The organism is Companilactobacillus paralimentarius (assembly GCF_963227125.1).
In the GTDB taxonomy this organism is placed as follows: Bacteria; Bacillota; Bacilli; order Lactobacillales; family Lactobacillaceae; genus Companilactobacillus; species Companilactobacillus paralimentarius.
Genome location: NZ_OY724131.1, coordinates 1,557,132 through 1,672,474 on the forward strand (window position 1 = coordinate 1,557,132; position 115,343 = coordinate 1,672,474).

The following is a 115,343-nucleotide window of genomic DNA, read 5'->3' on the forward strand; positions in this document are numbered from 1 at the left end:
TTTAACAGTGTTAGGGATATCATGTAATTTCAAATCAAGAAAAATATTATAGCCTCGTTCTCGCAAACGTTTGACAAAAGGATAGCCATATTGACAAAACATTTCTAAACCGATTTTTAAAAATAACGATTGATTCTTAGGAAATTGATTCAAAAAATTAATACATTCAAAATCATCTGCAAAATCTAATGCTACTATAACTAGTTTATCCATTTTTACTCCTCATAGTTGTTTGTATAGACTACCTTACCGTTGACATAAGTGGCCTGAACTTGTCCAAATACTGATTTTCCAATAAAAGGACTATTAGTTCCTTTAGATAAAAAGTCGGTTTCATTGATGGTATAGTCTTGATTCAAATCAATCATGGTAAAATCGGCTCTCTGATTTAATCCAATTGTTCCTACATCCTTTAGTCCAAATAATTGAGCTGGTTTCACTGTCATTAGCCCAATCAACTTTTCCAAACTGATCAATCCTGTTCTAACTAAACATGTATACATTAAAGGGAACGATGTTTCAATTCCGGTAATACCAAAAGCACTCTTTTGAAAACCTTGATTCTTCTCTTCTTTAGCATGAGGAGCATGGTCGGTCGCAATCATATCGATCGTACCATCTTCTAAACCGTCCAATAATGCCGTTTGATCTTCTTTTGAACGCAATGGCGGATTCATCTTAAAATTAGCGTCATCTGTCACGATATCTTTGTCGCTAAGTAATAAGTGGTGTGGTGTCACTTCACAAGTAACATTAATTCCGGCATCTTTGGCCATTCTAACTAAATTCACGCCATCTTTAGTCGAAATATGACAAACATGATAATGCACACCAGTTTCTTTAGCTAAAACTAAGTCACGAGCCAATTGTGAAGTCTCGGCTGCTTGTTTGATTCCAGGCAAACCTAATCGTTGTGAAGCTGAACCAAAGTTGATCACCCCATGATTGAAGAGATTCTTGTCTTCAACGTGTGCAGCCAAGTGACTGTCGATGGCTTCAATTCTTTCCATTGCAGAATACATTGACTGAGCATTCATAATCCCATGACCATCATTAGAAAAGGCAAAAGCCCCTAATTTATCCAGAGCTTCAATATCGACTAATTCATCACTAGTTTCATTCTTAGTTACCGGAGCATACTGTAAAGTATTGATTAAAGAGTTTTTTTGATTTAACTCCAACTGTTTTTGAAATTTTTCTGTATCATCAGGTACTGGAATAACATTAGGCATAGCCCCGACTGTTGTAAAACCGCCATGTGCTGAAGCTAAAGTACCTGTTTTGATGGTTTCCTTATGAACTTGACCTGGTTCACGAAAATGAACGTGTACATCAACTAATCCTGGAGCAACTAATTGTTGTTTCGCATCAATCATATGAACACCGTCGGTTGATATCTCTTCAGCAATTTGCGTAAATTTTCCATCTTCTATCAAAAGATCTGCTGGAGTTAATTGTCCTTGATAATACAATTGAGCATTCTTTATTAATGTCTTCATTTAGTTAGCACCTTTCAAAACTGATTCGATCATTGCCATTCTGACAAATGTACCATTGACCATCTGTTTAAAAATATACGATTTATCACATTCCACAACGTCATCTGCAATTTCAACTCCACGATTGACTGGGGCTGGATGCATTAACATAGCATCTGGTTTCATCAGATTAACTCGGCGCATATCCAAACCATACTTTTCAAAGTAATCAGCTTTTGAAAAGCCCTGATTCTCTTCAGCTGACAATCTTTCATGTTGAACTCGTAACAACATGACCACGTCCATTTCTTTACACAAATCATCTACTGTCTTATGAGGTCCCATAGCTTGGAATTCTGACGTATACCAAGAATTGAGTCCACCAAAGTAAACATCTGAACCTAACTGTGTCAAAATTTCAGCATCGGAATGTGCTACTCGTGAGTGACTGAGATCCCCGATGATACCTACCTTCAAACCATTTAAACGACCAAAGTGCTCAAAAATCGTCATTAAATCAAGTAAAGATTGAGAAGGATGCTGACCAGCACCGTCACCTGCGTTAATGATAGGAATACCCAAATTACGATTTAAAAGTTCATTATAATATTCATCTTTGCTGTGACGGATAACCGCTAAATCGGCTCCAACACTTTCCAATGTTCGACAAGTATCGTAGAGGCTCTCACCTTTTTTAGTTGAGGATTTTTCAGCATCAAAGACAATTTGTTGCATCCCTAATTTCATCTCTGCAACTTGGAAACTTGATTTAGTTCTTGTACTATTTTCAAAAAACATATTAACAGCAAATTTGTCTTTGCCTATCGTAGATTGCCGACCGTTCTTAAATTCCAAGGCTGCATTAAGATAATCTTGAACCTCTTGGTTGGATAATTGTGACATAGAAAGTATATTTTTCATTGTTTTCCTCCAAATTAAAAGGGGTAGCTGTCAGTCCAGCTACCCCCAAAAAGTTTAGTATTATCCCTTAAACCTTCTAGACCTCACTGGATCTGATTAAAAGTTCCCTAGTTTTTTAAGTAAACAAAAAACTCCCTATCCCACAAGGAAAGGAAGTTTACACTTTTTCTGTCAAATGTAGTTAATACCTTCCAAGCCTCACAGGACTCGATTAAAAGTTTTCGTTGCAAATAATATAAACGATTTTACATTTTCAGTCAATGGTTTTATTTAATTTTTGCCAAGAAGTACTTCTTCTTACCACGACGAATAACGATATATTTGCTATCAAATGATGTCTTAGGATCAATTTCAAGAGTCGTATCTGTTAACTTCTCTCCATTGATTCTAATAGCACCATTTTGAATGTCTTCACGTGCTTGACGCTTTGATTTATCAACGTTAGCAGCGATTAATAAATCAACTAAATTAATTGGATCAGCAGCAATTTCTTCACTAGGAACACCATGGAAAGCTTCAGCAACTTCTGTAGTTGTTAGCGCTTGGATCTCACCTGAGAATAAAACATCAGTAATTTTTTCAGCTGTCTTCAATGCTTCTTCACCGTGAACAAATTTAGTTACTTCTTGAGCCAATGTCTTTTGAGCCAATCGTTTTTCCGGTGCCGTCTTGATAGATTCAGCCAACTTGTCGATTTCCTCTTTAGACAAGAAAGTAAACTTCTTTAAGAGATTAACAACGTCTTTATCATCTTGATTAAACCAGAATTGGTAAAACTCATATGGTGAGGTCTTCTTAGGATCAAGCCAAACAGCACCACCAGCAGTTTTGCCAAATTTAGTACCATCAGCCTTTAACAATAATGGAATTGTTAAAGCATAAACTTTGGCATCTTGTCCTTCAGCTTTATGGATCAAATCAAGTCCAGCAGTTAAATTTCCCCATTGATCACCACCACCAACTTGTAATTGAACATCATGTTTACGATATAGTGTCAAGAAATCAAGTGATTGTAAGATTTGATATGTAAATTCAGTAAAGGAGATACCTACTTCTAGACGACTAGAAATGATTTCCTTATTAAGCATTGTATTGACGTTAAATAATTTACCGTAATCACGTAGAAAATCAAGGATACCAATTGGTTCTGTCCAGTCGTAATTGTTAACCATTGTAAAATCACTGAAAATATTATTAACTTGATTACTCAAAGCTTCAACATTGTGATTAACTTGGTCCATTGTTTGCATAGGACGTTCGGCTTTTTTACCACTTGGATCACCAATAGAACCTGTAGCACCACCAATAACAACATATGGATGATGTCCCGCTCTAGCAAATCTTTCCAAAGTCATAAATGGCAACAAATGACCAATATGCATAGAGTCTCCAGTAGGATCCATCCCACAGTATAACGAAATATCCTTTTCATCGATTAAGTTGCGTAGACCATCTTCATCAGATTGTTGATTGATCAAGCCACGCCATGATAATTCATCAATAATATTCATAGATTTTCCTCCAATAATTATCCCCGTTATAGAAAAAAGCGCCCCTGCAATTATGCAGGGACGCTCATGCGCGGTACCACCCAAATTCAAGTATTACTACTTGCTCTTTACTCCTATAACGTAGGACACGAATTTTAGTCTCGTATTTGATAATCTACCCTGCTTGACTCTCACCAAATGTCAATTCTCTGAACACTGAAGTAAATTACTACTTAGTTTAAAACTAAAACTATTATAAGTATGATGATACACAGGAGTAATATTTTTTTCAAGCCCTTTTTTCTTAAAAGACAATGTTATTGTATAATGTAAGTGCTTTTACGGAGGGGAAAACATGAAAAAATGCTTTATTTAATGCGCCATGGACAAACGCTTTTTAACGTTCTATGTAAGATTCAAGGCTGGTGTGACTCACCACTGACTGACAAAGGTATTGAACAAGCTAAAACAGCTGGAAAATACTTTAAAAATAACCAAATCAAATTTGACGCTGCTTTTTGCTCGACGGCTGAAAGATCTAGTGATACTTTGGAATTGGTTACTGATATGCCTTATACCCGTTTAAAAGGATTACGAGAGATGTCTTTTGGCAAATTTGAAGGTGAACACGAATACTTGAATCCTAAAATCACCGACGCTCAAAAACAATATGGCGACTTTTTTGTTCAATACGGTGGTGAAAGTGCTCAACAAAATAAAGATCGTGTTAAAAAGACTTTATTCGATATCATGAATCAAGACAATAAATCAGTTTTAGTTGTTAGTCATGCTGGTTCTATTATGAACTTTACTAGTCAATGGACTGATATTGATAAAATAAAGGATAGTGGCTTTGGTAATTGCAGCATTTTAGAATTTGAATTTGAGGATAATAAATTCACTTTTAAGAAAATCATTAATTTTAATTAAAATAATTATCATAAAAAATAGAGATAATAATCAAGTCATGATTACTATCTCTATTTTTGTTACATATGTTTTTCAATCCAGTCCCAAACTTCTTCTTTACCATACTTGGTATCAGAACTAAATAATTGTAGACCATCGGTTTGATTGATCTGCATTGCTTTTTTAACTTGACTAATAGTCTTATTCCACTGATTTCCCTTAACCTTGTCCATCTTCGTAGCCACGATTAACGTAGGAATATGATAATAACTAACAAATTGATACATTGAAATATCATCTTCACTTGGTTGATGACGACCATCAACTAAAATGACTACCCCTTTCAAAACATCACGAGTAGTTAAATATTCTTCAATCATCACTCCGAACTCTTCACGTTGTTTTTTGGAGACCTTAGCAAATCCATATCCTGGGACATCGACAAGATACAGTTGATCTTCAATATTATAGAAGTTAAGAGTTTGCGTTTTACCTGGCGTACTAGACGTTCTAGCAAAGCTTTTACGATTGATAAGAGTATTTATCAAAGAAGACTTTCCGACGTTAGAGCGGCCTAATAAGGCTATTTCTGGATAACCTTCACTTGGATATTGTTTTGAGCTTACAGCACTCAAATTCATTGACACATTATTTACCTGCATAATTCACCTCAATGAAGTAATTTTACCATAAACAAAAAAAGCTGCCCACTAGGCAACTTCTCCATTTTTAAGAATCAATTCTGGTTCTTTAACTTTTCTAACTGCTTCTTTAGTTACTTTGACACTTTCAACGTCATCACGACCCGGAATATCAAACATAGTATCGAGCATTGTTTCTTCAACAATGGATCTCAAACCACGGGCACCAGTATTTCTTTCAATTGACATCTTAGCAATTTCCTTCAAAGCACCATCAGTAAAGATCAGGTTGACCCCATCCAAGCTTAATAGTTCCTTGTATTGCTTAATAAGAGCATTCTTTGGCTTTGTTAGGATATCAACCAAATCACTCTCTGTAAGCTTCTCAAGTGCTGTTACGATTGGAATACGACCGATAAACTCAGGAATAATACCAAATTTCATCAAATCTTCAGGGATAATTTGTTGCATCAAACTCTTCTCTTCAGCAATTGTTGCTTGTTGTTCAGCGCCAAAGCCTATTGTCTTATCGCCTAAACGATTCTTAACGATTTGTTCGATACCATCAAAGGCACCACCAACAATAAAGAGAATATTAGTTGTATCGATTTGAATTAACTCTTGTTGAGGATGCTTTCTACCACCTTGTGGTGGCACGCTAGCAATTGTTCCTTCAAGAATTTTTAGAAGTGCTTGTTGAACACCTTCACCAGACACATCACGAGTGATGGAAACATTCTCGCTCTTCTTAGCAATCTTATCGATTTCATCAATATAAACAATACCATGTTCGGCCTTATCTACATCGAAGTCAGCATTTTGCAAAAGTTTCAAAAGAATGTTCTCAACATCTTCACCAACATAACCAGCTTCAGTTAATGTTGTAGCATCTGCAATTGCAAATGGTACCTTCAAAATACGAGCCAAAGTTTGAGCCAAGAATGTTTTACCGGAGCCGGTAGGTCCGATTAAAGCAATATTACTCTTTTGTAACTCTGTTTCACCATCTTTAAGGTGTTCCATTTTATTAATTCTCTTGTAATGATTATAAACGGCAACTGATAATGCCCTCTTCGCATCAGTTTGTCCAATTACATATTCATCAAGAATCCTTTTGATTTCTACAGGTGTTGGAATGTTTTCAAGATCCATTGGAGTTGAATCATTTAATTCTTCATCAATGATTTCTTTACATAAATCGATACATTCATTACAAATGTACACACCTGGTCCAGCAACAATTTTCTTAACTTGATCTTGCGTTTTACCACAGAACGAACAGCTAATTGTGCCAGTATTTTCTGTACTATCAAACATAGTTATTCTCCTTCAATAGTTCCAATTACTTTGAAAGTCTAGCATTGTAATAACTTTGAGTAAAGTAATTAGTTTGAAGCCATTGTTTTTACAAAAAAAGGAAGCCCAGTGGCTTCCCTTATCTTAGTTCACAAAAACATTATTTTTCAACAGCTGAGTCAACGATCAATTCGATGGCTTTCTTAGCGCCGATATCATGAGCAAGCATTTCATCACTAAGTGCATTTCTTACAGCGGATTCTTCCATCTTGTATTCATCTGCTAGTGACTTAACTTCACTCTTAATTTCGTCTTCTGTTGGCTTGATGTTTTCTTTAGCTACAATTGCTTCGATAACTAAGTCAGTCTTTACACGTTCTTCAGCATCCTTAGCAAATTGTTTCTTCAAGCTTTCTTCATTTGTACCTGTCATTTGATAGTACAACTTAGGATCGATACCTTGACGACGTAGGTTAGCCAAATATTGGTTCAATTGATTGTCAACTTCTGTATCAATCATAGCTTGTGGAATGTCATCGATTTTGGCATTCTTAACTGCTCCAGCAATTGCTTCTTCTTGAATGTTTTCTTCAGCAGTTTCTTTCTTTTGATCCTTGATTTCATCATGAAGTTTTGTCTTCAATTCTTCAAGTGTATCAACGTCTTCATCAACATCCTTAGCAAAGTCATCATCTAACTTAGGTAATTCTTTTGATTTAACTTCATGGATCTTTGTCTTGAAGATTGCCTTTTTACCAGCAAGTTCTTTAGCTTGGTAATCTTCTGGGAATGTAACATTTACGTCAACATCTTCATCAGCAGCATGACCAATCAATGCATCTTCAAATCCAGGAATGAATGAACCTGAACCTAATTCAAGTGAGTAGTTTTGTGCGCTACCACCATCGAATTCTTTACCATCAACAGAACCAACATAGTCAATAATAACTGTGTCGCCCTTTTCAGCCTTACCGTCTTTAAGAACAAGTTCAGCTTGTTGTTTTTGAAGATCTTTTAGACGATCCTCAACATCAGCCTTCATAACATTACGTTTTTGTTTCTTAACTTCGATGCCCTTGTATTCACCAAGTTCAACATCTGGTTTAACTGTAATAGTTGCAGTAATAGCCCATGGCTTGTCTTTTTCCATTGATTCAACACTGATTTGTGGTTGGTCAACAGGTTCTACCTTAGTTTCATCAACAGCACTTTGGTATGCATCTGGTAGAACAGCGTTCAATGCATCTTCGTACAATGCTTCTTCACCGTACATACGGTTAAAGATTTGGCGAGGAACTCTTCCTTTTCTGAATCCAGGAACATTTAAGCTCTTCTTAACACGATTAAAAGCAGTATCTAAACCTTTTTTAATTGTATCTTGGTCAATTTCAAATTTTAATTCACCAGTATTGTTTTCTTTTTTTGTAAATTTAGCCTTAGCAGACATTTATATTATCCCTCCGGTATTTCAACGATCTCATACTTTGTAATATTACCCTAAAATGGTGATATTGTAAACATTTGACGTTATTTAATAGGTTTTTTAAGACATCATTTGTATATTATATGACACTTTTTACGATTTTTAAATATCTTAGTCATAAAAAATAGCCATAAAAAAAAGAGCTGGATTAACCAACTCTTTTTTAATTATCATTACCACTTAGAAATTAGTCTAAGATTTCTGTAACAACTCCGGCACCAACAGTACGGCCACCTTCACGAACAGTAAATCTTGTACCATTTTCAATAGCAACTGGAGCAATCAAGTCAACTTCGAAAGTAACTTGGTCACCAGGCATAACCATTTCTACACCATCTGGTAGTTCAATAACACCAGTAACATCAGTTGTATGGAAGTAGAATTGTGGACGGTAGTTTGAGAAGAATGGAGTATGACGTCCACCTTCTTCTTTACTCATGATATAAACTTCACCCTTGAACTTGTTGTGAGTTTGGATTGAACCTGGCTTAGCAAGAACTTGTCCACGTTCGATTTGATCACGGTTAATACCACGTAGTAAAATACCAACGTTATCTCCGGCTTCACCTAAATCAAGTGTCTTACGGAACATTTCTAGACCAGTAACAGTTGACTTCAATACTTCTGGCTTCAAACCAACGATTTCAACTTCGTCACCAATCTTAATTTCACCACGATCGATACGACCAGATGCAACAGTACCACGACCAGTGATAGTGAAGACATCTTCAACAGGCATCATAAATGGTTTTGTATTATCACGTTCTGGTGTTGGGATGTATTCATCAACAACATCAAGTAATTCTTCAACGTGTTTGATTTCTTCTGGGTCACCTTCAAGAGCCTTCAAAGCTGAACCACGGATAACAGGAATGTCATCCCCTGGGAAATCGTATTCTGATAGAAGTTCACGAACTTCCATCTCAACTAGATCAACTAGTTCTGGATCGTCAACAAGATCAGTCTTGTTCAAGAAGACAACGATGTATTCAACACCAACTTGTCTAGCAAGCAAGATATGTTCACGAGTTTGTGGCATAGGACCATCAGTTGCAGCAACAACAAGGATAGCACCATCCATTTGTGCAGCACCAGTGATCATATTCTTAACGTAATCAGCGTGTCCTGGAGCATCGATATGTGCATAGTGACGCTTTTCAGTTTCGTATTCAACATGGGCTGTGTTGATAGTAATCCCACGTTCCTTTTCTTCTGGGGCCTTATCGATATCAGCATAATCTTCAGCCTTAGCTAAACCTTTGTCAGCCAATACCTTAGTGATTGCAGCTGTTAAAGTAGTCTTACCGTGGTCAACGTGACCAATTGTCCCAATATTTACATGGGGCTTTGTTCTCTCATAATGTTCTTTTTCTGCCATTACAAAGAATCCTCCTAAAATTTCATTTCATAAGATTGATCCAAAGAAAATGTTCTTTAGACGACTCTTTACTGAAAAATTATACTACTTTCAGAGGTGAAAGCAAAGTAATTCAAAGCAAATCACCGACTAAAAATATACTCTTTGGATTATACGGGGAGTAAACGAAATTGTAAATACTCAAAGCGAAAAAAGTTGTTTTTTTTCACTCTTGGAAGGCATTTATTAGTTCATCGAACCTTTTCAGCCAATTATTTACTTCCTTCAACCCCTGATTATCACTTATTTGTGATTCATCAACTAAACGATACCTTAAAAGCATGGCTTTTGTCCAGAGTCTTGGACTTTTTATTATTTCATCCCCAAACGGATAGACAAATGCAGCATATAGTGACAACTCACCTTTAAAGTTTTCGAGTTGAGAATCATTTTCGTCAGTTAATAATTTTTCTAATTCGTCGCACATTTTCAAATAGACATCAGTTGACATAATAGGCATTAAGTCACTCGGATTGCAAGTTTTATTTTCACCGTAGAATGAAATATCTACAGTTTCGTCAACTCCAAGCTTTAATAAGTTCTCTAATGCTTCACTCTTCAAAAGCGGATGTAGCAAGGGATTAACTAATAAAATTTTTGCATTTTTCACATAATCATCCTTGTTAAATTGTCGCAAACTTCTTAACAACTGAATTTGTTTCGGAGTTGATTCTGTAACGATGGAATATAGTCTTTTTGACAATTGATTCTTCTCTGGTTTAAAAGAACGTTCATGACGATCTTCAGCAACTTTTATTCGTTTCGTTATATCCTCCACAAATTCTGGCTTGATATGTGGCAATGTCTCTATGTCATAAAAATTTAACATTTGATTAGCTAATAGAAAGTCATTATTTTCTAGAATAATATCTAAAGCTAATTCAGCCGTTTCCGGTTCACTGAGGTAATAATTAAAATAATCTAAGATTACAGCTTCAGCGTCACCAGGCCTTTTTTGATTCAACAAAGAAGCAGCCAACCCCCTGTTAATTGAGAATGACTGCTGCATTGCATATGCCTGCGTATATAAATCTACTGCTTCAGACCAAACGCCTTGTTCAAAGGCCTCTTCCGCCTGATCAATAATTTTTTTTAGATTATCTGAGTCGTCCATACAATACCTCAACAATATCTAACTAATTAAATCAGTTTATTTTTTGGCTTTTCTATGTCTATTCTGGTTTACTTCCATAATTACAGGAAGGATTACCGGATGACGATTAGTTTGTTCATACAAGAAGTGATTTAACTTGTCGCGAACATCTTGCTTCAAATCAGACCAATCAAAATCTTTGCTGTTTTGCATATAGTCTACAATCGTTTTAACAATGATATCTGAACTTTCGCTCAAAAGATCACGGCTGGCACGCATATAAACGAATCCACGAGCCGTAATTTTAGGCTTAGCAACAACTTTCTTCTTTTTACGGTCGATTGTAGCTACCGCAATGAAAACACCGTCCTCAGCCAATAATTCACGGTCACGTAGAACAATACTTCCAATATCGCCAACGCCTTTTCCATCAATCATGGTATCTCCGGCATCAACAGCTTTAGCTTGATAGAATTGACCATTTTCGTAATTCAAGACATCTCCCTTTTTAGTAAGGAAAATATTTTGATAAGGAATACCTGTTTCATGCGCAATTCTTGCATGGGCATCCAAAAGACGATATTCCCCTTGAATAGGAATAACATTCTCTGGGTTCAAGAGGTTAATCATCAATTGTAGGTCACTCTTATTGGCATGACCTGATGAATGTTTATCATCACTCAAAGCTTTAACTTCAGCACCTGTTCGATAAATAGCATCTCTAGCTTTGGCAACAGTTGTGTCCATAGCATGTGAAGGAGTCGTAGCAATAAATACTAAATCTCCCTCTTCAATTTGAAACTTTGTCTTAGCGGCTGGATTAGCCATTTTACGAAGAACCTTGACCGGTTCACCCATCTTGCCAGTTTCAACAACCACCAATTTATTATTGTCAAAGCCCTTTAATTCCTTAGGTTTTAAGATCAGTTCTTTATTACTAATCTTCAAATAACCTAAGCTCATGGCTGTCTTAACAATTTTCTCAGCATCTGTTCCTGATAGGAAAACTCTTCTTCCTGTCTTGTCAGCAGCATCCAAAACTTGTTGCATTCTTTGAATATTTGAGGCCACTTGAGCCACAATAATACGACCATTATGGTAACTGAATGTATCCAAAATATATTCATAGATATCACGTTCGTTAGAATTCTCATAAGGGGATTCAGCATTAGCAGAATCACTCAATAAAGCTAAAACACGTTCACTACCAATTTTAGCAATGCGACCATAATCAGTCTTATAAACCGGTACAGCAGCTTGATCAAACTTAAAGTCACCGGTATAAACGATTTGGCCTTCTTCAGTCTTAATAACTGTTCCTAAGGAACCAGGAATTGAGTGAGTCGTTTTAAAGAATGAAACTGAAGCCTGCTCAAAATCAATAGCTGTGTTTTCATCGATAACGTGGAAGTCTGAGAATTTCTTGCTACGGCTGTCATTTGAACAAACAATCTTGGCTAATTCAATCGTCATTTCTGAACCGAATACAGGAATGTCGTAATCACTGATTAGGTATGGCAAAGCTCCGATTGCGTCTGCATGACCATGTGATAGGAAAATACCCACCACTTTATCAATATTCTTCTTGATGTAAGTCATATCTGGTACGACAACGTCAATTCCATAAAGATCATTATCAGGATATTGCAAACCAATATCCAAAATATAGATCTCGTCATTTACTTCTACCGCGTACATATTTTTTCCATTTTCACGTACGCCACTTAACAAAATTATTTTAATTTTTTTGCTCATTTTCATCTCTCATTTCATTAAAATAGCATAGATCATAATATCCTATTGTGATTTTTAAGTCTTTTAAGACTATTTAAGCTATACCTGTTTGTTATTCTACCATACGCGAGACGATATATAAAAAAAAGCGAAAAAAAAGAAGCCTCCCAAATGGGAAACTTCTCAAATTGATATTAACGACGTAGACCTAATGATTTGATCAAATCATGGTAACGTTGAACATCCTTGTTACGTAAGTATGCCAATAGATTACGACGGTGACCAATCTTCTTCAATAGACCAACATATGAGTGGTGGTCTTTCTTGTTAACTTTTAAGTGATCATTTAGAGAATTAATATCATAAGTTAAAACAGCAATTTGTACTTCTGGAGAACCAGTGTCTCCATCTTTACGTGCGTATTGCTTGATAATTTCATTTTTCTTTTGTTTTGAAATAGCCATTTCATTCACCTTTTCCTTATATATTTAGCCAAACTATGTCTGCGTTGGTGATTCGTCAAACAGAGCATGGTTAACACAACTAACTAATTTACTACATAATGAGTAATATTGCAATAGTGTAAAAAAAATCGACATTTCATTGCATTGCCAAAGCTAATTATGTATAATTCTATGTATTGAGTTTTAAGCTTACTAGGTAATCGGAGGTGAAATTGATGCCACAAATTAAATCAGCTATGAAACGTGTAAAGACTGCACAAAGTGCAACTCTTCGCAATGCTTCACAAAAGAGCGCTATGCGTTCAGCTATCAAAAACTTTGAAACTTCAGCTGCTAACAACACTGACAACAAAGAAGATATGTTTAGAACAGCAGTTCGTGCTATTGACATGGCTAAAGCTAAGGGTCTAATCAAGGCTAACAAAGCTGCTCGCGATAAGTCAAGACTTGCTAAATTGAATTAATCTAAGCGACCTATTATTGGTTGCTTTTTTATTTCTTTTAAAAAAGGAGTTCAGATATTATTCTGAACTCCTTTTTGCTATGCAAATTTAGCTATAAACAAATCAAACAGTAATTCCTTGTCTCCTTGTCCTGATTTAATTTGATAGTCTAGATTCACCAAATCCTGATACATAATTACTAATTGTTTCATAATCAATTTTTTAGATTGTCTATGTGACAATTTTACTCGATAAGGATGTAATTTAAGGTTTTTAGAAATCGTAGCTTCTGTTAAGCCTCTTTCAGTTAGTACCTTAACTTGAATCAAAAGACGCAATTGGGACATCAATATAGCAATCAAGAGTATCGGATCAATTTTTTGTAACAAGAATTGGTGGTAAAGTTCTTCAGCCTGATAAATATTTTTGCTCAAGATTTGATTCATCAAATCAAAAACATTGTCTTCCAATGACTGTGGTACCAATTCTTCCACTGCCTGTTTATCAATCTTCTTTGATTGTAATGCATACATCTTTAATTTAACCAATTGATTCGTTATTAAAGAGTAATTACTCTTAGTCTTGTTTATTAATAAATCCAAAGCTTCCCCATCTATTTGATAACCGTCAGCTTTTAAATCATTTTGAATCGTTCTAGTTAGAACTGGCCCTTCCATTTGACCAGCATCAACCACCGTTGCTATCTTCTTTAACTGTTTAACGATCTTTTTTCGAGCATCCAATTTATCGTATGAGGCAAAGATCACCATGATTGTTGAAGGTGTAGGATTTTGAATATACCTCAATAGTAAATCTGTATTTTGTTCAACAGCATTCTTAGCTCGTTCTGCCGTTAAAAAATAAGGGTTTTGAGCGAAAACTAATCTTCGTTCACCAAAAAATGGTGCAGAGATAGCCTCATTAATAACATCATCTAAAGGTGTCTCTTCCAAATCAAAACTAGAAAAATTCATATCTCGTTCTTCAGGCGACATGATATCTTTAAATGATTTTTGAATGTCCTTAATAAAAACTTGTTCTGCACCGGTAATCAAATAGACATTGCCCAAATTACCTTGTTTTAAATTACTTTTTAATTCTGCTATTTTCAAACGAGTCACCCTTTAAAAAAGTTGTTATCTTTTCTCTATTACCGAAAAAATCGTAATACCAAGATATCATACCATAATCAGCCGTATTTAAATATTTTACATGATGATTTTCCAGTCGTTGCAGAGTCTCATGATTGGGATGTCCGTAGCGATTATTAACTCCAGCCGAGATCAAACCTAATTTAGGTTGTGTTTTTTCCAACAATTCATCCCCAGTTGCCGTTTTTGATCCATGATGACCTAGTTTTAAATAATCAATTTTGAATTGATAATCCTTCAATATTTTTTGTTCCGAAGGAATATCTAAGTCCCCTGTAAAAAGCCATTTTTTATCTTTAATCTGCGCTAATAAAGTAAGAGAATCACTATTCTCTCCCTTTCCTTTCGCCTTTGGCCAAAGAACTTGCCAATTTATGAAACCGGTCTTTATAACATCCCCTTGACGACGACTTTTGAATTCAATTTCCGGATGATCCTGAATAACTTTTTGAATTCGCAAGTTCTGATCCAAGCCAATCCCAAAATTAACTTGTTTAACAGGAAATTTATTCAATAAAATTTCTAAATTTCCAATATGATCAACATCCTTATGTGATAAAAAGAGTTTATCGATTTTTGAAATACCTTGCGATTTCAAAAAAGGAATCGTACTATGTTCGACTTGATTGCTACTGTCTCTTTTAGCCCAAGGATTAGTCATAAATTTTAATTTGCCCGCTGTATCGATAAGAAAAGTTTTTCTTATTAACGGTGTTGTTACTAAAATACTATCTCCTTGACCTACATCAATTATATTTACTGATCCACTCAAAGGAAATTTATTGATTGTTACACCAAAAATAAAAATGATTAAATATTGATATAAATACTTATTAAGAATATTTTTACTTTCAACATAAAAGATACTTATTATCACCAATAGAACAACTGTTAAAGTATCTAGCTTACCCGTCACCAACATAAACTTGGTATTACTAGAAAAATAATCTAGAAGACTATACATACTTCCAAATAAATTATTTATATTATTCCAAATTTTTAAATTGGCGAATTTTATAATCAAGTTAGCCACTTTAGAAAAATGACAAAATAAAAACACCAAGACGTAAAAATCAGGTATCATTGGAGTTCTCACACAAACAATGAAAGAGGTTTTTCGTCTTGGTGCTAGAACAGAATATCATAAATCGTCCTAAAGGACATCATTTAACTGAAATTGAACGTGGAAAGATTGCTTCCTTTCATTCAATTGGCTACTCGAATCGCCAGATAGCTAAAGCTATCGGCGTTTCACCTCAGACTATTAATAATGAAATTAACAGAGGTACTGTTGAGCAGATCAAGAAAGTTAATGGTAAAGTTCAACACTTGAATTGCTACTTTCCTGACACTGCACATCAAAAGTATGTAAAGAACCGTAAGCTTTGCCATCGTCCTTCTAAATTCGACCAAGTCACAGCCTTTTTAGGCTTCTTTGTAAGCCAGTTCATAGATAATGGATGGTCACCTGATACGGCCGTTGGACGAGCTAAGAACGAAGAATTATTCTTAGTAGATGAAATGGTTTGTACTACTACACTTTACAAATATATTGATGAACAACGACTTGAAATCCGGAATATTGATCTGGTAGAAAAGTCAACTAGACCGACTAAGCAACATACTTCAAAAAAGCATAAGCGTCTACTTGGTCGTAGTATTGAGAAACGCCCTAAAAGTGTTGATAGCAGAGAATCCTTTGGGGACTTTGAGATAGACACGATTGTGGGCAAAAGAAATGGCCATGAGAGTGTCGTCTTAACGCTCATAGAGCGTAAGACACGCTTTGAAATAATGAGACTTATTGACGGTAGAGATGCCGACTCTGTAGATTATGCTATGAAAGAGATCATAAAGAACTATGGTGATCTTATCAATTCAATCACTGCAGACAATGGCCCTGAGTTCTCTAATCTATCATCTGATATGGCTGGCGTTGCGGATGTTTACTTCACACACCCATATACATCTTGTGAACGTGGAACAAATGAAGTACATAATCGAATGATACGTCGTGACTTGCCCAAAGGGCTGTCACTGGATACAGTCAGCCCAAAAGTAATAAGAGACATAGAATTTAAGCTCAACAATATGCCTAGAAAGTTATTGAACTATAAAACGCCACAAGAACTCTTTGCTAGTTCCTGTGGCGCTTAAAGACATATTTATAAACTTCAAATACTGATATCACTTGGATTCAATTTATTTTGTCCAAGTGGCTAACTTGTTATTGAAATTTTCGAAATTTTTAAATTAACTGATAGCGCCGAAACAAAGGTTAGAGGTAATATCACGTAAGTGAATAGAGGAATAAAAATCAGATTGATCAATAAGGTCAACCAGTTAAACTGATAAACATAAAAACAAATTACTGGTAGACTGACCAAGTTCATTTTTAATGTCATCCAAATGAATTTAGTGTTTTTATACAAGTACATAATAGCAAAAGCTAACAGAAAACTAAGTTGACCTCCCATAGTTGTTATAGCCCGTGGATCAACGAACATGCATATCAACAATGTCACACTAAATACATCAAGACTACTCAATGACCAATCAAATTTTTTAAATATGATTCCAACCATTGCCAAAACAACTGCTCGCCAAATACCACTTTTCGAACCAACTAAAATACCGTAGCTTGGCAACAAAAATAGCATTAACGTATCAACTAGTTCTAGAGGAATCTTAAAAAAAGATGTTAATTTTCTAATTAGGGTCAGAATTATTAACACGTGTAGGCCTGATAAGCTAAAAAGGTGAATAATTCCCAAAGAACTCAAAATCTTTAAAAAATCTTTATCTGAGGAATCAGTGTAACCAACTATCAAACTCTGAGCATGTATTCTTAGCCATTTTGGTAATTGTGCTAAATATTTAATGATATGAATTCGTAAAATATTTATTCTATCCTTAAAATTTCGTGGTTGGTATTCTATAAGCTTTTTAAACTTCGTAATTTCTACCTGATAATAAATATTCTGTTTAGTTAAATACTTAGCATAGTTAAATTCACCAGGATTACGTGGCTGAGCTATTGGCTCTATTTTCTTAACTTCCAATTTTGCCTGAACCATGTGATCTAATTTTTTCCAATACTGTTGTTCACGTTGTGTTTTTATTTGATAAACAAACTTTACTGTCTCTCGATCAGCTTGTAATTCTCCCGTCAATAAATCTCCATTAACTGCAATTGAATCTGGTGCTACTATTCCGTTCTGAATTTGTGGCACAGTCACTGGCGGTTTTATTAACCAGCAACGTCCAGCAAATACTACAGATAAAGCTATAATCAACAAATTAAGATTTTTATTCTTAAGCAAGGCAACTCTTATTATTAATAATAGTAAAAAAATAATGAATAATTTATTTCGAAAATTACAAGAACAAGTTAGCCACTTGTCCAAAAAATAAATACGAAATATATCAGTGCCAGAAAAGTGCATTTCTAAACTCCACAGAAACTAGTGAATAGTTCCCGTGGAGTTTTGTAGTTCAACAACTTTCTAGGCATATCATTGAGCTTTGATTCAATAGAGGATACTAAATCTGGAGCAATAGAATCGAGTGACAGCCCTTTGGGCAAGTCACGACGAATCATTCTATTATGTGCTTCATTGGTTCCTCTTTCTGAGGAAGTATATGGATGTGCAAAATAAACATCTGAAACTCCAGACATAACAGAATCGAGATTAGCAAATTCAGGACCATTATCTGCGGTTATCGAGTTGATAATGTGACCGTAATTATGTTTGATCTCTTCCATAGCGTAATCAACAGAGTCGGCATCTCTACCGTCAATAAGTCGCATTATCTCGAATCTGGATTTACGCTCAATAAGTGTTAAGACTACGCTCTCGTGACCATTTCTCTTACCAACGATAGTATCAATTTCAAAGTCACCAAAATCTTCTCGCAAGTCAACGCTCTCAGGACGTTCCTCGATACTTCTACCCAATAGACGCTTATGTTTCTTCGAAACGTGTAGCTTGGTAGATCTATTCATTTTGTCGGTTAAGTCTATATTACGTATCTCTAAACGTTGTTCATCGATGTACTTATAAAGAGTGGTAGTTGATACCATTTCATCTTTAAAGAATAACCCATCGACACGTGATCTACCTGCGATTATATCTGGAGACCACCCCTGTTTGAACTGTTCTACAAAGTAGCTTAGGAATTGTTTAACTCGATTAAACTTAGAAGGTCGATGACACTGCTTACGCAGCGTGTCATAACGTAATTGAGCGGTATCAGGGTAATAATCATTAGAGAAATATTGTTTCCCATTAACCTTTTTAACCTGTCTTACGGTCCCTCTGCGGATCTCATTATTAATAGTTTGAGGGCAAACGCCAACGGCGTGAGCAATCTTACGATTTGAGAATCCCAAAAGGTGAAGCGAAGCTATTTCACCACGTTCAATTTCAGTTAAATGGTGTCCCTTAGGTCGTATTATGGTATCATTTTCTTGCATCAAGACGAAAAACCTCTTTCATTGTTTGTGTAGGAACTCCAATGATACCTGATTTTTTCGTCTTGGTGTTTTTATTTTGAGCTTTTATTGAAAGTGGCTAACTTGATTATAAAATTCGCCGAATAATTTATTTTCGAAATAAACTGTTATTAACAAAACTATTATCAAAGCGGGAAAAATCAATTTACCTCTCATTAGCTTAAACTGTCAGTTGATCTTTCAGTTTGGCTAAACTCTTCTCACCAATCCCTGAAACATTAATTAAATCATGTAGTGTCTTGAATTGACCATGTTCTTCACGATAAGCAATGACTTTTTCGGCTTTTTTAGGACCTATACCTGTCACATCTTTAAAATCATCAACTGTCGCCGTATTAATATTCACTATTTTTTTGTTTTGAGTATCGTTTGATGAATTTGTACTGGTAGGAGTTACTTTCTCACCTTTAATTGGAATATAAACCTGCATCTGATCAACTACTCTTTTGGCTTGGTTGATTTGTTTCAGATCTGCGTTGGCAGTAAACCCACCGGCTGTCTGTATCACTTCTTGTATGATTGCTTTATCCTTTACATGGTAAACGCCAGGCTTTTGGACGGCACCTTGTACATCAACAACTATCATCTGTGGTTCTTTTGCTTTCGAATCAGTTTTACTCTTTTTAGTTTCATCTTTTTGAGTTGTTAATTCTTGCTTAGGCTCTAACGTACTAGTAGGCGTTACCTTGTGGAAAAGGAAAAAATATCCTCCTAGTACTACAATTACGATACCCGTCAATAAAACAATTTTTTTATTTCGAACGTATTGATAAACTTCTTCCATTTCAATCACCTCAAATTAAATTACGAAAAAAAACAGCCCTTATTTGGACTGTTTTGTTTTTTCAAGATAATTAATTGCATCATTTAAGTTCTTTACGGGTACAATTTTCATCTTCGTATGAATTTTTTTAGCGGCACGTTTGGCTAAATTGTAATTGTTAACGTAACCTGGTTCATATTTTTTAATTTCTTTTGTTACAGGATCATCCGGAGCAAAGAAAATTGTTGCGCCCATTTCGGAAGCTGCATAGACCTTCTTCTCAATTCCTCCGATAGGACCAACTGTTCCATCTGGGGCAATAGTTCCTGTTCCCGCAATAGTACGACCAGCTTTCAAATCTTTATTACTGATTTGTGAGTATACTTGCAAAGTAAACATTAAACCTGCCGAAGGTCCACCAATACTGCCCGCATCAATTTTTGTTGGAGGATTACCCTTAGCCTGTGTGTTATCAGTCAAAGTAATACCTAAACCGTATCGTTTAGTATCTGCTAGTTTAACAAGTTTACCTGAAGCTGACTTCTTTTTACCATCACGTACGAAATTAATTTTGACAGTAGATTTTTTATTCTGCTTCTTAACATAATTGATAAACTGAGCCGAGTTCTTAAAGTGGTAGTTATTGATGGATGTGATCGTATCACCAACTTGCAATTTATTCTTAAAAGCAGAGTTATCCATGATATCCATAATATAGACACCTAAATACTTCTTAGTAAATGGCTTTCCCGCCTTGGAATAAGCTGCTTGAATCGCGTTATTAGTTGCTGATTTCATATAGTACTGTTGAACTTGAAAATATTGTTGGCTATTTTCATTTCCCATCAATTCTTCTTGTGAGTAAATAGTTTCAAAATCATTTCCCAATGACTTAAGCAATGTAAATGGCGTCCCACTTACAATTCCAACTGTCGTTAATAGCAAGTTACCCTTTTTCTTATCTTGCTTACCATTGACCTTTACAAATTGAGAAGTATCTTCGGCACTACCTGGAACTTCTAAATAATAACCTGTTGGTGTAAAGAAGAATGCCATGACAACAATAAAAATAAATATAGCACCAAAGATTTTATTTCTAGTTTTGTTAAATCTCAAAATAGTTTATTCCTTCCTCAATTTCTTTATCAATTCTAAAGCGACTGCTTGAGGTACAAATTCCGATATATCGCCACCAAACCTGGCCACTTCTTTCATCATTGATGATGATATCGTAGCATATTGATCATTTGCTAGCAGGAATATCGTTTCAATATTCTTATCTAAAACTTTATTAATTGAGGCTACGCCTGACTCATAACCAAAATCATCCGGATTACGCATCGATCGAACCATGAAACCGGCCCCTAATTGACGAGCCAAATTAGTTGAAAGTTCCGATTTACCATCTACGACAGAAACATTACTTAGATCCTTGATTTCAGCTTCAATGAAGGCTTTCTTTTCCTGATAAGAAAATAAATATTTTTTTGATGTATTAGTCATAGGTGCTACGTACAATTTATCAAACAACTTGGAGGCACGACGGATTATATCCAAATGACCATTAGTAATGGGATCAAAACTACCTGCATAGAGTCCAACTCTTTGTGACATACTTATCCTCCAAACTGATACAATGCAACTTTGGTATCTTTATAGTTCTTTTCTTTGAGTAAATCTATTTTGCCAAAATTAGCGAGGTCAATATCATAATCTGTTTCATCAACAATAATGGCGCCAGGGTTTAATAAATCCCCTTCTACCATATCTTCTATGATCTGCTCTGTGATCTTCATACGATAAGGTGGATCCAAAAATACCAAATCAAATTTTACTTGATCATTTTTAAATTTAGTTAAAGCTTCAGTTGCCGCAGTTTTCATAACCACAAAACTTTCATTGGCACGAGTCTTATCAACGTTCTCTTTGATTGTATTAATAGCTTTATAAGCTTTATCAACTAAGTAAGCTGTTTTATAACCACGCGATACAGCCTCGATACCTAAACTACCAGTTCCTGCAAACAGATCTAGGGCCACACCATCATCAACTAGATATGGCGTTAACATGCTAAAAACCGCTTCCTTAACTTTAGCTGATGTAGGGCGAGTATTATTGCTAGGAACTGCCTTTAAATTCAATCCACGAAACTTTCCTGATACAACTTTCATTAATTTTCCTCTTGCTTACTTTCAGAAGTTTTTAAAACATAATGTTCATCTAATTCTTTACGATGAGCCAATGAAACTCTTTTTACGTAATTCTTGGAATTCAATTCTTTTCTAACTTCTGCAACTCGATTAGAGTTTACGTACATCATTACATATTTCATTTTAGGGGAAGTGTAGTAGATTGTACCGTAACGTTGCAATTTCTTCCGCCATTTGAGTGAATAGACCCAAACATACAAAGCTTGGCGCTCCACTTTTTTAAACATAAGATCACCTTGTTCTTTCAAATTTATTCGTAGCATCCAGATTAAGCACGATTCCTAAAGCAATCGACAATATCAGCATACTGGACCCACCATAACTGATGAACGGTAAAGTAACACCTGTTAGAGGAATCATACCGAGTAATCCTCCCACGTTAAGTATTACTTGCGTCAACATCATTGTTGCCACTCCATAACAAACTAAAGCATTATAATTTTTCTTAGCACGGACACCAATAAGGATGATCCGTAATATAATCAACGCTAAAAGTGATAACACAACGATATCACCTACTAAACCCAATTCTTCACTGATAACAGCTAGAATAAAATCGGTATGTGGTTCTGGTAAATAGCCACGTTTTTGAATCCCATTACCTAAACCAACACCAAAAACACCACCATTACTAATTGCATAAAAGGAATTAACCAACTGTGCACCAGCGTGCTGCTCCAATTTAAAGGGATGTTGCATCGCAAGAATACGTTGGTATTGATAATGACTAGTAATAATTGAAGGAGCCAATTTAAAAATGCCATAGATTGATAAGCCTAAAAAAGCACCTAAGCCCACACTCAATCTAACAATATATTTACCGGGAATCGTTGAAGCACCCAAAAGAACCCACGTAATTAGCGAAATAACGATAGCTCCACCAAAGTCAGGTTGAATCAAAAGTAAAATAACAATTATTGCTACCACTAAAATTGGAGGTAATACTTCAAAACCTATTTCTTTCCAATTTTGATACGACAACAATCGTTCTTGTTTACTAGTTAGTACAAAAGATAAATACAAGATCAGAACCAACTTAGCTAATTCCAATGGTTGATAATTAAATGGTCCAATAGGAATCCACGCTACCGCACCATTAACACGTAAACTGGGAAACAATTTACCTAAAATTGGTAACGCTGCTAAGGACAGTACTGTAAAGAGCAACGCATACTTAATAAAATGACGATTTTTAAAAATCTTAGCTTTAAGGATAAAATTGAAATAACATAAGAATAATCCCAGTATTGCAAAAATGGCCTGTTTAACTAAGTATTGCGTGGTGCTTCCGCCAGAAACCAGTGAATTGTAAAAACTGGCTGAATAAACCATAACGATTCCAATACCTAGTAAGATGATATATGGAATAACAATCCATAAGTCAATTTTTTTTAATTTTTTCACATCTTAGCTCCTAAAATCTAATAATAAGATTATACCACCAAATAATACCAGAAAAAAACTGTCCTACCTTGTCTTTTTGGCATAAAAAAAGAAGCTAAGGAAATTCATCCTTAGCTTCACAGATAATCTATTTATTTAGACATTTTCTTTGTTTTGTCAAACTTCTTACGTTCGTTTGTGTTTAAGATCTTCTTACGTAATCTAACACTCTTAGGTGTTACTTCACAAAGTTCGTCTTCATTTAAGAATTCGATTGATTGTTCAAGTGACATTGCCTTTGGAGTCTTGATAGCAGCAGCATGATCTTTACCTGAAGCACGAGTATTTGTAAGGTTTTTACCTTTAGTAACAGTAACAGCGATATCTTGATCACGACTACTTTCACCAACGATCATACCTTCATATACATCAACACCAGCACCGATGAACAATGTACCACGATCTTCAACAGATTGTAGTGAATAGGTAGTTGATGGACCTTGGTTGATTGAAACCAAAGCACCAGTTCTTCTACCTGGGTTCCAATTTCTAACAACTGGCTTGTATTCTGAGAATGTATGGTTCAAAATACCATAACCACCAGTCATTGATAAGAACTCTGTTGAATATCCAATCAAACCACGTGAAGGTGCTGAGAAAATAAGTCTTGTTTGACCATTTCCAGTACTTTCCATGTTTTGCATATCACCCTTACGTTGTGACATTGAGTCGATAACTGAACCAACGTATTCGTCAGGAGTATCAATAGTTACTTCCTCAAAAGGTTCACACTTTTGATTATCAACTGTCTTGTAAATAACTTCTGGACGTGATAGTTGTAATTCGAAACCTTCACGACGCATTTCTTCAACAAGGATTGACAAGTGAAGTTCACCACGACCTGAAACTAGCCATGAACCAGCTTGGTCTGTGTTTTCAACTTTAAGAGAAACATCAGTATGTAATTGTCTTCTTAAACGATCTTCGATCTTTCTAGCAGTGACTTCTGTACCTTCACGACCAGCGAAAGGTGAGTTGTTTTGCAAGAATGTCATTTGTAGTGTTGGTTCATCAATACGTAGCAATGGAAGTGCTTCTTGATGGTCAACTGGTGTAACAGTTTCACCAACATAGATGTCTTCCATACCAGAAACAGCAATTAAATCTCCGGCTTTAGCTTCATTGATTTCAACACGGTTCAAGCCCATGAAACCAAATAGTTTTGTAACACGGAAGTTCTTTGTAGAACCGTCAAGCTTCATAACAGTAACACTGTCACCAACCTTGATCTTTCCACGGAAGATACGTCCGATACCGATACGACCAACGTAATCGTTGTAGTCTAGTAAGGCAACTTGGAATTGTAGAGGTTCATCTGAGTTGTCAACTGGTGCAGGGATTGTCTTCAAAATAGTATCAAAGATAGGGTTCATTGTGTGTTCTTGGTCAGCAGGATCATCTGAATAACTTGATGTTCCGTTAATAGCTGAAGCATAAACAACTGGGAAATCAAGTTGTGAGTCATCAGCACCTAATTCGATAAATAATTCAAGAACTTCGTCAACTACTTCAGCAGGACGAGCACCTGGTCTATCAATTTTGTTGATAACAACAATTGGTGTTAAGTGTTGTTCCAAAGCCTTCTTCAACACAAAACGTGTTTGTGGCATTGTACCTTCATAAGCATCAACAACCAAAAGTACACCATCAACCATCTTCATAATACGTTCAACTTCACCACCGAAGTCCGCGTGTCCTGGTGTATCCAAAATATTGATCTTCTTGCCATCGTAATCAACAGCAGTATTCTTAGAAAGGATTGTGATTCCACGTTCTCTTTCAATAGCATTTGAATCAAGGGCACGATCTTGAATTTCATAATGTGATCCTAGTGTGTCTGATTGTTTTAACATTTCGTTAACTAATGTAGTTTTACCGTGGTCAACGTGAGCGATGATCGCAATGTTTCTAATATCTTCTCTTCTCTTAGTCAAATTAGTTCTTCCTTCCATAAATACGTGTTTAAATTACTAGCAATAAAAAAACTGTGAAACTTCTCACAGTTCACTAACGCGTTTTGACTGTCGTCAGTGCTTCAGAAACAACTTTCTGAGTACCAACTATTACGACTTGTGATTTTAGCATATTTATTGGTGCATCGTCAATACTTACCACACTCATACCTGCAGCTTCACATAAGACACGCCCGGCAGCCAAGTCCCATGGTGCTAAGTATGACATATACATGACTTCTTTTCCAGTCAAGAGATGACCAAAAATAATTCCTGCACTTCCATAAACCCTGAAACCACTACTTTTCTTAATGACATCCTGAACATTAAATTTATTAGCCAAAGCCATCGGTGCCGAAACATCGACTAAACCTTCAACCAAAGGTAAATTTCTTGGAATATCTATTCTCTCATCATTAATGAACAAGCCAATTTCTTTACCGCCGTGGTAAATGTTATTACCCATAACATCTATAATAGCACCAATTAATGGTTTACCATCAATGTAAGCGCCAATCATTGATGCAAAATCGTCTCCACGTTTAACAAAATTCATTGTACCGTCGATTGGATCAACAAAAAATACCAATCCTGACATGTCTGTTACTAAGTCACCATAGCCCTCTTCACTAACAATCGTAGCCTCAGAAAAAGCTCTTTTTAGTTCGGAATTAACATAACGTTCAGTTTTTTTATCAAAATTTGTCACTAAATCATTTCGATTCTTTTTTGTATCAACTGATTTCTTTTTTAGAGCATCATCTCTCAAACTCTTACCCACATTTTGTAAAAGTTCTACTAGAAATTTATCTATTTCCCTACTGTCTACTGTCATTGTGAATCCTTACTTTCTCGCCTTTTTTTGCTGTACGACACTTTTTAAACACTTGATAGATAGAATAGCCCGATTCAAACTCAAATTCTTTGTCTAATTTCTTTTGCTCCATTTTCATTGGAACCACTTGTTGGAATGAGCGATATTTTTGCAAAAAATCATCGCTTTTTATACTTGATTCGTAGGCTTTTTCAACCGCATTATATAAAGCAATCACTTTAACAATTTCATCTTGTGACCATGTCTCATCAAGAGGATAACTGTAATTATGCATTGATAGCTCCCTTCATTTTTACTCTACTATACAAAAAAAGCGATACAATTGCATCGCTTTTTTACGGAAATAATTAATTTAGTATACGAAAAATCCTCTTTTCGGTTTCTAAACGTTCTTCCCTTTTCTCTATTAAATGTGTGTTGGATAGCCAATTAAAATATCGGCAGCTTCTTGAATAGGTTCACCCAAAGTTGGATGTGGATGAATTGTGAGCGCAATATCCTCAGCATTAAGTTGACAGTTAACAGCTACACTTAATTCAGAAATCAAATCACTAGCTCCTGGTCCAACGATTTGACCACCTAGTAAAGTACCTGTGTCTTTTTGAGCAATCAATTTAACGAATCCTTCAGCAGCATCAAGTGAGACAGCACGTGCATTTCCGGCGAATGGGAATTTGGCCACTTTGACATCAATTCCTTTATCCTTAGCATCTTTTTCTGTCAAACCTACACTAGCTAGTTCAGGATCGGTGAAACAAACCGCAGGAACACCAATATAGTCGTTAGCTGTATGTTTACCTGAAATTGCTCCAGCAGCTGTCTTAGCCTCAAAGAAGGCTTTGTGGGCCAAAGCTGGTCCTGGTGTAATATCACCAATTGCATAAATATTATCGACGGAAGTTTTACCTTGTTCGTCTACTTCAACTAAACCTTTTTCAGTCAATTTAACATTAGTCATTTCAAGTCCAAAATTATCAGTATTTGGACGACGACCAACGGTTACCATACAATAATCAGCACTGATTGTTGTTGGCTTGCCATCGACTTCATAAGTTACTTCAACACTATCACCCTTGTTTTCACTCTTCTTGGCCATAGCGTTTGTAATAATTGTAACGCCCTTCTTTTCAAGATTCTTTTTAACGATTGAAACCATATCTTTTTCAAAGTTAGGAATAATGTTAGGTGAACTTTCAAGGATGGTTACATGTGAACCCAAATCAGCATATGCTCCGGCTAATTCTGTTCCGACATAGCCACCACCAATAATGACGAATTCCTTTGGAACTTCTTTCAAATTAAGTCCGCCGGTTGAATCGATGACACGATCATCAAACTTAAATCCTCTAATTTCGATAGGACGACTACCAGTTGCTAAAATTAAGTGCTTGAACTTGATGGTTTGTCCACCACCATTGTCCATGAACTGTCTAGGACCACTTGGCATAACTCTCAATTGTGTATCGCTATCTAAATAAGCTTCACCATTGATTAATTCAACATGATGTTTCTTCAAAAGCATTTGCACACCGCCAGTCATTCTGGCAACGACTTTTTCATCTTTCCAAGCTTGAGTTTTAGTAAAATCAATTGTGGCATCACTAGTGGTAATTCCATAAGTTGATGAATCTTTGGCTTGTTGTAGTCTGTGTCCAGCTGTAATTAAAGCCTTTGATGGAACACAACCAACATTTAAACAAACACCACCAACAGTATCTGATTTTTCAATAATAGTAACATCTTGTCCTAATTCTGAAGCTCTGATTGCTGCAACGTAACCACCAGGGCCGGAACCAATAATAACGGTATCTTTTTCTATTACGTTTTCTGCCATGTTAACTAGCCCTCCATTAATAACATATCTGGATCATGCAACAATTTCTTCAAAAGATTCAAAGCATTTTGTGCTAAAGCACCGTCAATCAATCTGTGATCGTAACTCAATGATAACTTCAACATGTTACCTACTTGAATGTTGCCATCCTCATCAACATAAGGTTCTTTAGCAATTTTACCAACACCAAGAATTGCTACTTCTGGATAATTAATAACTGGTGTGAACCAGCCACCACCAATAGAACCGACATTACTAATTGTAATTGAACCACCTGACATCTTATCCATGCTCAATTTGTTGTCATAAGCAGCTTGTGAATTTTCAGTGATTTCTTTAGCAATTTCAAACATACCCTTAGAATCAACGTTCTTAACATTTGGAACATAAAGTCCATGTTCTGTGTTAGTTGCAATACCAACATTGTAATAATGTTTGTAAACAATCTCTTCAGTAGAGTCGTCAATTGAAGCATTCAATTCTGGATATTCTTTCATTACGGCAACCAAAGCTTTTACGATATAAGGTAAAAATGTTAAATGAATGCCCTTATCAGCGGCAGTTGCTTTATATTTCTTACGGTTGGCCATCAAAGCGCTTACTTCAACGTCATCAAAACTAGTTACGTGTGGAGCTGTGTGTTTACTATTGAGCATTGCTTTAGCAATAGCTTTTCTAGTCATAGACATCTTCTCACGTGTTTCGAGTTCTGGAGTAGCCGACTTGTATGGTGTAATTGTATTTGTTGATGCTGGTGCTGCCGGTGCTGCAGATTGAGTAGCTGCTTGTGGTGCAGCACTACCATCGAATGAATCTACATCAGCTTTAGTAATCTGTCCGTGCTTGCCACTAGGTGTGACCTTTGCCAAATCTACACCTTTGTCACGAGCATACTGGCGGACTGAAGGCATTGCCAAATAGTGAGCATCAGCTGATCCAGTAGCTGGACCGGCAGTAGCTTCTTCTTTAGATGCACTTTCAGTTGTTTTATCAGAATCGGACTTTTCAGCTTCTTTATCATCTTTAGCTGGTTGGTCATCGTCACCTGTATCAGGAGAACCATCGTCAATCACAATCAAAGTGTCACCGATCTCAACTGTATCTCCCTCTTGAGCAACGATTTGTTTAACAGTACCAGCAACTGGTGAAGGTAGTTCTTCAACAGATTTGTCGTTTTGAATTTCTACTAAGGAGTCATCTTCTTTAACTGTGTCTCCTTCTTTTACTAGCCAGCTGGCGATTTCACCTTCGGCCATCCCTTCACCTAATTCAGGTAATTTAAATTTGTAAGCCATAGTTGGATTCCCTTCCTTCGATTAATTAGTAGTTGAGAATTTCATTTACTTTTTCTTCAATTTCTTTTGCACGTGGAATCCAAATGTCTTCACCTAAAGCAAATGGATATACACTATTTGGAGCTGCAACTCTACCAATTGGTGCATCAAGAGAAAGAACCGCATCTTCGGCAATAGCTGAGGCAACTTGTGCACCCACACCAGCTATTTTTTGTGCTTCTTGAACGATAACTACTTTATGAGTCTTTTCGATTGACTTAAAAATTGTGTCGGTATCAATTGGTGAAACTGTTCTAAGATCAATAACTTCAACAGAGATATTCTTCTTTGCCAAATCATCAGCAACTTTCAAAGCTTCATTTACTTCAGCACCGTAAGCTACGATAGTGATGTCATTACCCTCACGAGCAACATTAGCCTTATCCAAAGGAACTGTATACTTGCCATCAGGAATATCATCTTTCATTGAACGATATAATTTCAAATTTTCCATAAATAGTACAGGATCGTTATTTTCAACTGATGAAATCAATAATCCCTTAGCATCATATGGATTACTTGGCATAACAACACGTAATCCTGGAGTACTTGCAAAAATATTTTCCAAGTTATCAGCATGCATTTCAGCTGTATGGGTACCACCACCATAAGGTGTACGAATTGTTACGGGTGCTGTCTTTAATCCGTCAAAACGGAAACGCATTCTAGCTTCTTGACCAATAATTTGATCAACAGCTTCAAGTGAAAAGCCCATAAATTGGATTTCAGGAATTGGACGCCAACCAGTTAAGCCTAATCCAGTTGCTAATCCTAAGATTCCTGATTCAGCTAAAGGTGTATCGAAGACACGATTTTCACCGTATTTCTCTTGAAGCCCTTGAGTCGTTCTGAAAACACCACCGTTTTTACCAACGTCTTCACCAAAGATCAAAGTTTTTGGATCATCTTCAAGAACAATGTCTAAGGCGTCTGTAATTGCTTGAATGTAAGTTTTCTTAGCCATTTTTACTTCGACTCCTTTGCTTCAAATTTAGCGATTTCTTTCTTCATTTCTGGAGTTGGAATTTCAAAGGTACGTTTCAACATATCTGAAACCTTATCCTCGGGAACTGCATCAGCTTCCTTAATTGCTTCCTTGAATGAAGCTTTATATTCATCAACTAACTTATCTTCTTGTTCTTCAGACCATAGACCCTTGTCTTCAAGAACTTTTCTTAAACGAATTAATGGATCTTTATCAAACCATGGTTGTTCTTCAGCCTTAGTTCTGTAACGTTTAGGGTCATCACCAGCACTTGAGTGAGCACCGAAACGATATGTTAAGGTTTCAATCATTACAGGACCATTCCCAGCTGTAATATATTCACGAGCAGCTTTAGCTACAGCATAACAAGCTAAGATATCCATACCATCAACTTGAATACTTGGAATACCAGCAGCAACAGCCTTTTGAGCTAGTGTTGGGGCAGATGTTTGTTTTGCACGTGGTGTTGAAATGGCAAAACCGTTATTTTGAACAATGAATAGAGCAGGTACTTTAAAAGCACCAGCAAAATTCATTCCTTCGTAACTATCACCTTGGGAAGTACCACCATCACCAGTATAAGTAAATGCGATAGCATCCTCGCCGTTCTTCTTTAGACCCATAGCTACACCGGCTGCCTCATCATATGCGGCACCAATGATAATTTGTGGCATCATAGAACGAGCCTCAAACTTGTTACCAGCAACATGTCCACGTGACCACAAGTATGCTTGAGTTACTGTTGCACCATGTTGAATTAATTGAGGCACATCACGATAAGCTGGAAGAAGATAATCATTCTTCTTCATTGCCAAAACAGTTCCCATCTCAGAAGCTTCCTCACCTTCAGTCGGTGCATAGAAACCCATCCGACCTTGGCGAGAGAAGTTCATTGTCTGTTCATGCAATGCACGCTCCCATACCATCTTTTTCATAAACTCAACTAAATCATCATCTGAAAATGAATCAAAGACTTCTTGATCTGTTATCTCAGCTTTTTCATTCAATACTTGAATGGGTTTTGAAACATTTGATAAATTATTTTTAAGTGCTTCAAAATCAACAATTGGTTTATTTGCCATTCTCCACAGTCCTTTCATAAAAACTTATCCCTTGTGAATTCTGTAAGGGCTTTCATATAAATTTAGTCTAACATTGATTGCTCAAAAAACAAGTAGTTTGGGCATCCTTTGAATATAAAATATTTTATAATAGTTTGTGAAAGTGGTCACTATTTTCCTAAATCTATCTCATTTTCTGAAGCTCCAGTCTTTAATTCTGAAACCATAGCATTTAATGAAACAGTGGCCATATTTTTAACCGCCTTAGTTGTATAAAATGCGATATGGGGTGTCAGAATAAATCTTGGACTTTTAATTACCTTATCTAGTACTTCATCAGAAAATTCTTGATCACTTAAATCAGAATTGAAGACGCCAACTTCTTTTTCATAAACATCCAAAACAGCCCCATAAAGCTTACCTGATGCTACAGCATCATATAGATCCTTTGTATTGATCAAGTCACCACGTGCCGTATTAATAACGATAGCGTTATCTTTCATTTCAGAAATCGACTTACTATTAATTAAAGTATTACCTTTACCAAGACTTGGAATATGTAGAGTTACCACATCAGATTCCTTTAATAGAGTATCGAGATCATCGACATACAATCCTTCTTTTTCCAATTCTGGATTGTGAAATTTATCATATGCTATAACTTTTGCTCCAAATCCTTGATAAATTTTTATAGCTGCACGGCCAATTCTTCCGGTACCAGCGACACCCACTGTAAGTTGATTTAGCTCACGGCCGATATCCGGAGCCCATTGAAAATCATGTTGGTCCACTTTTCTGATCATATGTTTTAGATTTCTTAACAAGGCCATTAGACCGGTAACTGAGTATTCTGCAATAGCCTCTGGTGAATAACTAGGTACATTAGTTAAACGAATCTGATTCTTCTTAAGAGCTGCAAATGGAACATTATCAACACCGACATTTCGGAGTGAAAGAACATGAATTCCATATTCATTCATCGTATCGAAAATTTTCTCATCATATGGCAATTGTTGATAAGCAACAATTCCGTCGTAACCCTTTGCTAGCTGAACGGTCTCAGGCGTTAGTAAATCGGAAACGATTTTTACTTCTATATTACTCTCTTTAGACCATTCCTCGATATATTTCTTTTCATCTTCTCTGACACCAAAGTCAATTAATTTCATATAAAACCTCCAGTAGCAATATTTATGCATTATCGTGTAATCGATAACATATAAGAATATTTTATCATGTACCCCCTTCTCAAAACAAAGATAGTACATTCGAAATCGCTTTCTAAAAATTCTCAGACATATTTTTTATCAAATCCTTCTATTTTTGTCGAAAAATAATCTATAATAGATATACTGAAGTATTTTTATACAATTAGACATTTGGAGGAAACTATGTATTTTATGAAAGATATCGTCCGTGATGGCGATCCTGTTTTAAGAAAAGTTGCAGCAGATGTTAAATTCCCATTAAGCGATGAAGATAAAGCTTTGGCTGCTAATATGATGGAATATCTTGTTAAGAGTCAAGATGAAGAATACGCTGAAAAACACCAACTACGTGCTGGCGTCGGTTTGGCTGCTCCTCAAGTAGGCGTTTCAGAAATGATGGCCGCTGTTTTAGTACCAAACGAAGAAGATCCTGATAAGCCTCTTCTAAAAATCACTTTGATCAATCCTGTTATTGTCAGAAATTCAGTTCAAAAGGCTGCTTTATCTGAAGGTGAAGGCTGTCTCTCAGTTGATAAGGACGTACCTGGATTCGTACCACGTGCTGATCGTATTACTATTAAATATGATGATTTTGAAGGTAATTCTCAGACATTACGTGTCAAAGGTTACCCTGCTATCGTTTGTCAACATGAAATTGATCATTTGAATGGTCATTTATATTATGACAAGATCGATAAGAAGGAACCATTCACTCTCGATCCAAGTACTGTTGTAATTTCTTAATACAGCCTTCAAGTATACTTACTATTTTATATATGGTAGAATTGTGCTATCTATTGATTAACGCACAAATGGACTAGAAAAAACGTCAAATGAAACTGACCTGTTTCATTTAATTCGATTTAAAGGAGAAAATCATATTGATTTATAAAGTTTTATATCAAACAAGCGAACTAGATAACCCCCGTCGTGAATTTACACATTCACTATACATGGATGCTGAATCAAGCATTGCTGTACGTGAAGCAGTTGAAAAGAATACCGACTATAACATTGAATTTATTCAGGAACTCGACGAAAAGCACTTAGAGTACGAAAAAAAGAGTCCTGAGTTTAAATTGACGGAGTTTTAGTTAATGTCATTTAAAGTTAAAAATAATGAAGTTGCCGTTTTTGCCATCGGGGGCCTTGGTGAAATCGGTAAAAATATGTATGGAGTTCAGTATCAAGATGAGCTAATTGTTATTGATGCAGGAATTAAGTTTCCCGAAGATGAACTTCTTGGGATTGACTACGTCATTTCCGATTACAGTTACTTAGTAGAAAACAAGGATAAGATCAAGGGACTATTTATCACTCACGGTCACGAAGACCACATCGGTGGTATTCCTTATCTACTCCAACAGCTTCCAAATATCCCTGTTTACGCCGGTCCATTGGCATGTGCATTGATCAAGGGTAAATTGGAAGAACACGGATTATTAAGAACTACAGAAATGCATGTCTTACATGAGGATGATGTTATCAAATTCCCTAAGACAAGTGTTTCCTTCTTTAGAACTACCCACTCTATCCCTGATACTTTAGGTGTCGCTGTCCATACGCCACAAGGTATTATCGTTGAAACTGGTGATTTCAAATTTGATTTGACTCCAGTTGCTGGCCTACCATCACCCAACCTACAAAAGATGGCTGCTTTAGGACAAAAAGGTGTCTTGTGTTTACTATCAGATAGTACTAATGCTGAAATCCCTACATTTTCAAAATCTGAACGTTCAGTTGGTTTGACAATTCATCAAATATTCGAAACTATCAGTGGCAGAATTATCTTTGCTACCTTTGCTTCTAATATTTATCGTATATCACAAGCTGTCGATGCTGCTATTCAACAGGGACGTAAGATTGCTGTCTTTGGACGAAGCATGGAACAAGCAATCGAAAATGGTCGTGAACTAGGTTATCTTAATATTTCTGACGATATGTTGATTGATCCACATGCTTTGAATCAGACACCTGCAAATGAAACTTTGATTCTTTGTACCGGATCACAAGGTGAACCACTAGCTGCTTTGAGTCGTATTGCTAACGGAACACATAGACAGATCACTATTCAACCTGGAGACACTGTTATCTTTTCAAGTAATCCAATTCCTGGTAATACTATCAGTGTTAATCACTTGATTAATCAATTATCAGAAGCTGGTGCCGAAGTCATTCATGGTAAAGTTAACAACATTCATGCTTCAGGACATGGTGGACAAGAAGAACAAGAATTAATGCTTCGTTTAATGAAGCCTAAGTTCTTCATGCCGATTCACGGTGAATATCGTATGTTGAAGATTCACACTGAACTTGCTGCTCTCTGTGATGTTCCTCAAGATCATTCATTCCTCTTGGAAAATGGTGATGTTCTAGCATTAACTAAAGACAATGCTAGAGTTGCAGGTCACTTCCCCGCTGGCGATGTTTACGTTGATGGCAAGGGTGTCGGTGATATTGGTAATGTTGTTATTCACGATCGTCAAGTTCTTTCAGAAGAAGGAATGGTCGTTGTTGTAGCAACTATTGACTATCAAAAGCACATTGTTCTAGCCGGTCCTGATATCCTTTCTCGTGGCTTCGTTTATATGCGTGAATCAGGTGAATTGATCAACCAAGCACAAAAGCGTGTTTTCCACTTGATCAAGAATGCTTTTGATGATGACGAGAATAAAGTAACAGAAGCTATTCTTAAACGAGTTATTATTGAAGGATTACAAGAATTCCTCTACAAACGTACTGAACGAAATCCTGTTATTCTTCCAATGCTTATTGGAACTTCAATCTAAATTCAATTTTAAAGTAGATCACTTGATCTACTTTTTTTATTTAAAGGGTTACAAAATGGAAAAAACTGAAAGAATCGAAATAATTTTAAACCATCACGCTGGAAGTGGACGTGCTCAAAAAGCTTGCAACAAAGTTACAAGTTTTCTAAAACAAATAGATATTCCATACGAAATTCACTTAACTAAATGTAACGGTGATGGTCAAAGAATTGCTAAGCAATTAGCCAATCTCCATCAAGCTAATAAAATTGTCGTCATCGGTGGCGATGGTACTTTAAATCAAGCCGTTAACGGTATTAAGTCTTCTAACTATCCAGACACCGCCTTAGGCTATATTCCCGGTGGTTCTGGTAATGACTTTTGTCGTGGTATTAAATTAAAGACCAAAGATCCAGTCATTTTAATGCAAGCTATCCTTTCCTTGAAAGAACCACGGATGATTGACGTTGGGAAAGCTACTAGCAAAGACTTTTCTCATTATTTTATTAATAATATTGGAATCGGTTTTGACGCTAGTACCGTCTATTACACCAATCATTCAGAAAGAAAAGAATTTCTCAATAATTTAGGCTTAGGAACACTCTCCTACTTTACCAACCTGCTAAAAGTACTTAAACGTCAGAAAGCCTTCGGATTAGATGTCAATTACCAACAACATCAAAAACACTTCGATTCTGCTTACGTCGTTGTTGCAACCAACCATCCCTATTTTGGTGGTGGCTTTGCTATTGATCCTACCGCATCTCCTTTTAACCATCATTTAAATTTGGTAGTGGTTAAGAAGATCAGTACACCTAAACTTGTTAAATTATTGACCAGATTGTTAACAAATGGATCACACTTACAAGATAAAAATGTTTGGCATATTGAAGCTGAACAGTTCGAATTAAAAAATTACACCGAACAACATGGCCAAATGGATGGCGAAGAATTAAATCAACATGAATTTGATTTTAATTTCGAAACTAGTCGACACCCGTTCTGGTTACCTATAAAAAATAACGCTTAATGTGACTTCTCAATCACACTAGGCGTTATTTTTTTCGAGAAAATTATATGGAGTTACATTATCCATACCAATCATTGGATCAATAGAATTATTCATTACCATATCCAATGTTAAATGATAATCCTTCGGTTCAGCCTTATCCTCTTCAGGCTCTCCCCTTTTAGGGTTAATTTTAAAAGTAGCAAAAATTCGTTCCTTTAAAGTAGTCTGACGTTCGTTTGACTGATCACGAATGGACCTTTCAAAAGCCGAACGGTCGCCAACCATAATCAAGAGACGTCTTGAACGAGTTACTGCTGTATATAGTAAATTACGACGTAACATTCTTGATTCTTCATTGACTAAAGGTAAAATAACCATTTCGAACTCCGAACCCTGAGCCTTATGAATCGAGGTACAGTAAGCTAGAGAAATATTAATCCAATCCTTACGATCCAATGAAACTTCATTACCATCAAAATCAATAATTAGTTTATCAACGTGATCGGTATTTTCCTTAGCTAAAATTATCCCGACAATTTTACCAATCTCACCATTAAAAACATTATCTTCTGGAGTATTAACCAAATAAACGACTTTATCATTAATCCGATACTTAGTATTACCAACAGAAACTTCTTTTCGTTTAGGTGCCATTGGATTCACAACATTTTGAATAACAACATTCAAATTATCAATACCTGCTTGACCTCGATACATCGGTGCCAAGACTTGAACATCAGCAATATCAAACCCACGGTCCTCTGATTTGCTAACAATTTGTGATAGAACCTCTGGAACATTTCGACTATTACAATTGATAAAACTTCGATCAGCTTTATTTTGGAAAATAGCATCATCAATAATACCTTCATTAATATCATGTGCCAATTGAATAATAGTTGAATCCTCATCCTGACGGTGAATTTCATTCAAAATTGTTGTTGGGAAAACATCGCTGTTGATCAAATCTGAAAACACTTGTCCTGGTCCTACTGATGGTAACTGATCTTTATCACCTACAAGAACAACTTGTGTACCAGGTTGAACTGCATTGATCAGTGTTCTAAAGAGTTTTGTATCTACCATGGACATCTCATCAATAATCAAAAGCTTACAATCTAAAGTTGGTTCGGCAAATTCATCATCTTCAGTTCCTGTTAAACCTAGTAAACGATGAATTGTCATTGCTGGTAAACCAGTAGACTCACCCATATGTTTAGCCGCCCGACCTGTTGGTGCAGCTAAAGCAATCGCATAATCTTCAGAACTAGGATCAAGTGTTGCATCATTTAACTTAGCATAAGATGACACAATAGCATTAATAATAGTAGTCTTACCAGTTCCAGGACCACCGGTTAAAAGAAAAATTGAATGCGTTAATGATTGTTCGATGGCTTTTTCTTGTGACTCATCATATTGAACTTTAAAAGTCTTTTCAACATGTTTCAATTCCTTTTTAAATTGATGTTTGGTCCATTCCACACCTTTAAAAGTATCAGTAATCATTTTAAGTGACTGTGCAATCGACCATTCACTATCAGACAAATTCTTTTCGTAGACGTGTCCATCTTCAACTGCCAATGCACCATCATTGACTAGTTTTTTCAAGCCTGATAATAATTTTTTATTCAAATCCGGAGTTGAATTGGCATTCAGAACACCACTTGCACGTTTGATCAGATCATTCTGAGATACAAAAGTATCCCCCGTTTCATTGATGATCAAACTAACCATTTGAATCAAAGCACCCTTAATTCTTCGAGGATCATCACCCGTGATACCCAAACGTTTAGCTAATTCGTCAGCACGTTTAAAACCAACACCTTTGACATCCAAAACTAACTGATATGGATCCTCTGTAATTTTATCCAACGTTTGAGCACCGTATTTTTGAAAAATGCGAGCACTCAAAGTAGTTCCAAAGCCATAATTATTCAGTTGGTACAGTACTTGCTCGGTTAGATGATTCTTAGAAATTTGATCAACAATATTGTTAGTTTTTTCTTCACCCAACTTCAAGAAATCGAGAGCATGAGGATCTTGCAAAATTTTATCAATTGCATTCTCTCCCAGCTCATCAACAATCTTTTCAGCCTTCTTTTTACCGATACCGGGAAATTCATCGCTGGAAAAGAAACTAATCAATTCTTTACGTCCACTAGGACGACTACGCTTATAAGAAGTGGCTTGAAATTGTTTACCGTATTTTGGATGATCAACCATATTGCCTTCAAAACGATATTCTTCTTCTTCTGAAATTTCACCAAAACTACCAGTTACGACAATATCATTAGCATCCCAATCTGTATTGGTTTTCTTGATCTTGATCGTAAAGATTTTAAATAAATTTTCAGGATTCTCAAAGAATATGGCTTTAACGGTGCCAACAAAATACTGTTTATCACTTTCAGTCATTCTTCTCTCCTTGTTGTTTGATAAATTCTTGGAGATCGGCTAATTTTTTTTCATGTTTCAAATAGTAGGCCTGATCTAATTTTTTAGATTCATTTAAATAACTTTGATAATCCTTCTTAAGATTCATTGCACATAATGCCATATTAAAGTAATTCTTGGCCTCTGGATGGATTTCATTAGCTGTCCTGTAAAATCCTAAGGCCTCATCAAAATTACCGTTAGCCAGCAATAAATCGGCTAATAATTCATTAGCTTGTAAATCTTTGGGAGCTTTTTCAACAGCTGTCAAAGCGTACATAATTGCTAATTGACGTTTTCCCTGCTGATCCAATGTTTTAGCCATCATAAAATAAGCTTCAAAGGCATAATTATCATCAATCAGATTCTGGAAAATTTGATTAGCTTTATCATACTTATCAGCCAAATAATAAACATTTCCCAAGTTATAAAGTAGATCTTGATTGTCTTTAAACATTTCCAAGGAACGAGCCAAAAGTTCTTCAGCTTGCTCCAAATCTCCAGCTTGCACTAAATAAGTTGATAATTGTAAAATTTCTGGTAATTGTTTCGGATTCTTATTTAAATCAGCAACAAGTAATTTAATTGCCTCTTGTTTATTCCCATCGTTAAATAATTGTTCTGCTTTTTTATCCATCTAATACCTCAAATCGTATCGGAACTCTCAAGTTTCTTGTGTAAGTATCCCGTTTCATTCCATTCGACCAACTTATATTGGCCATCTTTATATTGTAAATGTGTCAAACTTGTATTTGACAATCCACCATCTTTTCTAATTTCATCAACTTTTGTACCTAATAATGATTGAATCATCGTAACTAAAGCAGCACCATGACTAACAATTACAACACTACCTTTTTCATGATTGGCTTCAACAATCCTTTGCACAGCATTCGTTGTTCTCTTTGCTACTTCTTCAAAAGACTCCCCACGAATTAAATCATAATCGTAATCTTTAGGTTGATGCCTAAAAGCATAAATAACTTCAGGCATTTCACGCTCTAACTCTGAAAATTTACGACCTTCCATAATACCTAAATCGAATTCTCGTAAATCACCAACAATGGACAAGTCAATGTCACGATGCAAATCTTTAATTAAAGTTTCAGCTGTTGTTCTAGCACGTGGAAGTGGACTTGAATACATATGATCAATCTCCACATTTTCCAATCGCTTTGCTAACAAGCCAATATCATGCAAGCTTTCTGACAACAAAGGCGAATCCCCATGTCCACCCTGATATTTTCCCTCTAAATTCCATTGGGTCTTTCCATGTCTGACAAAATACAATTCCATTTTTCTCTCACCTTACAAAGTTAATTAATTACAATTATGGATTTTTTAACATCTTTTTTCAAGTTAAGCCCAATTTTTACAGAAAATAAAAAAACATCCGTTAGAGATACACATATCATCTATGTGTATTACAAACTCTAACAGATGTCTATTTTTTAATCATTAAATATATTGTAACTTCTTTGCAGCCATGTAAGCAGCATCGATAGTAGCACCGCCAAGGCACTCCTCACCATCATAGAAAACAACCTCTTGTCCAGGTGTAATCGCACGAACAGGATTATCAAACTCAACGTTAACCTTACCATCACCTAATACGTGAACTGTAACGCCAGTATCTTGTTGACGATATCTGAACTTAGCTGTGGCATGGAAAGTATCGCCATAATCTAAGCCTGTGATGAATGAAAGATCTGAAGCTTCTAGATGATCAGCATACAATCTAGGATTATCGTATCCTTGGTCAACATAAAGAACATTCTTCTTCATATCCTTACCAACAACGAACCAAGGCTCGTTAGACTTACCGTTACCACCGATACCAAGTCCTGATCTTTGACCGATTGTGTAATACATTAAACCAGCATGATCACCCTTGATCTCACCAGCAGGTGTCATCATCTTACCAGGTTGTGCAGGCAAAAACTCGCTCAAGAACTTACGGAAGTTTCTTTCACCAATGAAACATACACCGGTTGAATCCTTCTTCTTAGCCGTAGACAAACCAGCCTCTTCAGCAATACGACGAACCTCTGACTTTTGCATACCACCAATTGGGAACAAAGCCTTTTGAAGTTGCTCTTGTTGAACAGTACTTAGGAAGTAAGTCTGATCCTTGTTGGCATCGCCACCACGTAACAAATGAACAACGCCATTGTCATCGCGGAATGATTGAGCATAGTGACCCATTGCAATGTAGTCAGCATTTAGCTTGTTGGCATAGTCCAAGAAAGCTTTGAACTTAACCTCTTTGTTACACATAACATCAGGATTAGGAGTTCTTCCCTTACGATATTCGTCTAGGAAATACTCAAATACACGATCCCAATATTCTTTTTCAAAATTAACTGAGTAATAAGGAATACCAATCTTATTGGCAACCTTAGCAACATCTTCATAGTCCTCAGTTGCAGTACATACACCGGAGTCATCTGAGTCATCCCAGTTCTTCATAAATACTCCGATAACCTCATAGCCTTGTTGTTTCAAAAGAAGTGCACTAACTGACGAGTCAACGCCACCACTCATACCTACTACAACACGCTTCTTCTTATTATCCATTTTAAAACCTCATTTATTTTGCTAATACATTTTTTTCTTTCAAAAAGTCCATTAAATATCTGTAATCTTGAATTTCTTCTTCAGAATCCTTCAATTTAAAGATATTAATATTGTGCATACCACTTTTATCAGTAATTGATAGTTTCAAACTATCTAAATCTTTACTAACAACAGCCTTAACAAAAAATCTAGCTGCATATGGGGAAGTCCCATTGAGTGGATGTTCCAAACGGAATCCACCCTTGTTAGTTTCCTTAAAACCACTATCCATTAGTGAATAACGTTTGACCTCTGGACTTAATTCATAAACTTCTTGGTCCCCAAGTACTTGAGCTTGTTTTTTATCCATATTTATCATCCCTTATAAATAATCATTATTAGTTATAAGTTTGAATAAAATTAATTAATTAGTCAAGTCGGAAACGATATCTACTAACTTATTTGTAAATTTAACAATTTCGGCCTCAGTATTGTCCTTACCAAAACTAATTCGTACTGAATCATTAATTTTAGGACTATCCTCACCAAACATTGCTACTAAGACATGAGAAGGTTCCAAACTACCGGCTGTACATGCAGAACCACCAGAAATAGCGAAGCCTTCAAGATCTAAACGAGTCAACAAGACCCCACTATCAATACCTGGCAAATACAAATTCATCACATGATTTAATGCATGACTATCAGTAGGCCCATTAATTCCAAAAGGAATATTGTTTTCTTTCAAAATTTCTTGAATCTTTTGTTTGAAACCAAAATAACGATTTTGACGAGCTTTCTTTTCATCTGGTGTGATCAATTGTACTGCTTTAGCAAAACCAGCAATGGCAGGCACATTTTCAGTTCCTGCACGACGTTTAGTTTCTTGATCTCCACCCTTAACAAAAGATGGAATATGAATATCGTCATTAATATATAAAAAACCGATAAACTTAGGACCATTGATTTTATGTGCTGATGTTGAAAGCATATCAATGTGTTCAGCTTTGACATCAATATCTTCCATGCCATAAGCTTGTACAGCATCCGTATGGAAAAAGGCTTGATGATCTTTTAATAATTCACCAATTTCTTTAATAGGATTCATTGAACCAACTTCATTATTACCATACATGATTGTTACTAAAATAGTATCATCACGTAACGCATCTTTAACTTGTTGAACAGTAACTTCACCACGTTCATTAGGTTTAAGATAAGTAACTTCAAAGCCAAGTGATTCCAAGTAGGCTAATGGTTTCAAAATAGCTTCGTGTTCAATCGCTGTTGTTATAATATGTTTTCCTAATTTTTGTCTAGATAAAGCTGTTTCAACGACAGCCGTATTGTCACTTTCAGTACCACCACTTGTAAAAACAATTTCTGAATCTTTTGCATTGATACTTTGAGCAATTACATGCCGACTTTCATCTAAAACTTTACGAGCTTGACGCCCAAAATAATTGGTAGCAGAAGCATTACCAAAATTATTTGTCATTTGATCGCTGATCACATCGACTACAGATGTAGCCATTGGTGTCGTAGCAGCATTATCTAAATAAACAAATGCCACAATAAATCCCCTCTATTCTTGGTCTAAAAAGTTCAGCAACATTGTTACTGATTTGCGTCCGGCTTGTAGAACAAATTCGTCAAAGTTTACACTAGCACTTTCGTCACCAACATCACTCATTGAACGAATAACAACGAATGGTGTTTTGAATTGTGTACAGACTTGAGCCACAGCTGCACCTTCCATTTCAGATGCTAAGGCATCTGGGAAAGACTTTTTAATTGTAGCAATTTTTTCAGCTGCGTCAATAAATTGGTCTCCAGTTACAATCAAACCAACACATGATGTCAAACCTGTTCTCTTAGCAGCGGCCGCAATCTTTTCAACATAAGTCTTATCTGCATTAAAGTAAAGCTCTTGTTGAGGTAACTGACCAACTTTATAACCAAAGCCAGTTGCATCAACATCGTGATAAGCCATCTTGTCTGAAATAACAACATCACCAATATGTAGACCTTCACCAATACCACCAGCTGAACCAGTATTAACAATAAAATCTGGTTGATAACGTTCATTGATAATTGTCGTTGTCATTCCCGCTTGTACTTTACCAATTCCACTTTGAGCTAAATACACTTGATGATCTTTATAATTACCAATTGTAATATCTACTCCAGCTACAGAATCTTTTTTAACATCGGTTAAAGATTCCTTCATTAATTTAATTTCTTCTTCCATTGGAACGATTACACCAATTTTCATACTTTACTCCTCAAATAAAAAATAATATTAAAAACACTAAGATAATTAGGCCGAATACTGTAATGATTGCAATATTTAACTTTTTTTTCAAACGATTTGTCTTATTATCAAAAGATTGAATTTTTTCTTCAATAATTTGCTCAGGATGCTGTTTTGCATATTCTTGTTCAGCTCGACGGCGTTCCTGCATACGCAACTTTTCCTGTTGCTGTTCAACCTGATCAGCTCGCACTACGGTCTGTGGTTGATCAGTTGATTTAATTTTTGAATGATAATAGTCTTTCAATTTAGAAAACATTTATTTTTCCTTTGCTTCCATTAATTCCCAGTAAGTAACTGCATAGATTGATTTGGAGTCACAAATAACACCTTTGTCAATTTGTTCTTTAGCCTCAGACAATGTTAATTCTTCTACATTTAAAAATTCATCAGGATCCAATGGACGTTTAAACTCGACTTTCTTCAAATCAGTTGCTTTAAAGACTGTCAATTTCTCATTTGAATATCCAGGACTGGCAAAAAAAGCTGTCACTTTTTCAAGATTATCAGTTGTTAATCCTAATTCTTCATCCATTTCGCGTAAGGCGACCTCTTTCAAGTCACTACCTTCATCCGAATCAATTTTACCAGCGGGAATTTCCAAAGTTTCTTGTTCTAAAGGTGTCCGCCATTGTCTAACAAAAATCATCTTGCCATCATTAGTAAATGGAATAATTGCGACAGCTCCATGATGTTGAACAACTTCACGAATATCAGGGATTCCGTTTGGCAAAACTACTTGTTCTACATCAACATCAAAAATTTTGCCTCCGAACATTCTCTTCTTGGCAACAATCTCTTCATAATATTTTGAATCTTCTTTACTCATTACTTGACCTTCCTGACTTTATTAATCTTACGACCGACATCACAATTGCAATCAAACAAATAACTACTGCAAATGACATTGTAACACGCATCCCGTCAATAAAAATATCCGGTCTACCTTCAACGTAAGTAGTGACTGACTTACCATAGAATTTACTCATTGATAAAAATAGGACTGTTGTGGAAACAGAAACTCCAATTATCATACCTAAATTACGAGATAAGGCATTCAATCCACCAGCAATTCCTAAATCTTTAGTCTCAACTGAACTCATAATCATTGTATTATTCGGCGCTTGGAATAAACCATTACCCAAGCCATTTAACCCGATACACAATAAAATAAACCAGATTTCTGTCTTCAAATTGAAAGCTAAATATCCCAATTGGGCCAATTCGATTACAACCAATCCAACAATTGTTAAAACAATTGGATTAACCTTTGCTGATATTTTACCAGAAATAGGAGCAACTACAACCTGTACTAATGGAAAAGCCATTAAGATGTAGCCTGCCGTTGAAGCAGCGATACCCAAGGCATTTTCTAAATAGAATGGTGAAATCACATTGAAGAAGAAATTAGTGACGAAAATAAAGAATCCCGCTACTAGTCCTAACGTGAAATTATGATTACGAAAAATTCTTAATTCAATCATCGGATTAGTAACTTTTTTCTCAATCGTCAAGAATATTCCAAAGAAAATTATAGCAGCTACAAATGCCACAATAATATAAGGATTAGTAAATCCAATTGATTGACCAACAAAAATAGCTCCAAAGAAAAGCAACAATGTTACAAAATATGCTGCAAAACCAGTTTTATCAAATTTAACTGGATTGGTTTTTTCCACTTTAGGCAAATTGACATAGCCCAAGATCAATGCTACCAAACCAATTGGAATATTGATCCAAAAAATATAACTCCAGTGAAAATGGCCTAAAATTAAACCACCAATTCCTGGTCCGGCAATTGCTCCTATAGATACAAATGAACCAATATAGCCCAAAGCATAACCGCGTTCTCGTAAGGGGAATGTTTCAGTAATAATGCCGTTATTAGTAGCCATTGCCATTGATGCACCAGTAGCTTGGATTACTCTACCTACCAGTAGCATTACTAAATTATCACTCAAACCACAAACGATGGAACCGATAATAAACATTACTGAACCAATCTTGAATACTTTTATTTTACCGATTGAATCAGCAATTTTTCCAAACATTAATAAGAAAATACAAATTGTGACTAAATAAATGGAAACGACCCACTCAGCCATATTCATTTCGATATTCAAATTTTTACTAATAACCGGCAAGGCAATATTTACAATTGAACCGTCAAGCGTTGCCATTAAAGTAAAAATACCAACTGAGATCAGAATCATCCATCTTCTTGGATTTGCTTGCTCGTCCATATTTTTTCTCCTATTTTCTCCTCAAAGAAAAAGAAAGCACTATTCAGCGCTTTCTTCTTTTTTGATATTAATATTAACAGCTTGTGGTCCCTTATAACCAGGTGCAATCTCAAAAGTAACGCCGAGACCTTTTTCAATATAAAAGTCCTCACGATTAAGAATTGAGTCCGCAAAGAAGAAAATATCTTCTTCCCCATTATTTATAAAACCAAAACCACGGTCCTTATTGAACCTTACTATTTTTCCTGTGAACATTATTCACCATTCCTAATCATCAAAGCCCTCAGTCTTTGTTTCTGGATACTCTTCAGCAACAATCTTAGCACATCTAGCACAGAATGTTGGATAATTACTATCACTACCAACGTCAGTCTTGATCATACGACATCTTTGACAAACGTCTCCTTGAGCCTTTTCAACTAAAACATCAGCAAGTTCATACTTATCGGCATTGGCTAATTCTTGATCTGAAAGTTCAAATTGAGAAACGATTAATAATTGACCAAAATTACTATCAATTTTATCAAGAACAGCTTTTAAGTCAGTACTTGGATGAACGGTTACTTTAGCTTCAAGTGATTTACCAATCATTTTATCAGCACGGGCAACTTCAAGTGACTTCAAAACATTGTCTCTAAAGTCCATGAAGGTTGTCCAATCACTTTCGATTTCAGCTTGATCAGGAAGATCTTCAACTTCTGGCATTTCTGCTAATTGAACATAATCTTCTGATTCTTTAAGGTATTCCCAAACTTGTTCCATAGTATGTGGCAAGATTGGTGTCAACATCTTAGCTAATTTAACAACTACGTCATAGATAACAGTTTGCATTGAACGACGAGCATGTGAATCCTCAGCATCAATATAAACAACATCTTTGGCAAAATCTAAGTAGAATGTTGACATTTCATTAACAATGAAACTAACAATTGATTTCTCAACGTCAGCAAAATCATATTTGTCATAATCTGCCAAAACATTCTTAACTAAGTCATTCAACTTGACCTTGATATATTTATCTTCTGGACGAAGATCACTATATGCGACAGCGTTAGTCTTTGGATCAAAATCAGTTGTGTTAGCTAACATGAATCTGATAGTATTTCTGATCTTACGGTATGTTTCAGAAACTTGTTTAAATGAGTCAACTGAAACAGAAACATCAGAACTTGAGTCAACTGAAGCAACCCAAAGACGGATAATTTCGGCACCAAATTGTCTTTCGATATCACTAGGTGAAATGACATTTCCAAGTGATTTACTCATTTTAACGCCATTCTTATCCAAAGTGAAACCTTGTGACATAACAGCCTTATATGGTGCAACTCCATAAGCAGCTACGGAAGTTACTAGCATTGAGTTGAACCAACCACGATACTGATCAGAGCCTTCAAGAATTAAGTCAGCTGGGAATGTTAAATTATCACGAGTCTTAGCAACACCTGAATGAGCTGTCCCAGAGTCAAACCAAACATCCAAGATATCAGTTTCCTTAGTAAACTTACCATTTGGACTACCTGGATTTGTATAGCCTTCTGGAAGAAGATCCTTAGCATCCTTTTCGAACCAAACGTTAGAACCATACTTACCTACTAGGTCTGCTACATGGTCAACAGTTTCCTTAGTCATGATAGGGTCACCATTTTCGGCATAGAAAATTGGTAGTGGAACACCCCAAGCACGTTGTCTTGAAATTACCCAATCACCACGATCACGAATCATGTTGTAAAGACGTGTTTTACCCCAAGCAGGTTTGAAGTCGATTTTTTCGATTTCATCAAGAATTTGTTGTCTAAACTTATCAATTGAAGCAAACCATTGTGGTGTAGCACGGAAAATAACTGGTTTCTTAGTACGCCAATCATGTGGATAACTGTGAGTGAAGAAACTTAATTTCAATAATGAACCATTTTCCTTCATACGTTCAGTAATCATCTTGTTAGCATCATCGTAGAAGACACCCTCATATTCTGGTACTTCATCTGTGAAACGACCTTGTGCATCGATTGGTGAGAAAACAGGCAACTTGTATTTCATACCAACAACAAAGTCATCAGCACCAAATCCAGGAGCTGTATGAACCAAACCAGTACCATCATCAAGTGTAACGTGGAATCCAAGAATTAATTCTGATTCACGATCATAGAATGGATGTGTAGCTGTCAAACCTTCAAGTTCAGCACCCTTAAATGTTTTAAGAATTTCAACATTTTTCCAACCAAGTTGTTCTTGAACGAATTGGATTCTTTCTTGAGCAACAACATATTTCTTACCATCAGCATTAACTTCAGCGTAAATAAATTTAGGATTTACACAGATAGCTTCATTAGATGGAATTGTCCATGGAGTTGTTGTCCAAATGATGAATGAAGCATCACTGTCAACTACACCTTTACCATCGCATACTTTGAAGGCAACAAAGATTGATGGTGACTTGATGTCCTTATATTCAACTTCAGCTTCAGCTAGAGTTGACTCAGATGATGGTGACCAGTAAACAGGTTTCTTACCACGGTAAATGTAACCTTTATCGACCATTTCACCAAAGATCTCTAATTCAGCCTTTTCAAATTCAGGTTGGTAAGTAATGTATGGGTGATCCCAGTCAGCTGAAATACCTAAACGTTTGAACCCAGCCATTTGTTTCTTAATTTCACCCTGAGCGAAATCGTAACATAACTTACGATATTCGGACATGCTCATTTCCTTACGTTTGACACCCTTTTTAGCCATTTGTTGTTCAATTGGAAGACCATGAGTATCCCAACCAGGAACATAAGGTGAACGGAATCCATTCATTGATTTGTAACGAACGATAATATCCTTTGAAACCTTATTTAATGAATGTCCCATATGGATATCACCATTAGCAAATGGAGGTCCATCTAGTAATTCAAAAGTTGGTTTACCTTCGTTTAATTTTTGTCGCTTTTCGTAAAGTTTGTTTTCTTCCCAAGCCTTTTGCCATTCAGCTTCTTTGTTTGGCAAATTACCACGCATTGGGAACTTAGTTTTACCTAAGTTAAGAGTATCTTTTACTCGCATTCTTTCACCCCTTCTAAAATAAAAAGAACCCATCCAATCTAGGACGAGTTCTCGCTATACCACCTATTGGTAAATTAATATACGGTTTTTTAAGAGCCGATATACCTAAAGAATTTTTACTAACCTCACACCATTTGCTAGCTCGCTGAAAAAATTTACTCTAAGCACTTATTCTCTTAATTTTCCTTCGAATCACCATCAGCGTCATCTTGAAAATTGAACGTAGGTTCATTTTGTTGATGATTAATCGTATAAGATTCGTCTGGTTGGTCATTCTGAATATTATCATTATAATTCATTTGATCTGACTTTGAAACCTGATCTTGCATATTTTCATTATTTTGTACATTAGGTTGATAGTCTTGAGTAGTACCATTGGCTTGATCACCAATTTCCTGTTTTAATTTTTCAGTAGATGTACTGTCATTAAGCTTAGACCACTCAGGATTTTCAACCATGTCAAGTTGTTGCTTGAGCATTCCTTGAAGACCTTGACGGAATGAATTAACTGATTTTTTCAAATTATCAGTCTCAATGGTGACTTGACGGGCACGATCAGATGCATCCTGCAAAATCCGATTAGATTTATCAGTTGATTGATTTAGTAAATCACGAGCTTTTTTCTGAGACTCTTCTACAATAATCTGTGCTTCCTGTTCTGATTCGGATTTCACCTTTTCAGCCGCTTCTTGAGCAACCAAAATAGATTGATTCAAAGCATCCTTCATATCAGTAAAATACTTTAATTGGTCAGTAGTATCTTTAAGTTGTTTTTCTAACTCAGCATTTTTTTGTAATGCCAGATTATAATCTTGAGCTGCTTGTTTCAGAAAGTCATTCACTTGGTCGCGGTCATAGCCTCTAAATTTACTATCAAATTCTTTATCATGTATTTCTACTGGTGACAATACCATAACTTCACGCCCCTATTATTTCTTAATAACATTTACGAACAGAATATATTTATTATTCTTTGATCGTCCCATAATGTCGTTAATTCTTATTCTACCAAAACCTCTTACACTAAGTGTATCAGTTATTGTAATAAATGAACTAGCATTCTTATTAACAGCCCAATTTATTTGAACTTTCCCATGATCTACCAGCGCTTTAGCATTTTGTCTGGATAAATCGTAAACGGTAGCGACGATCGTATCCAAACGTAATGATTGTACATTGATTGTCTCATCCGTTGAATCATCTTTGGGTAATAACAGATCTTGAAAATCCTTTTCCATCAAATGCACCTTGAACGGACCAATTTTCTTAACTTGTTCCTCAATATAATCACTCATTGATTTGAAAACAAAAAATTGCCAATTTTCACCATCAGTAATGATGTCACCAAATCGATCACGGTCAATTCCTGAACCAGTCAACGATCCGAGAATCTGTCCGTGATGTAAATTAGCAAATTTTTCTGGATACCGAATTTCATACATGGATATATCATAATCAGATTCCTGAGGCACAAAATAGTCAGGAGCAATTATTCCCCTGACCCTTTCAGCACTATCATATCCACCAAAATAATGTACAAATAAATCATCATACTTATTAATCAGATTGTTTAAAATTGTTTGCTCTCTTAAATTTAAAAAATCCGTCAATTGTGGAGTATACATTGTTTGAGCCTTTAACAAAATATCGCTCATCTTATCAATAAACGGTTTTTCCTCAGGTCTAAAATAACCTCCACCCATGACTCCTTTTTTATCTTCCATCATAAAATTATCATAAAAATCACTTTCTGCAATAATCGTATTAATATTATGGCAATTATTGGAGAGAAATCAAAAAGGCCAATACTTGTTGGTATGACTCTTCTGATTAGATTTAAGAATGGATTTACCATTGAAGCAACAAATCTTCCAAAAGCAGAGTTATATAAAGCTGGTACGAATGACATCAAGCAATATACGAATAAAATAAATTCGTACAATTCAAACGCCCAACTAATGATAAATGGTAGTCCACTTACAATTCGATCCATATCTTTCCTCGACTTACTATTCGTTTATGTCTGGTATACTTCCATCAATTTCAAACTTCGGTGGTGTGCAAAGAAAGATTTTTTCCCCAACACGTTTAATCTCGCCATTTAAAGCAAAGATAGTACCAGTTAAGAAATCTACGATTCTCTTTGATTGTTCATCATTGACATTATTAAAATTAACGATCACAGCTTTATTATTCAAAAGTTGTTTAGCAATAACCTTTGCGTCAGAGTAAACTCTGGGTTGATAAATAGCAATCTTACTATTGACCGCACTTCTACTCTCACTTGCTGCACTCATTGATACGACCTTTTCATTATTTGAATAATTTTTTTTAGGTTGAGGCGTTTCGACTGGTTTTTCTTCAAAGTCTTCATCGTCATTAATTCCAAAAAAACTGCTTAGTTTTTCAAATGCCATAAGAAAATCTCCTTTTATTTATTGTTACGACGTTTAAAGATTGGAGGAGTTGAATCATCGTCATCATCGCTTAAATCGATAGTTTCAGGTTTTTGGAAAATTTCAAAATCACCTTTTTCACCGGAAACATCCTTTGGTTTAGATGCGTCACGATTAATATCCCAAGCGGCCAATGGATCATTATTAGTTGCTTGTTCCTTTGGCTTAGCTGATTGTTCTTCAGCGTTATCAGTTGCTTTATTTTGATTATTATTAAAAGCAGCTCTTGGATTATTTAAAGGACGTCTAGCTGGTTCACGCTTCTTATCTTCACTTTCAACACCCGTAGCAATTACAGTAACCTTAACTTGGTCACCCAAAGTATCATCAATTGAAGTACCAAAGATAATATTAACATCTGAGGTAGCTTGTTCGGAAACAATTTGCGCTGCATCTTGAGCTTCAAACAATGATAAGTCTGGACCACCAGTAATATTAAGAAGTACCTGTTTGGCACCATCAATTGAAACTTCAAGTAATGGTGAAGAAATGGCCTTCTTAGTTGCTTCAGTAATTCTGTTTTCGCCATTAGCTGTACCGATACCCATTAAGGCTGAACCTTGATCAGACATAACAGTCTTAACATCAGCAAAATCAAGGTTAACAAAACCAGGTGATGTAATTAAATCAGAGATACTTTGAACACCTTGACGTAAAACATCATCGGCAATACTAAATGCCTCACCCATTGGTGTCTTCTTATCTACGATTTCTAATAGTTTGCTATTAGAAATAATAACTAATGTATCAACATCTTTTTTAAGTTCTGTAATACCATCAGCAGCAAAACGTGAACGTTTAGCACCCTCAAAAGCAAATGGACGTGTGACAACGCCAACTGTCAAAGCACCACTTTCCTTAGCAATGTTAGCTACGATTGGAGCAGCACCAGTACCAGTTCCACCACCCATTCCGGCAGTAACAAAAATCATATCGGCACCTTCAAGGGCCTCTTTAATGGCTTCTTCACTTTCTTGAGCAGCCTTTTGTCCAACCTCGGGATTTGACCCAGCACCTAATCCTCTTGTTAGTTTAGGTCCTAATTGAATTTTGGTTTCAGCGTTAGAGCTTTCTAGTGCTTGAACGTCTGTATTAGCAGTGATGAATTGAACACCTTTAATCCCTGCTTCGACCATTCGATTTACGGCATTACCACCAGCGCCACCGACACCGATAACCTTAATTACCGCTCCCTTATTATTGGTTGAGTCTAAAGTATATTCCATTAAGGAGTTCCTCCTAGTTCAAAATTGAATTTAATTTATTTTTATTAATCAAAAAACTTACTCCAAAAGTCCTTAAGCTTCGATGTCTTCTTAGTCTCATCGGGCTTAGAAGTTTCCTCATCAGTGGCTTTAGGTTCTTGAGTTTGTGGTTGTTCTCGCACTGTTGGATTAACCGGTGTTTGAACAGGTTGCTGTGGTTGAGGTTGAGGCTGTGATTGCTGCGACGTATTGTGGCCAATAGTTGCACCATTAACGACATTGTCAGCAATAACCCCAATATCATTCAGCCTAGAAGCATAGGTTACTAAGCCTAAGCCCAACGAGTATGAAGGATATCTCATTCCCATTTGTGTTGGAACATAGCTTCTCACCTTAACATTGAAAATTTTTCGAGCCAACTCTTCGACGTTAGGTGTTGCAGCAACTCCACCGGTTAATACAATTCCACCAGGAAGTGACAAAGCACCTGCGTCCTCTAATGGAGCTTGTAATCTAGTAAAGATTTGTTCCAATCTAGCTTCGATAATTTCAGACAAATATTCTTCTGAAATTGTCTCAGGCTCATTCTTCCCAACCACTTCAACACTGATATTTTCCTCAGTTGATGCTTGAGATGATGAAGCATTACCATAGTAAAGTTTTAATTGATTAGCATTTTCTACTGTTGTATTCAAAACTACCGAAATATCATGAGTGACATAATCTCCACCTTCAAAATCAACTGTAGACAATTTGAGGTTATGGTCGTGAACAACTGAAGCAGTCGTTTGACCAGCACCCATATCGATAATTACGGCTCCAAAGTCACTTTCACCGTCGTTTAATACAACTTGACTTAACGCCATTGGAGAAATAACTTTATGAATAATATTTAGACCAGCCTTTTGGATGGCCTTTTTCGTATTATGTACAATTGTTTTTGGTGCAGTATATATGATTCCCGTCATTTCCAGACGTACACCAATCATTCCACGAGGATCACGAATGTTATTAAACCCATCGACAGAAAATTGTTTGGGAATTAAAGAAACCACTTCTCGCTCACTAGGTAAGTTTTGAACCATTGCAGCCAGCATAACTTGTCTGACATCATTTTCAGTAATTTCCTTTGACTGAGAACCAACCGCTATCATTCCCTGACATTTTTCAATTTGCAACATATTAGCCGATATACCGACTACAACGTCATGAATTGTGATATTTGCTTGCGTTTCGGCCCGCTTAACAGCCCGTCTTATTGCACCTGCGGCCTTATCAATATCGACTATAACGCCACGGCTAACTCCTTGTGATCGTTCGCTTCCTACGCCAACAACACTTAATCTGTCATCTGACGATTCAGCAACCACTACTTTTACTGAATTTGTACCAATATCAAGACCTACAAAAAACTCTGAATTGTCCATTAATCGTGGCAGCCTCCCTTACCTAGAAAAAATCTATTCACTAAAAAATTTTAACACAAAAACGATTAGATTAAACCTATTTCTTATCTTTAAAGGGATAAGAATAGGCTCCTATCTCCAAATCTATAACGCCCTTCTTTTTCATTTGGGCAGCCATACCTGGATAATATTTTAATTTAGTTTTAACAGTTCTCATATCTGCAATAACTTTATTACCATCATTCATATCAATTTTAATTCGATATGGATTTAATTTAGTCGGTGAATTATAGATTTCTGAAATATTTGTTTGTACGTTACTTGGTAATTCAGCATATAAATTAGCAATTTGTTTTAAACGTTTAGTTCCAAAATTACTATATGTTGGATAATTACCAATTGGAGCACTCATTTTCTGATTTATCACATGACCATCATTGATGATACGGTAATAATAGCCATTTTTATTGATGAACCCTAATGTTGAATACTCTTTAACCTGTATCGTTATATCTCGCATATTTCTTGTCTTAATTGACATTGACTTAATAGATGGTAATTTTTTTTCAGTTTTTTCTGTAATTGATTTGTGATGTATCAAAAGATCCAACAGCACCGAATTATCATCTATCTTAGTTGCATTGATAACCTGTTGTGCACCTAAATCATTAACACCTTCAACATTAATATTTCTAACTTTACTCAAAGGCGAACCAAAATAAGCAATAATAATTATGATAAAAACTATTAGAAATATCAATCCATTTTTACTTATCCTAATTCTTTTTTTTAATGCCATCAACATCAATCCTTATACTACTTATTTACCAAGTCGGTTAAAACCTTTATCAAGCGATCAGCTGCATCGGGAACACCGATTTTTTTAGATTTATCGGACATTTTCTCTTGAATCGATTTGCTACTCATAATCTCATTAATTTCTTGGAAAAGAGATTCTGGAGTAAGATCTGACTCAGGAATCAACTTAGCAGCACCGACGTTTGAAACGGATAATGCATTTTTTGTTTGATGATCATGCGTTACATACGGACTTGGAATAAAAATTGCAGGAATACCTAAGGCAGTTATTTCAGCAATACTTGTCGCACCACTACGACCAACAATCAAATTAATGTCAGGAAGAATTTCTGGCATATTATCAATATATGGTAATACTGAAATATTTGCACTCATTAGGTACTTAGAATCGATTTTTTCGACCACATTATCATAATGTACTCGTCCAGTAACAAATAAAACTTGATAATTAGCTGCCGCAAACTTGTCCATTGCGGCGATTGCTGCCAAATTAATCGGCTTTGCACCTCTAGAACCACCAAAAATCATAACAGTTGGTTTATCATCTGCTAAATTGAATTCTTTTAAACGATCGTTCTTTTGAATATTAACGACTTCTTGAGCTCTGGGGTTACCAGCAAATACTAATTTTTTCTTTTCACTGAATTGATCAACTGCATCTGGAAAGGCAATGGCAATTTTATCAACAAAATGTGCTAAGAATTTATTTGTTACACCAGCAATAGTATTCTGCTCATGTATAACTGTAGGAATATGCATGGTATGTGCTGCATAGACAATAGCACTTGAAACATATCCACCTGTCCCTACAACAATATCGGGCTTGAATTCCTTGATAATTTTCTTTGATTTACGAATGCTGGATAAAAAGAGTTCAACAACTTTAACATTCTCAAGTGTCAATTTACGTTTGAAACCACGAATTTCAATTGTCTTAAAGTCAATTCCAGCATTCTTAACTATCTTGCTTTCTAGTCCTTTTTCAGTTCCAACGTATAAAACATCCTCAATCATGTCTCTTTCCTTGAGGCGTTTAATTAAAGCCATTGCTGGATAAATATGGCCGCCCGTTCCACCGCCGGATACGATTATACGCATTTTTGTCATCTATTTAACTTCTCCCTTTAAAGTTTCAACTTCTTGAATAAATTGGTCTCCACGTTGTTCGAAGGTCTTAAATTGATCCCAACTAGCAGCAGCGGGTGAAAGCAAAATTACATCACCAGCATCACTTTGTTTATAGGCTTCAGGAACAGCTTCTTTAAGATTATTTACTTTTACAATATTAGAAACGTCAGCCTTTTCAGCGGATGCAATAACTTTATCAGCAGTTTGACCGTAAACTACTAAGTTGTTAACTTTTCCTTTAAGAGAAGGAATCAATTCATCAAAGCCATTACCACGATCAAGTCCACCAGCTATCAAAGTAATAGGCTTTTTAAAGGCCGTTAAAGCCACGATAGTTGCTTCAACATTAGTTGCTTTGGAATCATTATAAAATTTATGTCCACCGAAAGTATCGACATATTGTATTCTATGCTTGACACCAGTAAATGATGATAGAACCTCAACAATATCCTCATTTGAAACATCATACATTTTAGCGACACTAATTGCCGCTAGGGCATTTTGCACATTATGTTCTCCGGGAATTTGGATTTCATCAGCATTCATGATCTTCTCACCGTTGCAATAAATGACGTCATCCTTGACATAAGTGCCACTAGTAAGCTCTTGATTATCTGAAAATGGCACAATAGTAGCATTTGATTGCTCAGCTAATTTACGCCACTCATCAGTATTCCAATTAATAACAAAGTAATCATTCTTAGTTTGGTTCTTGGTGATATGCATCTTAGCTTTAATGTAGTTGGCACGATTCTTGTGAAAATCTAAATGTGTTGAATAGATATTATTTAATACTGCCACATGTGGATGTAGGTCGATTGTTCCTTGAAGTTGAAAACTTGATAACTCAGTCACTACGACATCATTTTTAGTAGCTTTTTGAATAACATCAGAAATAGGAATACCAATGTTACCAGCATAATATGAATTTTCAAATTTAGGCGAATGTTTCAACATCAATTGAATTAAAGTCGTAACAGTAGTTTTACCATTAGTACCAGTTACGGCAACCATAGTAGCATCTGAATAACTGTAAGCTATTTCTGGTTCTGTAATAACGGGTATATTCAATTCTTCGGCACGTTCAACTAGCTCATTTGAATAAAATATTCCAGGATTCTTCACTAAGTAATCATAAGAATCATCAATCAAATTCTTATCATTACTTCCTGTAATAACTTTAAAACCATCATCAATCAATGCTTTTGCTTCAGCATTCTTTTCCAATGGATTAGAGTCCACAACTGTTACATCTGATCCCATCTTTTTCAAAAGTTTAGCAACTGCAAAGCCACTCTTGGCTAAACCTAAAACTAAGATTTTTTTATTTGAATAATTACTTTTTGTTTTCATTATTATTTTTTACTTCCTATACGAATAAAATTAAATAAATTGCAGAACAAATCAAACCAACAATCCAGAATACGATATCAATCTTCCATTCACTCCATCCCAACATCTCGAAATGGTGATGAATTGGTGTCATCTTAAAAATACGACGATGGAAAACTTTGAATGAAAAGACTTGAAGCATAACACTCATAGTTTCAACTACATAAACGAAACCAATCAACAATAGTGACCAATAATGGCCCAAAAGAATTGAGATTGCTGCTAAACCAGCACCTAAAGCTAATGAACCAACATCACCCATGAAGATCTTAGCTGGTTTGTGATTGAACAATAGGAAAGCTAATAAGGCACCTACAACTGAGAAACAGACAATCGCAATATCAGCACGATTTTGGTTTAAAGCAATAATTCCATATGTAGCATAAGAAATCGTTCCTAAACCACCTAATAGTCCATCCAAACCATCAGTCAAATTAGTAGCATTAGAGAATCCTACCAACCAGAAAAGTGTAAACAAAATAAAAATTACAGCTGAATCAATTGACAAAACACCAGGAATAGTAAAATTCATTGGCAATTGATCGCCATTATAAACATATAAGAATATTATCCCAACAATTATTTGTAAAAGTGCTTTCTGCCAAGCTCTAAGTCCAAGATTTCTCTTTTTGAAAACTTTGATGAAATCATCAATAAAACCAATGCATCCATAAAGAACAATAACAAAGGTTGTAATTAAAAGTGAATGAGTGAGCTGGCCTTGCCAAGTACCAACCCAAATATTTGTAACCAAAGCAGCTAAAATAACTAAAAGTCCACCCATCGTTGGTGTACCAGACTTTTTCTCATGCCATTTAGGCCCTTCCTCACGAATTGATTGACCTTCTTTATGTGCAACTAAGTAGCCAATCAGAAATGGCATTAAGATTGCCACAATTACAAATGAACTAACTATGTCGAAAACTATATGACTAATTTCCATGAAAATCCCCTTATTTTATTTATTTTTCAATGTAACTACAATTTTACCACTGTCATTTATCACATGACCAGAGCTGACCGATTGTTTGATAACATATCCATCGCCTTTGGTTGTGACTTGTTTACCAGTAATCTCAGCAAACTTCAAAACGTCGTTTTTTGACCACCCTGTGAAATCTGGCATCGTCATGGCACCATTAGTCAATAAGACCATTCTTTGTCCTGGCATTACCTTCTCACCACTTGCAGGTAGTTGTTGAACGACCTTATTACCAGTACCAATAACACCCGATTGTAACTTAAGATCACTGATCTTACTCAAGGCATCATTAGTCGATTTATCTAACAGACTTGGAACTTTAACATATTGATTGCCTGCCTGAGTAGTATTTGTTTGTGATTTACCTTGATTTACCAAACGTTTAACTAATGGATTAAAGACTTCAGATAAGATTTTTTCAGGCGACTCAGTCATCTTCTGTGGCTGTCTCATTGTTATATAAACAATATAATTAGGATCATTATAAGGAATCATCCCTGTGACTGAAAAAATATAATTATTATTACCTGTCAAATAACCACCATTTGGTGAAGCAATTTGTGCTGTACCAGTTTTTACTCCAACCTTGATACCAGGAATGTTATAAACAAGACCTGTACCATAGTTCTTTGTAACAACTTGACGCATAGCCTTTTGAACTTGTTTAGCCGTACTCTTTTTAATCGGCTGTCCAACCACTTTTCGTTTAAAGCTCTGTGTTGTTTTACCAGTATTAGTATTAACAACCTTTTGAACTATCTGTGGTTTAATCATTTTCCCACCATTAGCAATTGCCGAAAATGCTTGCAACATTTGAATCGTATTTACATTGACACTTTGTCCAAATGAAGTCATCGCTTGATCACTAGTATGTTGGAACGAAATACCTCCAGCTACTTCTCCTGGCAATGGAATGTTAGTTTTGTCACCAATATCGAAACGACGCATATACTTCATCCACGTTTTCGATCCCATCTTCTGTTCCAATTTAACCATTCCAACATTAGATGATCTTGGAAAAGCCTCTGACAAAGGTATATAACCCCAGCCAGCATTATTCCAATCACTGATTGTTCTTCCGCCTACTTCAACGGAACCAGATTTGTACAATTCATCTGGATCATAATTACCAGAATCAATTGATGCCGATAAAGTCAAAATTTTCATGACAGAACCCGGTTCAAATTGGTCCTCAACTAAAGTATCACGCCAACTATTAGCTAGGCCCTTACCAGTTGTCGGATTAAAAGTTGGACGTTGTGTTGCTGCTTCAATCGCACCGGTTTTAGCGTTCATAACTAAAACTTGTAAATTCTTAGGTTCATATTTATCGGCAGCTTCTTGAGCCAAAATCTCAGCATATTGCTGAATTTTACTATTCAAAGTCAAATAAACATTCGATCCATCGATCGATTGCTTCTCATTTACTTGAGAATTAGGTAATTCATTACCATTAAAGTCAACCTTAGTAATCTTCTTACCATCTTGACCAGATAGCAATTTGTTGAAGTATTTTTCAACTCCCATCACACCACTAATATTGCTATTTTGATCATTAGCATTATCAGCTTTAGTAATACCAACTAAATTAGTAGCAAAAACACCATTAGGATAAGACCTTGATGGAAATTCTACGAAATGAATTCCAGGTAACTTCTGAGCTGCAATTTTACGCTTGATTTCAATTGATAGATTACGTCCAGCTTGTCCAAATTCTACTTGATATTGTTTCTTATTTTGAGGAGTTAAATATTTAACTAATTGCTTTTCAGAGAGTGGTAAATACTTACTCAGCATCCTAGCAGTCTTTTCCTTATCAACTACATAATCAGCCTTACCTGTGGCTGTTTTAGACTTATGATTTACAATTGCATAAATATTATAAATCGTTGAATCTCCCGCAATCATATCACCATTAACATCAAGGATATCACCACGTTTAGCATTAACCTTTGTTACTTTTTCATATTTAGCTTTAGTTCTTTTTTCTAGATTTACTCCATCATATTGTTTACTTACAGAGATATAAGCAAATCTTTGGATAAAAAGGATAAAAGAAAAGGCAGTCACAATCAAAATTAATATACCAACTATATAATGATTGCGTCTTGCCTTATTTTTTAATAGTTTTCCGAACTTACTCATTTTGATATATTCCTTACATTATTATCGCTCATTTTTAAATTATGCTTCTTAGCGAAAGAAGAGAACCGATCAAAACTGCTTAATTCAGAAATTTCTTGTCTTAAATTAACATTACTCGTATTAGTCTTAGAGATTTGATTAGTAAGACTATCTAACTCATTTTGAGAAGAAGTCATCGAAACTTTTATACTAACTAAAGCTACCATTAGTACCAACGTTAAAAGAAAGAGACCTACAATAGAAAAAGTCTCAAATTTTGACAGTTTAACACTATGTACCTTGGGAGCTGCTTGAACAACCTTCTCGGGCTGTGGAGCAACTTGATAGTCTTGTAAATTTCTAGCCGTACTTTCTTCTCTCATATTATTTCTCCATTATATCTTTTCAACAACGCGTAATTTAGCACTATGTGCCCGATTATTTTCAGCTAATTCCTTATCATTAGGCAGAATTGGTTTCCGTGTTATCTGTTTCAAAACTGGTTTAATGTCATCTGGAATAACAGGTAATCCGCGGGGAACATCAACGTGTGAATTATCCTTAAAAATATGTTTTACAATTCTGTCTTCTTTTGATTGAAAAGTTATAACGCTTATTCTGCCCTTTGGTGCCAACAATTTAATTGCTTGATCTAAGGATCTCTCAAGAGAACCCAATTCATCATTTACTGCAATTCTAATTGCTTGAAAGACACGTTTAGCAGGGTGACCACCTGTTCTTCTAGCTGCTGCAGGAATAGCATTTTTGATAATATCCGCTAATTCCAATGTAGAAGTTATACGATGGTCCTCACGTGTTCGTTCAATAGCACGAGCAATCTGTTTAGAAAATTTTTCATCACTGTATTTATAGAAAATACCAACTAGTTCACTATAAGACCAGTCGTTAACAATTTTCTCTGCATCTAAGTCTTGTCTTTGATCCATTCTCATGTCAAGACGAGCAGCCTTCTTATAACTGAATCCTCTGACTGCATCATCAAATTGTGGAGACGAAACTCCTAAATCGTAAACAATCCCATCTACCTCAGTAACGCCCAAATCCAACAAACGTTCTTGCATATTTTCAAAATTATCACGTATTAACGTCAACGTATTATCGCCAATGATAGCTGGATCATTTTGAATACTCTCACCGACTTTAATGGCGGCCTCATCGCGATCAAAAACATAAAGATGGCTATGATGCATGCGGCTCAATAATTCTTTACTGTGCCCTCCACGGCCAAAGGTAGCGTCTACATAAATACCATTATCATGTGGATTTACCTCATCAATTGTTTCTTTTAAAAGTACTGTTTTATGTTTATATTCGTTAGAAGTCAAAGTCTGTCATTTTCTCCGATATTTCTTCAAAATTATCTTCAGCCTCTTGGCTAAATTTATTCCAGCATTCCTCATCCCATATTTCAATACGATCAGAAACACCTACGATTACACAATTCTTATTTAACTTAGCAAATTTAATTAACGAAGTCGAAAGATTAATCCGACCTTGTTTGTCAAATTCAACCTCTGCAGCTGCAGAATAAAAGAATCGAGTGAAGGCTCTTGCATCCTTCTTGGTCAGTGGTAACTTATCCAACTGCGCTTCAAGCTTATTCCACTGCTCCAGCGGGTAACCAAAAAGGCAACCATCCATTCCACGAGTTATTACGAACTCATCACCAAGCAATTTTCTAAATTTAGCAGGCACAATAATTCTACCTTTATTATCAAGTGTGTGATGAAATTCACCCATGAACATGGATATCACCTCGATTCTTTAACACTTCCTAATTTACCACAAATCACCACAATTAACCACAATTAACCACACGATATTTGACAATCAGTCTAAAGTAGTTAAAAAACTTGTAAACGGTTGGTAATCATACATTTATAAGGGTGGGGAGTTTTCCCAAAAGTAAAAGAGAAAACCATTACAATATTGCATAAATTTCCTTTGTGAAGTACCATTTCACTATATATAAATTAGGTGGTGGAAGTTTTGGACGAAAAGAAACCTAAAAGCACATTAACTAAAATTATTCAAATTGTCGTTTGGTTGATGATTATTGTCACAATTGGTGGCGTTGTTCTCGGTTCAATTATGAGTTTTATCTAAAGAACGCAAAAAAAGGGTTCTATACTTTCTGGTATTGATGAATAATCAATACCAGTTTTTTAATCTCTAGAAAATAAAAAAAGAACATCACTGTTCTCATGTTAAGATTTAAGCGACCAAACCCAATCAAACATGGAGAAAACAATAATGTCCCAAGACAATTCTATACTATGTGCACTCGATATAAAAGACAATAATATAAGTAATGTTTCAGTCAAGGACGCTACGATTAAAAATCGTGGCGTTATAAAGCATATAAAGATCGTAAACGCTGATTTAACTTATAAACTGTATCGATGTCCACAATGTGGTTTAAATTCATTAGTCAAAAATGGAAAAAGAAAAACTAATGCTAGATTAGCCAGTTTTAACGGTATTGAGTATCATTTGATGCTCAATAAACAACGTTATATTTGTAAGAACTGTGGTGGCACCTGCGGTGCCCACAGTGATTTATTAATCAAAAATCATACTATGACTAAACAAGTTCAAAACAGAATATTCGTTATGGCAAAGGAATCCTTTACTTTAACATCAATAGCTAAGATCATCGGAGTATCAGTAAATACAGTAAGCAGAGTCTTATATGACAATACCAAATTACCAAATAGATGTGATTGTCTTCCAAAAAACCTGTGTTTTGATGAATTTCGTTCAGTTAACGGTATATTTACTTTTATAGCTATTGATGCACAAACACATCATCTAATTGAGCTGATTCATGATCGACTCTCTAAAACAGTTATTGAACACTTTATAAATAACTATAGCTTGTCAGAACGGCAAGCCGTTAAGACTGTCTCTATTGATTTGAATGCTAATTATCAGTCGGTCATTCATAGAATTTTTCCCAATGCTCAAATAATAGTTGATAGATTTCATATAGTTCAGCTATGTAGCCGGGCATTGGATCAAGTTAGAATCAGTTGTCTTAAAAAAATAAATGATAAACATTCCCGTTTGTATAAAGCACTTAAGTCTAATTGGCGTCTCTATCATCTGCCTGAGGCAGATGTAGACGACAAGAAAGTAAAATATATTTTTGGAATCAACGAATATACTACAACGCGAAACGTTATTGATATAGCCACTGACAATCTACCAGTTTTTAAAAATACTTATGATATTTATCAAGGTATTCAGAAAGCGATACATGAACACGATATATCATTACTCAAAGAAACCATCTATGGATATAAAAAGAATAATACCGCTATGGATACATCTATTTCAACGTTACGTAAGAATTTAAATTATGTAAAGAATAGTTGCACAATGCCGTACTCCAATGGTCCTCTTGAAGGGACCATTGGAAAGATAAAAAAACTCAAACATATCAGTTATGGCTTCAGAAATCTTGACCATTTTCTTAAGAGAATAAGACTCATTTGCGCATAAAAAAAGACAACCTACATGAGGTTGCCTTCTATACAAAAACTATTCATCAATACGATTTGACAAAGAGCCAAAAAAAGAGCCTAACCCGAATTTTTCAGGTTAGGCTCTTTTGTCTAATTTTTTGGAATTATTAATTGTTTAAAAATACGATTTAATAGGATAGCCAAAACAATCAGCATAATCATATTAGCTATAAAACTACCTCCATTAATAACTAAAGAATAGACCCAAGGATTCATCGATTTAGGTGCATATGATCCCCAATAGATACCGCCAGCAATAAAGTGTAGAAAATACTTAGCCAAAAAACCAATTGCTGAATAAAAGATTATCAATCCTAACGCGTTCTTACCATTTCTAATCGCGCGCTGAACTCTAACACTTCCTAAACCAATTAATCCCACGACACCAAAAGCTAATGGATATTCAACAAAACCTTGCAGTGGATTCAAAACTCCCCCACCTAGTCCCCTAAGAAACATATCTAATAGTCCCCAGACTAACCCAGCCATTAAGCCAGGTTTCAATCCTCTTCTTAACGCATAGATAGACATTGGAATCAATCCATAAACAAATTCAACCGAAGAAACCCCTGTAGAATGAGGTATATAAGACAACCCCATTGCCAAAGCGGTAATAATGGCCCCTTCCGTCAAAACAATTAAACTGTCTTGACCGCTAGCTCTATTGATCATACAAAAAAACTCCCTTCTGATTTTTGTCATCACAAGAGAGTTCGAGCTTCTGCTTGAACAACACTATCCCTACGCATGTATTAACATAACAGGTTTAAAGGGTCTGAACAATTACGTTCACTCTCAGCCAAAGGCTCCCCCTGTGTTGACTTATATTATTTAAGGATATTGTACCATAGGACTTATTTTTTTCCAAAAACACGGCCCCAAAATCCAACTTTTTTAGTATCGGTTGATAAGTCTAAAGGAATACTTTCCCCTAACATCCTTCGAGCAATATTTTGATAGCTATGACCTGCACTACTATCACGATCAAAAGCTACAGTTTGTCCAGCATTAGAAGCAGAAATAACTTTATCCTCGTCAATAACGATTCCCAATAAAGGAATTCCTAAATGGTTAACAATATCATCAATTCGCATTGATGTACCCTCATTGATCATATTCTTGCGAATACGATTAATAATTAAATGAGGTGTTATCGGCATGTTCATATTCTCTAGAATACCAACTACTCGATCTGCATCACTAACTGAGGCGATCTCTGGATTAGTCACCACTAAAGCTCCATCGGCTGTAGAAACGGCATTCTGAAAACCATATTCAATTCCAGCTGGACAATCAATCATCACAAAATCAAAGCGTTGCTTTAACTCATTGATAATCAGTGCTAATGAATCCTTATCTAAGACGTATTTATCCGCAAATTGTGATGCCGCCAATAAATACAAATTATCTTCAAATCTAGGATCTCTTACTAAAGCCTGGGATACTACTACCCTATGTTGAGCCACATCAACAATATCGTAAACAACCCGATTAGTTAGGCCCATCACAGCATCTAAATTTCGTAACCCTATATCTAAGTCGACCATGCATACTTTTTTACCAAGACTTGCTAAGACAGTACTTACATTTGCAGTAGTAGTTGTTTTGCCAACTCCACCTTTACCTGAAGTTACAACTATTGATATTCCCATAGTTAATCTGTCCTTTTTCTTAAATCATTTATTTTATCTTTGTAGTTTTTTAGATCATCAACACTAATAGCATGTAGATCATTGATAAAAGCAAACTTACCATCCTGAAAATCCTTACGATTATCATCCGTTACAATTTCAATAACATCAGCAATTCGTAATTGATCGACATCCTTCAAATTACCAAAAATGGCCGCATTAGGATTATCAGGAAATCCAGCTTGGACGATTCCACTGACCTCTCCCAAAATATAGATAGAACCTGTAGCACAAATTTGGGCATCACGATGTAACGATCCTAAAAAGATCAAGTCACCTTTATATTCTAGCCTTTGTCCACTACGTACGATTCCAGATTCAACATTAGTTTTATTAGCATCAAATAATTCTTTGACTTTTTTCTTATCCTCAACATCTGATTCGATATCCTTTAATTCTAGTTGTGGATATTTTTCAAAAAATTCTTCAATACTTTCCCTTTGTTGATTAGTAAACAATCGCTTACCGGTTTTAATAGTAAAACTAATAACATCATCATTTTCATTGGTTGATTTAACGTTTTGTTGCATGATTAACTCTTTTAAATCCTTCAACGCATCGTCATAATTGGCATTCTCATTAAAAATAACTGAAAATCCATCTTTACCACCCTTTAAAATGATGTCACTCATTTACTATCCCTCCGATATTTCACCAACCAGGCAGACATATTTGCCAATGGAATATAGATAACAAAGAAAACAACTATATTCCACAACAATGTTGGTCCCAACGTATACGTAATGAAATCAAAAACATCTGTACTTGTTTGCTGCAATAATTTTTCTAACAAATAAATTCCCGTTTGCAAAAATGTCAACGACAAAAAATAAATGGAAATATCATATCCCATATTATTTTTGATCAACAAAAATCTAAAATGATCTATTCCCACCATCAACAGTGGTAACAAAATTGTATATAGTCCGATGATTCCATAATAATAGGAATCGTAAATAACCCCAAAGACTATACCGTATATAATCAATTGACGACGATCTTCAATTCTCATCGTTAACATAACGATTGCCATCAACATAATCTGTGGCAAGATCACTACTGTTTCATGATTCATATTATTCAAAAAGGCCCATTTTATTAAACCATCCAAATAAAATGCAAATAAGATGAATAATACTTGTCCAAAAATCTTTCGTCTTTTTATATTCATCAATTCTCACCATGAACCGACGACTTGATAACTGTAACAACAGTAAAGTTACGCATTTCAGCTGCTGGGGTGATATAAACAGAATTAGTCATTCCATAATTATCTTTCTTGATCCCATAAACTTTACCAATGTACAATCCACGAGGTGTTAATCCACCTAAACCTGATGTAATAACGCTTTGGCCTTTTTTGATATCTTTTGTAGAATTAACGTTTTCCATCACTAGGTCACCAGTAGAACTATCATAACGACTAACAACACCTGTAACATTCTTGTTATCGCCTAAAATTTCAGCCGCAAACTTATCGTTCAATTCATTATTAGTTGAAATCAACTCAACCTTAGAACTAACCTTGTCCACTTCAACAATTCTACCAATCAAACCTTTTCCAGACATAACTGGCATATTCTTCTTAATACCGCTTGTTTGACCACGATTAATTGTTAAGTAATTTTGCCAACTACTTGGTGACCGTGACAAAACAGAGGCATTAACTGTACTGTAATCAGTAAGTGTTCCATTAAGTTTTAATTCTTGTTTTAACTTCTTATTTTCATCTTGAACTACTTCTAATTTAGCCTGATTTTGTGCTAACTCGTCAATTCTAGTTTTCAAACGTTTATTTTCAGAATATGTGTTGTACAAATCAGAGAATTCTGAGGTAGCATTTTTTACAGCATTAGTTGGATAAGCGAAGACTCCACCAACAACGCTGACGACATCATTACCAACTTGTTGAACAACTGGCGGTGTACTCTTTTTATCACGAATATTAACCGTTACCGCCAAAAGTCCAAAAGTAACAATAATAAGTATCATTAAAATAATCAATTTTTTATTTGAAAAAAACTTTTGCATTGCTTCCTCCTAGTAGATCAAATAAAAAAAACGGGATTCATCCCGCTTATTTTTGGCGACGCATTACATCGATATTCTTAAGTGATTCGCCAGTACCGATAGCCACACAATCTAGTGGGTCTTGAGCAATGAATACGGGAACTCCAGTTGCTTCTGAGATTACTTCTGGTAAATGATGTAACAATGCACCACCACCGGTTAAAACAATACCGTGATCGATAACATCAGCAGCAATTTCAGGAGATGTTTCTTCAAGAGTCTCTTTGATTGTTTCAATGATTTCTTGAACATTTTCATGAATTGCAGTTGCAATGTCCTCACCAGTTAATTGAACTGTCTTTGGTAAACCTGTAACAAGGTCACGACCACGAATTTGCATTGATTCAATCTCTTTAGCCTTTTCAATTGAGGCTGAACCGATTTGAATCTTAACATCTTCAGCAGTTCTTTCACCAATTTGTAAATTATAATTTGATTTAATATAAGCTGAAATTGAATCATCAAATTTATCACCAGCAACACGAATTGAACGTGATGATACAATTCCACCTAGTGAAATGGTAGCAACGTCTGTTGTACCACCACCAATATCAACAACCATATTACCGGTTGGATCCATAACAGGAAGTCCTGCACCGATAGCGGCTGCAAATGGTTCTTCGATTACATATGCTTCACGAGCTCCTGCATGTTGAGTAGCCTCAATAACAGCTCTCTTTTCAACTTCAGTAACACCACTAGGAACACAAACCATTACAGAGGGTTTTGAATTATTTGCTGTTTTTTCGATGAAGTACTTCATCATAGCAGCAGTTGTGTCATAATCAGCAATTACTCCATCACGCATTGGACGAATGGCAGAAATACTACCAGGTGTACGTCCAATCATTTCACGAGCATCTGAACCAACAGCAACGATCTCTCCAGTGTTATTATTTTTTGCGACAACAGAAGGTTCGTTTAAAACGATTCCTTTTCCTTCAGCATAAACTAAAGTATTTGCAGTTCCTAAATCTATGCCAAGCTTCTTTGATCCAATACCAAACAATTTATTTCTCTCCTTTAAAGTACACACCACATTTTACGCTAACCAAAATTATATCATACAAAATAACGATTTAAAGTATGACCAATCATATCCTAAATTAAATTTAACTTCTTTAAACTAGAATACGATTTTCTCGTAATAATTAAATGATCTAATAAGTTTATTCCCATTAAATTGCAACATTTTTTCAACCGTAAACTAAACTCCTGATCATTCTTCGAAAACATTAATGTTCCGTTTGGATGATTGTGAGCTATCACAATTTGCGTCGCTGAAATCTGGATTGCCTCTCTTAGAATATCCCTTGGATGAACAGTTGCTTGATCAATTGTACCAATGAAAATAGTTTTTTCATTAATGACATGATAACTATTATTCAAGTAAACCGCCATTAGCTTCTCTTGTGGAGTACTACCTATTATATTTATTAAATGTTTTCCAATATCGTCGACTGAAACGACTCGTTCTGATAACTTATCCGACTGAACTTTTCTGGTACCTAATTCAATTGCCGCCAGAATTTTACAAGCTTGGGCAACTCCGATTCCATTAAAAGCCATTAATTGGTCTAAATTCAAATTTAAACCATTCTTATTTGAAACAATTTTTTCTGACAAGTCCAAAACGTTATTTTTCTTAGTACCATTGCCAATGACAACAGCCATTAATTCTTCATCTTTTAAGGTGCTGACACCATAAGCTAAAATTTTTTCTCTTAAATTTATCATCATACTTGAAATTACGCAAAATAATTTTCAAAATCCGAAATTAAATAAAAAGATCCAGTAATCAACAATACTTGTTGAGCATTTAGTTGTTTCATTATTTTCTGTAATTCAGTACGATAATTTTCAATAAAAGAAACATTATCATAGTTCGATAAATTATAATCGCCAGCAACAGCGGAACGTTGCATATCAAGTGTTGTGATATAAATATGCTTCACTCTTGGTGCTAATTCCTGAATAATCTCACTGCGATCTTTATCTTTCATTCCAGCATATAAAACAATTATATCTTTATTTTCATAATTTGTAGTCAAAGAATTAATTAAATTATAAATTGCTGAAATATTATGTGCTCCATCCATTAAAACTAACGGATTATTTTGTACTATTTGTGCTCTTCCCAATAAATGATGACTATCAAGATTGCCCTTAATAAGCTTCTCTGATACTTCAGTTTGGTGTTTTCGATGATATTGAACATAAGCACGAATAGCAATAGCCGCATTCATCGCAGTTGTTTTTTCAAAGCCATCACAAGATATCTCTCTTATTGTTACCTTATCGTCATAATATGTAAATGATAATTTAAAATTTTTTGTTTTAAAATCGTCAATTCCAAAGTCACGACTAAATTTATAAAGTGGACTCGACATTTCCTCAGCGGCATCTTCAACTATTTCTTTTATTGAGTCCTGCAGAAAACCAGTCACAATCGGTCTATTTTTCTTAATAATTCCAGCTTTTTCAAAAGCTATATCCCGTAAAGTAGGACCAATTAATTTCTCATGGTCCAAATCTACGGAAGTAATTACCGACACAACCGGTGTAATAACATTTGTCTTATCATGACGGGCACCAATACCAGCTTCAATTACTGCTACATCGACGCGACCACGAAAATAAAAATAACCTAAAACCGTAACAAATTCAAACTCTGCTAGCGGAATTGAACCAATTTTTTCTATCAAATAATTCACATTATCCAACAAGTCTTGATCGGAAATGTACTGATGATTTATCTGGATACGTTCATTAAACACTTTTACATAAGGAGAAATAAACAAACCGACTTTTTTATTATCAGCTTCCAGCAAATTAGCCAAAAAATTGCTGGTTGTTCCTTTACCATTCGTGCCTGTAACATGAATCGTCTCGTAATCATTTTGTGGATTATCCAAAATTTTTAAAGCTTCTTTGATATTATCCAAATTATTTGTACGATGAAACTTTGGTAATGAGTGAATATAGTTAATTGCTTCTTCATAATTCTTTAACAACGTAAAATCACTCCTTTTCAAAGAAAAGGGGTTGGACATTTGCCAACCCCTCTAATTATATACTCAATTTTATTGATTATCTTTTAATTGTTGAATTCTTTGTTGAACTTTTGCTTGACGAGATTGATAGTCAGCTAATTTTTCTTTTTGTTCATTAACAACTTTTTCGGGTGCTTTTTGAACAAAGTTAGCATTAGAAAGTTTTTTATCAAGACGTGTAATCTCTTGATCGAGTTTCTTCATCTCTTCGTTTTGACGAGAAATTTCTTCATCAATATCAATCAACTCTGCTAATGGAACATAAAGTTCAGCATTAGTTGTAACTGAAGTCATAGCCAAGGCAGGCGCAACAATATCAGTAGCAACCTTCAAATCCTTAGGATGCATGAAACGATCAATGTAATCTTCGTTATTCAATATAACAGCTTTTACTTTTTCATCCTGAGGCTTGATCAAAATATCAACAGCTTTAGACATTGGTGCATTAGCTTCCAAACGAATCTTTCTCAATGATTTGATTAAATCAATTAGAATATCCATTTGATCCATGGCTTCAGCATCATCTAGTTCAGCATGATATTCAGGATACTTGGCATGCATGACTGTCTTACCATTATGAGGCATTGTCAACCAAATCTTTTCAGTAACAAATGGCATAATTGGGTGCAATAAGCGCAATGTTTGATCCAAAACGTAAGTTAGAAGCATCTTCTTTTGCTTCTTAGCTGCTTCATCATCCCCTGTTAAAGTAGCTTTACTCATTTCAATATACCAGTCACAGAAATCATTCCAGATAAAGTTATAAAGATTACGTTCAACTTCACCGAATTCAAACTTATCCAACAAATCATTAACGTTCTTAACTGTTTGATTCAATTTAGCCAAGATCCACTTATCAGAAAGGTCGTAACTTGTAACTTTAGACAAATCATCCATTGCTGGAGTTTCATCATCAAGGTTCATGATAACGTAACGTGAAGCGTTCCAAATTTTATTGATGAAATTCCACGAAGCATCCATTTTGTCATAGCTAAATCTCGTATCTTGACCAGGTGTTGTTCCGTTCATAACGAACCAACGCAAAGCATCAGCACCATATTTAGCAATAACATCCATTGGATCAATTCCGTTACCAAGTGACTTACTCATCTTACGACCTTGTGAGTCACGCATCAAACCATGAATAACAGTGTTATCAAATGGTTTTTTGCCAGTAAACTTCAAACTTTGGAAAATCATTCTGGAAACCCAGAAAGGAATAATGTCGTAACCTGTAACCAAAGTATCAGTTGGGAAGTAACGTTTGTAGTCTTCTGAATCACTATCTGGCCAACCCATAGTAGAAAATGGCCATAAAGCACTCGAGAACCATGTATCTAGAACATCTGGATCTTGATCCCAGTTCTCAATATCCTTAGGTGCTTCTTCACCAACGTATGTTTCGCCAGTCTTCTTGTTATACCAAGCTGGAATTTGATGTCCCCACCATAATTGTCTAGAGATAACCCAATCATGAATATTCTCCATCCATTGTGTAAAGGTTGTTTCAAAACGCTCAGGAACAAAATTAACTTTGTTATCACTCTTTTGATTTTTCAAAACTGTTTCAGCAAGTGGCTTCATCTTAACGAACCATTGTGTTGAAAGTCTTGGCTCAACTTGAACGCCTGAACGTTCTGAGTGACCAACACTATGTACATAAGGTTCGATCTTGATCATGTCATCGTCGTCTTGAAGATCCTTAACAATAGCCTTACGAGCTTCGAAGCGATCCATACCATTATACTTACCGGCATTTTCATTCATTGTACCGTCAGCATTCATTGTATTGATACGTTTTAGATCATGACGATTACCTACTGCAAAGTCATTAGGATCATGAGCTGGTGTGATCTTAACCATACCAGTACCAAAGTCTTTATCAACATAATGATCAGCAATAATAGGAATTTTACGATCAACTAATGGAACGACAACTTCCTTGCCGACGATATCCTTATAACGTTCATCATCTGGAGCTACGGCTACGGCTACATCACCAAACATGGTTTCAGGACGAGTTGTAGCAATTTCAATAAAACCAGAACCATCAGCATATGGGTACTTAACATGGTAGAAAGCACCTTGGTCATCCTTGTGAATAACTTCAATGTCAGATAGAGCTGTTTGAAGTTGTGGATCCCAGTTAATAATATATTCGCCACGATAGATCAAGCCTTCGTTATACAATTGTACGAAGACCTTACGAACAGCCTTTGATAGACCTTCATCTAAGGTAAATCTTTCACGTGAGTAATCAAGTGATAGACCTAATTTACCCCACTGTGATTTGATAATTTTAGCAAATTCATCTTTCCAATTCCAAACCTCATCAACAAACTTATCACGTCCAAGATCATAACGAGTCACACCTTGTTCACGTAATTTAGCTTCAACTTTAGCTTGAGTAGCAATTCCAGCATGATCCATACCTGGAAGATATAATGTATCGAAACCTTGCATACGTTTGTAACGAATCAATGTATCTTGAATAGTTGTATCCCAAGCATGTCCCATGTGTAATTTACCAGTAACATTTGGTGGTGGGATAACAATTGAATAAGGCTTAGCTTTCTTGTCACCAGAAGGTTTAAAGTCATCGTCATCTAACCATGTTTGATAACGGCCTTCTTCGACTTCTTGTGGATTATATTTTGTATCCATGTCGATTTCTCTCATAGTATTTCCTCCATAAAATTCAATACTTAATATTAATTAAATGTGGTACTTGGAATATGGGACTGCTTAAGGATGTCGTTTCCTTGCAAAAAAACTGAACGTACTTTCCTATTTTGTAACCTATTTGAAAATACTTTTGTTTTCCCATATATAGAACTTTGAGCAATCACGTTATCTGTGTTTTGATATAAACCTTTTTAAAAATGCTAAGATCCATGGACGTCTTTCGACGTCCCCATAATAGACTCTAAACGGCTTCGCCGTTAAGAGTCTATAAAAAAAAGAGCCCTCATCCGAATAGGACGAAGACTCGCGGTACCACCTAAATTAGGAGTTACAAATAACTCCTCACTCAACAGATAACGGTGGCCCGATCATTTATATGATAGCTCACAGACAACAATTACTCAGTTCGATTGGGCAATTCCCAACAACATGCCTTCTCTGAAATCTAGCTGAATAACACTCCTGCTCAAAGCTGATATTCTGATAATAAATCATAAATTGTGAAACGTCAATTAGTTTTATAGTAAACTACTGATATTTTCTTGGTCACTTTCCATGAACTTGTCTCCATGTTCAATGGTTGTGATCTTAATTCCATCCATTGCACGTTGGATTAAGCCGTCAACATCAAGTGAGCTTTCAAACTTACGTGTCTTTTCAATGCTTGGACGTGTTTTTGGTGATGGTGGAGCAAAGACGGTACAACAATCTTCGAATGGTTGAATTGATAGATTAAAGGTATCAATCTTTTCAGCCAAACGGATGATCTCGGTCTTATCCATTGTTGCTACAGGACGCAAGATTGGTGTAGTCGTGACATCATTGATTGCAGCCATACTTTCCAATGTTTGTGAAGCTACTTGTCCTACGGCTTCACCATTAAAAATAGCTAAACCATTTTCTTTTTCACGAATCAAGTCAGTCAATCTCAACATAAAACGACGTTGAATCGTCATTAGATATCCTTCAGGAACCCCAGCTTTAATTGTTTCTTGAATTTCAGCAAATGGTACTTCGATAAATTTAATGTGACCACCGAAAGCTGTTAACTTCGAAGTTAATTCCTTAGCCTTATTCAAGGCTTGTTCTGATGTGTATGGTGGACTGAAAAAGTGAACCATTTCGATATCCACGCCACGTTTCATAGCCAAATAGCCAGCAACAGGTGAATCAATTCCACCAGACAGCATTAACATCGCTTTTCCAGCAGTACCAACTGGTAAACCACCAGCGCCTTTAACTGTTAAATATGATAGGTAAATTCCGTCTTGTCTTACTTCAACAGAAATCTTAATATCAGGTTTCTTCATTTCAACATCAATACCAGGGAATTCATCACAAATAGCATCCCCTAGTTGTAAATTGACTTGGTTAGTATCAAGTTCATAAGTATGATCTGAACGTTTTGTACCAACTTTGAAACTCATACCTGGTTTATAAGCTTCATGCATCATTTCAATAGCTTTTTTCTTAACATCTTCAAAATCACGTGACACTTTAACACTCAATGAGAAAGTTTGAATCCCAAAAACGTTCTTTAATTTCTCCATCACTGGCTTAGCATCCGTACCATTTAATTGAATATGTAAGCGATCACGATGTGGTTGCATTCTTAAATCGGGATAATCGTTCAAAACTTTGGCCACATTACCGTGAAGACGGTCAATAAAATTCTTACGATTCTTACCCTTAGTTGATAGTTCGCCATAACGAACCATAATTTCAGTATATTCCATTTAAATCTCCTAGTTCAAAATTTGGAAATGATCATGAATTTCATCCAAATTCTTAATAAATTCATCCATTTCAGCTTCTGTATTACTCTCATCTAGACTGACACGCACAGCACTAGTTGCAACATTTTCTTGCACATTCATTGCCTTCAAAGTACCTGATTCCAAACCCTTCTTAGAAGAACAAGCACTAGTTGTAGAAATATAAATATCACGATCCTCAAAAGTATGTACAATTGTTTCGCCACGGACACCATCAATTGTGAAACAAATAATGTGTGGTGCAAAATCATCAGCAATCTGTGAAAATACGTGAACGTTATCCAAAGTATGCAAGTGGTTAACCAATTTTTCTTTTAGTTGTTCCATCTTGTTAGCTTTTTGAGCTTCATTTTCTTTCAATAAACGAATAGCCTTGGCCATACCAGCAATTGCAGGAGTATTCTCTGTACCACTACGAAGATTAGACTCCTGACCACCACCAGCCATCAATGGTTCAAGCTGTTTACCTTCCTTCATATAAATAAAGCCTATTCCACGAGGTGCATGGAACTTATGACCTGAGAAAGTATAGTAGTCAACTCGAGGATCCATAAACTTAGATTGAAGATTTTTACCAATTGCTTGAACTGAATCGACATGATAACTGATACTTGGATAGTCTTTCAAAACATTAGCAATTTCATGAATTGGTTGAATTGCTCCAATTTCATTATTAACGGCCATTGTTGAAACCAAGATAGTATCGCTACGGATAGCTTTTTTCAAATCAGTCGCACTAATATGACCACTTTTATCTACAGGTAAATATGTAACTTCGAATCCGAGTTCCTCTAGTTGATGCATGGTATTCAAAACTGAAGGATGTTCAATCTCCGTCGTAATAATATGTTTACCAAATTCACGTTTCTTAAAGGCTGTACCTTTGATGATCCAATTGTTCCCCTCAGTACCACCACTAGTAAAGACAACCTCGTCTTGTTTAAAACCTAATAAACTCGCAATTTGTTTACGAGATGTTTCTAATAATTCATATGCTTTCAAGCCTAATTTATGCAAACTTGAGGGATTACCAAAATATTCCTCACTAGCAGCATTATAAGTTTTTAGTACAGAATCATTAACTTTTGTTGTTGCACTGTTATCAAAATATATCATTTCTGCCTCACCAAAACAAAAAGGCCTTGCGGCCCAAAATTTTATCTCTTATAACTTAACACAAAACTATACTATTATGCATTAATTGTTTCTTTTATTCGTTCAACTGAACCAGATTCAACACTTTCCAAAGCTTTTGAAATAACTTCAACAGCTTCATCATAATTATAATCGGTGTCAAATAAGGCACGCGCACGAATTAATTGATCGCTGAATTCGGGATTCTTGCTAGCATAACGATTAGCATATTGTAATAATTTTTCAGACAAGAGAACATTATATTTCAACTTCTTCGTTTTCTCGACTAAATTGCTCAAATCCTCCTGTGTAACAATCACTTGTTTACTAATATCTTCCATATTAATCTGTTTAGCATCTAATTCATCATAAAGTTTATTAATTTCATCATAAACCATATAGAAATAATCCAAATAATCATCAGGCAATCCATTTAAACGTAATTGCTCGATCATCTTCTTTTGAATTTCAAGACGCTTAGCATATTCATCCACACTGTTACGTGCAATACGTTCACTAGATAGCATTTGATTGAGATCATCATTAATTGATTTCTCACTAGCTTCAATATCATCTAAGTGCTTAACGATTTCTTTAAAGTCATCCCTGACTTCTGAAAAAATGACTTTTTTGTCGGCAATTCCTTGTACATCAGCATCATATTCTTGGCGAATTTCATTTAATGTTGCAAAATTATCATCAAAAGTCTTCACAGTTTTATCGGCTAGGATATATTCTTCTTCTAACTTTTGAATACGTTTGTCTAATCGATTATGTTGGAAAACTGCATGATTCAAGTAATCCAAGACTGGCTTTTGTTCTTTTAGAACATCTTTCTTACCATCTATTTCTAATGTCAAAGTTTCATATAGGTCATCAATTCGCTGTTTAATGTCTTCATTATTAGTGTTGACTGCATCAAAATTTAAATCACCTAGTTTTTTGTTAGACTCTTCGATCTCATCTTGAACCTCTGAAATTTGTTGAATGATGTCATCTTTGAATTGAAAATATTGTTTAACTAACTTTTGATAGACAAATTTAATTTCATCAACTTGTCCAGGAAAAACTTCATTTAAGTCGTGATACAAAGGTTCAATAACCTTTAATTGATCCGTAATCAAACCTAATTTAAGTTTCACATCATCCAGATATTGGCTGGCTTCAATATGATCACCCTTATCAGTTAATTGCTTCTCTTGATCCAATAAATTGGCGATCTCTGATAGTTCATCTTCTAATTTATCAGTTGCAGGACCATAACTAAAAGATTGAGTTAAGACCTGCTTTCGTAAGGATTGATATTGCTTTTGCAATTCTTCACTGTGAGTTGCATTTAGCTCATTACTAGCCAGCAAATCTTCGAAACCTTTGGAAACTTCACTAATCTTTTGTTCAAAAGCAGTAACTTCCACATTGACCCTTTTCAGCTCATTAGCTGATCCAAACACTTTAAATTCAGTATTCTTATACTCCGCTGCCCTCATTTGTTTCAAAATATTGGTAAGCACTTGATCAACTTGTTCACGATAACTATCTTTTAATTGGTTGAAACGATCTTTACTGGCACCAGCAAGTTTCATTTCTTCCAACTTTTTAATCTTTTCATCTAAAGTAGCTTTTTTTAAACGATCCGTTTGATCTTTTAATTTATTTAAAGTAGATGCATTCTTTCTTTGCAAGAACCACATATACCACAAAAAGATCAATACGATCACTATTATTCCAATAATAATTGCAAACACTTTTACACCCCTAATGACAATTGCGTCTTATCTCAAAGAAATTATACCAAATATTATTACTATTATTAGAACTATCAACTTTTCATAATAAAGTTTTAAACTATTCCTTCAAAAATTTATTTTGACAATTAGTATCAATCACGTTACACTAGTCTTCGTGTAAAATATGCAGCAAAGAGCGGCAAGAACGTCAACATTTATCGACGATTTAGTTCAACAAGTAACCTGTGGGCTGCACATGGCGAAAATTGTAACGATAACTGCACGAATGCTGTGCTCTAGTTAATTATTTTACTCCAGACAAACATTTTGGAGGAATTTATTTATGTCAAGATATACAGGACCTCGTTGGAAATTATCACGTCGTTTAGGAATTTCACTTTCAGGTACAGGTAAGGAAATTGCCCGTAGAAACTATGCCCCAGGTCAACATGGACCAAACGGTGGCCGTCGTAAGGTTTCAGAATACGGTCAACAATTAGCTGAAAAGCAAAAGTTACGTTTCATGTATGATGTTAACGAACGTCAATTCCGTAACCTATTTAACCGTGCCGGTAAGATGGAAGGAATTCACGGTGTTAACTTGATGATTCTTCTTGAAACAAGATTGGATAACATGGTTTACCGTTTAGGTTTAGCAAGTTCACGTCCACAAGCTCGTCAACTTGTTAACCATGGTCACATCACTGTTGATGGCAAACGTGTTGATATCCCTTCATACGAAGTTAAGATTGGTCAAAAGATCAGCCTTCGTGACAAGTCAAAGAACCTTGCAATTGTTAAGGCTAACCTTGAAAACGTTGTTGGTCGTCCTGGTTTCGTTACATTTGATGATAACGAAATGACAGGTTCTCTAGTACGTAACCCAGAACGTGACGAACTAGAACCAAATATCGATGAATCATTGATTGTTGAATACTACAACCAAATTCTTTAATATTTGGAACAAATACATCCACTCCTTGGTGGGTGTATTTTTTTTTACAAAAAAAAGAGAATGCCTATTTGGCAGCCTCTTTATTGAAAAGAACTAAGTATTGACTCAACTTCATGAATTTATCTTTCAATAATTGATCATAGTCTGAACTCGATACAATAGAATCATTTTTTAAAAGTTCAAATCCTATTACTAAGTCACTAGATTTAACTTTTTGATAATGCTTAATTACGTTGTCAAATTCAGTGGCATCCTTCAGAACACTGGAAGTGTGATCATTTGACACTCCCCAACCTTCTGATATGATTTTATTTTGATACTTTTCTAGAATTGAATAGTAGTTCTCTCTATCTCTAATATCGGCCAACAAGCTAAAAGTTATAAAGTAACGATCCGGCCACAAACCAAATTCCAGATGTGGTGTCTTTTTATAACCCTTTTTATCCTGATTGATGGCCAGCCAAGTATCAGGAGGTGGATTCTTTGTCCGACGTTGATGCTTAGCAATCTTTAAAAAGAACTTCTGATGATATTCATCTTCAAGTGATTGAAGTAAATCTTGACCCAAAATTTCAAATTTAGGATCAAGGTTTTTTCTAATCAATTCCAACCGTCCACTCAAGGTATCATCATTGAAAACTTCAAAATCATTTTTATCAAACATGTTCTCAATCCTTTGTTGTAGAATATATACATATTAATTATATAGGAGGAATTATGCAAAAACCATTAGCATATCGCATGCGACCTACTAATATTGATGAAATTGTTGGTCAACAACATTTAGTTGGTCCCCATAAGATCATTCGCCGAATGGTTGAAGCTAAAATGTTATCTTCAATGATTCTCTATGGTCCTCCTGGGATCGGAAAAACTAGTATTGCCAGTGCAATTGCCGGAAGTACCAAATATGCTTTCAGAAAATTAAACGCCGCTACCGACAGCAAAAAGGATTTACAAATAGTAGCCGAAGAAGCCAAAATGAGCGGAACGGTTGTCCTCTTATTGGATGAAATTCACCGTCTAGACAAAACTAAACAAGATTTTCTCCTTCCACTATTGGAAAGTGGCTCCATCATCTTAATTGGTGCAACTACTGAAAATCCATATATCAATATAAGCCCTGCTATCCGCTCTCGTGTACAAATCTTCGAATTATATCCACTTACTAGTGATGATCTAAAAAAAGCCGTTAAGAGAGCTCTAGAGGATAATAAAGACGGTTTAGGTAAGTACGACGTCAAATTAGACGAGAATGCTTTAAATTTATTGGTTAATTCGACAAATGGTGATTTACGAAGTATTTTAAATGGGCTTGAATTGTCGGTACTTTCAACTAAAAGTAATGAAAATGGGCAAATTCACATCGATTTACAATCAATTGAAGAGTCAATTCAGCGTAAGGCCATTTCAGCTGATAAAAATGGTGATAGCCATTACGATGTCATTTCTGCTTTTCAAAAATCAATCCGTGGAAGCGACCCTAATGCTGCATTATTGTATCTTGCACGACTTTTAGAAGCTGGTGAATTAACATCTGCCATCCGTCGATTACTAGTTTGTGCCTATGAGGACGTCGGCTTAGCTAATCCACAAGCATGTGCTCGAGCTGTTCAGGCTGCCCAAGTAGCACAAATGGTTGGATTACCTGAGGCCAGAATTCCTTTAGCAGATGCGGTGATCGATCTTTGTCTCTGTCCTAAATCAAACTCAGGTATGGTAGCTATTGATGATGCACTAGCAGACGTACGTGATGGTAAAGCTAGTTCAATTCCGGACGATTTAAAAGATGCACACTACTCGGGTGCCAAAAAATTGGGGCACGGACTTGAGTATAAATATCCACATGATTATCCTAATTCTTGGGTTGAACAACAATATTTACCTAACAATCTCGTTAACAAGAAATATTATCAACCTAAGAACACTGGTAAATATGAACAAGCATTAAATCTTCGAATGAAACAAATTCAAGAATGGAAAAAGAATTCAAAACGGGGTTAGAATAGTTATGATAATTAAAGTTTTAATGATATTTTTTATTATTTTTTTGTTGGCCTTGGCCTACACATTATGGTCACACAGTGATAAAAAGTTTTTAATCTACTCGCCTAACGAAAATCTTACTTTAAAAAATATCATGCGTTTCACTGCTGTCCTATTAATTTTGGTTTCTATCCTAGGAATCGTTGTCCTTTTAGTCGGTACCAAGGAAATGAATTTAATAACATTGTTATTAGGAAGTTTAATTGCGGCAGCCTTTTCAATTTATTTAGCAAATATTCGCTGATGACTGTATTTATCAGCCTCAATCAACTAAAATAAAGATATAAAAGCAGTAATAATACTACACTAACGGGGTGATACTTATGTTACAACAATATAAAAACATTCTCGTACCAATCGATGGTTCATTTGAAGCTGAACTAGCATTTAAAAAAGCTGTGGAAGTAGCTAAAAGAAATAATGCCGCTGTTCATTTGCTTCATGTTATTGATACTAGAGCATTCCAAAATGTTTCCAGTTTTGATTCAACTATGGTTGAACAAATCACTGAAAAAGCTAAGGATACTGTTAAGAGTTATGTCAAGACAGCCCAAGATGCTGGACTAAACGAAATCGACTACAGCATTGAATATGGTGCTCCTAAGGCAATCATTGCCACAGACTTCCCTAAGAAGTTAGGTATTGACTTGATTATGATCGGTGCTACTGGTCTTAATGCCATGGAGAGATTATTAATTGGTTCTGTTACTGAGTATGTAACAAGAACTGCAGCATGTGATGTACTTGTTGTTAGAACCGACTTAGATAACAAGACTATCAAGAAACCTAGAAAATAAATTACACGTAAAAAGGAGTGATTCTTTCGAATCACTCCTTTTTTATTGGAATTTAATGGCTGTACGATAAATAGAGTTGATAGGCATTTTGCCATCAACTCTATTTTTGTATACCATTTATTAATAAAACTATTTTAGAACATCAAAAAGACACCATCCATACCTTTAGATGTTCTACCCTCTACAGCTTCACAATGAAAGGAATTTGAATGATGTCCCTAAGTAATAAGTCTATACGAAACGCTCTTGAAATGAAAGATGAGAATATTATCTTTACTGAAGACTCAAAATTTATGTTAGTTAATGGCATCAAGTCCTTAGTCTATTTTGCAATGCTAACTAAACAGATTGACCGTTGTCTTAACTGTGGCCTTGCAGGCCACTTAGTTAAGAATGGATTTAATAAAAATATGATAGTCGCTCCATCATTATCATTACGTCCAACGTATATAAGTCTGAAACGTCAAAAGTATAAATGTAAATCTTGTAACTCTATCTTTGTAGCCAAAACTAGTTATGTTTGGGAATATTGTCAAATCGCACAACCTGTTAGACAAATGATCTTATCAGAAACTGCTTTTAATACATCATTGAAGGATATCGGCAGACGTTTTAACGTCTCCGATAAGACCGTTCAACGTATCATCGATGAAGAAGCCAAGATGCACAAGAAATCACTTCCTGAACATCTTCCTAAGCACTTGGCATTTGATGAATTTATGTCTACTGACAAGATGAGCTTTATTTGGTTAGATAGCGATAATCATCGTACGGGTGATATCTTGCCCAGAAGAACTTCATATCAAATCAGTAAATACTTCAGTCGATTTCCTTTGAAAGTCAGAAGACAGGTAAAAACTATTTCTTTGGATTTAAATGCCGGATACATTAATTTAGTACCAAAGTTGTTTCCAAAGGCCAAAGTCGTTGTTGATAGATTTCATATCGTTCAGATGATGAATCGTTCTCTCAATTCAACTAGAATACAGGTAATGAAACGAATGCCTAAAAGAAGTAAAGAATACTTGTTCATGAAGAGAGATTGGAAAAAATTCTTGGAATCATTCGATTCCATCGAAAAGATAAACCCTAAGTATCAGTACAGTGTTGGTTATTATGAAACGGATCTAAATTTAATCACAAAGTGTTTAGATTTGGACGAAGGTTTCGCCAAGTCCTACGAAGTATATCAAGATATTTTAAAGGCTATTAGAACAGGCGATACTGATACAATGAATCAGATACTACTCAATTATCATCCACTCAATACCGCTATGGATCAAACAATGACATCATTAAGAAAATATCGTAAACAAGTATTAAATGCACTGAAGCTTAAATATTCCAACGGATTTTTAGAGGGAATCATTGGAAGAATAAAAAAGATAAAAAGTAGTGCCTATGGATATCGTAGTTGGAACAACTTTACTGAACGTATAAATATTCAAATGTTTTGGCTTCGAGCAAGCTCATCAGCCAAATAAAAAAACAGCTAGACCATTTATGGTCTAACTGTTAACTTGAACCGCCATCAACTTGATTTGACGAACAGCCAATTTAATAAATTATTTATTTTTTAAAAGATATTTAAATGCATATCTTTCACTTTAGATTTTAATTTTTCAAATACTCTTTTATCTTCACTCACGCTAGAGATTACATATGCTTTAATATAATCTTCATCGGCCTTTTGACCTTCACGTGTGCCAGCCTCTGCTAAGTAACAATACATTTCATCAAGTTTGAAAAGAGTTTGTTCTTTTCTAGCAATGAAAATACCTTCATTAGCATATTCCATAGCTTTTTGATTTTCATCCAACTTTAATGACAAGTCAGACATATTCGCATAAATCAAAATACTATCATGGTAATTTTCATCACCGATTTTATCTAAGCTTGACTTGATTAAGTCTTTAGCTTGATCATAGTAAACTTTAGCTTCATCAAGTGACTTTTTATTGATGTATGCTTTGGCTGTAAATATGTCGATTAAAATATCGTACATATCAACATTAGCAATGTTCACATTCATTGCGCGATTGAAATCAAAAATTGCCTTGTCGTAATTCTTGCTTGTGACATATTCAATCAAACCATGGAAGAAGTGAATTAGCTTAATTTCTTGTTTATTGTTGACATTGATGTTATTAAGCTTACCCAGTTTATCACTAATTCCATCGAAATCATCTTGATAGAATGATTTCTTAATATCACTAATTATTGAATAAATTTGACTATCGTCATTAACAATTACAAGGTTCATTGTGATACCCAGTCTTTCACAAATGCGAACCAAAATTTCCATGCTTGGAATCTTGTCTTTTTTTTCAATCAGGCTGACAGTTGCCTGCGTACAAATGCCATCAGCTAACTCAGATTGAGAAATACCTCTGAGTTTTCTGTAATGGCGAATCTTTTCACCTAAGATTTTCATTCTAAACTATCCCCATTCATTTATTAATTCCATGGATAATTTAAACAGTTATTAAAAAATGTTGCAAGAAATAAGCAACAATAAAAAGATAAATTTTAAAAATTTAATTATTTACTTCAAAGAACCAAGCATCTTTTTCAGTACCATTTAATAATTCAGGATTATCATTTAATTTATCATTAACCTTGACAATCTTGCCGCTAACCGGTGATTCAAGCTCTACTACAGCTTTTTGAGCTTCAATCTCGCCACTAGATTCGCCTTTTTTTATATCAGAATCTAAATCAGGTAATTCAACATATTTGACATCACCTAAAGTGTCTTGAGCCTCTTTAGTAAGACCTATACGAGTTGTATGCTCACCCTTTTTTATCCAAAAATAATTCTTTTTATCACTCATAATTAATTCCTACCTTTGTTTAAAAGTACCGTTTTCAAACATATAACTCTTATGATGGAATCTCATTGACATAATCAATCCAATACCAATCATATTACCTAATAAGGCAGATCCACCTTGCGAAATAAATGGCAACGGAATACCAGTCAATGGCAATAGACCCACACTCATACCAATATTTTCAAATACGTGGAATAAAATCATCATAATAACACCAGTTGATACGTAAGCATAGAATTCATTCTTAGTATCAAAAGTCACTTGAACCATTTGATAAATCAACAAAAAGTACAAGAGAATTAAAATACAGGAACCAACGAAACCAAAGTTTTCACCAACAACAGAGAAAATCATATCTGATTCACGAACTGGTACATAAACATTAGAAACGTTGAAGCCTTTACCAAATAATTGTCCAGAACCGATAGCCTTCATGTTCTGCCAAATCTGATATCCATTTTCTGAAGTATCGGCTGAAGGATCACGCCAACTATCAATTCGGGCAAACTGATAAGATCTAAAACCAAAATGACCTAAAATAGTTCTTCCCCAATCAGTAGTTGCAAACAATAAGGCTGTACCACCGACAACAGCTACAATCAAGAATCCTACTAAAAGGATTCTCCAATCAATACCTGAAACTAAAATCATTCCACCTAAGATGGCTACGAAAACTAAGATAGTACCAAAGTCATTCTGTAACTTCAAAAGTACCATAACAGGCAATGTCCACAAGAACAACTTTCCAATCAACATAAAATCACTCTTGATGGTATGTGAATATTCACTATTATGATTTGTAATTACTTTTCCCAGCATTAAAATAAACGCTGGTTTCATAACTTCTGATGGCTGGAATGTAAAGGAACCAATAGCAAACCAACTCTTAGCACCAGTACTTGCAGCATATGAGCGACTGTAAAAAATCAATACTAAAAACAGCAACGCCAGTCCCGCAAAATATGCCAAGGTGGCTACTTGCCACAACTGTTCCGCATCAAACTGCATCACCACTGCTACTATGACAGCACCGATAGCATACCAAACTATTTGTGAAACCACATTCTTCAATGGGTTTTGTGAATCTTGAATCGTTGCTACATAGATTGACATCAATCCAATCATAGCCAACATCATTACGGAAAAGATTATTCCATAATCAATTCTTGAATCCACGTCGTTCTTCTTATTTTCATTTCTTATTTGCATATCTACACCTATTAATGATTATGTAAATTATATTGCATCAACAATTCATTAATTGCATCGTCAAGTTTGACCGACTTAAAGGGAGTATCGTTACTCTCTACAAAAGAAAGATAACGTTCAGCATCCTTTTTAATCGTTCCAATATAATGTTTACCATCCCAAAGTTCATAAGTTTCGGGATCACTACTGATATCTTTTAAATTAATTTCTACTGATTTCTTTTTTCTAGACATTGAATCTTTCCTATTCTTTGTTATGAAATTTTTTTGCAATAATTTCATCTTCATATTTTTCCGGATGAGGATTTCTAAAAATAGTGAAATTATCTGGTACGGGATCTACCCCACCACGCACAAAGGGATTACAACGTAATATTCTTGCAATCCCCATAACAGTACCTAAAATTCCACCGTGCTTTTTCACCGCATCAATAAAATAAGATGAACACGTCGGGTAATATCGACAACTAGGTGGTAACACTGGAGATATGAATTTTTGATAAAATCTAACGATTCCTATTAATATTTTTTTTAACATATTACTTTAGGAAATCGAACATATGCATCCAGGTTCCTGGCCATAAAACGGCTAGCGGATTAGAACCACCTAAGGCTGATCCAATCAACATACCCAAAACTAAAAAAATTAGCATTAATAACAATACCCAACCTATTTTTTTAAAAATATCATGACGATATTCTTTACCAAAGTCTCTTTTCATTTTTCACCCTAGTATTTTTTATGTTTTTCGATATTCTCTAATAAAACACCAGTACCCAAGGCAACCGAGTCAAGTGGACTATCTGTCAAAAGTACGGGTACTTGTAACTTTTCGGAAAGAAGCTTGTCAAGATTCTTTAACAAAGCTCCCCCACCAGTTAACATAATACCACGATCAATAATATCTCCAGACAATTCAGGAGGAGTTTGTTCCAAAACATTTCTGGCAGCATCAACAATTTGATCTACTCCGTCAGATAAGGCATTTTGAACTTCTAACTCATTAATCGTAATTTCTTTAGGTAATCCAGTCACAACGTCAATTCCGCTAGCAGAGAAGGTCTTACTCTCGTCAGCATCCATGACACAACCAATTTCCATCTTAATTTGTTCAGCAGTTCTTTCACCAATAATAAGGCCATGATTTTGCTTCACAAAGGCTTGAATGGCACCTGTCATCTTATCACCCGCGAAACGTAATGAACGGCTTGTAACGATATCTCCCATTGAAATAACGGCAATATCACTAGTACCACCACCGATATCAATAACCATATTTCCTTGTGGTTTGAAAATATCAAGTCCAGCACCAACAGCCGCAACCTTAGGTTCAAGTTGTAAATAAACTTTTCCCCCACCGGCTTGTTCAGCAGCTTCAATAATAGATTTCTGTTCCACCGGTGTCACATTAGTAGGAGCACAAATCATAATTGTTGGTTTAGCAAAGCGACTTCTCATATTCAATTTATCAATGAAATACTGAAGCATTTTTTCAGTAACATCAAAGTCAGCTATTACTCCGTCTTTTAACGGACGGATAGCTTTAATATTAGCTGGTGTTCTACCAACCATCATATAAGCATCCTTACCAACTGCTACGACATCATTATTATTCGTATTAATTGCTACAACAGAGGGCTCGTTTAAAACAATTCCCTCTCCTTTTACATCAATAAGTACATTTGCTGTACCCAAATCAATTCCTAGATATTTCGACATACTATATCCTCCAAAATCTAAACACAAAAAGTATATCATAACCAGCTCAATCATTAAATTGCCAATAAAAAAAGAAAGTGGAAATCCCACTTCCTTAAGTCAACTTTAAGCCAATTTTGTAACACTTGGTATTGTATTCAATACTAAACTTTCTCGACCTGATTCATCGATTGCTACACGTCTTATGTTAGCACCTAAGTCTCTTAACTTCTCAGTAAAATGATAATATCCACGATCCAAATATTGAAGGTTAGAAACTCTTGTTTCTCCCTCAGCAACTAATCCTGCTAGTACCAACGCTGCAGCAGCACGTAGGTCAGTAGCGGCAACATTAGCACCACTCAATTGTGCAGGTCCGAACATAATAACTGAATTACCTTCAATCTTATAGTCGGCCTTCATCTTCCCAAATTCTGGGAAATGCATAAATCTATTTTCAAAGACTGTCTCCGTCATCACAGTTGTTCCAACACTTAACAATTGAGCCAAAGTCATTTGAGCTTGCATGTCAGTTGGAAAACCTGGATGAGGCATTGTCTTAACATCAACTGGTTTCAGTTGATTAGAACCAGTAATACGAATTCCTTCGTCGTTCTCCTCAATCTTAACGCCCATTTCGATTAATTTAGAAATTAATGGACGATTATGTGCAGCTACAGCATCCTTGATGAAAATATCACCATTTGTAACTGCAGCAGCCACCATAAAAGTACCAGCTTCAATTCTATCTTGCATAATTGAATGTTCACAACCATGTAAACTGGATACACCGTTGATACGAACCGTATTAGTACCGGCTCCACTGACATCAGCACCCATTTTACTTAAAACATTGGCCAAATCAACAATCTCAGGCTCTCTAGCAGCATTATCGATAGTCGTTTCACCATCAGCAAGAGTTGCAGCCATCATAATATTTTGAGTAGCACCAACACTTGGAAAATCTAAATAAATATTAGCGCCATGTAGTCCATCAGTTTTTGCATCGATGTAACCACCATTTTGATTAAATTTAGCTCCCATTGCTTCAAGACCCTTAATATGCAAATCTATTGGTCTTGAACCAATTGCACAGCCACCAGGCATAGCAACATGAGCTTCTTTATTTCGAGCTAATAATGGACCTAAAACAACAATTGAAGCACGCATTTTATCAACTAAGTCTTCAGGAGCTGTAGTAGATGTTCCTTCACTCGTATCAACCGTTAAAACTTCATCAATTTCATCATATGAAACATTAGCATTCAAAGCTTTTAATACTTTGGACATTGTAATTACATCTGATAACGGAGGGATATTTGTCAAAGAGGTTTTTCCTTTTGATGCTAAGATAGTCGCCGCCAAAATTGGTAAGGCAGCATTCTTTGCACCTTCAATTCTTACATTTCCCTTTAATTGCGTAGGTCCATTTACGATTATTTGTTGCACAATATTCTCCTCCAAAACCTGGAATCATTTAAAAAACAAGGCTATATTCTGAGTCAGACTAAATATACTCATAAAAAACGAGCTTACAGTGTAACCCAGAGCGATTGCAATAAACGCTACAAGTAATTGTAACATTTTAGGATTGGTTTTGTTATATATCTTTTTCCAATCTACCACTTGTAATATATTAAAACTGATCCATATAAAAATGATATGGCTTACAAGCGTAATTATTGCATTTATTCCCAAATTTGTCATTTTATAAACCTCACTTTTCTAGATAATAACATTTTATCGATAATGTCGTTTGCCCATATCAAATACTTTAACTTAATTTAAAATACAAAAAAAGACTGAGTCTCCTCAGTCTTTTGGTTCTATACTTTCTGGTATTGATGAATAATCAATACCAGTTTTTTAATCTCTAGAAAATAAAAAAAGAACATCACTGTTCTCATGTTAAGATTTAAGCGACCAAACCCAATCAAACATGGAGAAAACAATAATGTCCCAAGACAATTCTATACTATGTGCACTCGATATAAAAGACAATAATATAAGTAATGTTTCAGTCAAGGACGCTACGATTAAAAATCGTGGCGTTATAAAGCATATAAAGATCGTAAACGCTGATTTAACTTATAAACTGTATCGATGTCCACAATGTGGTTTAAATTCATTAGTCAAAAATGGAAAAAGAAAAACTAATGCTAGATTAGCCAGTTTTAACGGTATTGAGTATCATTTGATGCTCAATAAACAACGTTATATTTGTAAGAACTGTGGTGGCACCTGCGGTGCCCACAGTGATTTATTAATCAAAAATCATACTATGACTAAACAAGTTCAAAACAGAATATTCGTTATGGCAAAGGAATCCTTTACTTTAACATCAATAGCTAAGATCATCGGAGTATCAGTAAATACAGTAAGCAGAGTCTTATATGACAATACCAAATTACCAAATAGATGTGATTGTCTTCCAAAAAACCTGTGTTTTGATGAATTTCGTTCAGTTAACGGTATATTTACTTTTATAGCTATTGATGCACAAACACATCATCTAATTGAGCTGATTCATGATCGACTCTCTAAAACAGTTATTGAACACTTTATAAATAACTATAGCTTGTCAGAACGGCAAGCCGTTAAGACTGTCTCTATTGATTTGAATGCTAATTATCAGTCGGTCATTCATAGAATTTTTCCCAATGCTCAAATAATAGTTGATAGATTTCATATAGTTCAGCTATGTAGCCGGGCATTGGATCAAGTTAGAATCAGTTGTCTTAAAAAAATAAATGATAAACATTCCCGTTTGTATAAAGCACTTAAGTCTAATTGGCGTCTCTATCATCTGCCTGAGGCAGATGTAGACGACAAGAAAGTAAAATATATTTTTGGAATCAACGAATATACTACAACGCGAAACGTTATTGATATAGCCACTGACAATCTACCAGTTTTTAAAAATACTTATGATATTTATCAAGGTATTCAGAAAGCGATACATGAACACGATATATCATTACTCAAAGAAACCATCTATGGATATAAAAAGAATAATACCGCTATGGATACATCTATTTCAACGTTACGTAAGAATTTAAATTATGTAAAGAATAGTTGCACAATGCCGTACTCCAATGGTCCTCTTGAAGGGACCATTGGAAAGATAAAAAAACTCAAACATATCAGTTATGGCTTCAGAAATCTTGACCATTTTCTTAAGAGAATAAGACTCATTTGCGCATAAAAAAAGACAACCTACATGAGGTTGCCTTCTATACAAAAACTATTCATCAATACGATTTGACAAAGAGCCAGTCTTTATTAATTACATATTAATTACGATGTGAACTTACGTTAATTCTATTAATAGCCTTACGTAAGGATACTTGTGCACGAGCCAACTCATCAATATTGTGTTTTTCTTCAGCAACTTTGATAGTACTTTCAGCTCTTTGCTTAGCATATTTGGCACGTCTTAAATCAATATCTCTAGCTCTTTCGGCACTATTAGCCACGATCGATACTAGATCATTACTAAACTCCAAGAACCCGCCATTTACAGCAATTGAGTCTTCATGGTGAGGCTTGTCGACACGACGGACACGAACTTCATCAATGACCAATGGGGCAATAATTGGGGCATGGTGTGCCATGACACCAATTTCACCATCAATGGTACTCAAGACAACGAGTTTTGCATGATGGTCGTAAACAACACCATCAGGAGTAACAATATTGACCTTCATAATATTACCAGCCATATCATTTCCTCCTTCTGTTAATTGGCAACTGCTTCAGTAGAGTTGTCATCGTTGTTTTCTTCATCAGCTGGTGTCCAGCCCATCTTCTTAGCCTTAGCAAGAACATCATCAATTCCACCAACACCATTGAAGGCATCTTCAGGAACATCGTCATACTTACCATCTAAGATAGCACGGAAATCTTTAACAGTTTCTTCAACAGGAACATAAGATCCGGGTACACCAGTAAATTGTTCAGCAACACTGAAGTTTTGTGACAAGAAGAATTGAATACGTCTTGCACGAGCAACAACAGTCTTTTCTTCATCAGATAATTCATCCATACCCAAGATAGAAATAATATCTTGTAGTTCATGATATCTTTGAAGAACTTCTTGAACCTCAGTAGCAACATCATAATGTTCTTGTCCAACAACATCGGGGTCAAGAGCAGATGATGATGATGCCAAAGGATCAACGGCTGGGTAAATACCCTGTTGTGTCAATCTACGTTCCAAGTTGGTTGTAGCATCCAAATGGGCGAAGGTTGTAGCAGGAGCAGGGTCAGTATAATCATCGGCAGGAACATAAACGGCTTGAATTGAAGTAATTGAACCCTTCTTTGTAGAAGTGATTCTTTCTTGCAATTGACCCATTTCTGTAGCCAATGTTGGTTGATAACCAACGGCTGAAGGCATACGACCAAGCAAGGCAGAAACTTCTGAACCAGCTTGTGTAAATCTAAAGATGTTATCGATAAACAATAGAACATCTTGTCCTTCAACATCACGGAAGTACTCAGCAATTGTTAAGCCTGTTAGGGCTACACGCATACGAGCACCAGGTGATTCGTTCATTTGACCGTAAACCATGGCTGTTTTAGCAAGAACACCGGATTCCTTCATTTCATAATAAAGGTCATTACCTTCACGTGTTCTTTCACCAACACCAGTAAATACTGAAATACCACCATGCTCTTCGGCAATATTATGGATTAACTCTTGAATTAGAACGGTTTTACCAACACCGGCACCACCGAACAAACCAACTTTACCACCACGAACGTAAGGTTCAAGTAGATCGATAACTTTGATACCTGTTTCAAGAATTTCAGTTGATGTATTTAATTGATCATAAGCAGGTGCTGAACGGTGAATACTGTTTCTTGGGAAGTCAGCAGGAAATGCTTTACCTCCATCGATTGATTCACCTAAGACATTAAACACACGACCCAATGTTTCTTTACCAACTGGTACAGAAATAGGACCGGCAGTGTTAACAACTTCAGCACCTCTTTGAAGTCCGTCAGTAGAACTCATGGAAATAGCACGTAAGGCGCCATCACCTAGTTCTAGAGCAACTTCAAGGGTAATCTCTGATCCGTCGCTTTTCTTAACTTTCAAAGCGTCGTTGATTTCTGGCAAGTCTCCATCAATAGGAAACTCAACATCGACAACCGGACCGATTACCTGAATAACTTTACCTTTGCTACTCATTAATTTGGCTCCTTTCTAAACTATTCAAGTGCAGCAGCACCACCGATAATTTCAGTGATCTCTGTAGTAATTTGAGCCTGACGAGCACGGTTATAATGTAGTGACAAACCTGCAATAAGGTCATCAGCATTATCACTAGCACTCTTCATAGCTGTTACAGAAGCAGCATGCTCTGCTGTTTTTGCATCCATCATTGCTCCTAAAACTAAACACTCAATATATTGAGGCACAATTGCAGATAGAACTGCTTTAGGGTTTGGTTCTGTGATGTATTCACTAGCAACTTGTTGTTCTTCAGCAGTAACATCATCAGGTTCTGTTAATGGTAAAAGTTTCTGAGTTGTAAACTTCGAAACTAATGAATTAACGTGATGATTATGACAAATGTCAATTTCATCAAACAATTCAGCTTGATACATTTGCAAAATTGTTTTCATGATTGGTGTAATGTCTTCAACAGTTGGAATATCAGGTAATCCTGTATATTCATAGGCAACGTCAAAGCCACGTGCTTTGAAAAATTCAGTACCAGTTGCACCTAGGGAAATGATAGTAAATTTACTTTTATCACCATGATATTTCTTTTGGAAAAGATCCATCATCGCTTTTAAAATATTACTATTGTATCCACCAACAAGACCACGGTCACTTGTAATGACAACATATGCAGTCTTCTTGACTTCACGAACTTTTAGAAGACTGTTTAAACTCAACGGATCAGTGGAATCATCTGCAACAGATAATTCTTTAAACACATCAGCAGCTGTTAAATGTCTAACAATGTCTTCAACCTTTTTTTCATACAATTGATAAGCAATAGATTTCTTTTCAATACGAGAGAGTTTAGCACCAGAGACCATTTGCATGGCCTTTGTTATTTGACCGGTTTTCTTAGTAGAAGAAATTCTTCTTTTAATATCCATAAGGGACTCAGCCATTATTTAAACCTCCTGTATTATTTTTCTTGCTTACTATCTGAATCTGACTTAGAAGCCAAGAAGTTTTCTGTAAATTCACTTACAGCTGACTTGAAGGTATCTTCATCAGGTAATGTACCTTTTTCTTTGATTGTTTGTAAAAGATCTGAATGGTTTGCATCGAAATATTCAGAAAGCGAAGCTTCATATTCTTTGATATCGTCAACAGCGATTTTATCTAAGAATCCTCTTGTCAAAGCAAACAAAATCAAAACTTGTTTTTGAACAGCAACTGGAGAGTGTACAGGTTGTTTTAGAACTTCTTCTGTACGACGTCCACGGTCTAGTTTTGCCTTTGTAGCTTCATCAAGATCTGAACCGAATTGAGCGAATGATTCCAATTCATGATATGAAGAAAGATCTAGACGTAAAGTACCAGCAACCTTCTTCATAGCCTTAATTTGGGCATCTCCACCAACACGAGAAACAGATGTACCAGCATCGATAGCTGGACGTGTACCTGAGTGGAACATATCACTACTCAAGAAAATCTGTCCATCAGTGATAGAAATAACGTTAGTTGGAATATAGGCTGACACATCACCGGCTTGTGTTTCAACGATAGGCAAAGCGGTCATTGAACCACCACCTAAATCGTCACTCAACTTAGCAGCACGTTCTAGCAAACGTGAATGCAAGTAGAAAACATCACCAGGATATGCTTCACGCCCAGGTGGTCTACGAAGCAATAGCGAAATTTCACGGTAGGCATTAGCTTGCTTGCTTAAATCATCATAGACAATCAAAACATGCTTGCCATTGTACATGAAATATTCACCCATTGCAGCACCAGAATATGGTGCAAAGTAAAGCATAGGTGCTGGTTGACTAGGACCAGCTTCAACAACGATTGTGTAATCCATTGCCCCATGCTTTCTTAAGGTTTCAACTTGGGCTCTAATTGTTGATTCCTTTTGACCAATTGCGACATAGATACAAATCATATCTTGATCTTTTTGATTAAGAATAGTATCGATAGCAATTGATGTTTTACCAGTTTTACGGTCACCAATGATCAACTCACGTTGACCACGACCAATAGGAACAAGTGAGTCAACGGCCTTCAAACCTGTTTGAAGAGGTTCGAAAACTGACTTACGTTGCATAACACCGGGTGCAGGTGACTCAATAGGTCTAGTTTTGTCAGTCTTGATTTCTCCAAGACCATCAACAGGTTGACCCAAAGAATTAACGACACGTCCAACCATCGCATCACCGACGGGAACTTCCATGATACGACCTGTTCTCTTAACAGTATCGCCTTCACGGATTTTATCGTAATTACCTAAAATAATGATACCAACATCATCACTTTCAAGGTTTTGAGCCACACCAAAAGTACCGTCTTGGAATTCAAGTAATTCACTAGCCATAGCATTTTCAAGGCCATTAGCACGAGCAATACCATCACCGACGTATGTAACTGTACCTACTTCATCAACTGAGAGTTCATTTTTATAGTTCTTTAACTGTTCTTTGATCAGCGAACTAATCTCTTCAGTTTTGATGCTCATTCTTTTCACCTCGAATTAATTATTAACTAATAGCATGTTCTTAATGTCATTAAATCTCTTAACAACACTACCATCGACAACTTGGTCTCCAACACGGATTATAACGCCACCAATGATATTTGAATCAACTATTTTCGTTAAATTTACTTCATTTACTGAAAATCTCTTTTTAATCACGGATTCAAGATTCTCGGTTTGTGCTTGATCCAATTCAATTGCTGTTGTAACTGTTGCTTCAACAATTCCATTAACTTCATCGTACTTTTCGATGAAAGCATCAGCAATATCAATAACACAATCCATACGATTGTTATCAAACACTAAACCTAAGAAATCCTGCATTAAAGAACCAAATTGACTCTTTAATGTATCCAAGATCTTAAGCTTTTCAGTGCGAGAAATAGAACGGCCTGCTAGAGCAAAACCTAAACCAGGATTTTCCTCATAAACTTGCTTCAAAGCTTTTAAATCTTCGAGCATTTCTTCTACAGACTTTTGTTCTTCGGCAACTTCGAAAAGTGCCTTAGTATAGCGTTTTCCCACTTGCTTATTACTTAGTTTCATTAACCGTCAACTCCTTAATATAAGAGTCGATTAGTGACTTTTGATCGTCAGCATTAAGCTCTTTAGAAATAACTTTAGAAGCAATTTCCAAAGATAAGTTTGCTATGTCTTTTTGTGCTCCAGCCATAGCATCTTGTTTAGCTTTATCAGCATCAGATTTAGCTCTTTGTCTCACTTCTTCAGCTTCGCCGTGGGCTTCAGTTAAGATAGACTTCTTTTGAGTCTCTCCACTTTCCTTAGCCTTATTAACGATTCCAACTGCTTCAGCACGTGAATTTTTAAGTGCATCTTCACGTTCCTGAGCCAACTTTTTAGCACGAGCACGTTCTTGATCCGCATAATCAAGGTCACCAGTGATTTTTTCAGATCTGGCGTCCATCATTTTTGTGATTGGACCCCAAGCAAAATGCTTAACCGCAAGTGCCAAAATGATGAAAGAAACAAGAACGAAAAGCATGTCTCCCAAAGCTACTTGATTGGCTCCGAAAACTAATAAACCTGCCAATATTCTTCACTCCTTCCTATCAAATAAATACACACATAAAAAAGGCGATTTTTTATTGATCGCCAACTCATCATATGTATTAGACAAAAAGAATAACGAACGCAATAGCAATAGCAATGATAGGAACAGCTTCGATAAGACCAACACCAATGAACATTGTTCCTCTTAGTTTATCAGCTACTTCTGGTTGACGGGCCATACCTTCAAGAGTTTTTGAAATAACAAGTCCGTTACCGATTGATGCTCCAAGAGCAGCGATACCAGCTGCAAGAGCTGCCGCAATATCTTTCATAATTAAAAATTCCTCCAATAAAAGTTATTCTTGTTCCAGTTTACGTGAAATATAGACCATAGACAATGTGGTAAATACATACGCTTGGATGGCTCCAATAAATACAGAAAAGCCTTGCCATACCATGGCTAATGGTATTGCTGCGACGAATGTAACAGCGCCAACGCTTTTTGCAACAGTTCCAATAAGTGCAAGAAGTACTTCACCGGCAAATATATTACCGTAAAGACGTAGTGACAATGTTAGGAAGTTTGTAAACTCTTCCAGAAGGTTAATTGGTAGTAAGAACTTTACCGGTCTCGCATAATTGGATAAGTAACCACCAAATCCAAATTTCTTCACAGCATAGTAATGTGAAAGCAACAATGAAATCGTAGCGAGTCCCATTGTAATTAGTGGATTGGTTGTTGGTGACTTAACGTATGTGAAACCTCCAACCTTTACTTGAATAATTAATCCTAATTGGTTTGAAACAAAGATAAATAGGAATAATACAAACGCATAAAGGTTAAAGCGTCTACCAGACCCATCAGGCATTGCCGATTTTACAATACTATTAGTAAAATCAATCATCCATTCAAGTACATTCTGTGCCTTACCTGGCCTCATTGTGATCTTACGAGATAATGCAAAGACCAAAATGAAAACAAGGATCGCAGAGATAAGAACTGATAAGTCATTTGCAACATTGAATCTTAACCCTAAGAAATCAATAAACTTATACTTATCATCCAATAATAACCCTCCTTTCTTCGCTTATTGAAAACAATTGATACCACAAAATAATAACACTAAATTTTATATATTCAAACAATGAAATTGTTATTTTGTCCCAAATAATCTGTCACCAGCATCGCCTAATCCAGGGAAAATATAACCACTGTCTGTAATTTTTTCATCTAGTGAAGCTGCATAGATATCAACGTCCGGATGTGCTTCTTGAACAGCTTTAACACCTTCAGGAGCAGCAACTAAAACAACTAAACGCATATGTTTAGCACCACGCTTCTTCAATGCATCGATAGCCATGTTAGCAGAACCACCTGTAGCAAGCATTGGATCAACAATGAATAATTCACGTTGATCAATATCACTAGGAAGTTTTACAAAGTATTCATGTGGTTTCAAAGTTTCTTCATCACGATACATACCGATATGACCAACTTTAGCAGCTGGGATCAATTCAAGAACACCATCAACCATACCTAAACCAGCACGCAAAATAGGAATAACGGCAAGTTTCTTACCTGCAAGAACTTTTTGTGTTGATTTGCCCATTGGTGTTTCAACAACAACATCTTTTAAAGGTAAGTCTCTTGTAATTTCATAAACCATCAATTCACCAATTTCATTAGCAACTTCACGGAATACTTTTGTACCAGTATTCTTATTTCTGATAATTGTTAATTTGTGTTGAATTAAAGGGTGGTTCAATACTGTAAATTTAGACATTTTCTGTCTCCTTAGTTTTTATAATGTGCGTTACCCGCTGATTTATTCAAACGATTGCTGTAAGCCTCACCGTGATCTGCATCGGGAAATCCTTGAGCAAGAATGAATTTTACATGATCAGCATCTAATTGGCGTAAGCCAGCAAATAGATCCCTGGAAGCACTAATGACATCATTTCCTAGTGAAAAGGTCTTGATTCCAGCTGGTACTTCTTGCAAAATTTCATCCACTGCCATGACACCCATTGGAACATTTTTGGCCTGGTATTGTGCGATTGCTTGTTTAAAGTCACTCTTATTATCAACAATAATAACTTGAGCACTTGGTGCATAATGCTTATATTTCATCCCTGGTGCCTTTGGAACCTCGCCGGCTTTGACCTTATGGTGATCACTATTAACGTTGTCAATGACCTTCAAAAGGTCCTTATCCGTTATCATCCCTGGTCTCAAAATAGTTGGTACATCAACAGACAAATCAATTACTGTTGACTCAACACCGATCTTGGTTGGTCCATCATCCAAAACAGCTGCAATCTTACCATGTAAATCATGATAAACATGTTTAGCCAAAGTTGGACTTGGTTTACCACTGGTATTAGCAGAAGGACCAACAATTGGTTTGCCAAAAGTCTTGATAAGGTTCAATGTTGCTGCATTATTAGGCATACGAAAGGCAGCAGTTGTTAAACCACCTGTGACAGTTTTTGAAAGTTTACCCGGTTGAATTGGCATAATAATTGTCAAAGGACCTGGCCAGAATGCTTTCATTAGTTTTTCCGCCAATGGTTTGTAACTGTTGTCTGCATATTCCCAAACCATCTCTGGTCCAGAAACATGAACTATCAAAGGATTATCACTTGGACGTCCTTTAGCAGCATAAACCTCTTTGACTACATCAGGTCTTGTTGCGTCAGCTCCTAAGCCGTAAACAGTTTCCGTGGGAAAAGCCACTAACTGTCCATCGGCTAAGAAATCTGCAGCTTCTTGAATCTGTGTACTCTCGAGTATCTCAGTTTCCAATACTACATCTCCTTTTTAGCTTTTAGATATCGATAATTACCACTCATATCTTTATGAAATTCTACAACATAATTGGGTAGATTATCACAAAAAATTTGATTTATTGCATTTTTTTGTTTAAATCCAAATTCCATATAGAGAGTTCCCTGATCCGAAAGATAATTATCGACTACCTTTACAATGTTCTCATAGAATTCTAAACCATTATCTCTTCCATATAAAGCTAAATCAGGTTCATATTTAATAACACTTGGATCCATGTCTTTTTTTTCGTCTTCAGCAATATATGGTGGATTGGAAACAATCACGTCAAATTGTTGTGATTTGATTTCTTTGAATAGGTCACTCTGTTGAAAATAAACATTATTAGCTTGATAGTTGTCAGCATTCAATTGAGCCACTTTAAGTGCTTCTGCCGATATATCTGTCGCTAAAATATCATCATCAGGAAAAGCTATTCCCAAACTGATAGCAATTATCCCTGACCCTGTTCCAATATCACAAATAGATTCATTCTTAGCACTATGATCATCGATAATCTTTTGAACCATTTCCTCAGTATCTTGTCTCGGTATCAAAACATTCTCATTAACAGTGAAATTGCGGTTCAAGAAATATGCGTATCCTAAAATATATTGAACTGGTACGTCCATCCCTAACTTCACAACACCATCACGAAATTTATGCATAATATCATTGGGCACGATCTCATTACGATGTAATTGCAATTGCGTATAGTTAAAGCCACTCAACTCTTCCATTAAGTACTGCGCATCTTCTGGGAATTTATTTTGCTCTTTTAACAATAAAAAAGCCCTTTTCAGGGCGTTAGAATAACTTAGCTTCTCCACTTTGAATTTGCTCCAACTTCTTGGTTTGATCGTCAACAATCAAGGCATCGATAATTTCTTCAAGATCGCCATTCATGATTCTATCTAATTTGTTCAAAGATAAACCAATACGATGATCAGTCACACGGTTTTGAGGGTAATTGTAAGTTCTGATACGTTCAGAACGATCACCTGTACCAACAGCCGACTTACGTTTTTCATCATATTCACTTTGATTTTGTGATTCATAGTAATCATAAACACGAGACTTCAAAATTTGCATAGCCTTTTGACGGTTTTGTTGTTGTGAACGTTGATCTTGCATAGCAACAACAATACCTGTTGGTAAATGGGTCATACGAACAGCTGATGAAGTCTTGTTAATATGCTGACCACCGGCACCAGATGAACGATAAACATCGGTACGAATGTCTTTAGGATCAATATCAATATCAACTTCATCATATTCAGGCATAACTGCAACAGTAGCAGTTGAAGTATGAACACGTCCTTGTGACTCTGTAGAAGGAATTCTTTGAACACGGTGAGCACCGTTCTCATACTTCAATTTCGAATAAACACTGTCACCCGTGATCATGACAGCAACATCTTTATAACCGCCAACCTCAGTATCAGTTTCATCGATGATATCAAAATTCCAGCCTTGTTTTTCAGCATATTTACTATACATACTCAATAAATCAGCTGCAAACAAACTAGCTTCATCACCACCGGCGGCACCACGAATTTCCATGATAATATTCTTATCATCATTAGGATCCTTAGGAAGCATCAATAGAGTAATGTTGTGTTCAACCTCATCTAGTTCCTTCTTAGAAGAATCCATTTCTTCTTTAGCCATTGCAGTCATTTCTGGGTCATCAGTTTCACGTAAAATTTCATCGCTATCACTGATACTCTTCTTTAATTCTTTGTAACGCTTGAAAGCAGCAACAACATCACGCATATCAGCTTCTTCTTTTGAGTAAGCCATATAGCGCTTAGTATCGTTGATAACTTCAGGGTCACTCATTAGTTCTTGGAGCTCCTGATATCTTTCAAGCAACGTTTCTAGTTGTTCAAATATTTTATCCAACTTAACAATCCTTTCTCTTATTTATTATCTAGCATTGGAGGATGGTTGTAATGACGACGACAAACTGGATAGTACATTTCATTGCCACCAATTGAAACTTGTTCTCCCTCAAAAACCGGCTTGCCATTTGACATACGCATATTCATTGTAGCTTTTTTTGTACAGAACCAACAGATAGTCTTCATTTCTTCCAATTTATCCGCATAAAGCAATAAATATTTTGTACCTTCGAATAATTCATTACGAAAATCATTTTTCAAACCAAAAGCCATAACAGGAATTCCTAGATCATCAACGACTCTCGTTGCCTGTAAAACCTGATCCTTTGTCATAAATTCGCATTCATCAATCAATATACAAGATGCATCAGGATTTTTTTCCTTTACGATCTCAAAAACGTCAGAATCTTTCTTGAGAGCAATAGCTGGACGAGTTAATCCCATACGACTCTGTATCTTTCCAGCACCTGAACGAGTATCCATAATACTTGTCATCAAAATAACTGACTTACCCTGTTCTTCATAATTATGCGCCACTTTTAAAATCTCAATCGATTTTCCACTATTCATAGCACCGTATTTAAAAAATAATTGAGCCAATTTTACGCCTCCAAAATAATATCCTTCAAAATTATAACGAAAAAACTGCCGCTTGAACACATTAAACATTTTTCAATTTCAAACAAAATCGCATAAAATACTTGTGAGGTATGATAATATTGTTTTAATTAATTCAATTTGGGGTTTTCATAATGACATTTAAATCAGGTATTGCAACATTAATGGGAAAAACATCTTATTTTATTTTAAACAAATTTTTCAATGGCGGTTCCTCATATCCTGGAAAAATTGCTTACAAGATTGATCCTGACATTTTAAAGAGTCTTGGTAAAGATTACGAATTGATTGTCGTGACCGGTACCAATGGTAAAACTTTGACAACATCATTGATCAATAAGATGTTGATTCAAAAATACGATGATGTTTTAACAAATCCAACTGGTTCTAACATGATCCAAGGTATTGTAACTAGTTTTGTTACTCATCATAAAAAGAGCAAGAAACCTTTGGCTGTTTTAGAGGTTGATGAGGCCAATGTTCCTATCATTTGTAAATATATTAAACCTAAGTACTTTGTTTTAACTAATATTTTCCGTGATCAAATGGATCGTTACGGTGAAATTTACACTACTTATCAAAAAATTCTTGATGGTATTAAATTAGCACCAGATGCCACAATCATTGCCAATGGTGACGCTGCTATCTTTGCTTCCAAAGAATTGCCTAACAAAGTTATCAACTATGGTTTTTCTGACAAAGGACATGAAAATGAAGATTTCAAGGCACCTACTAATACTGATGGTGTTCTCTGCCCTAGATGTAATCATATCATGCACTACCATATGATATCTTACGCTAACTTGGGTAGTTACTTCTGTCCTAACTGTAATTTCAAACGTGGACAATTAAAGTATCAAGTAACCGGTATTTCAACATTACTTCCTAACAAAACTGAATTTGAAATTGATGGCAACAAATTTACCATGAATATTGGTGGTAAATATAATGTCTATAACGCGCTAGCTGCTTATGCCATTGCTTCAGAGATGGGTATCGATGTCGAGCAAATTCGTAAAGCTTTTGCCTATGATGAGAAAGTCTTTGGTCGTCAAGAAACTATTACCGTTGATGACAAAGATGTTAATATCATTCTAGTTAAGAACCCAGTCGGCTTGAATCAAGTTATCGAAACTGTTTTGAGTGATGAAGAGCCTTACTCATTAGCCTTTCTATTGAATGCTAATTATGCTGATGGTATTGATACTAGTTGGATCTGGGACGCTAACTTTGAAGACTTTGACTATGACAAATTACCATTAGTTATCACTGGTGGTAAACGTGTCAAAGATGTAACTTATCGCTTTAAAATTGCCGGTCTCAACATGAACAAGAATATTGAAACAGTTGAAATCGAAGATTTTGTTAAACAAATCCCTAAGATTCCAACTAAAAAAATCTACGTCCTCGCAACTTATACAGCTATGTTAGGACTGCGCAAAGTTCTCAGCGATCAAGGATATATCAAACAAAAATAATTTAGAAATAAAAAGGATCCAGTGCAGTAACCATCAATGGTTGCTACACTGGATCTTTTTATTTCAATCCTGTATAAATCTGATCAATGTTCCATTTCATCATTGAGTAATATGTATCCCCAGTGGTTCCCTTTTTGGCTAAGGAATCCGTAAATATTTTAGAATGGATCTTCAGACCAGATTCACTGGCTACCTTATCCATCGATTTGGGTGATACGGATGATTCGACAAATAAACTTTTTACTTCTGATTTATTTATTTGCTTTAAAATTCGCTCCATCTGTTCTGGAGTACCCTGTGATTCAGTATTGATTTCCCAAATATAAGCTGGTGTGACATGATAGGCAGCACCAAAATATTTGAAGGCTCCTTCAGATGTCACTAATAAACGCTGCTGTTCAGGAATTTGCAAATATTTCGACTGTACTGTTTGGTGCAATCGTTCTAATTTAGCAATATATTCATCAGCATTATCCTGATAAAAACTAGCATTACGTGGATCCTTTTCTTTCAAAACATTGGTTATCGTTCTAACGTACTTAATTCCATTTGCCAAGTCCAACCAGGCATGAGGATCGACTTCACTTTTGTTAGTAGTCAAATGTCTAGATTCAATATCTTCACTCGTGGCAAAGACTTCTTTATTAAAATCTTTGTGAGTTGTTTCAATTAATTTATTAAACCAACCATTGCCACCCGTCTCTAAATTCAAGCCATTGTGAAAAATAACATCTGCATCATTAGCTTTCGAAATATCACTCGGTTGTGGTTCATACTCATGAGGATCGACTCCGCGTTTGACAATACTGTAGAGTTCAATTCGATCACGACCAACATTCTTAACCATATCTTCTAAAATAGAATTAGTTGTCACAACATGCAATTTCTCATTGTTTGGTAAATTAGAGTTACTGTGAGCTCGATGCTGTAAGAACCAGTAGACACCACTAACCATCGTTACTACTGAAAGAAACGTAATAATTATTTTTTTCATTGTACAACACTCCTTTTCAGTTTAAAGAAGTTTTGTTTCGGTGAAAAAATAAACGATAGTGTAAACAACATTGCGGCTACGATTACAATTGCCGGCCCTGACGCCCAATTGAAGGTATAGCTGAAGTAAAGACCTACGGTTGATGAAATCACTCCCAAAATGGCCGATAAAATTAACATCCAATTTAATTTATCGGTCCATAAAAAGGCTGTTGCGGCTGGTGTGATCAACATTGCTACCACTAGAATAATTCCAACCGTTTGTAGAGCAGAAACTGTTACTAAAGTTAAAACTAGCATCAAGGCATAATGAATAATCTGAACCTTTAAACCATAAGTTTTAGCATAGGTTTCATCAAATGAAGTTACCAGCAACTCTTTATAAAAAGCAACCACGAATAGAATCACGACTCCCAAAACAATTGCTGTAGTCATAATATCGTTATCACTCACTGCCAGAATATTTCCAAACAAGATGTGATGTAAGTTGGTTGAACTTTCTGCCATTGAAATTAGGATGAAGCCCAAAGCATAAAAAGCACTAAAGATAACTCCGATGGAAGTATCAGTTTTAATTTTGCTCCGAGATGCCACAAAGCCAATCAATACTGCAGCCAAAATACCAAAAAGTGAGGCTCCAATCAAAATATTGAATCCAAACATATAAGCCACTGCCACTCCTGGTAAAACAGCATGTGAAATGGCATCTCCCATTAACGACATTCCACGTAAAATAATAAAACTGCCCACAATCCCTGACATGATACCAACCATAATCGCGGTTAGTAATGCACTTTGTAGGAAATCATACTTTCCTAAGGCATTTATAAAATCTATAACTGATGTCATCACTGCACACCTTCCTTCCCTTGAAACAGCACTGAAGAAAGATCTGCACTAAAGGCACTTTCAATATTAATGGAATTATAAACTTCTCGAGTTGGTCCAAAATCGACTATTCCGTGATTTAAAATAACCAAATCATCAAAATATTTTGTTACTTTATTCAAATCGTGATGAATAACGATAATTGTTTTACCCTGATTTTGCCATTGTTTGAGAATCTCCATAATGGCAGTTTCACTCTGTAAATCAATTCCTACAAACGGTTCATCTAAAACAATAACTTCTGCTTCTTGAACAATTGCTCGAGCTATAAAAACTCGCTGCAGTTGACCACCGGATAAGTTACCAATCTGACGTTTAGCAAATTCTTCCAGAGAAACTTTTTTTAAAGCATCATAGCTAATCTGTTTTTCTTTTTTACCAGGACTTTTAAACAATCCCAATTGACCATAAGTTCCAGTCACAACTAGATCAAAGACACTGATGGGAAAAGTTAGATCCAAATCTTTTCTTTGTTCAACGTAAGCAATTCGTTTGCGAATCCTTTCGATCGATTGACCGTCATAGTCAATAGTACCCTTTTGAGGTTTTATCAAATTCAAAATAGCTTTGACTAAGGTCGATTTACCTGCACCATTCGGTCCAATGATTCCAGTGATTTTTCCTGCGTTGAAATTAACGGCAACATCAGAAAATACTGGTGTGTCATCGTAAGCGACAGTGAGGTTCTTAACATTAAGCATAATGAGCCTCCTTATATTAGCGATTAAATCCGCTCTAAATTCAGAATATCATATACTTCATGGTGTTTCAATAATTTTATTAGGCTGGCTTAACTTTATTTTTAAATATAGATTAATCATTCTTAAAAAATAGAAATCAAAAACAGCATCTATCTAGAAACGTATAAACGTTTATCCTAAATAGATGCTGCTTCTTTTAATTAAACCTAATAGAATCTTAAATAGATTGCCATTTTATTTACTCTTATTCAAAAATGACTCCAAGATTGTCTCACGACGTCTCAAGAAGATTTGGTTATATTGATTAGGATGAACTCGATTAGTCATTACAACCATTGCATTCTGATGTTGATAATCAACCGCTAAAAATTCACCCGTATAACCTGTGTGGAAAAGAACATGTCCTGAACCATCTGGTTTCACATCCCAACCTAGTGAACGTCCAGGATTCAATTCAGTGTAATTATGATATAAAAATTCTTTATCCGGTTTCAACATATCACCGGCAAATTGCATAACATCATCCAAAGTTGCAAACATACCAGCTGATCCACAATGCTTACCCAATTGACGAGCCTTAGGATCATTAGGAATTCCGTAAAGCATCTTGCCATCAACTGGATAAGTTGGTACACATCTAACCGGATCAGGTTCAAATGTAGCATCCTTTAGTCCTTCCGGTTCAATTACATATTTCATAATAGCATCTTGAACTGGCATCTTATAAAACTTCTCTGCAATCAATCCGAGGAAAATCAAACCAGTATCCGTGTAAACAACTTTTTTATTAAAAGTATCAGTAACAGGCAATGCCAATAATGCTTGAATCAACTGATCACAGTTTAAGGCATCACGGTTAGGGATAAAGCCCTTGATGCCAGAAGTATGTGTAATCAAATGAAACAGTTCTACTCTATCATCTTTAAATTCTGGTAAATATTTGCTGACAGGATCATGTAAATCAATCAATTTATCATCTAACATCTTCAAAACTAATGGTACAGTTCCCATCACCTTAGTTAATGACGCTAAATCGTGTAATTCATCACCTTTGAGAGGAGTTATCTCTGGAACCCATGACTTATTGCCATAAGTATATTTCTGCGTCTGTGACGAGTTTATGAAGCCAAAACTGACTCCTGGAACAACTTGCTTATTCACCAAATCAATTATTTGTGCTTTTGTCTCTTCAAAACTTGCCATAAAATCCTGCCTCTCGTAATAAAAAGTATAAAAAAAGAACGTGCTATAAACACGTTCCAATTATATATCTATCTTTTTTACAAAGCGACATTTCCAGCAAATTGTGAATTATAAAGATCAGCATAGAAGCCGTTCTTGGCCATAAGCTCATCGTGATTACCTGTTTCCACGATTGAACCATGATTCATCACAATAATTTTATCGGCATTTTGAATTGTTGAAAGTCTGTGAGCTACAACGAAACTTGTTCTGTTCTTCAACAAACGTTCCATCGCATGTTGAATATGTAACTCTGTTCTAGTATCAACCGAACTTGTTGCTTCATCCAAAATCAAAATCTCAGGATCAGCTACAAAGGCACGAGCAATGGTAATTAACTGTCTTTGTCCTTGTGAAATATTCGAAGCTTCCTCATTCAATACCGTGTCATAACCCTTTGGCAATTGACGAACAAAGTTGTCTACATGGGCTGCTTTGGCAGCTTCAATAATTTCATCCTTAGTAGCGTCTTCACGACTGTATTTCAAATTATCATAGATAGAACCAGTAAAGAGCCAAGTATCCTGAAGGACCATCGCATAATGACTTCTGACTTGTTCACGTGTCATATTACGAATATCTTTACCATCTAGTTTAATGGAACCACCTTTAACATCATAAAAACGTTCCAACAAATTAATGATAGTTGTCTTACCAGCACCCGTTGGACCAACAATAGCTATCATTTGACCTGGTTTGACATCTAAATTGTAATCTTCCAAAAGAATTGGCTTGTGTTCATAACCAAATTTAACATGATCAAGCGTAACCTTATTATCAGTTTCAACATCGGGTACATCAACTGTATCATTTTCCATTTCAGGTTCATCCAAAATTTCAAAGACACGTTCCGCTGAAGCCACGGTAGCCTGAATTGTATTGGTTAAATTAGCTAATTGTGAGATTGGTTGTGAAAATTGATTCATATATTGTAAGAAAGCTTGAATGTTACCTAATGAGACATTACCATTGGCAACTTGAATTCCACCATAAATGGCTACTAAAACATAACCTAAGTTATTGATGAAAGTCATCAAAGGCATGACAATACCAGAAATCATTTGAGCTTTCCAGGAAGCCTTATAAAGTTTAGTATTTTCCTTTTCAAATTCTTCAATTGATTCATCTTCATGATTAAAACTCTTAACAACAACATGTCCCGTATAGTTCTCTTCAACTTGGTTGTTCAAAAGACCTAGTGAAGCTTGTTGACGTTTGAAGAATTTTTGTGATTGTGGGGCAATAATTCCAACAACAATCAAACTTAAAGGAACAGTGGCTAAAGCAATCAAACTCATTTGCCAACTAATTGTGAACATCATCCAAATAACACCAATAAAAGTTACAGTACTAGTTACCAACTGAGTCAAACTTTGTTGCAAGGTTCCGGCAATGTTATCCATATCATTGATAGCACGTGACATAATATCACCATTAGAATGAGAATCGTAATAAACGATTGGTAAACGTGCCATCTTTGACTTCAAATCACGTCTTAGTTTATAAACTGTCCGTTGTGAAATACGAGTCATAACGAATTGTTGAATAAAGTTGAAAACAGCTGAAGCCAAATACATCAAGATAACGATTAAAATAATATGTTCGATCTTACTAAAATCAATTGGCAGACCATTAATCTTTAATCCGGCTTTTTGTTGAGCTACACCAGTCATTAATCCCTTATAGATCTCAGTTGTAGCTTCACCTAAAATCTTAGGAGTCTTAATTTGGAAGACAGCCGAAGCAATCGCTAAGATCAAGACAAAAATTATTCCGACCATATAACCGGACATGTACTTAGCTAAACGACCAGTTGTTTTCCAGAAGTTCTTAGGTTTAACAACAACCGCTGGCCCAGGTCCAGGACCATGTCCTACTGAGGGTGATTGATTATTTTTCTCAGCCATTACTTACCCTCCTTTAATTGAGACTCAATTATTTCTTGATAAGTCTTATTATTTGCTTTCAATTCAGCATGCGTTCCTAATCCGACCATCTTACCATCATCTAAGACAACAATTTGATCAGCATCAGCAACTGTTGAAATACGTTGACCGACAATAACAACAACGCTCTGACTGATTTTTTCATCATTTCTCAATGCTGTTCTTAAATTCAAATCAGTTTTGAAATCAAGAGCTGAGAATGAATCATCAAAGACATAAATTGAAGCATCTTTGACTAAAGCTCTGGCAATTGCTAAACGTTGCTTTTGACCACCAGAGAAGTTCTCTCCGCCTTGTTCAACTTCTGAATCGAGCTTGTCATCCAATTCACTAACAAAGTCCGCTGCTTGAGCAACCTCTAGTGCATGCCAAATTTCATCATCAGTAGCATCTGGTTTACCATAGAGCATATTGTCACGAATTGTCCCTCTAAATAAGTAGGCCTTTTGGGGAACCATTGAGACTTTACTATTGATATCCTCAGTACTCAAAGCCTTAACATCGGTTCCATTAATACTTACAACACCCGTTTCGGCATCATAAAATCTAGGAATCAAATTGATTAGAGTACTTTTACCTGAACCAGTACCACCGATAATTGCTAAGGTTTGACCCTTAGTCATGTTAAAATTCAAATTAGCTAAAGCCAACTTTTCGGCTCCAGCATAACGGAAGTTAACATCATTAAAACTAAGAGCAGGTTCATTCTTAAGTTTAGCTGGTTTAGCTACAACATCAATTTTACTTTTTGTTTCAAAAACTTCTTGAATACGGGCAGCTGAAGCTGAAGCACGGGGAACAAATACAAAGACCATTGATAAGATCATAAAACTCATTAAAATTTGCATAGCATAAGTCATAAAGGCAATCATATTACCAATTTCCATTGACTGATTAGCAATATAATGAGCACCCAGCCAAGTGATACCAACATTAGTACCACTCATAATCAAAGTAACAATTGGGAACATCAATGCAACGATACTAAATACTTTAACCGCATTGTTAGTATAATCTTGGTTAGCATCATTAAATCTATCTTGTTCAAATTTATCTTGTCTGAAGGCACGAATAACACGTACCCCTGTCAAACCTTCACGGAAGACCAAGTTCAAACAATCAGTTTTCTTTTGCATTGCCTTAAACAAAGGAACAGCAAAAAACATCACAGCTCCCACTAGAACAAGCAAAATAGGAATCGAGATCAAAAAGATCTTCGTCATTTCTGCGTTCTTTTGATAGGCCATGAAACTTGCACCAATCAGCATAATCGGTGCCATAATCATCATTCTCAACATCATGATCATTACATTTTGAATTTGGACAACATCATTCGTTGTTCTAGTTGTTAGAGATGAAGTCTCAAATTTGTCGAACTCATCATGTGTAAAGTATAATATTTTCTTGAATAAATCGGATCTTAACTTTCGACCTAATCCTTGTGACGCTTGTGACGCCATCAAGACATTACCAAACGCTGCTATAACGGTGATAAATGATACAACAATCATTTTAATACCAGCGCTGACAATGAAGTCAGTATCACCAGTAATAACACCTTTATTAACAATGTCTGATGTTAGATTAGGGATATATAACGTTGCAATAACTTGGAAAATCATAAAAATAATTGCCGCAAGCACTTGCCAAACATTGATCCTTCCTCGAGCAATCTTGAACATTTATTCACTCCCTTTAAAAAACTCACATAGCATTATAGTATTAAAGCACTAATTATCAAATAATTCTAATAATTATCTTAAATAAGGTGGCTTTTTAATGAATAATTCTAAAAATAATTATCAACCTATAAAAACTATATTCCATATTATAGCCTTTTTGGCTCTATTTTTATTAGAGCAACTTCCATTAAGTATTCTGACATTGACCAAAAAGCAACTCGGATCAAGTTACCAATCTTATCTGAAAATTGCACCAATTATAACCATTATATTGCTAATTGTCGCTGCTATCATAATTATTTTTGTGTTTAAACGCGTACAAAAGTTCCCTACTCAAAAATTTACTAAAAAAACCTGGCTAATTATCTTAATCGCAACTGTTTTAATCGGCTTCATTAATTTTGCCACTGTTCCTTTTATGAAGAGTAGTAATGCCAATGTCGAAGCTTTACAATTGATTGGTAAAAATAATATAGCTATTCTAGTTATTTTTAGCGTGATTGTTGCACCAATTTTGGAAGAAATAATTTTCCGCGGTATTTTTATGAATTGGTTCTTTGTTAATAGTCCATTAATATCGGTTTTGTTGAGTGGTATATTCTTTGGCTACGTCCATGCACCCTTTGGAACTGGAACCGATTGGATTTATGCTCTTTCAAAAGTGTTGCTAGGTATCGTTCTAGCAGGCGTTTATTATCGAACTAAGAATATTAAGGCTGACATTACTGTTCACTTTCTCAACAATTTTCTTGCTATCTTCAGTGGTTTAGCTATTTCAGGAGTTATCTTACTATGAGAAATAATCAGAAAAAGTTCAATGAAATTTATCAAAGCCTTTTAAGAAAAATTGTTATGTTCGGCGTACTGTCAATGTTACTAATGGCCAGTGCTAGAATTACTGGTTGGATCATTATGGAATATGCTGGCTTTGCCAGTGCTATTTATACTATCGTCTTGATTGGAATGCTGATTTATATATTGATAATTAAAACAAAAGATAAAAATAATTAACAATTATTATTGACACCGTCCCTACTTTATAGGTAAAATAATGATTGTTGTTTAATTGCCCGTTGGTCAAATGGTTTAAGACGCCACCCTCTCAAGGTGGAGTTATGGGTTCGATTCCCATACGGGTGATAATGTATCAAATTCCATTATATTTTATAATTATAAAAGTGTCGTAAACGTTGAGTTTACGGCATTTTTATTTTCTAAAAACTCTGAATAAATTTAAGATTTTATATATAGTCACAAGATGAAGATTCTTTAATTCTAATCTGAAATATGTTGAAAAAAATTTAATTGCAAATAAATGTATTATAATTAGTTCTTTCTAATACAAAATATTTATTTTCTGAACTTTATCTGTGATAATAGGAATAACTATTTCCTAATCAATTAAGAAAGGAATAAAATATTGTCATTCAAAACACCACTAGCCGATTTAATGAGGCCACAAACCCTTGATCAAATGGTTGGTCAACAAGAATTATTAAAAACTGGACAACCTTTAAGACAAATTATCGATCAACACGTTAACATCCCTCTATTATTGTGGGGACCACCTGGCACGGGCAAAACTACCCTAGCCAAAATTATTGCTAAGGCTAACAATTATCCTTTCGACTCGTTCAATGCTTCTACTGATAACAAAGCCAAATTGACTAAACAAATTGATCAATATCCTGACGATTCATTTGTCTTACTGATAGACGAAATCCATCGTATGACCAAGACCTTGCAAGATTTTCTACTACCTTATTTGGAAAACGGTCATATTATGCTAATCGGATCTACGACTGAGAATCCAATTATGTCAATCGTTCCCGCTATTCGTTCTCGAAGTCAGATTTTTGAATTCAAATCACTTAGTGACACGGATATCGAGACTATGTTGAAACGTGCTGTGACTGAAATCTATAAATTAACTGACGAACAAGTCGAAACTGACTCTTTGAAACTAATCGCTATTTCTGCTGATGGTGACTTGAGAATTGCTTTGAATACTTTAGAAACAATTCACGCAATTAATCCCGATAAAATCACTGTCGAAAACGTGAAAAAATTTGCCCAGCAGCAACATTTCAATTACGATAAAAAGGCCACTAAACACTATGACTATCTTTCCGCCTATTCTGATTCCATGGCCGGTTCTGATACAGATGCAGCGTTATATTATTTAGCAGTATTATTGAAAAATAACGATTTACCATCAGTCGTACGCAGATTACGTGAAATTCCATACACTTATATTGGATTGGCTAACCCTCAACAAGTTACTCAAATCGTTGTGGCCGCTAATCAAGCCGAAAAAATTGGAATGCCAAAGGCCAAATATCCACTAATGTCTGCCACAATGCTTATGTGTATCTCCCCTAAATCAGGATCATTTGATGAGACTTGGGAAAAATTAGATCAAGATACTGAGCATCCCAACGAACACCCCATGCCTAAAGGTTTGCGAGATATGCATTATAAACATTCCGAAGAAATTACTGGTGGAGGCTTAATAGATTCTCCCTTTGCATCACCGCACCAACTTGCTCAACAAAACTATATGCCAAAGGGTTTAAAAGGGCGTCGTTATTATTATCCTAAGGACAACAACAACGAGAAAAAATTGGGAGAACAATATTTGAAACTACATCGCTATATTTATCAGGAAGATTACAAAGACTCCGATTCAAATAAGGGACAACAATAATGGAACTTACAGATCAATTAATTGAATATGTTAAAAAATCAGAGGACACATACATAGACAAGCCATTCAAGAAATTCCCCGATTATCAAGTACTCCGCCACAAAGACAGTGGCAAATGGTTTGGTTTAATCATGCCTGTTGAAAAAAATAAATTAGGTTTGGATGGTACGGGGAGCATTGACTTACTTGATGTGAAAATTAATCCTGAAATAAATTCTATTTTAAGAAATGCCTCTGGTTATTTGTCTGCTTATCACATGAATAAAGAACATTGGATTTCCATTATTTTAGATGGCACAGTTGAATGGAAACAAATAATCAATTTATTAAAAGAAAGTTATTCTTTAACTAATTAATTTATTTGAACAAATAAGGATGATTATTCTTTTCAATCGTCATATATCAATATATAGCCTTTAAAAACTCATATTTTTCAATAAAAATACATAATAATTGACTATTATGTACTTTTTTCTTAGTATAAAATCACAATTTGAATCAATCCAAATTGTAATGAGACATTTAATAGCCTCTTGCTTGAAAAATAATGGAGATAAGAATATGACCGAAAAACTTACCACTGAATCAGGTCAACCTTGGGCTGACAATCAACATTCCTTAACCGCTGGTACTAGAGGACCAGTTTTAATTCAAGATTATGCTCTTCTTGAAAAGCTCGCACATTTTAACCGCGAGCGAATCCCTGAAAGAGTCGTCCACGCTAAAGGTGCCGGTGCCAAGGGTTATTTTGAATTGACTAAAGATATGAGTCAGTATACTAAGGCTGACTTATTCAACGGTGTTAATAAGAAAACACCAATTTTTATCAGGTTTTCTCAAGTTGCCGGGGAAAAAGGTTATCCCGATACCGTTCGAGATGTTCGTGGCTTTGCCCTGAGATTTTACACTCAAGAAGGAAATTACGATATTGTTGGTAACAACACACCAGTATTTTTTGTTAATGATCCTTTAAAGTTTCCTGATTTCATACATTCACAAAAACGTGATCCTCGTACTAATCGAAGAAATCAGAAAATGCAGTGGGATTTTTGGGCTCATTCGCCTGAATCTCTTCATCAAGTAACTATCCTAATGTCAGACCGTGGAATCCCCGCATCTTATCGAACGATGGAAGGCTATGGTTCTCATACATTTAAATGGGTTAACGAAAAAGGTGAACAATTCTGGGTCAAATACCATTTCAAAACGGATCAGGGTGTTAAGAACTTATCCAATGATTTAGCTGAAAAGTTATCTGGTGAAAATACAGATTACTTACAAGATGAGCTGTTCGACGCCATTGAGAAAAAAGACTATCCTTCTTGGACCGTCTACGTACAATTAATTCCCTATGAAGAAGGATTAAATTATAAATGGGATATTTTTGATGTTACTAAAGTTGTATCTCAAAAAGACTACCCTCTAATTAAAATTGGTAAATTTACGCTAAATGAAAATCCTGATAACTATTTTCAAGATGTCGAAGAATCTGCTTTCTCACCTGCCAATTTTGTACCCGGAATTGAAGCTTCCCCTGATAAACTTTTGCAGGGTAGATTGTTCGGCTACAAAGATGCCGAAAGATACCGTTTAGGAGCTAACTATGAACAGTTACCTGTAAATAAGCCCGTAGTTCCCGTACACAATTATGCTCGTGACGGATTTATGCAAACGCAAAATCCCGATGGCAATGTTAATTACGAACCCAACTCAGAAAATGGTCCTAAGGAACAAATCAATAAAAGTATCGCTAAATTTGATGTAGAAGGTAAAGCTGCTAATACTCCTTATGAATACAAGGTCGACTACACGACCCAAGCAGGTGATCTTTATCGTCTATTGACATCCGATGAAAAAGATAGACTAATTGAAAA

117 protein-coding genes, 1 tRNA gene and 1 riboswitch (2 of these 119 cut by a window edge) are annotated in these 115,343 nt (G+C 35.6%); of the genes, 22 read left to right on the top strand and 96 right to left on the bottom strand.

Going from position 1 to position 115,343, the window contains the following annotated elements:
* The 4 genes from pyrF to tyrS all read right to left on the bottom strand — a co-directional run.
* Positions 1–213 carry the beginning of an orotidine-5'-phosphate decarboxylase gene (gene pyrF / locus ACI6PB_RS07530; protein ID WP_025086152.1) on the bottom strand. It extends 480 nt beyond the left edge of the window, so 213 of the gene's 693 nt are visible here — the first part of the coding sequence; its start codon is at positions 211–213; the stop codon falls past the left edge of the window.
* A gap of 2 nt (positions 214–215) precedes the next feature.
* On the bottom strand, positions 216–1,499 hold the full coding sequence (locus tag ACI6PB_RS07535) for a dihydroorotase (RefSeq protein WP_404327233.1): 1,284 nt from the start codon (positions 1,497–1,499) through the stop codon (positions 216–218).
* Positions 1,500–2,399 (bottom strand): aspartate carbamoyltransferase catalytic subunit, encoded by a 900-nt coding sequence (locus tag ACI6PB_RS07540; protein ID WP_025086154.1) that lies wholly within the window; start codon positions 2,397–2,399, stop codon positions 1,500–1,502.
* A 266-nt stretch (positions 2,400–2,665) separates the two neighbouring features.
* Positions 2,666–3,910 (bottom strand): tyrosine--tRNA ligase, encoded by a 1,245-nt coding sequence (gene tyrS, locus ACI6PB_RS07545; protein ID WP_404327234.1) that lies wholly within the window; start codon positions 3,908–3,910, stop codon positions 2,666–2,668.
* 342 nt (positions 3,911–4,252) lie between these two features.
* Between tyrS and ACI6PB_RS07550 the strand changes: the two genes are divergently transcribed.
* Positions 4,253–4,819, top strand: coding sequence for a histidine phosphatase family protein (locus ACI6PB_RS07550; RefSeq protein WP_404327235.1), 567 nt, complete (start codon positions 4,253–4,255; stop codon positions 4,817–4,819).
* Between the two features lie 59 nt (positions 4,820–4,878).
* On the opposite strand, the gene yihA is transcribed toward ACI6PB_RS07550, so the two are convergent.
* The 7 genes from yihA to rpsO all read right to left on the bottom strand — a co-directional run bounded on the left by yihA (position 4,879) and on the right by rpsO (position 12,926).
* Positions 4,879–5,460, bottom strand: a complete 582-nt coding sequence (yihA, locus tag ACI6PB_RS07555) for a ribosome biogenesis GTP-binding protein YihA/YsxC (protein ID WP_025085879.1) — start codon at positions 5,458–5,460, stop codon at positions 4,879–4,881.
* A 48-nt stretch (positions 5,461–5,508) separates the two neighbouring features.
* A complete protein-coding gene (gene clpX, locus ACI6PB_RS07560; protein ID WP_404327236.1) occupies positions 5,509–6,756 on the bottom strand; it encodes an ATP-dependent Clp protease ATP-binding subunit ClpX in 1,248 nt (415 codons plus the stop codon).
* 139 nt (positions 6,757–6,895) lie between these two features.
* Positions 6,896–8,182 (bottom strand): trigger factor, encoded by a 1,287-nt coding sequence (tig, locus tag ACI6PB_RS07565; RefSeq protein WP_025085881.1) that lies wholly within the window; start codon positions 8,180–8,182, stop codon positions 6,896–6,898.
* Positions 8,183–8,405: 223 nt separating this feature from the next.
* Positions 8,406–9,596: an elongation factor Tu gene (gene tuf / locus ACI6PB_RS07570; RefSeq protein ID WP_054643611.1), complete on the bottom strand. Its 1,191-nt coding sequence runs from the start codon at positions 9,594–9,596 to the stop codon at positions 8,406–8,408.
* 205 nt (positions 9,597–9,801) lie between these two features.
* Entirely contained in the window at positions 9,802–10,749 is a 948-nt protein-coding gene (locus ACI6PB_RS07575) for a tetratricopeptide repeat protein (RefSeq protein WP_025085882.1), read from the bottom strand.
* Between the two features lie 36 nt (positions 10,750–10,785).
* Entirely contained in the window at positions 10,786–12,483 is a 1,698-nt protein-coding gene (locus ACI6PB_RS07580) for a ribonuclease J (protein WP_309510869.1), read from the bottom strand.
* Between the two features lie 173 nt (positions 12,484–12,656).
* A complete protein-coding gene (gene rpsO, locus ACI6PB_RS07585; protein ID WP_056955653.1) occupies positions 12,657–12,926 on the bottom strand; it encodes a 30S ribosomal protein S15 in 270 nt (89 codons plus the stop codon).
* A 215-nt stretch (positions 12,927–13,141) separates the two neighbouring features.
* On the opposite strand from rpsO, the gene rpsT reads away from it, so the two are divergent.
* Positions 13,142–13,390 carry a 30S ribosomal protein S20 gene (gene rpsT / locus ACI6PB_RS07590; protein ID WP_025085884.1) on the top strand — a complete coding sequence of 83 codons (249 nt, stop codon included), beginning with the start codon at positions 13,142–13,144 and terminating at the stop codon, positions 13,388–13,390.
* 77 nt (positions 13,391–13,467) lie between these two features.
* On the opposite strand, the gene holA is transcribed toward rpsT, so the two are convergent.
* Both holA and ACI6PB_RS07600 read right to left on the bottom strand, forming a co-directional pair.
* Positions 13,468–14,481, bottom strand: coding sequence for a DNA polymerase III subunit delta (gene holA / locus ACI6PB_RS07595; RefSeq protein WP_025085885.1), 1,014 nt, complete (start codon positions 14,479–14,481; stop codon positions 13,468–13,470).
* Positions 14,456–15,604: a ComEC/Rec2 family competence protein gene (locus tag ACI6PB_RS07600; RefSeq protein WP_404351042.1), complete on the bottom strand. Its 1,149-nt coding sequence runs from the start codon at positions 15,602–15,604 to the stop codon at positions 14,456–14,458. The genes holA and ACI6PB_RS07600 overlap by 26 nt, the downstream gene beginning before the upstream one ends.
* Positions 15,605–15,642: 38 nt before the next feature.
* Between ACI6PB_RS07600 and ACI6PB_RS07605 the strand changes: the two genes are divergently transcribed.
* A complete protein-coding gene (locus tag ACI6PB_RS07605; RefSeq protein ID WP_059075255.1) occupies positions 15,643–16,677 on the top strand; it encodes an IS30 family transposase in 1,035 nt (344 codons plus the stop codon).
* Between the two features lie 62 nt (positions 16,678–16,739).
* On the opposite strand, the gene ACI6PB_RS07610 is transcribed toward ACI6PB_RS07605, so the two are convergent.
* The 16 genes from ACI6PB_RS07610 to ACI6PB_RS07685 form a co-directional block, all read right to left on the bottom strand.
* Positions 16,740–17,966, bottom strand: coding sequence for a ComEC/Rec2 family competence protein (locus ACI6PB_RS07610; protein WP_404327239.1), 1,227 nt, complete (start codon positions 17,964–17,966; stop codon positions 16,740–16,742).
* A 2-nt stretch (positions 17,967–17,968) separates the two neighbouring features.
* Complete coding sequence (locus ACI6PB_RS07615) at positions 17,969–18,997, bottom strand: IS30 family transposase (protein WP_041501690.1); 1,029 nt, start codon at positions 18,995–18,997, stop codon at positions 17,969–17,971.
* 199 nt (positions 18,998–19,196) lie between these two features.
* Entirely contained in the window at positions 19,197–19,820 is a 624-nt protein-coding gene (locus tag ACI6PB_RS07620) for a helix-hairpin-helix domain-containing protein (RefSeq protein ID WP_309510868.1), read from the bottom strand.
* Positions 19,821–19,859: 39 nt separating this feature from the next.
* Entirely contained in the window at positions 19,860–20,915 is a 1,056-nt protein-coding gene (locus ACI6PB_RS07625; protein WP_034543883.1) for a SepM family pheromone-processing serine protease, read from the bottom strand.
* Between the two features lie 6 nt (positions 20,916–20,921).
* Complete coding sequence (coaD, locus tag ACI6PB_RS07630; protein WP_309510867.1) at positions 20,922–21,413, bottom strand: pantetheine-phosphate adenylyltransferase; 492 nt, start codon at positions 21,411–21,413, stop codon at positions 20,922–20,924.
* Between the two features lie 2 nt (positions 21,414–21,415).
* Entirely contained in the window at positions 21,416–21,970 is a 555-nt protein-coding gene (rsmD, locus tag ACI6PB_RS07635) for a 16S rRNA (guanine(966)-N(2))-methyltransferase RsmD (protein ID WP_025084712.1), read from the bottom strand.
* Entirely contained in the window at positions 21,970–22,236 is a 267-nt protein-coding gene (locus ACI6PB_RS07640) for a YlbG family protein (protein WP_025084713.1), read from the bottom strand. The genes rsmD and ACI6PB_RS07640 overlap by 1 nt, the downstream gene beginning before the upstream one ends.
* 4 nt (positions 22,237–22,240) lie before the next feature.
* A complete protein-coding gene (locus ACI6PB_RS07645) occupies positions 22,241–23,413 on the bottom strand; it encodes an FtsW/RodA/SpoVE family cell cycle protein (RefSeq protein ID WP_025084714.1) in 1,173 nt (390 codons plus the stop codon).
* Between the two features lie 131 nt (positions 23,414–23,544).
* Positions 23,545–25,404 (bottom strand): translational GTPase TypA, encoded by a 1,860-nt coding sequence (gene typA / locus ACI6PB_RS07650; protein WP_034543886.1) that lies wholly within the window; start codon positions 25,402–25,404, stop codon positions 23,545–23,547.
* Positions 25,405–25,459: 55 nt separating this feature from the next.
* On the bottom strand, positions 25,460–26,239 hold the full coding sequence (locus tag ACI6PB_RS07655) for an inositol monophosphatase family protein (RefSeq protein ID WP_056955700.1): 780 nt from the start codon (positions 26,237–26,239) through the stop codon (positions 25,460–25,462).
* The gene (locus tag ACI6PB_RS07660) at positions 26,223–26,513 is read right to left on the bottom strand and encodes a UPF0223 family protein (RefSeq protein ID WP_025084716.1); all 291 of its coding nucleotides are present in this window, start codon (positions 26,511–26,513) and stop codon (positions 26,223–26,225) included. Before ACI6PB_RS07660 ends, ACI6PB_RS07655 begins: the two co-directional genes overlap by 17 nt.
* A gap of 132 nt (positions 26,514–26,645) precedes the next feature.
* Positions 26,646–28,073, bottom strand: coding sequence for a dihydrolipoyl dehydrogenase (gene lpdA, locus ACI6PB_RS07665; RefSeq protein ID WP_404327240.1), 1,428 nt, complete (start codon positions 28,071–28,073; stop codon positions 26,646–26,648).
* 5 nt (positions 28,074–28,078) lie between these two features.
* Positions 28,079–29,368, bottom strand: a complete 1,290-nt coding sequence (locus ACI6PB_RS07670) for a 2-oxo acid dehydrogenase subunit E2 (protein WP_404327241.1) — start codon at positions 29,366–29,368, stop codon at positions 28,079–28,081.
* Between the two features lie 25 nt (positions 29,369–29,393).
* Complete coding sequence (locus ACI6PB_RS07675) at positions 29,394–30,371, bottom strand: alpha-ketoacid dehydrogenase subunit beta (RefSeq protein WP_056955698.1); 978 nt, start codon at positions 30,369–30,371, stop codon at positions 29,394–29,396.
* 2 nt (positions 30,372–30,373) lie between these two features.
* A complete protein-coding gene (gene pdhA, locus ACI6PB_RS07680) occupies positions 30,374–31,474 on the bottom strand; it encodes a pyruvate dehydrogenase (acetyl-transferring) E1 component subunit alpha (protein ID WP_025084718.1) in 1,101 nt (366 codons plus the stop codon).
* Positions 31,475–31,623: 149 nt separating this feature from the next.
* Positions 31,624–32,622 (bottom strand): D-2-hydroxyacid dehydrogenase, encoded by a 999-nt coding sequence (locus ACI6PB_RS07685; RefSeq protein WP_025084719.1) that lies wholly within the window; start codon positions 32,620–32,622, stop codon positions 31,624–31,626.
* 222 nt (positions 32,623–32,844) lie between these two features.
* Between ACI6PB_RS07685 and def the strand changes: the two genes are divergently transcribed.
* The 4 genes from def (at position 32,845) to ACI6PB_RS07705 (ending at position 36,459) form a co-directional block, all read left to right on the top strand.
* Positions 32,845–33,405, top strand: a complete 561-nt coding sequence (gene def, locus ACI6PB_RS07690) for a peptide deformylase (RefSeq protein WP_025084720.1) — start codon at positions 32,845–32,847, stop codon at positions 33,403–33,405.
* Between the two features lie 137 nt (positions 33,406–33,542).
* Entirely contained in the window at positions 33,543–33,755 is a 213-nt protein-coding gene (locus ACI6PB_RS07695) for a DNA-directed RNA polymerase subunit epsilon (protein ID WP_025084721.1), read from the top strand.
* Positions 33,756–33,758: 3 nt separating this feature from the next.
* Positions 33,759–35,450 (top strand): ribonuclease J1, encoded by a 1,692-nt coding sequence (gene rnjA / locus ACI6PB_RS07700; protein ID WP_025084722.1) that lies wholly within the window; start codon positions 33,759–33,761, stop codon positions 35,448–35,450.
* Between the two features lie 55 nt (positions 35,451–35,505).
* On the top strand, positions 35,506–36,459 hold the full coding sequence (locus tag ACI6PB_RS07705) for a diacylglycerol kinase family protein (protein WP_056955697.1): 954 nt from the start codon (positions 35,506–35,508) through the stop codon (positions 36,457–36,459).
* Positions 36,460–36,477: 18 nt separating this feature from the next.
* On the opposite strand, the gene ACI6PB_RS07710 is transcribed toward ACI6PB_RS07705, so the two are convergent.
* From ACI6PB_RS07710 to mraZ, 26 genes are all read right to left on the bottom strand, one after another.
* Positions 36,478–38,856: an ATP-dependent RecD-like DNA helicase gene (locus tag ACI6PB_RS07710; RefSeq protein WP_404327242.1), complete on the bottom strand. Its 2,379-nt coding sequence runs from the start codon at positions 38,854–38,856 to the stop codon at positions 36,478–36,480.
* Positions 38,849–39,511 carry a tetratricopeptide repeat protein gene (locus ACI6PB_RS07715; protein ID WP_025084724.1) on the bottom strand — a complete coding sequence of 221 codons (663 nt, stop codon included), beginning with the start codon at positions 39,509–39,511 and terminating at the stop codon, positions 38,849–38,851. Before ACI6PB_RS07715 ends, ACI6PB_RS07710 begins: the two co-directional genes overlap by 8 nt.
* An 8-nt stretch (positions 39,512–39,519) precedes the next feature.
* The gene (locus tag ACI6PB_RS07720) at positions 39,520–40,170 is read right to left on the bottom strand and encodes a histidine phosphatase family protein (protein WP_025084725.1); all 651 of its coding nucleotides are present in this window, start codon (positions 40,168–40,170) and stop codon (positions 39,520–39,522) included.
* Positions 40,171–40,332: 162 nt separating this feature from the next.
* Positions 40,333–41,451 (bottom strand): tRNA 2-thiouridine(34) synthase MnmA, encoded by a 1,119-nt coding sequence (mnmA, locus tag ACI6PB_RS07725; RefSeq protein ID WP_025084726.1) that lies wholly within the window; start codon positions 41,449–41,451, stop codon positions 40,333–40,335.
* A 13-nt stretch (positions 41,452–41,464) separates the two neighbouring features.
* Positions 41,465–41,800 carry a hypothetical protein gene (locus ACI6PB_RS07730; RefSeq protein ID WP_309510862.1) on the bottom strand — a complete coding sequence of 112 codons (336 nt, stop codon included), beginning with the start codon at positions 41,798–41,800 and terminating at the stop codon, positions 41,465–41,467.
* 54 nt (positions 41,801–41,854) lie between these two features.
* Positions 41,855–43,003, bottom strand: coding sequence for a cysteine desulfurase family protein (locus tag ACI6PB_RS07735; RefSeq protein WP_404327243.1), 1,149 nt, complete (start codon positions 43,001–43,003; stop codon positions 41,855–41,857).
* 12 nt (positions 43,004–43,015) lie between these two features.
* Entirely contained in the window at positions 43,016–43,705 is a 690-nt protein-coding gene (locus ACI6PB_RS07740) for a 5'-methylthioadenosine/adenosylhomocysteine nucleosidase (protein WP_404327244.1), read from the bottom strand.
* A gap of 10 nt (positions 43,706–43,715) precedes the next feature.
* Entirely contained in the window at positions 43,716–44,003 is a 288-nt protein-coding gene (locus ACI6PB_RS07745) for a hypothetical protein (RefSeq protein ID WP_404327246.1), read from the bottom strand.
* Complete coding sequence (locus ACI6PB_RS07750; protein WP_404327247.1) at positions 44,004–44,573, bottom strand: NUDIX hydrolase; 570 nt, start codon at positions 44,571–44,573, stop codon at positions 44,004–44,006.
* Positions 44,566–45,987 (bottom strand): MFS transporter, encoded by a 1,422-nt coding sequence (locus ACI6PB_RS07755; RefSeq protein WP_309510859.1) that lies wholly within the window; start codon positions 45,985–45,987, stop codon positions 44,566–44,568. The genes ACI6PB_RS07750 and ACI6PB_RS07755 overlap by 8 nt, the downstream gene beginning before the upstream one ends.
* A gap of 39 nt (positions 45,988–46,026) precedes the next feature.
* On the bottom strand, positions 46,027–46,242 hold the full coding sequence (locus tag ACI6PB_RS07760; RefSeq protein ID WP_025084733.1) for a cold-shock protein: 216 nt from the start codon (positions 46,240–46,242) through the stop codon (positions 46,027–46,029).
* 12 nt (positions 46,243–46,254) lie between these two features.
* The gene (ileS, locus tag ACI6PB_RS07765) at positions 46,255–49,032 is read right to left on the bottom strand and encodes an isoleucine--tRNA ligase (RefSeq protein WP_404327248.1); all 2,778 of its coding nucleotides are present in this window, start codon (positions 49,030–49,032) and stop codon (positions 46,255–46,257) included.
* Between the two features lie 176 nt (positions 49,033–49,208).
* Positions 49,209–49,946: a DivIVA domain-containing protein gene (locus ACI6PB_RS07770; protein ID WP_056955695.1), complete on the bottom strand. Its 738-nt coding sequence runs from the start codon at positions 49,944–49,946 to the stop codon at positions 49,209–49,211.
* Between the two features lie 15 nt (positions 49,947–49,961).
* Positions 49,962–50,756 (bottom strand): YlmH/Sll1252 family protein, encoded by a 795-nt coding sequence (locus tag ACI6PB_RS07775; RefSeq protein WP_309510858.1) that lies wholly within the window; start codon positions 50,754–50,756, stop codon positions 49,962–49,964.
* The gene (locus tag ACI6PB_RS07780) at positions 50,756–51,025 is read right to left on the bottom strand and encodes a YggT family protein (protein WP_025084736.1); all 270 of its coding nucleotides are present in this window, start codon (positions 51,023–51,025) and stop codon (positions 50,756–50,758) included. The genes ACI6PB_RS07775 and ACI6PB_RS07780 overlap by 1 nt, the downstream gene beginning before the upstream one ends.
* A 16-nt stretch (positions 51,026–51,041) precedes the next feature.
* Positions 51,042–51,449 (bottom strand): cell division protein SepF, encoded by a 408-nt coding sequence (locus ACI6PB_RS07785; RefSeq protein WP_025084737.1) that lies wholly within the window; start codon positions 51,447–51,449, stop codon positions 51,042–51,044.
* Positions 51,450–51,463: 14 nt separating this feature from the next.
* Positions 51,464–52,714 carry a cell division protein FtsZ gene (gene ftsZ / locus ACI6PB_RS07790; RefSeq protein ID WP_025084738.1) on the bottom strand — a complete coding sequence of 417 codons (1,251 nt, stop codon included), beginning with the start codon at positions 52,712–52,714 and terminating at the stop codon, positions 51,464–51,466.
* Positions 52,715–52,758: 44 nt separating this feature from the next.
* Entirely contained in the window at positions 52,759–54,120 is a 1,362-nt protein-coding gene (ftsA, locus tag ACI6PB_RS07795; RefSeq protein ID WP_025084739.1) for a cell division protein FtsA, read from the bottom strand.
* 76 nt (positions 54,121–54,196) lie between these two features.
* Positions 54,197–54,898 (bottom strand): cell division protein FtsQ/DivIB, encoded by a 702-nt coding sequence (locus tag ACI6PB_RS07800; protein WP_158136972.1) that lies wholly within the window; start codon positions 54,896–54,898, stop codon positions 54,197–54,199.
* Positions 54,899–54,915: 17 nt separating this feature from the next.
* Complete coding sequence (gene murG / locus ACI6PB_RS07805) at positions 54,916–56,016, bottom strand: undecaprenyldiphospho-muramoylpentapeptide beta-N-acetylglucosaminyltransferase (protein ID WP_025084741.1); 1,101 nt, start codon at positions 56,014–56,016, stop codon at positions 54,916–54,918.
* A 9-nt stretch (positions 56,017–56,025) separates the two neighbouring features.
* Entirely contained in the window at positions 56,026–57,399 is a 1,374-nt protein-coding gene (gene murD / locus ACI6PB_RS07810) for a UDP-N-acetylmuramoyl-L-alanine--D-glutamate ligase (RefSeq protein WP_025084742.1), read from the bottom strand.
* 16 nt (positions 57,400–57,415) lie between these two features.
* On the bottom strand, positions 57,416–58,381 hold the full coding sequence (gene mraY, locus ACI6PB_RS07815; RefSeq protein WP_404327249.1) for a phospho-N-acetylmuramoyl-pentapeptide-transferase: 966 nt from the start codon (positions 58,379–58,381) through the stop codon (positions 57,416–57,418).
* Between the two features lie 15 nt (positions 58,382–58,396).
* Positions 58,397–60,565 carry a penicillin-binding transpeptidase domain-containing protein gene (locus tag ACI6PB_RS07820; protein WP_404327250.1) on the bottom strand — a complete coding sequence of 723 codons (2,169 nt, stop codon included), beginning with the start codon at positions 60,563–60,565 and terminating at the stop codon, positions 58,397–58,399.
* A complete protein-coding gene (ftsL, locus tag ACI6PB_RS07825) occupies positions 60,562–60,927 on the bottom strand; it encodes a cell division protein FtsL (RefSeq protein WP_056955694.1) in 366 nt (121 codons plus the stop codon). The genes ACI6PB_RS07820 and ftsL overlap by 4 nt, the downstream gene beginning before the upstream one ends.
* 12 nt (positions 60,928–60,939) lie before the next feature.
* Positions 60,940–61,890, bottom strand: a complete 951-nt coding sequence (gene rsmH / locus ACI6PB_RS07830; RefSeq protein WP_025084746.1) for a 16S rRNA (cytosine(1402)-N(4))-methyltransferase RsmH — start codon at positions 61,888–61,890, stop codon at positions 60,940–60,942.
* Positions 61,880–62,311, bottom strand: a complete 432-nt coding sequence (gene mraZ / locus ACI6PB_RS07835; RefSeq protein ID WP_025084747.1) for a division/cell wall cluster transcriptional repressor MraZ — start codon at positions 62,309–62,311, stop codon at positions 61,880–61,882. Before mraZ ends, rsmH begins: the two co-directional genes overlap by 11 nt.
* Before the next feature lie 234 nt (positions 62,312–62,545).
* Here mraZ and ACI6PB_RS07840 point away from each other — a divergent pair, with 234 nt between their 5' ends.
* On the top strand, positions 62,546–62,671 hold the full coding sequence (locus tag ACI6PB_RS07840) for a DUF4044 domain-containing protein (protein WP_371125782.1): 126 nt from the start codon (positions 62,546–62,548) through the stop codon (positions 62,669–62,671).
* A 147-nt stretch (positions 62,672–62,818) separates the two neighbouring features.
* Positions 62,819–64,069 carry an ISL3 family transposase gene (locus tag ACI6PB_RS07845; protein WP_056950777.1) on the top strand — a complete coding sequence of 417 codons (1,251 nt, stop codon included), beginning with the start codon at positions 62,819–62,821 and terminating at the stop codon, positions 64,067–64,069.
* A gap of 113 nt (positions 64,070–64,182) precedes the next feature.
* On the opposite strand, the gene thiT is transcribed toward ACI6PB_RS07845, so the two are convergent.
* The 12 genes from thiT to ACI6PB_RS07905 all read right to left on the bottom strand — a co-directional run bounded on the left by thiT (position 64,183) and on the right by ACI6PB_RS07905 (position 78,245).
* Positions 64,183–64,764, bottom strand: a complete 582-nt coding sequence (thiT, locus tag ACI6PB_RS07850; RefSeq protein WP_025085316.1) for an energy-coupled thiamine transporter ThiT — start codon at positions 64,762–64,764, stop codon at positions 64,183–64,185.
* Positions 64,765–64,812: 48 nt separating this feature from the next.
* Positions 64,813–64,915, bottom strand: a riboswitch (TPP riboswitch).
* A gap of 31 nt (positions 64,916–64,946) precedes the next feature.
* Complete coding sequence (gene minD / locus ACI6PB_RS07855) at positions 64,947–65,744, bottom strand: septum site-determining protein MinD (protein WP_025085317.1); 798 nt, start codon at positions 65,742–65,744, stop codon at positions 64,947–64,949.
* A 2-nt stretch (positions 65,745–65,746) separates the two neighbouring features.
* Positions 65,747–66,415 carry a septum site-determining protein MinC gene (gene minC, locus ACI6PB_RS07860; protein ID WP_025085318.1) on the bottom strand — a complete coding sequence of 223 codons (669 nt, stop codon included), beginning with the start codon at positions 66,413–66,415 and terminating at the stop codon, positions 65,747–65,749.
* Positions 66,412–66,954: a rod shape-determining protein MreD gene (gene mreD, locus ACI6PB_RS07865; RefSeq protein WP_025085319.1), complete on the bottom strand. Its 543-nt coding sequence runs from the start codon at positions 66,952–66,954 to the stop codon at positions 66,412–66,414. Before mreD ends, minC begins: the two co-directional genes overlap by 4 nt.
* The gene (gene mreC, locus ACI6PB_RS07870) at positions 66,954–67,814 is read right to left on the bottom strand and encodes a rod shape-determining protein MreC (protein ID WP_025085320.1); all 861 of its coding nucleotides are present in this window, start codon (positions 67,812–67,814) and stop codon (positions 66,954–66,956) included. Before mreC ends, mreD begins: the two co-directional genes overlap by 1 nt.
* 46 nt (positions 67,815–67,860) lie before the next feature.
* On the bottom strand, positions 67,861–68,862 hold the full coding sequence (locus ACI6PB_RS07875) for a rod shape-determining protein (RefSeq protein WP_025085321.1): 1,002 nt from the start codon (positions 68,860–68,862) through the stop codon (positions 67,861–67,863).
* A gap of 92 nt (positions 68,863–68,954) precedes the next feature.
* The gene (gene radC, locus ACI6PB_RS07880) at positions 68,955–69,593 is read right to left on the bottom strand and encodes a RadC family protein (RefSeq protein ID WP_025085322.1); all 639 of its coding nucleotides are present in this window, start codon (positions 69,591–69,593) and stop codon (positions 68,955–68,957) included.
* A gap of 8 nt (positions 69,594–69,601) precedes the next feature.
* Positions 69,602–70,867 (bottom strand): folylpolyglutamate synthase/dihydrofolate synthase family protein, encoded by a 1,266-nt coding sequence (locus tag ACI6PB_RS07885; RefSeq protein ID WP_025085323.1) that lies wholly within the window; start codon positions 70,865–70,867, stop codon positions 69,602–69,604.
* Positions 70,868–70,936: 69 nt separating this feature from the next.
* Positions 70,937–73,585 carry a valine--tRNA ligase gene (locus ACI6PB_RS07890; RefSeq protein ID WP_025085324.1) on the bottom strand — a complete coding sequence of 883 codons (2,649 nt, stop codon included), beginning with the start codon at positions 73,583–73,585 and terminating at the stop codon, positions 70,937–70,939.
* A 524-nt stretch (positions 73,586–74,109) separates the two neighbouring features.
* Positions 74,110–75,327: a tRNA uracil 4-sulfurtransferase ThiI gene (thiI, locus tag ACI6PB_RS07895; protein ID WP_404327251.1), complete on the bottom strand. Its 1,218-nt coding sequence runs from the start codon at positions 75,325–75,327 to the stop codon at positions 74,110–74,112.
* Positions 75,328–75,336: 9 nt separating this feature from the next.
* Positions 75,337–76,482: a cysteine desulfurase family protein gene (locus ACI6PB_RS07900; protein ID WP_025085326.1), complete on the bottom strand. Its 1,146-nt coding sequence runs from the start codon at positions 76,480–76,482 to the stop codon at positions 75,337–75,339.
* 74 nt (positions 76,483–76,556) lie between these two features.
* Positions 76,557–78,245 (bottom strand): septation ring formation regulator EzrA, encoded by a 1,689-nt coding sequence (locus ACI6PB_RS07905; RefSeq protein ID WP_309510854.1) that lies wholly within the window; start codon positions 78,243–78,245, stop codon positions 76,557–76,559.
* Between the two features lie 325 nt (positions 78,246–78,570).
* Here ACI6PB_RS07905 and rpsD point away from each other — a divergent pair, with 325 nt between their 5' ends.
* Positions 78,571–79,182, top strand: a complete 612-nt coding sequence (rpsD, locus tag ACI6PB_RS07910) for a 30S ribosomal protein S4 (protein ID WP_025085328.1) — start codon at positions 78,571–78,573, stop codon at positions 79,180–79,182.
* Between the two features lie 64 nt (positions 79,183–79,246).
* On the opposite strand, the gene ACI6PB_RS07915 is transcribed toward rpsD, so the two are convergent.
* On the bottom strand, positions 79,247–79,846 hold the full coding sequence (locus tag ACI6PB_RS07915; RefSeq protein WP_025085329.1) for a DUF1054 family protein: 600 nt from the start codon (positions 79,844–79,846) through the stop codon (positions 79,247–79,249).
* Between the two features lie 53 nt (positions 79,847–79,899).
* On the opposite strand from ACI6PB_RS07915, the gene ACI6PB_RS07920 reads away from it, so the two are divergent.
* The 4 genes from ACI6PB_RS07920 to ACI6PB_RS07935 all read left to right on the top strand — a co-directional run bounded on the left by ACI6PB_RS07920 (position 79,900) and on the right by ACI6PB_RS07935 (position 83,509).
* The gene (locus tag ACI6PB_RS07920) at positions 79,900–81,186 is read left to right on the top strand and encodes a replication-associated recombination protein A (RefSeq protein WP_404327252.1); all 1,287 of its coding nucleotides are present in this window, start codon (positions 79,900–79,902) and stop codon (positions 81,184–81,186) included.
* A gap of 7 nt (positions 81,187–81,193) precedes the next feature.
* Complete coding sequence (locus tag ACI6PB_RS07925) at positions 81,194–81,472, top strand: hypothetical protein (protein WP_025085330.1); 279 nt, start codon at positions 81,194–81,196, stop codon at positions 81,470–81,472.
* 79 nt (positions 81,473–81,551) lie between these two features.
* Positions 81,552–82,025: a universal stress protein gene (locus tag ACI6PB_RS07930; RefSeq protein WP_404327253.1), complete on the top strand. Its 474-nt coding sequence runs from the start codon at positions 81,552–81,554 to the stop codon at positions 82,023–82,025.
* 251 nt (positions 82,026–82,276) lie between these two features.
* Positions 82,277–83,509: an ISL3 family transposase gene (locus ACI6PB_RS07935; RefSeq protein WP_227005137.1), complete on the top strand. Its 1,233-nt coding sequence runs from the start codon at positions 82,277–82,279 to the stop codon at positions 83,507–83,509.
* Between the two features lie 92 nt (positions 83,510–83,601).
* On the opposite strand, the gene ACI6PB_RS07940 is transcribed toward ACI6PB_RS07935, so the two are convergent.
* From ACI6PB_RS07940 to ACI6PB_RS07980, 9 genes are all read right to left on the bottom strand, one after another.
* Positions 83,602–84,459 carry a helix-turn-helix transcriptional regulator gene (locus tag ACI6PB_RS07940; RefSeq protein ID WP_054643446.1) on the bottom strand — a complete coding sequence of 286 codons (858 nt, stop codon included), beginning with the start codon at positions 84,457–84,459 and terminating at the stop codon, positions 83,602–83,604.
* A 103-nt stretch (positions 84,460–84,562) separates the two neighbouring features.
* Entirely contained in the window at positions 84,563–84,859 is a 297-nt protein-coding gene (locus tag ACI6PB_RS07945; RefSeq protein WP_025085334.1) for a glycine cleavage system protein H, read from the bottom strand.
* A 9-nt stretch (positions 84,860–84,868) separates the two neighbouring features.
* Positions 84,869–86,068 carry an FtsW/RodA/SpoVE family cell cycle protein gene (locus ACI6PB_RS07950; protein WP_025085335.1) on the bottom strand — a complete coding sequence of 400 codons (1,200 nt, stop codon included), beginning with the start codon at positions 86,066–86,068 and terminating at the stop codon, positions 84,869–84,871.
* Between the two features lie 11 nt (positions 86,069–86,079).
* On the bottom strand, positions 86,080–86,301 hold the full coding sequence (locus ACI6PB_RS07955) for a DUF2969 family protein (protein ID WP_056955679.1): 222 nt from the start codon (positions 86,299–86,301) through the stop codon (positions 86,080–86,082).
* Between the two features lie 10 nt (positions 86,302–86,311).
* Positions 86,312–86,605, bottom strand: coding sequence for a membrane protein insertion efficiency factor YidD (gene yidD / locus ACI6PB_RS07960; protein ID WP_404277758.1), 294 nt, complete (start codon positions 86,603–86,605; stop codon positions 86,312–86,314).
* Position 86,606: 1 nt separating this feature from the next.
* Entirely contained in the window at positions 86,607–86,789 is a 183-nt protein-coding gene (locus ACI6PB_RS07965; protein ID WP_056955678.1) for a DNA-directed RNA polymerase subunit beta, read from the bottom strand.
* 8 nt (positions 86,790–86,797) lie between these two features.
* On the bottom strand, positions 86,798–87,787 hold the full coding sequence (locus ACI6PB_RS07970) for a rod shape-determining protein (RefSeq protein WP_404277760.1): 990 nt from the start codon (positions 87,785–87,787) through the stop codon (positions 86,798–86,800).
* 105 nt (positions 87,788–87,892) lie between these two features.
* Complete coding sequence (gene murA / locus ACI6PB_RS07975) at positions 87,893–89,215, bottom strand: UDP-N-acetylglucosamine 1-carboxyvinyltransferase (RefSeq protein ID WP_056955677.1); 1,323 nt, start codon at positions 89,213–89,215, stop codon at positions 87,893–87,895.
* Between the two features lie 24 nt (positions 89,216–89,239).
* A complete protein-coding gene (locus ACI6PB_RS07980) occupies positions 89,240–89,473 on the bottom strand; it encodes a DUF1146 family protein (protein WP_025085338.1) in 234 nt (77 codons plus the stop codon).
* Between the two features lie 247 nt (positions 89,474–89,720).
* Between ACI6PB_RS07980 and ACI6PB_RS07985 the strand changes: the two genes are divergently transcribed.
* On the top strand, positions 89,721–90,971 hold the full coding sequence (locus ACI6PB_RS07985) for an ISL3 family transposase (protein ID WP_056950777.1): 1,251 nt from the start codon (positions 89,721–89,723) through the stop codon (positions 90,969–90,971).
* Between the two features lie 88 nt (positions 90,972–91,059).
* On the opposite strand, the gene ACI6PB_RS07990 is transcribed toward ACI6PB_RS07985, so the two are convergent.
* The 13 genes from ACI6PB_RS07990 to ACI6PB_RS08050 form a co-directional block, all read right to left on the bottom strand.
* On the bottom strand, positions 91,060–91,488 hold the full coding sequence (locus ACI6PB_RS07990; protein WP_025084784.1) for a F0F1 ATP synthase subunit epsilon: 429 nt from the start codon (positions 91,486–91,488) through the stop codon (positions 91,060–91,062).
* A 17-nt stretch (positions 91,489–91,505) separates the two neighbouring features.
* A complete protein-coding gene (atpD, locus tag ACI6PB_RS07995) occupies positions 91,506–92,963 on the bottom strand; it encodes a F0F1 ATP synthase subunit beta (protein ID WP_309510851.1) in 1,458 nt (485 codons plus the stop codon).
* Between the two features lie 20 nt (positions 92,964–92,983).
* The gene (locus ACI6PB_RS08000) at positions 92,984–93,901 is read right to left on the bottom strand and encodes a F0F1 ATP synthase subunit gamma (RefSeq protein ID WP_025084786.1); all 918 of its coding nucleotides are present in this window, start codon (positions 93,899–93,901) and stop codon (positions 92,984–92,986) included.
* 17 nt (positions 93,902–93,918) lie between these two features.
* On the bottom strand, positions 93,919–95,454 hold the full coding sequence (gene atpA / locus ACI6PB_RS08005) for a F0F1 ATP synthase subunit alpha (RefSeq protein WP_025084787.1): 1,536 nt from the start codon (positions 95,452–95,454) through the stop codon (positions 93,919–93,921).
* 15 nt (positions 95,455–95,469) lie between these two features.
* Entirely contained in the window at positions 95,470–96,018 is a 549-nt protein-coding gene (atpH, locus tag ACI6PB_RS08010; protein ID WP_056955781.1) for an ATP synthase F1 subunit delta, read from the bottom strand.
* On the bottom strand, positions 96,005–96,523 hold the full coding sequence (atpF, locus tag ACI6PB_RS08015) for a F0F1 ATP synthase subunit B (protein WP_404327254.1): 519 nt from the start codon (positions 96,521–96,523) through the stop codon (positions 96,005–96,007). Before atpF ends, atpH begins: the two co-directional genes overlap by 14 nt.
* Before the next feature lie 79 nt (positions 96,524–96,602).
* Entirely contained in the window at positions 96,603–96,815 is a 213-nt protein-coding gene (atpE, locus tag ACI6PB_RS08020) for a F0F1 ATP synthase subunit C (RefSeq protein ID WP_010020175.1), read from the bottom strand.
* Positions 96,816–96,839: 24 nt separating this feature from the next.
* Positions 96,840–97,550, bottom strand: coding sequence for a F0F1 ATP synthase subunit A (gene atpB, locus ACI6PB_RS08025; RefSeq protein WP_056955780.1), 711 nt, complete (start codon positions 97,548–97,550; stop codon positions 96,840–96,842).
* An 87-nt stretch (positions 97,551–97,637) separates the two neighbouring features.
* Positions 97,638–98,267, bottom strand: a complete 630-nt coding sequence (gene upp / locus ACI6PB_RS08030; protein WP_025084789.1) for a uracil phosphoribosyltransferase — start codon at positions 98,265–98,267, stop codon at positions 97,638–97,640.
* Positions 98,268–98,278: 11 nt separating this feature from the next.
* Entirely contained in the window at positions 98,279–99,289 is a 1,011-nt protein-coding gene (locus tag ACI6PB_RS08035; RefSeq protein WP_404277762.1) for an L-threonylcarbamoyladenylate synthase, read from the bottom strand.
* Positions 99,290–99,291: 2 nt separating this feature from the next.
* Complete coding sequence (gene prmC / locus ACI6PB_RS08040) at positions 99,292–100,140, bottom strand: peptide chain release factor N(5)-glutamine methyltransferase (RefSeq protein ID WP_025084790.1); 849 nt, start codon at positions 100,138–100,140, stop codon at positions 99,292–99,294.
* Complete coding sequence (gene prfA / locus ACI6PB_RS08045) at positions 100,118–101,215, bottom strand: peptide chain release factor 1 (protein WP_025084791.1); 1,098 nt, start codon at positions 101,213–101,215, stop codon at positions 100,118–100,120. The genes prmC and prfA overlap by 23 nt, the downstream gene beginning before the upstream one ends.
* Positions 101,216–101,232: 17 nt before the next feature.
* Entirely contained in the window at positions 101,233–101,814 is a 582-nt protein-coding gene (locus tag ACI6PB_RS08050) for a thymidine kinase (protein WP_025084792.1), read from the bottom strand.
* 152 nt (positions 101,815–101,966) lie between these two features.
* Here ACI6PB_RS08050 and ACI6PB_RS08055 point away from each other — a divergent pair, with 152 nt between their 5' ends.
* Complete coding sequence (locus ACI6PB_RS08055) at positions 101,967–103,310, top strand: MurT ligase domain-containing protein (protein ID WP_404327255.1); 1,344 nt, start codon at positions 101,967–101,969, stop codon at positions 103,308–103,310.
* A gap of 58 nt (positions 103,311–103,368) precedes the next feature.
* Here the strand turns inward: ACI6PB_RS08055 and ACI6PB_RS08060 are convergent, their stop codons facing one another.
* The 6 genes from ACI6PB_RS08060 to ACI6PB_RS08085 all read right to left on the bottom strand — a co-directional run bounded on the left by ACI6PB_RS08060 (position 103,369) and on the right by ACI6PB_RS08085 (position 110,762).
* Positions 103,369–104,304: a metal ABC transporter solute-binding protein, Zn/Mn family gene (locus ACI6PB_RS08060; protein WP_404327256.1), complete on the bottom strand. Its 936-nt coding sequence runs from the start codon at positions 104,302–104,304 to the stop codon at positions 103,369–103,371.
* Positions 104,301–105,152 carry a metal ABC transporter permease gene (locus ACI6PB_RS08065; RefSeq protein WP_309511221.1) on the bottom strand — a complete coding sequence of 284 codons (852 nt, stop codon included), beginning with the start codon at positions 105,150–105,152 and terminating at the stop codon, positions 104,301–104,303. The genes ACI6PB_RS08060 and ACI6PB_RS08065 overlap by 4 nt, the downstream gene beginning before the upstream one ends.
* The gene (locus ACI6PB_RS08070) at positions 105,152–105,892 is read right to left on the bottom strand and encodes a metal ABC transporter ATP-binding protein (protein ID WP_404327257.1); all 741 of its coding nucleotides are present in this window, start codon (positions 105,890–105,892) and stop codon (positions 105,152–105,154) included. Before ACI6PB_RS08070 ends, ACI6PB_RS08065 begins: the two co-directional genes overlap by 1 nt.
* 234 nt (positions 105,893–106,126) lie before the next feature.
* The gene (locus tag ACI6PB_RS08075; RefSeq protein WP_025084796.1) at positions 106,127–107,095 is read right to left on the bottom strand and encodes a serine hydrolase domain-containing protein; all 969 of its coding nucleotides are present in this window, start codon (positions 107,093–107,095) and stop codon (positions 106,127–106,129) included.
* Between the two features lie 77 nt (positions 107,096–107,172).
* The gene (locus ACI6PB_RS08080) at positions 107,173–109,041 is read right to left on the bottom strand and encodes an ABC transporter ATP-binding protein (RefSeq protein WP_309510844.1); all 1,869 of its coding nucleotides are present in this window, start codon (positions 109,039–109,041) and stop codon (positions 107,173–107,175) included.
* Positions 109,041–110,762 carry an ABC transporter ATP-binding protein gene (locus ACI6PB_RS08085; protein WP_404327258.1) on the bottom strand — a complete coding sequence of 574 codons (1,722 nt, stop codon included), beginning with the start codon at positions 110,760–110,762 and terminating at the stop codon, positions 109,041–109,043. The genes ACI6PB_RS08080 and ACI6PB_RS08085 overlap by 1 nt, the downstream gene beginning before the upstream one ends.
* 97 nt (positions 110,763–110,859) lie before the next feature.
* Between ACI6PB_RS08085 and ACI6PB_RS08090 the strand changes: the two genes are divergently transcribed.
* The 6 genes from ACI6PB_RS08090 to ACI6PB_RS08115 form a co-directional block, all read left to right on the top strand.
* Positions 110,860–111,558 carry a CPBP family intramembrane glutamic endopeptidase gene (locus ACI6PB_RS08090; protein ID WP_025084798.1) on the top strand — a complete coding sequence of 233 codons (699 nt, stop codon included), beginning with the start codon at positions 110,860–110,862 and terminating at the stop codon, positions 111,556–111,558.
* A complete protein-coding gene (locus ACI6PB_RS08095) occupies positions 111,555–111,773 on the top strand; it encodes a hypothetical protein (RefSeq protein WP_025084799.1) in 219 nt (72 codons plus the stop codon). The genes ACI6PB_RS08090 and ACI6PB_RS08095 overlap by 4 nt, the downstream gene beginning before the upstream one ends.
* Positions 111,774–111,829: 56 nt before the next feature.
* A tRNA-Glu gene (locus ACI6PB_RS08100) sits at positions 111,830–111,902 on the top strand.
* 280 nt (positions 111,903–112,182) lie between these two features.
* Positions 112,183–113,469, top strand: a complete 1,287-nt coding sequence (locus tag ACI6PB_RS08105) for a replication-associated recombination protein A (protein ID WP_404327259.1) — start codon at positions 112,183–112,185, stop codon at positions 113,467–113,469.
* A complete protein-coding gene (locus ACI6PB_RS08110; RefSeq protein ID WP_404327260.1) occupies positions 113,469–113,825 on the top strand; it encodes an MmcQ/YjbR family DNA-binding protein in 357 nt (118 codons plus the stop codon). Before ACI6PB_RS08105 ends, ACI6PB_RS08110 begins: the two co-directional genes overlap by 1 nt.
* Positions 113,826–114,030: 205 nt before the next feature.
* Positions 114,031–115,343 carry the 5' portion of a catalase gene (locus ACI6PB_RS08115; protein WP_056955778.1) on the top strand. 136 nt of this gene lie beyond the right edge of the window, so the window shows 1,313 of its 1,449 coding nt (coding positions 1–1,313); its start codon is at positions 114,031–114,033; its stop codon lies off the right edge, out of view.

What these genes read in the sequence shown, in the direction of transcription:
- ACI6PB_RS07950 (WP_025085335.1), bottom strand. Translation starts at nt 86,068, where the DNA reads ATGCAAATAAGAAATGAAAATAAGAAGAACGACGTGGATTCAAGAATT.
- murD (WP_025084742.1), bottom strand. Translation starts at nt 57,399, where the DNA reads ATGAAAACAAAAAGTAATTATTCAAATAAAAAAATCTTAGTTTTAGGT.
- ACI6PB_RS07925 (WP_025085330.1), top strand. Translation starts at nt 81,194, where the DNA reads ATGATAATTAAAGTTTTAATGATATTTTTTATTATTTTTTTGTTGGCC.
- ACI6PB_RS08000 (WP_025084786.1), bottom strand. Translation starts at nt 93,901, where the DNA reads ATGGCTGAGTCCCTTATGGATATTAAAAGAAGAATTTCTTCTACTAAG.
- ACI6PB_RS07945 (WP_025085334.1), bottom strand. Translation starts at nt 84,859, where the DNA reads ATGAGTGATAAAAAGAATTATTTTTGGATAAAAAAGGGTGAGCATACA.
- ftsZ (WP_025084738.1), bottom strand. Translation starts at nt 52,714, where the DNA reads ATGGAATATACTTTAGACTCAACCAATAATAAGGGAGCGGTAATTAAG.
- thiT (WP_025085316.1), bottom strand. Translation starts at nt 64,764, where the DNA reads ATGATCAATAGAGCTAGCGGTCAAGACAGTTTAATTGTTTTGACGGAA.
- mnmA (WP_025084726.1), bottom strand. Translation starts at nt 41,451, where the DNA reads ATGGATAATAAGAAGAAGCGTGTTGTAGTAGGTATGAGTGGTGGCGTT.
- ACI6PB_RS07575 (WP_025085882.1), bottom strand. Translation starts at nt 10,749, where the DNA reads ATGGACGACTCAGATAATCTAAAAAAAATTATTGATCAGGCGGAAGAG.
- minC (WP_025085318.1), bottom strand. Translation starts at nt 66,415, where the DNA reads ATGAGTGACATCATTTTAAAGGGTGGTAAAGATGGATTTTCAGTTATT.
- rpsO (WP_056955653.1), bottom strand. Translation starts at nt 12,926, where the DNA reads ATGGCTATTTCAAAACAAAAGAAAAATGAAATTATCAAGCAATACGCA.
- ACI6PB_RS07745 (WP_404327246.1), bottom strand. Translation starts at nt 44,003, where the DNA reads ATGTTTTCTAAATTGAAAGACTATTATCATTCAAAAATTAAATCAACT.
- ACI6PB_RS07535 (WP_404327233.1), bottom strand. Translation starts at nt 1,499, where the DNA reads ATGAAGACATTAATAAAGAATGCTCAATTGTATTATCAAGGACAATTA.
- ACI6PB_RS07600 (WP_404351042.1), bottom strand. Translation starts at nt 15,604, where the DNA reads ATGATACCTGATTTTTACGTCTTGGTGTTTTTATTTTGTCATTTTTCT.
- ACI6PB_RS08085 (WP_404327258.1), bottom strand. Translation starts at nt 110,762, where the DNA reads ATGTTCAAGATTGCTCGAGGAAGGATCAATGTTTGGCAAGTGCTTGCG.
- ACI6PB_RS07715 (WP_025084724.1), bottom strand. Translation starts at nt 39,511, where the DNA reads ATGGATAAAAAAGCAGAACAATTATTTAACGATGGGAATAAACAAGAG.
- ACI6PB_RS08080 (WP_309510844.1), bottom strand. Translation starts at nt 109,041, where the DNA reads ATGGCTGAGAAAAATAATCAATCACCCTCAGTAGGACATGGTCCTGGA.
- ACI6PB_RS08110 (WP_404327260.1), top strand. Translation starts at nt 113,469, where the DNA reads ATGGAACTTACAGATCAATTAATTGAATATGTTAAAAAATCAGAGGAC.
- ftsL (WP_056955694.1), bottom strand. Translation starts at nt 60,927, where the DNA reads ATGAGAGAAGAAAGTACGGCTAGAAATTTACAAGACTATCAAGTTGCT.
- ACI6PB_RS07710 (WP_404327242.1), bottom strand. Translation starts at nt 38,856, where the DNA reads ATGACTGAAAGTGATAAACAGTATTTTGTTGGCACCGTTAAAGCCATA.
- ACI6PB_RS07610 (WP_404327239.1), bottom strand. Translation starts at nt 17,966, where the DNA reads ATGCACTTTTCTGGCACTGATATATTTCGTATTTATTTTTTGGACAAG.
- clpX (WP_404327236.1), bottom strand. Translation starts at nt 6,756, where the DNA reads ATGTTTGATAGTACAGAAAATACTGGCACAATTAGCTGTTCGTTCTGT.
- ACI6PB_RS07660 (WP_025084716.1), bottom strand. Translation starts at nt 26,513, where the DNA reads ATGCATAATTACAGTTATCCTCTTGATGAGACATGGTCACAAGATGAA.
- ftsA (WP_025084739.1), bottom strand. Translation starts at nt 54,120, where the DNA reads ATGGACAATTCAGAGTTTTTTGTAGGTCTTGATATTGGTACAAATTCA.
- ACI6PB_RS07750 (WP_404327247.1), bottom strand. Translation starts at nt 44,573, where the DNA reads ATGAGTAAAGAAGATTCAAAATATTATGAAGAGATTGTTGCCAAGAAG.
- ACI6PB_RS07985 (WP_056950777.1), top strand. Translation starts at nt 89,721, where the DNA reads ATGTCCCAAGACAATTCTATACTATGTGCACTCGATATAAAAGACAAT.
- ACI6PB_RS08095 (WP_025084799.1), top strand. Translation starts at nt 111,555, where the DNA reads ATGAGAAATAATCAGAAAAAGTTCAATGAAATTTATCAAAGCCTTTTA.
- rpsT (WP_025085884.1), top strand. Translation starts at nt 13,142, where the DNA reads ATGCCACAAATTAAATCAGCTATGAAACGTGTAAAGACTGCACAAAGT.
- atpH (WP_056955781.1), bottom strand. Translation starts at nt 96,018, where the DNA reads ATGAAACTAAGTAATAAGCAAGTGGGAAAACGCTATACTAAGGCACTT.
- ACI6PB_RS08075 (WP_025084796.1), bottom strand. Translation starts at nt 107,095, where the DNA reads ATGGCAAGTTTTGAAGAGACAAAAGCACAAATAATTGATTTGGTGAAT.
- mreD (WP_025085319.1), bottom strand. Translation starts at nt 66,954, where the DNA reads ATGAATATAAAAAGACGAAAGATTTTTGGACAAGTATTATTCATCTTA.
- ACI6PB_RS07670 (WP_404327241.1), bottom strand. Translation starts at nt 29,368, where the DNA reads ATGGCTTACAAATTTAAATTACCTGAATTAGGTGAAGGGATGGCCGAA.
- atpA (WP_025084787.1), bottom strand. Translation starts at nt 95,454, where the DNA reads ATGAGCATCAAAACTGAAGAGATTAGTTCGCTGATCAAAGAACAGTTA.
- ACI6PB_RS07940 (WP_054643446.1), bottom strand. Translation starts at nt 84,459, where the DNA reads ATGAAAATCTTAGGTGAAAAGATTCGCCATTACAGAAAACTCAGAGGT.
- tyrS (WP_404327234.1), bottom strand. Translation starts at nt 3,910, where the DNA reads ATGAATATTATTGATGAATTATCATGGCGTGGCTTGATCAATCAACAA.
- tuf (WP_054643611.1), bottom strand. Translation starts at nt 9,596, where the DNA reads ATGGCAGAAAAAGAACATTATGAGAGAACAAAGCCCCATGTAAATATT.
- atpD (WP_309510851.1), bottom strand. Translation starts at nt 92,963, where the DNA reads ATGAGTAGCAAAGGTAAAGTTATTCAGGTAATCGGTCCGGTTGTCGAT.
- ACI6PB_RS07775 (WP_309510858.1), bottom strand. Translation starts at nt 50,756, where the DNA reads ATGGAAGATAAAAAAGGAGTCATGGGTGGAGGTTATTTTAGACCTGAG.
- atpE (WP_010020175.1), bottom strand. Translation starts at nt 96,815, where the DNA reads ATGAAAGATATTGCGGCAGCTCTTGCAGCTGGTATCGCTGCTCTTGGA.
- ACI6PB_RS07980 (WP_025085338.1), bottom strand. Translation starts at nt 89,473, where the DNA reads ATGACAAATTTGGGAATAAATGCAATAATTACGCTTGTAAGCCATATC.
- rpsD (WP_025085328.1), top strand. Translation starts at nt 78,571, where the DNA reads ATGTCAAGATATACAGGACCTCGTTGGAAATTATCACGTCGTTTAGGA.
- yihA (WP_025085879.1), bottom strand. Translation starts at nt 5,460, where the DNA reads ATGCAGGTAAATAATGTGTCAATGAATTTGAGTGCTGTAAGCTCAAAA.
- ACI6PB_RS07920 (WP_404327252.1), top strand. Translation starts at nt 79,900, where the DNA reads ATGCAAAAACCATTAGCATATCGCATGCGACCTACTAATATTGATGAA.
- ACI6PB_RS07705 (WP_056955697.1), top strand. Translation starts at nt 35,506, where the DNA reads ATGGAAAAAACTGAAAGAATCGAAATAATTTTAAACCATCACGCTGGA.
- pdhA (WP_025084718.1), bottom strand. Translation starts at nt 31,474, where the DNA reads ATGGCAAATAAACCAATTGTTGATTTTGAAGCACTTAAAAATAATTTA.
- ACI6PB_RS08070 (WP_404327257.1), bottom strand. Translation starts at nt 105,892, where the DNA reads ATGCTTAATGTTAAGAACCTCACTGTCGCTTACGATGACACACCAGTA.
- typA (WP_034543886.1), bottom strand. Translation starts at nt 25,404, where the DNA reads ATGGAAGGAAGAACTAATTTGACTAAGAGAAGAGAAGATATTAGAAAC.
- ACI6PB_RS07785 (WP_025084737.1), bottom strand. Translation starts at nt 51,449, where the DNA reads ATGGCATTTGAAAAACTAAGCAGTTTTTTTGGAATTAATGACGATGAA.
- ACI6PB_RS07800 (WP_158136972.1), bottom strand. Translation starts at nt 54,898, where the DNA reads ATGGCATTAAAAAAAAGAATTAGGATAAGTAAAAATGGATTGATATTT.
- ACI6PB_RS07620 (WP_309510868.1), bottom strand. Translation starts at nt 19,820, where the DNA reads ATGGAAGAAGTTTATCAATACGTTCGAAATAAAAAAATTGTTTTATTG.
- ACI6PB_RS07780 (WP_025084736.1), bottom strand. Translation starts at nt 51,025, where the DNA reads ATGGATCGAATTGTAAGTGGACTACCATTTATCATTAGTTGGGCGTTT.
- ACI6PB_RS07770 (WP_056955695.1), bottom strand. Translation starts at nt 49,946, where the DNA reads ATGGTATTGTCACCAGTAGAAATACATGATAAAGAATTTGATAGTAAA.
- upp (WP_025084789.1), bottom strand. Translation starts at nt 98,267, where the DNA reads ATGTCTAAATTTACAGTATTGAACCACCCTTTAATTCAACACAAATTA.
- ACI6PB_RS07990 (WP_025084784.1), bottom strand. Translation starts at nt 91,488, where the DNA reads ATGGCTGGTAATATTATGAAGGTCAATATTGTTACTCCTGATGGTGTT.
- rsmD (WP_025084712.1), bottom strand. Translation starts at nt 21,970, where the DNA reads ATGAAAGTTGTATCAGGAAAGTTTCGTGGATTGAATTTAAAGGCAGTT.
- mraZ (WP_025084747.1), bottom strand. Translation starts at nt 62,311, where the DNA reads ATGTTCATGGGTGAATTTCATCACACACTTGATAATAAAGGTAGAATT.
- coaD (WP_309510867.1), bottom strand. Translation starts at nt 21,413, where the DNA reads ATGTCACAAAGAGTTGGACTCTATGCAGGTAGTTTTGATCCCATTACT.
- ACI6PB_RS07640 (WP_025084713.1), bottom strand. Translation starts at nt 22,236, where the DNA reads ATGTTTAAAAAAGTGGAGCGCCAAGCTTTGTATGTTTGGGTCTATTCA.
- ACI6PB_RS07730 (WP_309510862.1), bottom strand. Translation starts at nt 41,800, where the DNA reads ATGGATAAAAAACAAGCTCAAGTACTTGGGGACCAAGAAGTTTATGAA.
- ACI6PB_RS07890 (WP_025085324.1), bottom strand. Translation starts at nt 73,585, where the DNA reads ATGAGAGAAATCGACATGGATACAAAATATAATCCACAAGAAGTCGAA.
- ACI6PB_RS07820 (WP_404327250.1), bottom strand. Translation starts at nt 60,565, where the DNA reads ATGAGTAAGTTCGGAAAACTATTAAAAAATAAGGCAAGACGCAATCAT.
- ileS (WP_404327248.1), bottom strand. Translation starts at nt 49,032, where the DNA reads ATGCGAGTAAAAGATACTCTTAACTTAGGTAAAACTAAGTTCCCAATG.
- ACI6PB_RS08060 (WP_404327256.1), bottom strand. Translation starts at nt 104,304, where the DNA reads ATGAAAAAAATAATTATTACGTTTCTTTCAGTAGTAACGATGGTTAGT.
- murG (WP_025084741.1), bottom strand. Translation starts at nt 56,016, where the DNA reads ATGCGTATAATCGTATCCGGCGGTGGAACGGGCGGCCATATTTATCCA.
- ACI6PB_RS07675 (WP_056955698.1), bottom strand. Translation starts at nt 30,371, where the DNA reads ATGGCTAAGAAAACTTACATTCAAGCAATTACAGACGCCTTAGACATT.
- ACI6PB_RS07615 (WP_041501690.1), bottom strand. Translation starts at nt 18,997, where the DNA reads ATGCAAGAAAATGATACCATAATACGACCTAAGGGACACCATTTAACT.
- ACI6PB_RS08090 (WP_025084798.1), top strand. Translation starts at nt 110,860, where the DNA reads ATGAATAATTCTAAAAATAATTATCAACCTATAAAAACTATATTCCAT.
- ACI6PB_RS07550 (WP_404327235.1), top strand. Translation starts at nt 4,253, where the DNA reads ATGCTTTATTTAATGCGCCATGGACAAACGCTTTTTAACGTTCTATGT.
- ACI6PB_RS07540 (WP_025086154.1), bottom strand. Translation starts at nt 2,399, where the DNA reads ATGAAAAATATACTTTCTATGTCACAATTATCCAACCAAGAGGTTCAA.
- ACI6PB_RS07760 (WP_025084733.1), bottom strand. Translation starts at nt 46,242, where the DNA reads ATGTTCACAGGAAAAATAGTAAGGTTCAATAAGGACCGTGGTTTTGGT.
- ACI6PB_RS07740 (WP_404327244.1), bottom strand. Translation starts at nt 43,705, where the DNA reads ATGAAAATTGGTGTAATCGTTCCAATGGAAGAAGAAATTAAATTAATG.
- ACI6PB_RS07685 (WP_025084719.1), bottom strand. Translation starts at nt 32,622, where the DNA reads ATGAAATTAATTGACTTTGGTGTCAGAGAAGATGAAAAGAAATATATC.
- ACI6PB_RS07955 (WP_056955679.1), bottom strand. Translation starts at nt 86,301, where the DNA reads ATGTCTAGAAAAAAGAAATCAGTAGAAATTAATTTAAAAGATATCAGT.
- ACI6PB_RS08065 (WP_309511221.1), bottom strand. Translation starts at nt 105,152, where the DNA reads ATGACATCAGTTATAGATTTTATAAATGCCTTAGGAAAGTATGATTTC.
- ACI6PB_RS07845 (WP_056950777.1), top strand. Translation starts at nt 62,819, where the DNA reads ATGTCCCAAGACAATTCTATACTATGTGCACTCGATATAAAAGACAAT.
- ACI6PB_RS07580 (WP_309510869.1), bottom strand. Translation starts at nt 12,483, where the DNA reads ATGAGCAAAAAAATTAAAATAATTTTGTTAAGTGGCGTACGTGAAAAT.
- ACI6PB_RS07970 (WP_404277760.1), bottom strand. Translation starts at nt 87,787, where the DNA reads ATGTCGAAATATCTAGGAATTGATTTGGGTACAGCAAATGTACTTATT.
- minD (WP_025085317.1), bottom strand. Translation starts at nt 65,744, where the DNA reads ATGGGAATATCAATAGTTGTAACTTCAGGTAAAGGTGGAGTTGGCAAA.
- ACI6PB_RS07720 (WP_025084725.1), bottom strand. Translation starts at nt 40,170, where the DNA reads ATGGAATTGTATTTTGTCAGACATGGAAAGACCCAATGGAATTTAGAG.
- ACI6PB_RS07935 (WP_227005137.1), top strand. Translation starts at nt 82,277, where the DNA reads ATGAAAGATGAGAATATTATCTTTACTGAAGACTCAAAATTTATGTTA.
- rnjA (WP_025084722.1), top strand. Translation starts at nt 33,759, where the DNA reads ATGTCATTTAAAGTTAAAAATAATGAAGTTGCCGTTTTTGCCATCGGG.
- radC (WP_025085322.1), bottom strand. Translation starts at nt 69,593, where the DNA reads ATGATGATAAATTTAAGAGAAAAAATTTTAGCTTATGGTGTCAGCACC.
- lpdA (WP_404327240.1), bottom strand. Translation starts at nt 28,073, where the DNA reads ATGGCAGAAAACGTAATAGAAAAAGATACCGTTATTATTGGTTCCGGC.
- ACI6PB_RS07965 (WP_056955678.1), bottom strand. Translation starts at nt 86,789, where the DNA reads ATGAAAAGAGACTTTGGTAAAGAATATCGTCATGATATTTTTAAAAAA.
- ACI6PB_RS07655 (WP_056955700.1), bottom strand. Translation starts at nt 26,239, where the DNA reads ATGACAGTAGACAGTAGGGAAATAGATAAATTTCTAGTAGAACTTTTA.
- mreC (WP_025085320.1), bottom strand. Translation starts at nt 67,814, where the DNA reads ATGCAAAAGTTTTTTTCAAATAAAAAATTGATTATTTTAATGATACTT.
- ACI6PB_RS07930 (WP_404327253.1), top strand. Translation starts at nt 81,552, where the DNA reads ATGTTACAACAATATAAAAACATTCTCGTACCAATCGATGGTTCATTT.
- mraY (WP_404327249.1), bottom strand. Translation starts at nt 58,381, where the DNA reads ATGGAAATTAGTCATATAGTTTTCGACATAGTTAGTTCATTTGTAATT.
- thiI (WP_404327251.1), bottom strand. Translation starts at nt 75,327, where the DNA reads ATGGAATATACTGAAATTATGGTTCGTTATGGCGAACTATCAACTAAG.
- ACI6PB_RS07755 (WP_309510859.1), bottom strand. Translation starts at nt 45,987, where the DNA reads ATGGACGAGCAAGCAAATCCAAGAAGATGGATGATTCTGATCTCAGTT.
- ACI6PB_RS07915 (WP_025085329.1), bottom strand. Translation starts at nt 79,846, where the DNA reads ATGTTTGATAAAAATGATTTTGAAGTTTTCAATGATGATACCTTGAGT.
- tig (WP_025085881.1), bottom strand. Translation starts at nt 8,182, where the DNA reads ATGTCTGCTAAGGCTAAATTTACAAAAAAAGAAAACAATACTGGTGAA.
- ACI6PB_RS08055 (WP_404327255.1), top strand. Translation starts at nt 101,967, where the DNA reads ATGACATTTAAATCAGGTATTGCAACATTAATGGGAAAAACATCTTAT.
- yidD (WP_404277758.1), bottom strand. Translation starts at nt 86,605, where the DNA reads ATGTTAAAAAAAATATTAATAGGAATCGTTAGATTTTATCAAAAATTC.
- def (WP_025084720.1), top strand. Translation starts at nt 32,845, where the DNA reads ATGTATTTTATGAAAGATATCGTCCGTGATGGCGATCCTGTTTTAAGA.
- ACI6PB_RS07900 (WP_025085326.1), bottom strand. Translation starts at nt 76,482, where the DNA reads ATGATATATTTTGATAACAGTGCAACAACAAAAGTTAATGATTCTGTA.